The following is a 91,758-nucleotide window of genomic DNA, read 5'->3' as shown; positions in this document are numbered from 1 at the left end:
AACTGGTCACCGCAAACGGCCCGTACGCGGCACTCTGGCGGTCCGGGGCGCCGCCGGGTGGCGAGGGCCGGGCGGCCCGCCCGTTCCACCCGCCTCGCCCCGCCCCACCTGCCCCAGTGCCGGACCTGCCCCAATGCCCCCACTGCCCCGCCCGTCCCGCCGCCCCGGCCGCCGCCTTCACCACCCGTCAGCTATCCGTGCCAGGACCGCCAGAGTGCCGCGTACGGGCCGTTTGCGGTGACCAGTTCGTGGTGGGTGCCGAGTTCGCTGATGCGGCCGTTCTCGACTACGGCGATCACATCGGCGTCGTGGGCGGTGTGCAGGCGGTGGGCGATGGCCACCACCGTGCGGCCGTCCAGCACCTTGCCCAGAGAGCGCTCAAGGTGGCGGGCGGCACGCGGGTCGAGGAGTGAGGTGGCCTCGTCGAGCACCAGGGTGTGCGGGTCGGCCAGGACGAGACGGGCCAGGGCGATCTGCTGGGCCTGGGCGGGGGTCAGGGTGTGGCCGCCCGAGCCGACCTCGGTGTCCAGGCCCGTGTCCAGGGCCCGGGCCCAGCCATCGGCGTCCACGGCGCCCAGGGCCGCCCACAGTTCGGCGTCGTCGGCGTCGGTGCGGGCGAGCAGCAGGTTGTCGCGCAGCGTCCCGACGAAGACGTGGTGCTCCTGATTGACCAGTGCGACATGCTCGCGGACCCGCTCGGCGGGCATCGCGGAGAGCTCCACACCGCCCAGCGTCACGCTGCCCGCACGGGGCCCGTAGATCCCCGCGAGCAGCCGGCCCAGCGTCGACTTGCCGGCACCGGACGGGCCGACCAGGGCCAGGCGGCTGCCGGGACGGATCCGCAGGGAGACCTCGCGCAGGACGTCGACGCCGGTGCGGTAGCCAAAGCTCACGTCATCGGCGTGCACGTCGCGGCCGTCGGGCAGCCGCTCCGCATCCGCCGTCTCGGGTTCGATCTCCCGGACGCCGACGAGCCGGGCGATGGACACCTGGGCCACCTGCAACTCGTCGTACCAGCGAAGGATCATGCCCACGGGATCGATCATCATCTGGGCGAGCAGCGCACCGGTCGTCAGCTGGCCCGCCGTGAGCCAGCCCTGCATCACCATCGCCCCGCCGAGCAGCAGCACCGCGCCCAGCAGCACCACGTGCGTCAGGTCGACGACAGGGAAGAGCACCGACCGCAGGAAGAGGGTGTAGCGCTCCCACTGGGTCCATTCGCGGATCCGGCGCTCGGAGAGGGCGATGCGGCGGGCGCCGAGGCGGTGCGCCTCGATCGTGCGGCCGGCGTCCACGGACTCGGTGAGGACGGCGGACACCGCCGCGTACCCCGCTGCCTCCGAACGGTAGGCGGACGGCGCACGCTTGAAGTACCAGCGGCAGCCGACGACCAGCAGGGGCAGCGCGATCAGCACGGACAGGGCGAGCGGCGGGGCGGTCACGGTCAGCCCGCCCAGCAGCAGTGCCACCCACACCACACCGATGGACAGCTGCGGCACGGCCTCGCGCATCGCGCTGGAGAGCCGGTCGATGTCCGTGGTGATCCGGGACAGCAGATCGCCGGTGCCGGCCCGCTCCAGAACGCCCGGCGGCAGCGCCACGGACCGTACGAGGAAGTCCTCGCGCAGGTCCGCCAGCATCCGCTCGCCGAGCATCGCTCCGCGCAGCCGGACCATGCGGACGAACACCGTCTGCAGGATCAGGGCGAGGGCGAACAAGGCGACGGTGCGGCCGAGTTGGAGGTGGTGATCGCCTGCGGAGAGCTTCTCGACGACCCCGCCCAGCAGGTACGGCCCGGTCATCGAGGCGATCACCGCGGCGGCGTTGACGACGACCAGCACGGTGAACTCCCGGCCGTGCCGGCGGATCAGCTCGGCGACGTAGCTCCGTACCGTCGCCGGGGAGCCCACGGGCAGGGTGGTGAGCGTCTGCGGGGCGTCCGGATCGTGCTCCGGCGGCGCCAGGCCGATCATGGGGTCTCCTCGATCTCGATCGATCTCGATCATGCGGTCTCGTCGACCTGAGCGGTCGTCAGCACCCGTTCGGGGTTCTTGTCCCGGGTTCCTTCTGGGGCGAGGCCCGTATGCGGCGTTACATCGGATTCCGGGGCCGGAGCGTCCTCGGATTCCGCCTCCCGAACGGCTTCGGATTCCGTTTCCCGAACGGCTTCGGGTTCTGTCTCCCGCACGGCGTTGGGTTTCGTCTCCCGAGTGGCCTCGGATTCCGCCTCCCCAATACCTTCGGGTTCTGTCTCCCGGGTGACGACGGAGCGGTAGGCGGGGTGGCTGTGCAGCAGTTCGTGGTGGGGAGCCTCGGCGACGACCTTGCCCTCATGGAGGAACGCGACCTGGTCGGCGCGGTCCAGGAGCAGCGGGCTGGAGGTCAGCACGACCGTCGTACGGCCGGTCCGGACCTCCCGCAGGCCGTCGGCGATCCGGGCCTCGGTGTGCGCGTCCACGGCGCTGGTCGGCTCGTCGAGCACCAGCACCTCAGGGTCGGTGACCAGCGACCTGGCCAGCGCCAGCCGCTGCCGTTGGCCGCCGGAGAGTGACCGGCCGCGCTCGGTGATGTGAGTGCGCATCGGGTCCCCGGAGTCGTCGAGCGAGGCCTGCGCCAAGGCGGTCAGCACATCGGCGCACTGGGCGGCGGTGAGTGCCTCATCGGCGGCCAGCCGCCCGGAGGACGGCACGTCGAGCAGCTCACCGAGGGTGCCGGACAGCAGCATCGGGTCCTTGTCCTGTACGAGCACAACCTTGCGGGCGGCGTCCCGCGGCAGGTCGTCCAGTGGGATGCCGCCCAGGGTGACCGACGGCAGGCCCTGCCCCGCACCGCCTCCCGTGCCGCAATGCGTGCCACCTTCGCCACCGGCGCCGCGGTGCGCGCCATCTCCGTCAACCTCGCCGCAGCGCGCGCCATCTCCACCGCGCCCGCCGTTTCCACCGCGCCCGCCATCTCCGTCGTTCGCGCCGTCTCCGGCTTCCGCGCCGTCTCCAGCACACACGCTGTAGGGCCCGTCGCCCTGCGCAGGGGCCGTACCGTCCGCGCGGTCGGCAGGGACCGCCCAGTTCGCATGGCCGGCGGGGGCCGCATGAGGCGCATGGTTGGCCCGGTTGGCACCCTCCGCATAGCCCGCAGGATCCGGACGGCCAGCAGGAACCGCCTGAGCCTCAGAAGTCACCTGGTCAGCAGGAGATGCCTCAGCCACACGAGCCCCCCGCCCCGCAGAAACCGCCCGCCCCCCACAAGCCACCCGGTCCGCCGACTGCCCCGCACGAGCCACCTCCCCCACACCAGCCACCTGGCCCGCCGCAGCCGCCCCACCCCCATAGGTATGACCACCCAGCCGTTCCGCGAGTCGGCCGGCCGTGTCCGGGTCGCCGCAGACCACTGCGGTCAGCCGGCCGGCCGGTGCGGTCAGGCCGCTGACCGGGTCGTGCAGATCACCGCTGGGCAGAGCCCGGTTGTCCCCGTCCCGGCCACCGGCCGGCCGGTGCTGGGCCAGGACCCGGGCGGTGCGCCGGGCCGACGGCCGGGCGAAGGACAGCGCCTGGGCGATCTCTTCGAAGTGCCGGAGCGGCAGCAGCAGGAACGTGACCGCGCTGTAAATCATGACGAGTTCGCCGACCGCGACCGTGCCGTCGAGGGCGAGCCGGGTGCCGTACCAGACCACCGCGATCAGCAGCAGGCCCGGCAGCGCGACCTGGACGGCGGCGATCAGCGACCACATCCGGGCGCTGCGGACGGCGGCCCGCCGCACCTCCTGCGAGGCGGCGCGGTAGCGGCCGAGGAAGAGCTCCTCGCCGCCGATGCCGCGCAGGACGCGCAGGCCGGCGACGGTGTCGGAGGCGAGTTCGGTGGCCCGGCCGGCCATCTCACGCTGGGCGTCGGCCCGCCGGGCGGCGGGCGGCAGCAACGGCAGTACGGCCAGCGCCAGGACGGGGACGCCGAGCGCCACCAGGATGCCGAGGTGCGGTTCCCGGACGACCAGGGCGGCCGCGACCGCGACCGCGGTGACCGCGGCCGCACCGAACCGGGAGATCGTCTCGACGAACCAGCCGATCTTCTCCAGGTCACCGGTGCTGACGGCGACGATCTCACCGGCCGCCACCTGCCGGGTCATGGCCGAACCCAGCTCCGTGGTCTTGCGGGCGAGCAACTGCTGCATCCGGGCGACGGCGGTGATCCAGTTGGTGACCGCGGCGCGGTGCAGCATCGTGCCGCCCAGCGCGATCAGCGCACCGAGGACCAGGATCAGCCCGCCGGACAGTGCCAGCCGGCCGCCGTCGCGATCGACCGCGGCCTGTACGGCCATGCCCACCGGCAGCGGGAAGGAGGCGATGGCGCCGAAGTTCACCAGGCCCCAGGCGAGGGCCTTCAGCTGGCCGCCCAGCTGCTGTTTGTAGAGCCAGCGGAGGAAGCTGCCGCCCGTACGGACGTCGGGGACGCCGGGGTCGGGATGCGGAAGGTCGCGGATCTGCATGGTGCCCCAGGCGAAGAAGTCGTGGACGAATGGACGAGTGGACGACTGGACGAGTGCCCTCGACGTCACGGAAGTCGCGGAAGTCGCGGAAGTCGCGGAAGTCGTAGAAGTCGCGGAAGTGGTGGTCGACTGGTGGTGGTGGAGGAGGTCGCGGAAGTCGTGGTGGGGTGGTCGAGGAGGGGGCGGCGCGCCGTCTCCGGCCCCGCGCCCGGTCCGTTTCGGCAGGCGAAATGGCCCTCGTACCGGTCCCGTTGCCCGTCTGGTTGCCGGTGAAGGTCCTGGAAGACTGGCCCGGGGAGTGGGCTGATTTCAATCGATTTTTCCGCTGCGACCGCGCGTTCAGGACAATCGTCCGGCGCGGCTCGCCGATGCGGCGGGCGCTGAACGGACGTCAGCCGCGTGGTGCGACCATGGGGGCATGCGACGTGCGGGCGGTGTGATGCGGAGGGCGGCGGTGGCCGCGGCGGGACTGGTCCTTCTGGCCGGCTGTGGCGGGGGCGGTCAGGACGGCAAGGACGACGGGGCGGGCAAGGGGGAGCGCCCCGGCGGCCCGGCCCGCGGCGCGTCGGCCACCACCCACCTCAAGAACATCCCCGGCATCGGCATCGCTCTCCGGTCCCGGATCCCCGCCGGCTCCCGTCAGATCGTGGCGGTCTACGGCAAGGCGGCGGACTCCGCCGATGCCACCGTCGTCCTGTACGAGAAGGGCCCCAAGGGCTGGGACCGCAAAGGCAGCTGGCCGGCACACAACGGCCGGCGCGGCTGGACGACGGACCACCACGAGGACGACAAGCGCAGCCCCGTCGGGGTGTTCACGCTGACCGACGCGGGCGGGGTGCTCGCGGACCCGGGCGCCAAGCTGCCCTACACCCACTCCACCGCCTTCACCCCGCCGTCGTACTGGTCCAAGAACACCCGCCATGACTTCGATTACGTCATCGCGATCAACTACAACCGGGTGAAGGGCGCCTCGCCGCTGGACCCGACCCGTCCCGAGGGGCAGTCCAAGGGTGGCGGGGTCTGGCTGCACCTCGACCACGGCAGCGGCACCTCCGCCTGCGTGAGCGTCTCGAAGTCCGCGATGCAGACGCTGCTGCGCGCCCTCGACCCGGTGCGGCAGCCCGTGGTGGTCATGGGGGACGCGGCGCATCTGGCGGCCTGAGAGCCGCCGGTCGGGGAAGTGTCAGCGCCCCGTATCGCCCCGTATCGCCCCGAGTCGTTACGGGGACGAGTGCGGCACCGCCGGAGGAAGGGGGCGCCGCCGTCGCTCCCGCTCAATTGCGTACGGGCCGTGCGTTCCGCCTTGGATCAAGCTCCAAGATTTTCCCGGAAGTTACAGCGAGCTCTTTCGTGGGGAACACCAAGCGGCCATAGTGACGGACCGCGGAAGTCCACTTCCGCATAACAGAATCCGTCCATGGAGGAGTGCCCGTGCCGCACGCCACCGCACCTTTCGTCCGCCGCGCAGGCCGTCTGCTGCGCACCAGCCTGTTCGTGCAGGTACTCGTCGCCCTCGTCCTCGGTGTCGTCGTCGGGCGGCTGTGGCCGCAGGCCGGATCGGCGCTCCAGCCGCTCGGGGACGGCTTCGTCCGGCTGATCAAGGCGATGATCGCGCCGCTGGTCTTCTGCGTCGTCGTCGCCGGCATCACCAAGGCGGGCGACCTGCGGGCCTTCGGCCGCATCGGCGTCAAGGCCCTGATCTGGTTCGAGGTGGCCACCAGCATCGCCCTCGTCGTCGGCCTGCTGGCCGGCAACGTCTTCGCGCCCGGCGCCGGGATGCACGTCGATCCCGCGTCGCTGGACAAGGGGGCGGTGGACGCCAAGACGGGCGGCGGACATCTGCCGTCCGCCGCCCAGTTCGTGCTGGAATCGCTCCCCAACAGCGCGGTCGGCGCGTTCGCCGAGAACTCGCTGCTCCAGGTCCTGGTGCTGGCCTGCCTGGTGGGTGCCGCGTTGCTGCACCTCGGCCGGCAGAAGGTGCCGCAGTTGCTGCCGCTGATCGAACAGGCCCAGGAGGTCGTGTTCACCATCGTCGGCTACATCATGAAGCTCGCCCCGCTCGCGGTCCTCGGCGCCACCGCCCACCTCGTCGGCGAGTACGGACTGGGCGCGATGTCCACCTACGGCAAGCTGATCGCGGTCTGCTACGGCGTCGCACTGGCCTTCCTCGTCTTCCTCGGCCTGGCGCTGAAGGCCGTCACCGGGCTCAGCCTCTGGAAGTTCGTCCGCTACACCCGTGAGGAACTGCTGCTGGCGCTGGGCACCGGATCCAGCGAGACCGTGATGCCGCGGATGATGCAGAAGCTGCGGGCCGCGGGCTGCCGGGACGACGCGGTGGGCCTGGTGCTGCCGACCGGCTACTCGTTCAACCTCGACGGCGCCTCGATCTACCTCTCCATCGGCACCCTCTTCATCGCCCAGGCCATCGGCGTCGACCTGTCGTTGGGGCAGCAGATCACCGTGGTGCTGGTGCTCATGCTGACCAGCAAGGGCATGGCGGGCGTACCCGGTTCGGCGTTCCTCGCGCTGTCCGCGACCGCCTCCGCGCTGGGCGTCATCCCGGCCGCCGCGGTCGCCCTGCTGCTCGGCGTCGACCGGATCATGGACTCGATGCGGGTGGCGACGAATCTCCTCGGCAACTGCGTCGCGGTGTTCGCGGTCTCCCGCTGGGAAGGCGCACTGGACCGGGTGACGGCCAAGCGGGTCCTGAACGGCGAGCAGGTCGCCCAGCCCACCGAAACGGCCCGGCCCGCCCGGCCCGTCGATGCCCCGCAGCCCGCCGAAGCTGCGCAGAGCACGCCCGAGGGCTGAGCCGGGACCGGCCCGGCGGGCGCCCGCTCCGGCGGCCCGCCGGGCCCGTACGGCAACCCGTCCTACTCCTCCGGCTTCTCCGAGTCCATCCCCGGCCGGGCCTTCTTCCACAGTCCGCGGGTGAAGTCCGGGATCTCCTGCGGCGCGCCGTTCGCCTTGATGGAGCGGTCGCTCAGGGGCACCGGCGCCGTCCAGGTCGCCGCGTCGTAGACGTCGAAGTCCGGCACCAGACCCAGCCTCATGCACTGGATCAGCCGGAAGACCAGCATGTAGTCCATACCGCCGTGGCCGCCGGGCGGGTTGGCGTGCTCCTTCCAGAGCCAGTGGTCCCACTGCGCGTACGTGCCGAAGTCGCCCCATTCGTCGTTGTTCTGGTCCGGCTCCAGATAGATCCGCTCCGGGTAGTCCTCGAAGAGGCCCTTGGTGCCGCCGAGGCTGTTGATCCTGCTGTACGGGTGCGGGGTGGAAACGTCGTGCTCCAGCCGGATCACCCGTCCCTTGGCGGTCTGCACGAGGCTGACCGTCCGGTCGCTCTCGATGTACGACTCCTTCCAGCTGGGGTCGTCCGCCGGCATGTGCTCCTTGCGGTACGCCGCGAGCCCGCGCGCAGGGGAACCCATGCTGGAGATGCGCACCGCGCGGTCACCGCGGTTGAGGTCCATGTAGTTGGCGACCGGGCCGAAGCCGTGGTTGGGGTAGAGGTCGCCGCGCAACCGGGTGTGCCAGAGCCGGCGCCAGGGACCCTCGTAGTACTTGGGGTCGAACATCAGGCCGCGCAGATCGTGGATGTACGCCCCCGCGCCGTGCAGCAGCTCGCCGAACAGCCCGGCGTGCGCCATCCGCAGCACCCGCATCTCGTTCTTGCCGTAACAGCAGTTCTCCAGCTGCATGCAGTGTCTGCGGGTGCGTTCGGAGAGGTCGACGAGTTCCCACAGCTGCTCCAGGCGGAGCGCGATCGGGCACTCCACGCCGACGTGCTTGCCGCTCAGCATCGCCGTCTTCGCCATCTCGAAGTGCCAGTCCCAGGGCGTGGCCACATAGACGAAGTCGACGTCCCCGCGCTTGCAGAGCTGCTCGAAGTCATGGTCGCCGTTGGTGTAGACGGCGGGTGCGGGCTGCCCCGCGGTGGTGACCTTCTTGGCGGCCCGGGCGGTCTTCTCCTTCACCGGGTCGCACAGGGCGACCACCTGCGCGCCGGGCATCGCCAGGAACAGGTCGATCATGCTGCCGCCGCGGTTGCCGAGGCCGATGATGCCGACGCGGACGGTGGAGCGCCGCTCGAACGGCACCCCGATCATGGTTCTGCCCTTGGCCTCCGGCGTCGCGCCGGCGCCGTTCGCGGCACCGGCCGCCCCGGGCGTGGCCGCCGCGGCCTGAGGTACCGTCAGCCCGCCCAGCCCCAGTCCCGCGCCCGCCGCACCGGCGGTCCACAGGACGGAACGGCGGCTCGGACCGGCCTCCTCGTGGCTGTGGTCGTGCTCGTGGTTCTGCGATCGTGCCTCGTTCATCGGTCCTCCAGGGATCGGTGGTGCGCCGGGGCATACGTGAACCTCGGTCAGGACCTTGTCGGCCGGCGGCCGGAGGCACAAGAGGGCCGGGTGGCGCCGCAAAGGTGCGGAAGCCGCAGCCAGCATCTTTCGCAACTCACTGAAATGTCTTGCAGAAAGCCTTGACGTGTTAATGACATGAACGGCAGGCTCCGGTATCGGACAACCCCCCATGGCGGCCTGGCGCGTGGCTGCTCCCGTGGGCGCGGTACGGCACGGCCGTGCCCCATGACGAAGGAGCCGCAAGATGCAGCAACGTTCCCGTGTGCTGGGCGGAACGCTCGCCGGAGTAGTGGCCGCGGTCGGCCTGGCCACCGTCGCGCCGTGGCCCTCCCAGGCCACCCCGCCCGGCCAGAAGACCGTCACCGCCACGCTCTTCGAGCGCAAGTACGTGGACGTGGCCAAGGCCTGCACCGAGCAACTGGGCCCGGCCGGCTACGGCTTCGTCGAGGTCTCCCCGGCCTCGGAGCACATCCAGGGCGGGCAGTGGTGGACCTCGTACCAGCCCGTCAGCTACAAGATCGCCGGCCGGCTGGGCGACCGCGACGCCTTCGCCTCGATGGTCAGCGCCTGCCACGCCGCCGGCGTCAAGGTCATCGCCGACGCGGTCGTCAACCACATGGCCGCCGGATCGGGCACCGGCACCGGCGGCACCCGGTACAGCAAGTACAACTACCCCGGCTTCTACCAGGATCGGGACTTCCACGGCTGCCGCAAGAGCATCTCCGACTACACCAACCGCGACGACGTCCAGACCTGCGAACTGGTCGGCCTCGCCGACCTCGACACCGGCAGCGACTACGTCCGCACCACTCTCGCCAAGTACCTCGACGACCTGCGGTCGCTGGGCGTGGACGGCTTCCGGATCGACGCCGCCAAACACATCTCCGCCACCGACCTGGCCGCCGTCAAGGGCAAGATGAAGGACCCCGGCTTCTGGGTGCAGGAGGTCATCTACGGCGCCGGCGAGGCGGTGCGGCCCGACGAGTACACCGGCATCGGCGACGTCGACGAATTCCGCTACGGCGCCCACCTCAAGAGCGCCTTCCAAAGCGGCAACATCGCCCAGCTGAAGTCCGTCGCGGACGGCAAGCTCGGCAGCGACAAGGCCCGCACCTTCGTCGACAACTGGGACACCGAACGCAACGGCTCCACGCTCACCTACAAGGACGGCGCCGCCTACACCCTCGCCAACGTCTTCATGCTCGCCTCGCCCTACGGCTCACCGAACGTCTACTCCGGCTACGAGTGGACCGACAAGGACGCCGGACCCCCCAGCGGTACCACCGGCTGGACCGACGAGCACGCCAAGCGGGAGATCACCGGCATGGTCGGTTTCCGCAACGCGGTGGGCGCAGCCGAGCTGACGAACTGGTGGGACAACGGCGGCAGCGCCCTCGCCTTCGCCCGTAGCGGCAAGGGCTTCGTCGCCCTCAACAACGGGGACGCCGCGCTGACCGAGACCTTCGCGACCTCCCTGCCCGCCGGGACGTACTGCGACGTGGTGCACGCCGCGCCGTCCTCCTGTGACGGGCACACGGTCACCGTCGGCGACGACGGGCAAGCGCAGGTCACCGTGCCCGCCAGGAGCGCGGTGGCGCTGCACGTCGGCGGCTGACCCGGTCAGTCCGGCCGGGTCGCCCGCTCCAGCGCCAGGAGGGCCGAGCAGTAGCCTCGGCCCTCCGTGGCCAGGTCCATCCCGATCTCGCACATCCGGTTCGCCGACAGATGCAGGTCGAAGGGGCGCGCGGTGACCTCCGCCGCCTCCTTCGCGGTGGCCGCCCCGGTCAGTTCCCGGTGCAGCATCCCGCGGTCCCCGGCGAACGCGCAGCACCCCGCGTCGTCCGGCACCACCACCTCCCGCGCACACGCCTCGGCGACCCGCCGCAGCTGCGCCTCGTCCCCCAAGTGCCGCATGGAACAGGTGGGATGGAGCACCGCGGAACCGGCCGTCCGCCGGACCGTGAGGCGCGGCAGCAGCTCCTCGGCGGCCCAGACGACCGAGTCGACGACGGTGAGCTCGGCGTGCAGCGCGCGGTTCTCCGGCGTCAGATACGGCACGACCTCACGGGCCAGGCCCAGCGTGCACGAGGACGCGTCCACCACCAGGGGCAGCAGCCCGCCGGCGGTCCAGCCCCAGGCCGCCTCGACGATGCGGTTGGCCATCACCGCCGTGCCGCGCTCGTAGCCCTTGGAGTGCCAGATCGTGGCGCAGCACGTCCCGGGCACGTCCCCGGGGATCCACACCGGCCGGCCCGCCCGCCCGGACAGCGCCACGACCGCCTCGGGCAGCGACGGCCCCCGGTGCCCCGCGGGTTCCCCGAAGATCCGGTTCACGCACGCCGGGTAGTAGACCGCGGCCGCGCCGGCCCGCCGTGTCACCGGCAGCCGGCGGGCCGCCGGGCCGGGGATCCGCGGCAGCCACTCGGGCACCAGGTCGGGGCGCACGGCCCGGCGGGCGGCCCGGGTCAGCGCGGCGGCCGGCCGGTCACCGATCCGGTCGGCGGCCGCCACCGCCAGCCGCGCCGCCCGCTCGACCGCCCCGAACCGCCGGGCGGTCCGCTCGGCGAGCCGCTCCTCGCGCGGGGAGTGGCGCCGGTGCCGGAAGTCCTTCATCAGCCTGCCGGTGTCGATGCCCACCGGGCAGTCGAGCATGCACGTCGAGTCGCCGGCGCAGGTGTCCACCGCGTCGTAGCCGTAGGAGTCCAGCAGCGCGCCGGTGACCGGCGATCCGGCCGGCTGGCGGAGCATCTCGCGGCGCAGCACGATCCGTTGCCGGGGCGTGGTGGTCAGGTCCTTGCTGGGGCAGGTCGGTTCGCAGAAGCCGCATTCGATGCACGGGTCGGCGAGCGCCTCGATGCGCGGGATGGTCTTCAAGCCCCGCAGATGTGCCCGCGGGTCGCGATCGAGCAGGACGCGCGGGGCGAGGATGCCGGCCGGATCGAAGAGGTCCTTGATCCGCCACATCAACTCCGTGGCGCGCGGCCCCCATTCGAGCTCCAGGAACGGGGCGATGTTGCGGCCGGTGGCGTGCTCGGCCTTCAGCGAGCCGTCGAAGCGCTCGACGGTCAGCCGGCAGAAGTCCGCCATGAACGCCGCGTAGCGCGCCACGTCGTCCGGCTCGGCCGCGTCGAAGGCGAGCAGGAAGTGCAGATTGCCGTGGGCGGCGTGGCCGGCGACCGCGGCGTCGAAGCCGTGCCGGTCCTGGAGCTCCAGCAGCGCCGCACAGGCCTCGGCCAGCCGTGCCGGCGGTACCGCGAAGTCCTCGGTGATCAGCGTCGTCCCGGCGGGCCGGGAGCCGCCCACCGCGGTGACGAACGCCTTGCGGGCCTTCCAGTAGCCGCCGAGGACGTGCGGGTCCCGGGTGAAGGCGTTGGTGACGGAGGCGACCGGCGCGACCGGTTCCAGCCCGGCCAGCAGCCGGGCCGCGGCCTCCTCGTACCCCCGCAGCGCGGTCTCGTCGGGCGCCCGGAACTCGACCAGCAGCGCCGTGGTCTCCTTGGGCAGCGCCGCCCAGTCCGCCGGCACCCCGGCCACCCGCACCGACGCCCGCAGGGTGTTGCCGTCCATCAGCTCCACCGCCCGCGCGCCGGCCGCGGTGAAGTGCGGTACGGCCGCGGCCGCGGCGCCGAGCGTGCGGAAGAACAGCAGTGCGCCGGTGGTGTGCCGGTCCAGCGGCAGGGTGTCGAAGACCGTCTCGGCGAGGAAGCCCAGGGTGCCCTCGGAGCCGACCATCAGCCCACGCAGGATCGCCACCGGCGTGGCACCGTCGAGGAAGGCGTCCAGGCGGTAGCCGTTGGTGTTCTTGATCGCGTACTTGGCGCGGATCCGGGCCACCAGCGCGGCATCCGCCTCGATCTCCGCCTTGAGCGCCAACAGGCCCGCGCACAGCGCCGGTTCGGCCCGCGCCAGCTCCGCGTCGGCGTCCGGGTCGGCGGTGTCCACGATCGTGCCGGACGGCAGGACGACGGTGGCCGACGCCAGCGTCCGGTAGGAGTTGCGGATGGTGCCGGCCGTCATGCCGGAGGCGTTGTTGGCGACCACCCCGCCCAGCGTGCAGGCGATCGCGCTGGCCGGGTCGGGGCCGAGCAGCCGGCCGTACCGGGCCAGGGCCGCGTTGGCGCGCAGCACGGTCGTGCCCGGCCGGATCCGGGCCCGGGCGCCGCCGTCGAGCACCTCGATGCCGGTCCAGTGCCGCCGCACGTCGACGAGGATGTCCTCGCCCTGCGCCTGGCCGTTGAGGGAGGTGCCGGCGGCCCGGAAGACCACATTCCGGCCCTTGCCGTGGGCGTAGGAGAAGACCGCCGAGATGTCGTCGATGTCCTCGGCCACCACCACGACCTGCGGGACGAAGCGGTAGGGGCTGGCGTCGGAGGCGTAGCGCACCAGGTCGGAGACGGTGTGCAGGACCTTCTCCGGGCCGAGCAGCGCAATGAGGTCCCCGCGCAGCGGCTCGGGGGTGCCGGACGCCAGGTGGCCGGCCACCCGGTCGGGTGCCGGCCGGCCGCCGGCGGTGGGCCGCAGGGCCCCGGGCTTCGGCTCCAGCAAGGGCATGGCGGGCACTCCTCCGGATGAGGGGGCGTCAGGTCAGTGCGGGTCACCCGGCCCGTCGACCAGGGTGGACAGCAGACCCCCGAGCACCTCGCGCTGATCGGTGGTCAGCGGAGCCAGGATCTCCTCCGCGGCGGCCCGGCGCGCGCTGCGCAACGCGCGCAGCGTGGACCGGCCGGTGTCGGTCAGCTCGATCCGCACCACGCGCCGGTTGGCCGGATCCGGTACCCGGCGGACCGCGCCGTTCGCCTCCAGGGCGTCCACCAGGGTCGTCACCGCCCGCGGGACGACCTCCAGCCGCTGGGCGAGGTCCGCCATCCGCGGCGGGGTGTCGCGGTAGTGGTCCACGATCCGCAGCACCCGGGACTGGGCGGGGGTGAAGGCGATGTCCAGGTGCGCCAGGTGGCGTTTCTGGGCGCGGTGCATCCGGCGGGTCAGCCGCACCAGTTGTTCGGCGAGGTTGCTGCTGACCGTCGGCTCAGGGGAGGGCATGCCCCGAGGGTATCAGGACCTGGTTCATTGTGAGTATAGGTAACAATGAGCTAGGCTCCGTAAAGTCCAGCTGTCCCGCACCCCTCGTAGGAGCCCATGCACCGCGACGAACCCCAATGGACACCGCCCCCCAAGGACCCCGACGCACCGGTCCAGGTCCGGCGGATCCTCACCCTCTTCCGCCCCTACCGCGGCCGGCTCGCCCTCGTCGGGCTGCTCGTCGGCGCCTCCTCCCTGGTCTCCGTGGCCTCGCCGTTCCTCCTGCGCGAGGTCCTCGACGTCGCCATCCCCGGCCGCCGCACCGGACTGCTCACCCTGCTCGCCCTCGGCATGATCGCCACCGCCGTCACCACCAGCGTCTTCGGCGTGCTGCAGACCCTGCTGTCCACCACCGTCGGCCAGCGCGTCATGCACGACCTGCGCACCGCCGTCTACGCCAAGCTCCAGCGGATGCCCCTGGCGTTCTTCACCCGCACCCGCACCGGCGAGGTCCAGTCCCGGATCGCCAACGACATCGGCGGCATGCAGGCCACGGTCACCTCGACCGCCACCTCCCTGGTCTCCAACCTCACCTCGGTCATCGCCACCGTCTGCGCCATGCTCGCCCTCGACTGGCGGCTGACCGTCGTCTCCCTCCTGCTGCTCCCGCTCTTCGTCTGGATCAGCCGCCGGGTCGGCAACGAACGCAAGAAGATCACCACCCAGCGGCAGAAGCAGATGGCCGCGATGTCCGCGATGGTCACCGAATCCCTCTCGGTCAGCGGCATCCTGCTCGGCCGCACCATGGGCCGCGCCGACTCCCTCACGACGAACTTCGCCGGCGAATCCGAGCGCCTCGTCGACCTGGAGGTCCGCGCCAACATGGCCGGCCGCTGGCGGATGGCCACCATCGGCATCGTCATGGCCGCCATGCCCGCCCTCATCTACTGGGCCGCCGGCCTCGTCCTCCAACTGGGCGGACCGGTCTTCTCCCTGGGCACCCTGGTCGCCTTCGTCTCCCTCCAGCAGGGCCTGCTGCGCCCGACCGTCTCCCTGCTGTCCACCGGCGTCCAGATGCAGACCTCACTCGCGCTCTTCCAGCGCATCTTCGAATACCTCGATCTGCCGGTCGCCATCACCGAGCCCGCCGACCCGGTCCGCATCCCGGCCCCGCGCGGCGAGATCCGCTTCGAGAACGTGCGGTTCCGCTACGACCCCGACGCCGCGCCCACCCTCGACGGCATCGACCTGACCGTCCCCGCCGGCGGCAGCCTCGCCGTCGTCGGCCCCACCGGCAGCGGCAAGAGCACCCTCAGCTACCTCGTCCCCCGCCTCTACGACGTCACCGAAGGCCGGGTCACCCTCGACGGCACCGACGTCCGCGACCTCGACTTCGACACCCTCGCCCGCGCCGTCGGCGTGGTCTCCCAGGAGACGTACCTCTTCCACGCCTCGGTCGCCGACAACCTGCGCTTCGCCAAGCCCGACGCCACCGACGACGAGATCCACCGCGCCGCCAAGGCCGCCCAGATCCACGACCACATCGCCGCCCTCCCCGAGGGCTACGACACCCTCGTCGGCGAGCGCGGCTACCGCTTCTCCGGTGGCGAGAAGCAGCGCCTGGCCATCGCCCGCACCATCCTGCGCGACCCGCCGGTGCTCGTCCTCGACGAGGCGACCAGCGCCCTGGACACCCGCACCGAACACGCCGTCCAGCAGGCCATCGACGAGCTGTCCGCGGGCCGCACCACCCTGACCATCGCGCACCGCCTCTCCACCGTCCGCGACGCCGACCAGATCGTCGTCCTGGACGCCGGCCGGATAGCCGAACGCGGCACCCACGACGAACTGCTCGCCGCCGACGGCCGCTACGCGGCGCTCGTCCGGCGTGACGCACACCTCACCCCGCCCGGCGAGCAGATCATGGCCGAACAAGTGACTCATGGGTAACATCCGGGGTGGCGGCGGCCGGTTGACCGGTCGGGGCGGCCGCCGCCCCCACTCCTGCCCTTCCCCGGCCGCCCGTCACAGCGCCGCGAGATCCACCGCCTCGGCCATCGCCCGGTACCCCTCGTCCCCGGGATGCTTGTGGTCGCCGCTGTCGAAGCGCGCAGCCAGCGCCTCCGGATCGCCGGGTTCCGCCAGCGCCGCCGCGAAGTCCGCGACCGCGTCGAACTCGCCCGAGGCCCGTATCCAGTCGTTCACCTTCCGCCGCTTCGCCTCCGCCACCGGCGTGTGGTACTCCGCCCCCTTGAACGGCATGATCGTCCCCCCGACGATCCGCACCCCCGCCGCCCGCGCGGCGGCGATCAACTCGCGGTAACCGGCGATCAGCTCGTCCGCGGACCGGTCCGGGGCCGGCTTGTACGTCGGCAGGTCGACCTCGCTGAACCCGATGTCGTTCAGCCCCACCAGCACCACCACGGAAGCCACCCCCGGCCGGTCCAGCACATCCCGCCGGAAGCGCCCCACCGCCCGCTCCCCGAACCACGCCGAATCGCTCAGCAGCAGATTCCCGCCGATGCCCTGATTGAGCACCGGCCGCACCCCGCCCTGCCCCGCGAGCCGCTCGGCCAGCGCGTCCGCATAGCGCCCGTTGCCGTCGATCGTCGAACCGAAACCGTCGGTGATCGAGTCACCGAAGACCACCACCGTGTCCCGCCGCGCCGGCCCGCCGTCCGCCAGCTCCACCGCCGCGAGGAAGTACCACGACACCGTCGTCTCCCCGAACACCGCGGGGTCCGTGGCCGTCAGCCGGTCCGCGGCCGCGCGGTACGCCGTGGCGTACGCCTGGGCGTGGAAGGTCGCGGGACCCGTCGGCCGGGCGAAGTACAGCGACACCGTCAGCGACTCGAACGGGGCCACCGCCACCTCGACGGCATCACTGCGCACCTCCTCGCCCGCCGGAATCCGGACCCCCGCCGCCCCACCGAACGTGAGCCGCCGCACGGATCCCTCCTGCACCCCGGCACCCTCCCCGGTACGGGCCAGGGACGCACCGGCCACCTCCAGCGGCCCGGTCCCGTACCGGTTCGACAGCACGATCCGCGCCGCCGTACCGGAACCGGTGACCCGCACCACCTGGCGCACCGTCTGCTCCGCGAACCCCTCCAGCGCCCAGTTCTCGTGGAACCCTTCACTGGGGCGCTGCACGGACGCCGCCCAACCCGCTTGCCAGTACCGCGTGTTGCCGCTGCCGCTGCCGCTGCCGTCGCCGTGGCCGTCCACGATCTGCCGCATGGTCCCTCGCCTCTCTCTGCCGATCGCCCGGTGGCGATGGCAGCGAGTCTGCTGGCGGCCGCGCAGCCCACCCAGCCCTCTGGTCTGCGTACGTACGGGATGCCTACGCATGCCAGGGTCAGTCTGCGGAAGCAGCGTCCGGCGCCCCTGCTAGAAGGCGGCCGGGATGTGCGGCGGTTCGGGGGTTTCGCAGCCGGTCCACGGGTACCCGACCTTGAGGTGGGTCGGCTGGACGCCGGTGTGTCAGTGGGGCGTGGCAGCATCCCGGGTATGACGAGTACCGGCGTAACCCGTGGGCTGGACCACTTCCGTGCGGACATCCCCGTCTACATGCTGACCTTCGGCAAAGGCCTGTCTCCCACGGACCTGCTGGCCCGCATGGGGATCGACCCGGACACCCTGGCCCTGCGCGATCCCGTGGGTCTCGACGACGAGTTCGGGGACACCCTGCTCGACGAGGACGAGCCGGTGGTGACGACCGGCACCGACGGCGTGTGGTCCTGGGCCTGGGAGCTGGGCGGCAGCCACGGGCTGGACGAGCGGATCCTGCGCGCGGTCTCGCACGGCACGGAGGCCGTCGCCCTGTACTACAACGAGAAGCCGATGCACTGGTTCAAGTACGCGGTCCAGGGCGACATCATCGTCGACTTCCACACCCTTGAGCCGATCGGCCCGACCGGACTGGACCCCCGGCGGCTCGATGAGTTCATGCGCCCGCTCGGTCTCCTTCCCGGGCAGCCGGCACCGCCGCACAGCGTCCTGGCCCTCGCGGAGAACGCCTTCGGGCTGCGCGTCACCCCGGCCCGGGACGGCGAAGAGCGCTGGAGCGGCAGCCTGCTGCCCCTGTGCGAGCGGGAAGAGCAGCCGCACTGAGCGTCCGACCCGGCCTCGCGGCGGCAGGGCGGTGAACCGCCGCACCGGTTCGGGTCCACGAAAAAGGACGTAGGACGGGAAGCGGCAGGGGCCACACCACGCGCGCCGCCAATGCGAGCCCTCCGCACGCCAGTTCACCGTTCGCCACACCGCCGCGCCCCGGTCCACCCCGGAGCACCGGCCGGTACGGTGGACGTCCGCCACGGGCCTGCCGCCCGTCCTCTCGTCGACGAGAAGTCCGGGCCGCCCGTCCTCTCGGAAAGCGAGAAGTGCGATGAACCAGACAGCAGCCCACCCCCGCCTCGCCGCGGCGGTGGTGGTGCACAACGGCCGCGTGCTGATCGTCCGCCGCAGCTACCGCGAGCGCTTCCTGCCCGGCGCATGGGGCGTCCCCTGCGGCAAACTGGAGCCGGGGGAGACCCCCGAAGCAGGCGCCCTGAGGGAGCTCAAAGAAGAAACCGGGCTCCTCGGCGCCATCGTCGCCCACACCGGATCCGCCAGCTTCCTCAGCGACTACCAGGGCCGGCGGGTGCGCAACCACCAGGAGAACTTCCTCGTCCGGCCGCTGACCCTCGACGTCGTCCTGCCCAGCCCCGACCAGGCACACCGCTGGGCCCGGCCCGCCGAACTCGCCGACGCCGGCGTCGACGCCTACAACCTCGGCGTCATCCGCCAGGTCTTCGGCGGCCGGCTGGACGCCTCCGGACTGCGCACCATGACCGCCCGCTACGGCTACCAGGGCCTCGCCCCCACCCCGTTCACCAGCCCAAAGAGCGTGCCAGCGCGTCGAGTTCGGCAAGATACACGGCCGGTGCGAGGGGAGTCTTGGGCGGCGGACCGGCCCGCCCGGCGCGGCCGCCGCTGACCCCGCCGGCCCGGCCGGGCACCCTGACGTACACATCGGTCACCGAGCGCTGCGGGGCGGTCTCCAGGAACAGCGTCACCGTCGGCTCCTCGCTCACCACCCGGTGCAGCGTACGGGCTTCCAGCCCGTAACTCCGACCCGCCCCGTACCGCTTCGCACACACCAGCCGGAGCCGGGCCTCACCGACCCGCCGCAACCGCCAGGCCCCGCCCGGCCCGTCGATCGTCTCCTGGTACACCACCGCCGGCACCCCCTCCGCCGCCGGTTCGTAACACTCCATCCGCACCCGGCCCCGCACCACCGCCGACGCGATCGCACAACGGTGGTTGTGGATGTCCTCCGGCTCCGCACCCACCGGGCCGGGCCAGAAATGGACCCGCAACATGAACCGCGGCGCACCCGACAACAGCACCAGCTTGTCGAAGCCCAGCACATGCCGGTACGACAGCCGCGTGCACTCCGGAAGGTCCACCGCACCGGCGGATAATCGGCGCACCAGCGGACCCAGCACCTCCGGCCGCGCCAGCTCGGCCACCACCGCACGCGCCGACTCGGGCGACGGCGGCCGCTGCCCACCACCCAGCCGGTCCACCAGCAGCCGCCGCACCTCCTCGACCTGCATCTCCGCCTCCCGTCCACCGGCACCGGCCGGCAGCCCGCCACGCCTCACCGGCACCACCCGTCGGCACACACCCCGCACCTCACCTCACCGGCGTCGGCACCGTCCGCCGGCGCACCACATCCCGCATCCCACGCCGCACCCCACCGGCTTCACGGCCGGTAGGACATCAGGGCATAGCGCCGCAGCACCGACAGCCCCTGATACGCCATCCACACCGGATTACCCATCGGCCCGTCGTCCCAACGCCACACCCCGCCCCGCTGCACGGCCCGCACCCGCGCCACCGCGGCAGCCAGCTGGGCCTCCCACACCGGCAGCCCGACCCCCTCCGCCGCGATCTGCCGCGCCCCGTCCGTCATCAGCGCCCGCGCCACCCACGCCGCCCCGAAATGCCGCACCGACAACAGCTCCTGATGCAACGGATCGTCCTGGCCCGGCCGCCGCACCTCCTCCTGGCAGTTCGCCAGGTCGCCCGCGCCCGCGCCCGGCAGCGTCGCCCCCGCCAGCAACCAGCGCAGCCCCTCCTCCCGCACCGCGCGCTGCCGGGCATCCTCACCCAGCACCCGCGCGGCCCGGTCCAGCGTCACCACCGCCCGCGCCGTGTGCACCGCCGACGGCGCCGGATTGCCCCGCCCCGTCGCCAACGCCGCACCCCAGCACCGGTGATGACCCCGCCCCGGGTCGCCCGTGGCGCCGTTGACCAGCACCGCCCGCAGTCCGCCCAGCGACGCCGAACCCGGGGCCGCCCGTAACAGCCCCCGCAGCACATTCGTCACCACGTAGGTGTTCGCCAGACCGAAGGCATCGTGATCGGGATCCAGCAGCGCCTCACACGAATGGATCTCGGCCTCCAGCAGCCGGGGATCCGCACCCGCCCGGGCCAGCGCCCCCAGCACCACCGCGGTCACCTCCGGACGCGCCCCGCTGCCCTGCGAACGCGCCGCCCAGCCCCCACCCGGGAGCCGCAGCCGCCACAATGTCTCGGCCACCTCACCCGCGCGTATCCGCCCGTCGTAGGGCGCGATGTCCAGCAGCAGATGCAGCCCGTAGGCCGTGCCGAACGCCGTCGGATGCACCGGTGGTTCGCTCTCCGCCAGGGAATGCGGCCAGCCCGTCAACGGCCCGTGCCCGGGCACCTCGATCACCGACAGCCCGCGCCGCAACGCCTCGTACGCACCGTCCATCAACTCCGGCAGCGAACCCGCCGGCGACGCCACCGGTCCCGGCGCCGGCACCCCGCCACCCGCCGCGGCCGCGGCCGCGGCCCGGGCCCGCACCAGCGCCGCCGACAGCCACACCACCGCCCCCACACCCACCCCGGCCGTCGCCGCCAGGCAGTACCGCGCCGCCTCACCGGCCAGACTCTGCGGCAGGAGCCCCACCAACGTCTGGAACACCGCGAAGGCCGCCGCCGGCACCCCCAGCCGCGCCAGCCAGGTCAGCAACCGGGACGGAGCCGACGGCGGCCCGGCGGACGAGGACGGCGGCCCCGGAACCGGCGCCGGCCCGCCGCCCCCGGCCGTACCGGAACGCCGTGCGCCGACCTCCTGACGCAGCATGGTCCGCTCCCTCCCCCCGGGCGCCGGCCCCCGCACCGAGCGTGCGAAAGACATCCCGATCAGTGTAGGAATCCCCACTGACAACGGGGTCGCACACCTGTCGCAGTCGCCCTCCGGCCACCCGCCGGGCCCGCCGCTCAGCCCCCGTCCGCGACACCGCCCCCGGCCGCCTCCACCAGGACCACCTCCAGCGTCCGCGGACCGTGCACCCCCTCCACCCGGTCCAACTCGATGTCACTGGTGGCCGAGGGCCCGGAAATCCACGTCAGCGGGCGCCCCGGGACCAGCCGCGGCAGTGCCTCGGGCACCGACCCGACCACCTGCCCGGGCACCCGGACCACGCACACATGGTGATCGGGCACCAGCGTGATCCGCCGTCGCCCCTGGTCAGGCCCGGCATCCAGGACGAGCGTGCCGGTCTCCGCGATCGCCACCGCGCACCCCGTCACCACACTGTCCACCGCGTCCAGCTCCCGCGCCGTCTGCTCCGCACGGTCCTCGACCACCTCCGCCCCCACCTCGGCCAGCCACCCCGGCTCCAGTCCCCGCGGCACCACCACCCGCCGCGCCCCCCGCTCCGCCAGCAGCCGGCCGATCAGCGCCGGCAGCCCGCCCACATCGCTGCGGTGCACCAACGCCCGGTAATCGGCCAGGTTCTCGGCCAGCAGATCCACCGTCTCCGCTGCCGTACGGGACCCGTGCACCCGCCGGTAGTCCCGGACCAACGGCGGCTCACCCGCCCCCGCACCACCCGGCGCGCCCTCCCGCGGCACCTCCGCAAGCGCCCGCCGCACCCGCGCCAACACCACATCCCTGCTGCTCACTCGGTGTCTCCCTGCTCGCGGGACGGCTGCCCGGACGACCCGCCACGCGTGCGCCGCCACCACTCACGGAACGACTCCGGCGGCACCACCGGAAGATCGCGGGCCTGCGACCACGCCCGCCCCGGCCCCGGCAACCGCCGCGGATGCAGCCTCCGCGTCCGCGCCGCCAGCCGCATCCCGCGGCGCAGAACCCGCGGGTGATCGAACGCCCAGGCCGCCGCCCGCATCGCCGCCCGCTCCGCGGCGTGTCCTTTGGCCGGTTTCAGTACCACCCGCGCCCCGTCCCGGACCCCCGGACCGCCCTCCACCACCCGCTCGCGCAGGTGCACCAGCACCTCCGGGATGTCGATGGCGACCGGACACACCTCGTAGCACGCCCCGCACAGCGACGACGCATACGGCAGCGACTCCTCCAAGGGGCCGGCCAGCCCGCGCAGTTGAGGAGTGAGGATGGCGCCGATCGGACCCGGATACGGCGACCCGTAGGCGTGCCCGCCGGCCCGCTCGTACACCGGGCACACATTGAGACACGCCGAACAGCGGATACAGCGCAGCGCCTGACGCCCGACCGTATCGGCCAGCGTGTCCGTCCGACCGTTGTCCAGCAGCACCAGATGGAACGTCCGCGGCCCGTCCCCGTCCACCGTCCCCGTCCACGTCGAGGTGTACGGATTCATCCGCTCCGCGGTGGACGAGCGCGGCAGCAACTGCAGGAAGATCTCCAGGTCCTGCCAGGTCGGCACCACCTTCTCGATGCCCACGACCGAGATCAGGGTCTCCGGCAGGGTCAGGCACATCCGCCCGTTGCCCTCCGACTCCACCACCACCAGCGTGCCGGTCTCGGCCACCATGAAGTTCGCACCGGAAATCCCGACCTTCGCGGTCAGGAACTTCTCCCGCAGATGCAGCCGTGCCGCCTCCGCCAGCTCCGCGGGCGCATCGGACAGCCCCTCCGGCGCCGGGCGGCCCCAACGCCCCATCTCCCGCCGGAAGATGTCACGGATCTCCGCACGGTTGCGATGGATCGCCGGCACCAGGATGTGCGACGGCAGATCCGCCCCGAGCTGCACGATCAACTCCGCCAGATCCGTCTCGTACGCCCGGATCCCGGCCTTCTCCAACGCCTCGTTGAGCCCGATCTCCTGCGTCGCCATCGACTTGACCTTGACGACCTCCCGCTCACCGGTCTCCCGCACCAGCTCCGTGACGATCCGATTGGCCTCCGCCGCATCGGCCGCCCAGTGCACCCGGCCGCCCGCCGCGACGACCGCCGCCTCCAACTGCTCCAGATAGCGGTCGAGATGCCGCAGCGTCCGGTCCTTCACCGCGGCCCCCGCGGCCCGCAACTGCGCCCAGTCGTCCAGCTCCGCCACGGCCCTGGCCCGCTTGTCGCGGATGGTGTGCGTGGCGTGCGTGAGGTTCGCGCGCAACTGCGCGTCCCGCGTGGAGACGGCCGCGGCCCGCGGAAAGGCCGGCATGCCCAGGTACGTCCCACTCATCGCCCGCCACCTTCCGCCCCGCGCCCACTGTCTCCGGCACCGGCGCTCTCCTCCGGACGGGCCGCAGGAGGGCCGCCCTCCGTACGGTCCGTATCCGTACCGGCGCTCTCCTCCGTACCGGCAAGGATCTCCGCGATGTGCACCGGCCGGACCGGCGCGCCCTGCCGCGTCAGCATGCCGCCGATGTGCAGCAGACACGAGTTGTCGACCGTGCACACCGCCTCCGCCCCGGTGCCGAGCACATGCCGCACCTTGTCGGCCCCCATCGCCGCCGAAACCGCCGGGTTCTTCACCGCGAACGTACCGCCGAAACCGCAGCACTCCTCGGCGCCCGGCAGCTCCCGCAGCTCCAGCCCCCTCACCTGCCGCAGCAGCCGCAACGGACGATCGCCCAGACCCAGCATCCGCAGCCCGTGACACGTGGGGTGGTACGTCACCACATGCGGGTAGTACGCGCCGACGTCCTCCACCTTCAGCACGTCCACCAGGAACTCCGTCAGCTCGTACGTCTTCGGCACCGCCAGCGCCGCGGCCTCCGCGAGCTCCCGGCCACGCCCCTCGGCAGCGGCCTTCGCCCCGATCCGCGGGTAGTTGTCCCGCACCATAGCCGCACACGAACCGGACGGTGTGACCACGTAGTCGTACTCGCGGAACGCCCGGTGGAAGCGCCGGACGAGCGGCTCGGTCGCATGCCGGTAGCCGGTGTTGAACTGCGGCTGCCCGCAGCAGCTCTGCTCCTCGGGGAAGCCGACCTCCACCCCCAGCCGCTCCAGCAGCGTCACCACCGCCCGGCCCGTCCGCGGCTGCAGCAGATCGTTGATACAGGTGACGAACAGTGCTACGCGCACGTTGCCATCTCCTTTCGGCCGCTCCGGCCTCTGGCGGCCATCCGCTTCCGCGGTACATGATCACCTGTCGGCTCATCCTGCCCCAGCAGCCGGCCGAGGAGAAGAACCGGAGCGGAGGACCATGTCGAACGCCGAAACCCTGACCGCGGACCGGGCGCCGGACGGCGGCCGCCGGGCGTCACGGCTGCGCCAGCTGGCCGCCGCCTCCATAGGCAACGCCGTCGAGTGGTACGACTGGTACGCGTACTCCTTCCTGGCCGTCTACTTCGCCGACCAGGTCTTCCCCAAGGGCGCCGGCACCTCCCTGGTGCCGCTGCTCTCCACCTTCGCCGTCTTCGCGGTCGGCTTCTTCATGCGGCCGGTGGGCGGACTGCTGATGGGCGCGGTCGCCGACCGCCGCGGGCGGCGCACCGCACTGACCGTGACCATCCTGCTCATGGGCGGAGGCAGCCTGCTCGTCGCCCTCACCCCCACCTACGCGGCCACCGGCCTCCTCGCACCGGTCGTGCTGGTCCTCGCCCGGCTCGTCCAGGGCCTGTCCGTCGGCGGCGAGTTCGCGGCCTCCACGACCTTCCTCGTCGAGTCCGCCGGCCCCGGCCGCCGCGGCCTGTTCTCCAGCTTCCAGTACGTCTCCACGACCCTCGGCCAGCTCCTGGCCTCCGGTACGGCGGCACTCCTCGCCGGTCTGCTCACCGAACGGCAGATGGGCCAGTGGGGCTGGCGGGTGGCCTTCCTCGGGGGTGCGCTGCTGAGCCTGCTGGGCCTGTGGATCCGCCGCGGCGCCGAGGAGACCCGCAGTGCCGAACAGCAGGCCGCCGACCGCCCCGGCCTCTTCGAGGCGCTCCGCCGCCACCCCCGCCAGTCCCTGTTGATCTGCGGGATCACCGCCGGCGGCACCCTCGCCTACTACACCTGGACGACCTACCTCCCCACCTACGCCCAGGTCAACGCGGGCTTCGACAAGGGCGATTCGCTCATCGTCGGCACCCTGTCGCTCGCCTTCTTCGCCTTGCTCCAGCCGCTCGGCGGCCTGCTCTCGGACCGCATCGGCCGCAAACCGCTGCTGCTCGGCTTCTCCCTGGGCTTCGCGGTCCTCGCGGTGCCCCTGCTCCACCTGGTCACCGACGCGTTCGTCTCCCTGCTGCTGGTGCAGTGCGCCGGCATGGTGCTGCTCACCGGCTACACCGCGATCGCCGCGGCCGTGAACGCCGAGGTCTTCCCCGCGCGGGTGCGGGCCGCCGGCATCGGCTTCCCGTACTCCCTGACCGTCGCGCTCTTCGGCGGCACCGCCCCGTACGTCGGCACCTGGTTCAAGCAGGCCGGCCACGCGGATCTCTTCCCCTGGTACGTGTCCGCGCTCTGCCTGGTCTCGTTCGTCGTCTACCTCACGCTTCCGGAAACCTCACGGGAGAGGTTGGAGCGTTAAGGACGCGGGGCCGGGCCCAGAGGCCAGTAGGTGGCGGATGTCGTGTACGGCTGCACGGCCCGCGCGGTTGGCGCCGATGGTGCTGGCGGAGGGGCCGTAGCCGACGAGGTGGACCCGGGGGTCGCGCAGCGTGCGGGTGCCGTCCATCCGTATGCCGCCGCCCGGCTCGCGCAGCTTCAGTGGGGCGAGGTGGTCGATGGCCGCGCGGAAACCGGTCGCGTAGAGGATCACGTCCGCTGCCACCCGGCGGCCGTCCGCCCAGACCACACCGGTCGGTGTGATCCGTTCGAACAGGGGAAGCCGCTCCAGTACGCCGCTCTCCCGGGCCCGCCGGATCGCGTCCGTCATCGGCAGCCCGGTCACGCTCACCACGCTCTGCGGCGGCAGGCCCCGCCGGACCCGCTCCTCGACGAGTGCCACCGCCGCCCGGCCCTCCTCCTCGCCGAACGGGCCCTCGCGGAAGACCGGCGGCCGCCGCGTCACCCAGGTCGTGGCGGCCGCGACCGGCGCGATCTCCAGCAGCTGCTGCACGGCCGAGGTCCCGCCGCCCACCACCACGACCCGCGCGCCACGGAACCGCTCCGGCCCCTCGTACCGGGAACTGTGCAGCTGCCGGCCGCCGAACGTCTCCTGCCCGGGGAAGCGCGGCCAGAACGGCCGGTCCCAGGTACCGGTCGCATTGATCAGGGCCCGGGTCGTGTACCGCCCCTCCGACGACTCGACCAGCAGCCGCCCGGCCGCGCCCTCGCGGACCGCCAGGACGCTCACCGGACGGTGCACCGGTAGCCCGAAGGTCTGCTCGTAGCTCTCGAAGTACGCGCCGATCACCTCGGAGGACGGCCGCCCCGGATCGGCACCGCTCAGCTCCATCCCGGGCAGCGCATGCATCCCGTGCACCTTGCCGTACGTCAGCGAAGGCCACCGGAACTGCCAGGCGCCCCCTGGGCGAGGGGAGTGGTCCAGGACGACGAAGTCCTGGTCGGGCCGGTAGCCGACCCGCTGCAGGTGGAAGGCGGCGGCCAGGCCGGCCTGGCCGCCGCCGATCACGACGACGTCCGTCTCGACCGCGCTCGTGGTGGCGAGGGCGCTGGGGACGGCGCCGGCGCTGTGCTCGGCAAGGGGGCCGGGCGCGTCCGGTGTCGGGTCGGGGGCCGTGGCCAGCCCGGTGTAGTTCATGTTTCTACTAACTGGGGGAGGGGGCGTTCTCTTCCCGCAGGCCCCGCTCCGGATCCCGGGCGGGGCCGGGGGAGGAGCCCCGCCCCCGGCCCCGCTCGCCCCTCTGCCGGCCCTCAGCGCCCGCCCGCCACCAGGAGCGGGGCTCCGCCCGGTGCGGAAGCCGGCCGGCCGTTCGCTGCCGGTACGGCGTCCAGCGGGGAGCGCACGGCGGGCAGCAGACCGCGGGCGGCCAGTTCCGGACGCACGCCCTCGCCGAACCAGTACGCCTCTTCCAGGTGCGGATAGCCGGACAGCACGAAGTGCTCGACGCCCAGTGCGTGGTACTCCTCGATCCGGTCCGCCACCTCGGCGTGGCTGCCGACCAGCGCGGTGCTCGCCCCGCCCCGTACCAGACCGACCCCCGCCCACAGACCGGGCGCGATCTCCAGCTTGTCGCGGGACCCGCCGTGCAGTGCCAGCATCCGCTGCTGGCCCACCGACTCGCTCTTGCCCAGGGCCTGTTGGGCGGCGGCGACGGTCGCCGGATCGAGGTCGTCCAGCAGGCGGTCGGCGGTCGCCCACGCCTCCTTGGAGGAGTCCCGCGAGATGGTGTGCAAACGGATGCCGAACCGGACCGTGCGCCCCTCCTTCTCCGCGAGCCCCCGTATCCAGTCGATCTTCTCCTTCACCTGCGCGGGCGGCTCGCCCCAGGTGAGATAGACATCGACGTTCCGTGCGGCGACCGGGCCCGCGGCCGCCGACGACCCGCCGAAGAAGATCTGCGGCAGCGGGTCCGGCGGCAGTGCGGTCAGACCGCCCTCCACCTGGTAGTGCTCACCCCGGAAGTCGAACGGCTCACCGCTCCACACGCCGCGTACGACCTGCAGGAACTCGTCCGTACGGGCATAGCGCCGATCATGGTCGAGATGGTCCCCGAACCGCCTCTGCTCCGTCGAGTCGCCGCCCGTCACCACGTTCAGCAGCAGCCGCCCGCGCGAGATCCGCTGGTACGTCGCCGCCATCTGGGCCGCCAGCACCGGCGAGATCACCCCCGGCCGGAACGCCACCAGGAACTTCAGCCGCTCGGTGACCTGGGTGAGCGCCACCGTCGTCAGCCAGGCGTCCTCGCACCACGTACCGGTCGGCGTGAGGACCGCCTCGAACCCCAACTGCTCGGCGGCCTTGGCGATTTGGGCCAGATATTCGACGTCCGGGGCCCGTACGCCGCTGACCGGGGTGATGCGGTCGCGCCGGATGCCCCCGTCGGTGTACGCGTGCCGGTCGACGAGCGTCCGCCCGTCGCCGCCGGTCGGCAGAAACCAGTGAAGGTGTACGGACATCGTCCTACTCGGCCTTTCCTCGGGTGGGCGTGGACTCTTTGCCGGTGCGCGTGGCGGTTCCGTACGTACGCGGCACGGTGTCCGACGGTGGCAGGTCGCCGTTGAAGCGCGGGTCGACGTACTCCCCGAAGTCGAAGGAGCGGGGGATGAGCTTCAGCTTCGCGAACGCGTTGATGATCTGGTTCTCGGAGGCGATGGCGGCCTTGTCGACGGCGACCTGTACCGCCGTGCCCCGGGTGCGCCTGACCGCCTCCAGCGCCACCTTCTCCGGCAGCCCGGTCTCCTTCGCCCACGCCTTGGCCCAGACATCGGGGTGCTTGAACACCCAGTTCTGCGCCCGCCGCAGCCGGTCCGTGTAGTCCTTGAGCGCCGCGGCCTTCTTCGTGTCCTCCAGGGCGGCGGGCGCGGCCACCTGGAAGCTCAGCCCGTTGACGACGCCCCGGCCGGTGGTCAGCACCCGTGCACCGGCCTGGTCCAGCGCCTGCGCGGTGTACGGGTCCCACACCGCCCAGGCGTCCACCTTGCCGCGGGTGAACGCGGCGAGCGCATCGGCCGGCTGGAGGTAGGTGAACGTGACGTCCTTCGGTGACAGGCCCGCCTTCTTCAACGAGGCGACCAACTCGTAGTGCGCGGAACTGCCCTGCGCCACCGCGATCGACTTGCCCTTGAGCTGCTCCGGACGCCGCAGCGGCGAGTCCTTCTTCACCAGGACCGCCTCGCCGTCGGACCGGCTGTGCGCCGCGGCGATCACCTTGATCTTCGACTTCGCCGCGGCGGCGAACACGGGCGGGGTGTTGCCGACGGCACCGATGTCCACGGCACCCGCATTGACCGCTTCCAACAGCGGCGGTCCCGAGGTGAACGTCGACCACTTGATCTTGTACGGAAGGTCGTCCAGCTCACCGGCGGCCCGCAGCAACGCCTCCGAACCACCCTTCTGATCCCCGACGTTGAGCGTCAGTGACCCCTTTCCGTCGGTCCCGCTCCCGGTCCCCCCACCGGTCCCGCCGGCCCGCGACGCGCCACCGCAACCGGCCAGCAGCAGGGCGAAGGGGAGCAACAGGGCAGCCGGTGTGACGTGACGTGATCTCATGGGGCTTCCGTTCCGATTCGGTGCGCGTTCAGTTCTGTCTGTTCCGGGTTCCGGTCCTCGTGCCGGCGCTTGCCTTCGTTTTCCGGGACGGCCTTCTCCGCCGCCTTTCCGGCCGCCTCTTCCGGTGAGCCTTCCGGCGCCTCTTTCGACGAGGCTTCCGGCGACTTCTCCAGGGCCGGCTCCTCGGTGGTGAGCTCGGCCGAATGCTCCGTGCCCTCCGCCACACCCAGCCGGGCGAGCAGCCGCGCCCGTAGCGCACCGAATCGCGGAGCGGAGAGGTCACGCGGCCGCGGCAGATCCACCGCGGTCTCGTACGCGATCCGCCCGTCCTCCATGACCAGCACCCGATCGGCGAGCAGCAGCGCCTCTTCCACGTCGTGGGTGACCAGCAGCACCGCGCAACCACGTTCCTGCCACAGCTCGGCCACCAGTCGCTGGGCCTTGATCCGGGTCAATGCGTCGAGCGACCCGAACGGTTCGTCGAGCAGCAGCAGATCCGGCTCCCGCACCAGCGCCCGGGCGAGTGACGCACGCTGCGCCTCGCCGCCCGACAGCGTCTTGGGCCAGGCATCCGCACGGTGCCCGAGGCCGACCTCCTCCAAGGCCCGTACGGCAACCCCGCGTTCGGGCCGGCCCGGGAGCCCCAGCAGCACATTGCGCCAGACCTTCTTCCAGGGCATCAGCCGCGGTGCCTGGAACGCCACGGCCTTGCGGCGCGGGGCCAGCACCTCGCCGCCGATCTCCCGGTCGAGCCCGGCCAGCACCCGCAGCAGCGTCGACTTCCCGCAGCCACTGCGACCCAGCAGGGCCACGAACTCGCCCGGCCTGATGGTGAGCTGAAGCCCGTCGATGACCACCCGGTCACCGAAGGCGCGCACCAACCCGTCCACCTGCACGGCAACCGCGGCCGCATCCGCCGCCGTATCCACCGCCCCGGACCCGGTCAGCTCGTCCGTCCGCTTCTCCGTCGCCGGTCCGGTCACTGGCCCGTGAATGTCGGTCGCCATTGCAACAGCAGCCTTTCGAGGGTACGGACGATGAAGTCGGCGACGAGCCCGAGAATTGCGTAGACCACCAGGCACACCACGATCACATCGGTACGGAAGAATTCCCGTGCCTGGTTCATCAGGAAGCCGAGGCCGTCGTCGGCGTTGATCTGCTCACCGAAGACCAGCGCAAGCCATGCGGTGGCCAGGGAATAGCGCAGCCCGGTCATGGCACCCGGCAACGCACCCGGCAGAACCACATGCCGGATGAGACCCCAGCGACTCAGCCCGAGCGACTCTCCTGCCTCGACCAACTGCGCGTCCACGCCACGGATCCCGGCATACACATTCAGATACAGATGGAAGGCCACGCCCAGCGAAATCAGCGCGATCTTGGGCGCCTCACCGATACCCAGCCAGATGATGAACAGCGGAATGACGCCCACCCACGGGACCGAACGCAACATCTGAACGGTCGCGTCCACCAGGTCCTCACCCAGCCGCGAAAGCCCTGACACAAGCGCCAGCGCCACGCCCGACGTTCCGCCCAACAACAACCCCACGGCCACCCGCTGGAGCGAGACCAGCATCGCCGAGGGCAGCGTCCCGTCCCCGAGCAGATCACCCGCGGTGGCTGCGATGGTTCCGGGCGACGCCAGGATGTCCTCCTCCAACACCCCGCTCCCGCTCAGCACTTGCCACACCACCAGCAGCGCCACGGGCCCCACCGCCCGACGCACCCACCGCGGCACCGACCGCCCCCGCCGCGAAACGGGCACCACCCGCTCCAGCGGCGAGCCGACACTTTTACCCGACCCCCGCGCTCTTTCCGCGGACTTTTCCCCGCTCCCCGGCTCGACGGGGGTACGTGGGGCGGGAGGGGCATGACCGGGCAGCACTTGATCAAGAGACATGAACACTCCAATGCGGGGAGGGCAGGGGAGAGGGGCGGAAAGGAAACGAAACAGCGAGAGGGAAAACAGGAGAGTCGGGGGATGCCTGAGAACAAGGGAAAGCGCAAGAAAACGCGGCGAACCCAGCAGGCCTCGCCCAGAACTCGCCCAGAACTCGCCCGGAACTCGCTCAGAACTCGCCCAGAAATCAGGCAGTGATCGCATCACGCTCAACTGGGCCCTCGAAAAAGGACAGTCCAAAGCGACCTGCAGAGACCGGAAGAGACCGCAAGAGACCTACGAGAACTAAGAAGAACTCAAAGCCATCGCGCCCGAAGAGGCGGAGACGTCAACAACACCCGATCGCACCGCGGTGACACGCGGCGGATGCCACCCGCAGCAGGTCGATATGACCGCGCGTGGTGAGGAGGGCCGAAGTAGACATGTTGCTGAACGTAGCGGTGCGTTCGGAGAGGGGTCAAACGTCGTCTCGGGTGGTGGACCTTTGTTTCCGCGGCATTGAAACGACATTGCCACCCGCGCCCCCCACCTTGCGAGCCAGGGCGACCAGGGCGTCCGGCCCGTACGAAGATGAACGCATGAGCTCTGCATTCACCAGCCGCACCCTGGACATCACCACCGGCTCGACGGAGACCGTCGCCGACCTCACCGCCGACTGCGCCGCCTTCCTCCGGGACGCCGCGGACGGCCGTGACGGCCTGCTCAACGTCTTCGTCCCGCACGCGACGGCCGGCATCGCCGTACTCGAGACCGGAGCCGGCAGCGACGAGGACCTCCTCGCCGCCCTGCACGACCTGCTCCCCGCCGACGACCGCTGGCGCCACCGCCACGGCAGCCCCGGCCACGGGCGGGACCACGTCCTGCCGGCCCTGGTCCCCCCACACGCCACCCTCCCGGTCATCGCCGGCCGTATGGCCCTCGGCACCTGGCAGTCCGTCTGCCTGGTCGACACCAACAAGGACAATGCCAACCGTCAGGTCCGGCTGAGCTTCCTGGGATGAGCCAGGGCCCACCGCGACCGTGCCGGGGGTGGCCGTCGAGGCTTCGCCGTCGATCTCGCCGATGCCAGGCATTCACAGCCGTGAGCCACCCCCGAGCCACACACCTGTATCAGCGCCCCCACGCGCCGCCGACGCCGGTCGCCCGGCCGGATTGCAGCAACGCTTGACCGGGGTGAGGCTTGGAAGCTGAACCGAGCGATGGAGGAGCGGTGGGCAACCTGGTCGTCGTTGGCGTGGACGGCTCGTCGTCGAGCCTTGCCGCGGTGGAACAGGCCGCCCGGGAAGCCCAGCGGCGTCGTTCGGATCTGCGTGTGGTGAACGCCTTGAGCTGGCCGGTCAGGCCCATGCACACGCCGTTGGACCCGTCGCCGCTCGACCGTTTGGTGAACGATGCCGCGGACCGGGCCCGGAGCGTGGCACCTGAGCTGCAGGTCACCGCGGCCGTGGTGACGGGTGAACCGGTGGCGGTGCTGGAGGCCGAGTCGCGAGCCGCGGATCTGGTGGTCGTCGGTCCCCGGGGTATGGGGGGCTTCATGGGCCTGCTGCTGGGTTCAACGGCGGCGTCCCTGGCCGCCCATGCCCGGTGTCCGGTGATGGTGGCCCGCGAGGAACCGGCGGGAGCCGGGCCGATCGTGTTGGGCGTCGACGGTTCGCAGGTCGGTGAGGAAGCGGTCGAATTCGCCTTCGCCGAGGCAGCGCTGCGCGGAGCCGAGGTCGTCGCCGCGCATGCGTGGTTGCCGGATTACGCGCCGCCCGGTACGGGCGTCGAAAGCGCGGAGCGTCTGCTGGCCCAGGCGATCGCCGGCCGCACGGAGAATTATCCGGATGTCACGGTCAGACGCGAAGTGCTGAGCGGCGAAACCCGCGAGGTATTGATCGAGGCGAGCCGGACGGCCCAGCTCATGGTCGTCGGAGCCAGGGGGCGCGGTGGCTTCGCCGGGTTGCTCCTGGGATCGGTGAGCCAGGCGCTGCTGCACCACGCGCACTGCTCCGTCACCGTCGTTCGCGGCAAGACATGACCGCCCGCGCGCCTGACGGCCCGTACGGGCCGGCGTGATGAGGTCCGCCTGCTCGCCGGCGCGTCGACGGCGAGGGCGCCGCGGGCGAGCACGGCGAGGGCGTCGCGCGTACGGCCGCCACACCTGGCGGGCGTCATGCGGGACGACAGGCGAGGGTCATCACCCGGACGGTCTATTCCAGTCCACCGCATACGAGAACCTCGTCGCCGAGACTTTTGGGCGCGAACACCGTCACTCCCCCGTAGCGCCGCCCTCCGCCCGTGAGAGGGCGACCTGGAGGACGACCAGGAGGGCGTCGCGGACCGAGCCTGTGTTGCGGGCGTCGAAGATGGTGAGGGGGACGTGGTCGGAGACGTCCAGGGCCCAGCGCACCTCGTCGAGGTCGTGGTGGATCTCGCCGTCGAAGGCGTTGACGGCGACGGCGAACGGGATGTTCTTGTGCTCGAAGTAGTCGACCGCGGCGTAGCAGTCGTCGAGCCGGCGGGTGTCCACGATCACCAGGCCGCCGAGGGCGCCCTCGACCACGTCGTCCCACATGAAGCCGAACCGGTCCTGGCCCGGTGTGCCGAACAGGTAGAGCTTCAGCGTCGGGTCGATGGTGATGCAGCCGAAGTCCATGGCGACGGTGGTCGTCGTTTTGCCGGGGGTGTGGGAGAGGTCGTCCACGCCCGCCGCGACCTCTGTGATGGCGGCCTCCGTGGTCAGCGGCCGGATCTCGGAGATGGCGCCCACAGCCGTGGTCTTGCCGACGCCGAAGCCGCCGGCGATGACCAACTTGACCGGAACCGGCGGCGGTTCAACCGCTGTCACGGAGTGTGTCCCGTGAGTCGGGGACGGCACGGAGACCATCGATAACCCTTCGCAGTACGGAGATGTCCTGGGTGGTGCCGGCGTGCGGAACGTGGACCGCCAGATGCCCGGCGGCGCGCAGGTCCTCCGCCAGCACCCGGACCACGTTCAGGTGGAGACGCAGCCGCGCGGCCAGTTCGGCCACCGACTGCGGCTGTCGGCAGGCGGCGACGATGTCGTGTTGTTCGAAGGCGAGGGAACCCAGGACGGAGATCCCGGACGCGGTCGCGACGATCTGGGTCTCGACCGGGAGCGGCGGGCCGGTGCCGCCCCCCGCCACCCGGCCGGCCGTCAGCAGGAAGGGCCGGATCGCGGGAGCGCGGCCGACCGGTTCCGACGGACCCGGGGCGACGCCCGCTGACTCGTCCGTGCGCTCGCCTGCTGACTCGGCCGCCCGCTCGTCCGCTGACTCGCCTGTTCGCTCGCCCGTCGACTCGGTCGCTCGCTCGCCTGCTGACTCGTTCGGTGACTCGTTCGGTTCTGGTTCACCGGCCACCATCATGATCCTCTTCTCGGCGCCCGCAAAGATTCTCTTCCAGTGCCGGCAATGATTCTGTTCTCAGTGCCGGCACCGAGAACCGTGGCCCTCGCCGGCACTGATCCTGTGGCCCTCGCCGACCGGTTCATGGCCCTCTTTCAGCGCCGGCCCCTGACCTGCTGATCGGTGCCCGCGCTGCCCCGCTGCTCAGCGCCCGCCCCCAAGCCTTCCGTGACGGTGGCTGGGGGCACAGGTCAGCGGGCCGGGGCCGCGCCGGCTGTCTTCTTGAGTTCCAGGACCAGTTGGGGGGTGAGCGCGCTCCCGGCACGGTTGGCGAAGAGGGTCATCTCGTAGGCGATGTTGCCGAGCTTCGCCTCCTTCGAGGTGACCACGCCGAGGACGGCACCGCAGCCGATGGCCGAGACCAGGACGTGGCCGCCCTCCAGGTCGATGATGACCTTGTTGAGGCCGCCCAGGCCGTAGTTGCCGGAGGCACCGGCGGCCAGGCTCGTGACGCCGGACACGATCGCCGCGAGCCGCTCGGAGTCGGCCTGTTCGCGCAGTTGGGAGACGGCGATCAGCAGGCCGTCCGACGACACCGCGATGGCGTCGACGACGCCGGCGGTCTGGGTGGCGAACCGGTCCAGCAGCCAGGTGAAGTCGGCCGCGGCGGCTGTCAGATCGGTGGGTTCCTCCCGCTCGGAACCGCTGTTACCTGTCGGCGTGCTCACTGCCCGACTCCTTCCGGGGTTGCTGGTGGGGCGTTGGCGCCGGTTCGCTCGTGGCGGGCGCACTCTCTTGCTCCGCCCTGCGTACGGCGGCCTCGAATTCGTCGAGTTCCGATCGGACCGCGTCGGCGTCGACGGGCCGGCGCACGGCCTGGGCCGCTCGGTCGGCCGTCGGGGTGGTCATGTCGAGCGTCGCGCCCCGTACCCGCCGTCGCAGCGGCCGGACGGACCGGTCCGGCTGGGGCGCGGACGCCGGGGAGTTCTGCTCCGCGTCGTCCGTGGCGCGGCGCGGCAGGCGCCGGGGGAGCTCGCCCTCCCGCGAGGGCCCGCCCGGCTGCCGTTCGGGCGCGCCGGCGAGGGCCCGTACGGGCAGGGGCGTGGCGGCGGAAGCGGAGGCGGGCGCGGAGGTGGGTGTGGGCTCGGCTGCCTTCGGCGTGAGCTCGCACGTGGGCCCGGGCTGGTTCGTGGGCGAGGACTCGGTCTGCGCCGTTTCCGCCACTGCGGCCGTTTCCGCCACTGCGGCCGTTTCCGGCGCTTCGGCCGTTTCCGGAGCCGGTGGCGGGGTGGCCGGTGAGGGCGTCGGGGCCGGGTTCACGGCCAGCAGCAGGCCGGCGGGGAGCCAGACGGTGCCGGTGACCCCGCCGCCGGGGGTGCGGCTCAGGGTGACCCGGATGCCCGAGCGCCGGGCGAGGTTCCCGACGACGAACAGGCCGAGGACCTTCGTCGGTACGAGGTCGAGCCGTTCCCGGCGGACCAGCCGGGAGTTCTCCTCGGCGAGGCGTTCCGCGCTCATGCCGAGGCCGTGGTCGATGACCTCGATCAGGGCCCCGCCGTCCGAGGTGACGTCGGTGCCGGGCCGGACGACCACCTCGACGGGCGTGTCGGACGGGGAGAACGAGACCGCGTTCTCCAGGAGTTCGGCGAGCATCAGCGTCAGGTCGTCGACGATGTCGGGCGCGACCACGACCTCGGTCTCGGCCCGCAGCGACACCCGCTGGTATCCCTCGATCTGGCCGAGCCCCGCCCGGATGACGTTGGCCAGACCGGTCGGCCGGGCCTCCACCTCGGGGTCCCGGATGCCGGCGAGCAGCATCAGGCTGTCGGCGTTGCGCTGGAGGCGGACGGCGATGTGGTCGATGCGGTACATCCGCTCCAGGACGTCGGGGTCGGTCTCCTCGCGTTCCACCGCGTCGATCAGCATGAGCTGGCGTGAGGTGAGGTTGCTGACCCGGCGTCCGACGTTGCCGAACATCTCGGCGACGTTGCGGCGGCTGAGCACCTGCCGCTCCAGCAGCGCCGCGGCGGTGACCTGTACCTGGTTGAACGCCTCGGCCAGGTGGCCGATCTCGTCGCGGACCGGGACCGGGATCGGCCGTGGCCGCAGCGGGGTGCGGTCCGCCGAATCGTCGTCCTCGACCCTGGCGAGCTCCTCGCCGGCCACGTCGACCACCTGCTGGGCGGCGCCGGTCAGGGCCGCCAGGGGACGGACGACCGAGCGCCGGACCAGCACGGAGAAGGTCAGCCAGGCGGCGAAGCCGAGCAGGGCGAGGCCGAGCATCGCCAGCGCGTTGTCGAGGGCGCTGTGCGAGAGGCCGTCGGCCCGGGCGGCGATCTGCTCGATCAGTGACCGGGTGACGGAGAGGCGGGCCTCGGCCTGCCGGGTTCCGGCGGCCATCGCCTTGCGCAGTTGGTGCGGGGTCTGGCCCTGCAGGGAGCCGGGGTCGATCTGGAGCTCCGCGAACTGGGCCTCGATGCCGTTCTGTTCGGCGTCCCGCTCGATCGCGCCGAGCGCCAGGACCTGCTCCGGGTCGGCGATCCGGCCGAACCGCGCGGTCTGCTCCTCGTAGAGCTTGTGGGCGCCGACCGCGCGGGTGTATTCGGTGAGCGCGTTGGCGTCCCGGGTCTGGGCGGAGAACACCCCGCTCTCGAAGGCCGCGTGGGCGGCGTCGGCACGCAGCACCGTGTCGAGGAGGTTGGTGACCGAGGACGACGAGGTGCCGGCGTAGCGGTCCAGGCCGATGCCGTCGATCAGGTAGCCGACGGCGGCGGCGTAGGCGGGGTCGATGGTGGCGGCCGGCACCGATCCGCGTTCGACCTTGTCGCGCAGTACGGTGAGTCCGCGGATGTACGCAAGGGCGCGGGCCTCGTCCTTCGGCAGGCCGGGTCCGAACGCGGAATGCACGGCGGTGACCTGCTCGTCGGTGTCCTGCTGGGTCCGGCGGTAGGCGGCGGTGGACGGCAGCGCGGCGCCGGGCCGGACCGACTCCTGCTCCACGGACAGCAGGAGCGCCTGCCGGTGTTCGGCCTGTACGTCGTTGATCAGCCTGGTGACCTGCTCGCTGTCCCGCACCAGCTCCGCGCTGCGGCCGGCGTCCTGGGCCTTCTGCACCTGGGTGTTGACGCCGACGCCCAGCAGCACGCCGACGACCGCGACGGGCGCGATCACCAGGACGTTGAGCTTCCGCCGGAACGGCCAGCGGTCGAGGACGGCGTCCGCCCGCTGACGGAACCGCGGTCGCAACGATGAACGCCGGGACGGCTCGGGTTCGTGTTGCGGCGGGTCCACTGCGTCCACGGACACCCGGGCCTCCTTACGACGTGCTGCTGAGCGGTGACCGAGGTGGTGGTGCCGACCGCCGACAACGGGCAACGCGACGACGGTGAAACACGAAGATGGCGAGGTTTGCACCTCAATGTGAGCGAAAGGTTTCCGCCACACGGTCAACCGGCCGTGAACACTACCGCTTGTGCACGGGCATGCAAGACGTGGCTCATCGAGGCCCCGCACTATTCAACTCTTCGTCACTTTTGGTCTGTTAAGGCCCGGCGAAATGCCTGGTCGCCCATGCTCCGGTGACCGTCGGGAAGCGGAACGAAGGGCAGGGAAAGGGCGTGAAACCGTGCGAAGGGGGAGAGAAAGCGAGCGCGAACTGGCGCGATTCCACCGGGTCCGGCACGGACGGCATACACGGCATCTCCGACGGTGGGGGCATCTCCCCAAGGCGGCTGCCCCACGGACCACCACCACCCGTAACCTGTCTCCCCCCACCCCACCCGTACCCCCATCCTGCGCTGCGAGGACACCCGTGCACCCCACCCGCAAGGCGGTCGTGACCGCCGCCGCACTCCTGGTCATGGCCACCGCCGGCTGCGATGCCGGCGCCGGTGTCGCCGCCTCCCCCAAGAGCTCCGCCAAGCCCGGCTGCCCCACCGCCCGCTCCCGCGCCGAGCAGGCGGTCAAGAAGGCCGAGGAGGTCAACGCCCCCTGGAAGGGCCCCACCACCGGACCCAAGGCCGTGCACGGCAAGACCGTCGTCTACATAGCCCAGACCCTGACCAACCCGGGTGTTGCCGGAGTCGCCCAGGGCTTCGAGGAAGCCGCCAAGATCCTCGGCTGGCACGCCCGCACCCTCAACGGCCAGGGCACGCCCGGCGGCCAACGGGCCGCCTTCCGGCAGGCCCTCGACCTCAAGCCGGACGGCATCGTGCTCAGCGGGTTCGACCCCGGCATCGCCCCGGAGGACGTCAAAAAGGCCCGTACGGCGGGAATTCCGCTGATCGGCTGGCACGCCACCGCGGCCCCCGGCCCCAGCAAGGACCTCCAGCTCTTCAGCAACATCACCTCCCGGGTCGAGGACGTCGCCAAGATCAGCGCCGACTGGATCATCGACCGCTCCAACGGCCACGCCGGTGTCGTCCTGTTCACCGACGCCTCGGTGCCGTTCGCGAAGCACAAGTCCGACCTGATCAAGAAGGAACTCGCCACCTGCTCCGGCGTGAAGCTGCTGAGCTACACCAACATCCCCATCCCGCAGGCCAGTAGCCGCTCCATCGGGGAAGTCCGCTCGCTGCTGTCCCGTTTCGGCCGCAGGTGGACGTATTCCGCGGCCATCAACGACCTGTACTTCCAGCACGCCGCCCCCGCCCTGCGCGCCGCGGGCAAGGACGGCGCCGGCGCCCCCTACAACATCGGTGCCGGCGACGGCGATCCGTCGGCCTTCCAGCGCGTCAACGGCAAGCAGTTCCAGGCCGCCACCGTCCCCGAGCCGCTCTCCGAACAGGGCTGGCAGATCATCGACGAGTTCAACCGCGCCTTCGCCGGCGCCCCGGACAGCGGGTACGTCGCACCCGTCCACATCGCCACCGCCACCAACAGCGGCGGCGCGCTGTCCTGGGACTCGGAGGGGTACCGGCAGGCGTATCGGAAGATTTGGGGCGAATGAGGGCTTCGCCGACCGGCGGGGCGGGCCCGGCGCTCGCTCCGCGCCCGTGTCCGCGCCGTGGCCGATGCCCCGCCTTGTCGCCGCCGGGCATAATCGGGTCACCGTGCCGGGCGCCGCTGTTCGTATGCGTGGCGGTCCCGGAAGCCGGTAGTGGGAGCTGCGCGGTGCGATGGGGGAGTGGTGGGGAGCGAAGCCCGTCCGGCGGGGCCGGCCTATGACGCGTTCATCAGCTACAACGCCAAAAAGGATCGGGCGGTCGTGCACCGGCTCGCCGAGATGCTGCACGCGGAGGGCTTCCACGTCTTCCTCGACGACTGGCGCCTGGTGGCGGGCGAGCCCTGGCAGGAGCGTCAGAACGAGGCGTTGGCCAACAGCCCGTGCTGTCTGGCGATGTGCGGCGCACACGGCCTCGGGCCGTGGCAGAACGAGGAGGTACGGCTCGCGGTCGCGGCCCGGGTCAGCGGCCGCTCGATGCGGGTGATTCCCGTACTGCTCCCGGGAGCATCGGACGCGGCACTGGAACATCTGGACTTCCTGGACCGGTTCACCTACTGCGACTTCCGGGGCGGACTGGACCAGCCCCGGTCGTTCACCCGGCTGTGTGCCGGAATCCGCGGTGAGGCGCCCGGGCCGCCGCAGCCCGCGGGATCGGCGTTACGGGCCGGACAGCCACCGCCCGCGACGGACTACCGATCGGCCTTCCACGCCCCGGCCGGCGGCTGGCAGCGGAGCTCCGCCGTGGCGGCCGCCCGCGCCGCGGTGACCGCGGGCGGGGCACCCGTCGTGCTGTGCGGACTCCCCGGCATCGGAAAGACCCATGTGCTCTGCGACACCGCGGACGGCCTACGGGCCGGCCGGACCGTGCTCGCCCTGTCCGCGGGCGGCACCACGGCCGCCGAGCCGCGCTACCTCGTGGAGGAGGTCAACGCCTGGCTGGACCGGACGTTCGGCCGCGGGCTGACCAGCGAGGAGCTGTACCTCCACGACTGGCCGGAGGCGCTGGCCGCGCTGCTGGCCCGCGTCGCGGAGGAACCGCTCCTCGTGCTGCTGGACGACCTCGGCACGGACCGCGCCGGGGGCACCGTGCTGCGCGCCTTCGCCGGCCATGCGGACTGCCTGGTCCTGGCCACGGCCGCCGAGCACCTGGTCGACACCGCCGAAGTCCGCCACGTCCTGGTGCCGCCGATGTCCCGAGCGGAAGGCACCGACTTCATCGCGCACATGGCGGAGCGAATGAACCTCCCCGTCGATCCCCAGGAGTTGGCGGAACAGCTGCCGGCCGACGTGCTCTCCCATCCGCTCGCCCTGCGCACCTTCCTCGCGCACACCGCCTACGTTCCGGCGGCCCTGCTCGTCCGCCCCGGTCTCCCGTCGGACGTCCTCTCCGCCCGGAAGCTCGTGTCCACGGCCGTCGTCCGGCTGCCGCCCGTGCACCGCAAGGCGCTCGCATACGCCGCGGTGCTCGACCGGGTGGCACTGGCGGATCTGCTCTCGGCCGGGATGACCCTGCCGCCCTGGTTCACCCTCGCCTTGTCCGATCTGGTGCCGCGCTGCCTCGTCGTCCAGGTGGCCGGCGGGGTCGAGGTGCCCCAGCTCGTCATCCAGGCCGTGGACGACGTGGAGCCCACGGCACGCCGGGCCGCGCTGCACGAGATCCTCGCTGAACTGGCGGGTCTGGCAGCCGAAGCGGAGCGTGACGCGCTGGCGTCCCTCGCGGGGGTGCTCGCCCCGGTGGCCCTCGTCTCCCTGGAAACCGGCGAGTGGCGGGCCCTGCGCGAGGCGGTCCCGGACCGGCTGCTGGACCGGTTGAACGCGCGTGGCTTCTGGAAGGAGTACGTCCTGCTCACCAAGGCACTGATCGAGGCGTCCGATCGCCTCGGGGACACCGCGGACCGGGTGCGCCTCCGGGTCCGCCTGTCCCGCAAGATCGCTCAGCTCGGCGACACCCGGTCCGCCTGGCAACTGGCGCGGGAATGCGAGGCGGTCCCGGGAGCGGGCGACGCAACGGCCCTGCGCGCCGAACTGGCAGGGCAGCGCGCGTTCCTGTCGTACCTGCAGGAGGACGACCGGTCGACGCTGCACGAGCTGGGCATCTGTATCGCACTGCGCGGCCGCGAGGGCGATGCCGCGGGCCTGCTGATCGCGCACAAGCTGGAAGGCAATGTCCATCTGCGGCGCGGTCGGTACGAGGAAGCCGCCGCGGCCTATCGCACCGCGCTGGCGGCCGGCGGCGAGCGCGCCGATGCCCGGCACCGGCTCGACACGGAGGCGAGCCTGGCGATGTGCGAGGCACGCCTCGGGCCACCCGAAGCCGCGGCGCGGAGCCTGGAGCGCACGGTGAGCGAGATGCGCGCCCTGTCGCTGACCATCGACCTGCCCCGCGCCCTGCACGGACTCGCCCTCGTCTACGAGCGGTTGCGCCTGCCGGCCCGGGCGCTGGAGCTCGCCCGGCAGGCCGCCTCGGAGCCGGCCCGGGACCCCGCGGTGCGCAAGGCGGTCGACCGGATGCTCTGGCGGCTGGAGAACCTCCAGCAGGCCACCCGCTTCTCCGGCGGTGTCCCTGGGGCAGAGGGCGAGACCCGGTGATTCGACGCAAGACGCCGGTACGGGTGATGCGGTCGACGCTGCGTGCCGCCGAACTGCCGGACTATCTGCACGAGGCGTTCCTCCAGAACGTCCCCGCCCGGATGAGCAAACGGACCGGGGTGCTGCTGCGCGGCCATCTGCGCCTGCTGGTGCACGCCTCACGGTCGGCCGAAGCGGTGCCGGACGGCGCGGAGGGATTCGCCGAACTGCGCAGCCGCTGGGCCGCCGAGGGCGGGAACACCGCGGACCTGCTGCGGCTGGTCAGCATGGTCAACTACCGGGCCCACGCGCTGCACGCTCCCGTTGCCGGAGAACCCGGGGAGGAGAGCGGTCCCGCCGCGCTCGCCGAATTCTGGGCCGCCGGCGGCCATGACATCCAGGAACTGTCCGGCTTCCTGGCCGAGGTCGACCAGGAAGCCGCCGATTGGCTTCCGGGATGACCGGCCAGCCCGCGCCGACGGCGCTCGCCGCACTGCTCCACCACGCCCGCCGGCACGTTCCCCACTACCAGACGCTGATCCCACCGGAACCGGTCACCGCCGAGAACGCGGTCGCCACCCTGCGCCGCCTGCCGCTGCTGCGCCGTACGGACGTCAGGACCGAGCGGCCGCGCCTGTGGTCGGCCGAGGGGGACGCCCGCCGGTGGCGGCGGGTGCACACCACCGGGACGACCGGCGCACCCCTGGAGATCGTGGTCGACGAGGCGGCGCAGCAAGCGGAACTCGCCGCGCTGATCCGGCACGTACGGCGCCATCTCGGCGCGCACACCGAGCCGTCGATCACGCATCTGACCCTCCACCTGGCGTCCGCCTCCCGGGCCTCGGTCGCGGCGGACCCGCCCGGTGCCCGGCTGGTCAAGTGGAACCTCAGCCGTGCCTGGCAGTTGCCGGACGAGGAATTCCGTTCCGCGGTCGAGGACTTGCACGGCCAGGTGATCACCGTGATGCCGAGTGTGATGGCGGCCCTGTGCGATCGCCTCGGCCCGTCGTGCGGGGCCGGACCGCGGCTGGTCGTGCTGTCCGGTGAGCAGTTCACCCCGGGCCTGCGGGAGCGGATCCGGGAGACCTTCGACTGCCCGGTCACCGCCCTCTACACGCTCGCCGAGGCCGGCATCGTCGCGCACGAGTGCGGGGGGACCGGCACCTATCACGTCGAGGAGACGGGGGTGTTCCTGGAGGTGGTGGGAGCGGCGGGGGACCCGCTGCCGCCCGGTGTGGCCGGCGACATCGCGGTGACGCCGCTGGTCAACCGCGCCATGCCGCTGCTGCGCTATGTGAACGGCGACAGAGGCCGCTGGTTGGACGGCACATGCGCGTGCCGGCGGCCCGGCCCGCGACTGCAGCTGCTCGCCGCGCGTACCCAGCACGCGCTGCTGGCCGAGCCCGAAGACCGCGGCGTTCGGAGCATCGATCTGGCGAAGCTCTGCCGGCAACTGGACCTCGGCGTCACCCGGGTCACCCGGGACGGGGACGACATCGTTGTGGAGCACGATGACCCCTGTCCCGCCACGCCCCTTCAACGGACCACGATCGCCGCGGCGTTGCGCTCGATGCTGGGTGCCGGCCGGACCGTACGGCTGCGCCGGGTGGAGGGCGCAGCCTCGGGCGTCGCGCGGCCGACGGCCGATCCTGCCCCCGTCCGCCCCGCGTTCCTGCCTCCGGCGGACATTGCGGCCTGGGCACGCGATGTCCTGCACGGCCGGCCGGGTGTCCTGGCCGCCGTCCTCACCGGGTCGGCGCTCGACCCGGCCGCCGTCAGCCGCTTCAGCGACATCGACATCACCGTCGTCATCGACGACGACCCGTGCCAGGAGCGCTGGTACGCGCTGGCCGCGGCCATGAACCGGCACCTGGCCACCCTGCGGGTGAACGTCACCGAGGCGGCCGGGCCGGCCCGCGCGCCGCTGGTCGCCTGCCGTCTGCTGGCGGAACGCCACCCGATCCTGGGCACGCTGGAGGAGGCCGGACTCGGCTGGCCGACCGTTCCGGAGGTGGTGGGCGAGGCCCGGTTCTGGGCGCAGAACGCGGAGAGCGTGCTGTGGACCCGGCTGACGGCCGCCGACCGACAGCGCACGGACCCGGTGCGGGATGCCTGGCTCGCCTCCCGCTTCTGCCTCGACGCGCTTCGCTACCGGCTGCTGTCCGAGGGCGTGCGCGTGACAGCGGCCCGCGAAGTCCTGTACCGCGCAACGGAGTTCGGGTTGCCGAACGCACCGGTTGTCCGCCACGCCTTCGCCGTGGGCCGGGAGCACCGGCCGCCGCCCGCGCCCGGATCGCCGGAGGCGGACGAGTTCCTCCGGGGCGCCCTGGCCTGTGTACGGTGGCTGGGTGGGACCCTGTGATCCTTTGACGCGCAGCAGCCCGTGGGCACGCCGTCCAGCGCGCTGCCGCCGCCGTCGTCGGTCCACATCGGCCACGAGGCGGAACTGGCCTTCTGGTGGCGGCGCTGGAGGCCCGGGACGGCTCGACAGGCCAGGCCGTCTGCCTGGTGACGGGCCCGGGCGGCGTGGGCAAGAGCGAGCTCCTGATCCAGGCCGCCCATGCCGCGCTACGGCTACGGCGGTTCCCCGGCAGCCTGCTCTACGTCGATCTGCGGGGACATGAGCCGGGTGTGCCCCCGCTGACACCCGGGGAGGCACTCGGGCGCCTGTTGCACCAACTGGCCTCCCGGAAGCGGCAGCTCCGGTGCATGCCGAGGACCGCGCCGCCGTCTACCGCCGGCACCTGGCGGAGCGGCCCGTGCTCGTCGTGCTGGACAACGCACACGACAGCGCTCAGGGGCACACCATGCTGCCCCCGCCCGGCGGGAGCAGGCTGCTGGTCTCCAGCAGACGGCGGCTCCTCGCGGTGGACGAGGCCCATCGCATCGGCCTCGACGTGCTGCCGCACGATGCTGCCGTCCGGCTGCTGCTGGAGGCGGCCACCCGCCCCGGCGCCGGGACGGGCGGACCGGCCGGCGACGAGGTGGCCCGTCACGCGGCGCGGATCGCCGAGCGGTGCGGAGGACTTCCGCTGGCGCTGCGCATCGCGGCGGCCCGGGTCCGCGGCAGGCCGCCGGCCGCCTTCGCCGACCTGGCCGGGTGGCTGGCGCCGGGGGACCGGCCCGGCCCCCCGCCTCACCCCCCGCTCTTCTCCCGCCGACCGCGCCGCTGCCTGAGGTGGCCCGCGGTGGCCAGGGCGGCCACCACGAGGGCTGTTCCGGCGAGTTGATGGCGGCCGTCGGCCGAGGCGGCCATGACGGCGAAGATGCCGAGGATGGCGGCGAACGCCAGCCAGGTCAGGTACGGGAAGCCCCACATCCGCACGGAGAGCAGCTCGGGTGCCTCGCGCTCCAGGCGGCGGCGCATCCTCAGCTGGGTGAGGCAGACGATGGACCAGACGACCAGCACCGCGCAGCCGGCGATGTTCAGCAGCCAGGCGAACACGGTGGTCGGCCAGACGATTCCGGCGATCACGGCGGCGAAGCCGAAGGCGCAGGACGCCAGCACCGCCGCGGCCGGCACGCCCCGGGTGACCCGGCTCAGGAAGCGCGGGCCCTGGCCCCGGTTGACGAGGGAGTACGCCATGCGCGAGGAGCCATAGATGTTGGCGTTCATCGCGGAGAGCAGTGCCACCAGCACCACGACCTGCATGATCGTGCCGGCGGCCGGGATGCCGAGCCGGTCGAGCACGGTGACGTACGGGCCCTCCGTGGCGACCTTCGGGTCGTTCCACGGGACGAGGGTGACGACCACGGCCATGGAGCCGATGTAGAAGACGGCGATGCGCCAGACGGCGGTGCGGACGGCGCGGGCCACGTTCCGGCTCGGATGGTCGGACTCCGCCGCTGCGATGGTGACGGTCTCCAGACCGGCGAAGCCGGAGATGGTGGTGAGCAGCCCGGCGGCGAGCCCGGCGGCGCCGGTGGGGAAGAAGCCGCCGTGGCCGGTGAGGTGGCGGGTGCCGGGCGGGTTGCCGAAGACTCCGAGGATGCCCAGCACACCCAGCACCAGGAAGGCCACGATCGTCGCGACCTTGATCGCGGCGAACCAGAACTCGAACTCCCCGAAGTTCTTGACGGCGGTCAGATTGCTGGCGCAGAAGAACGCCATGAAGACCGCCACCCAGCCGTAGCCGGGGAGGAACGGCACCCAGGTGTGCATGATCGTGCCGGCCGCGGTGGCCTCGGCGGCCACGCCGGCGCAGAGCATCAGCCAGTACATCCAGCCCGAGGTGACCCCGGCCCACGCGCCGAGCTCCTGCTCCGCGTGCACCGAGAAGGAGCCGGTGGAGGGCCGGGCGGCGGACATCTCGCCGAGCATCCTCATGATCAGCATGACCAGGGCGCCGGCCCCGACGAAGAGCAGCACGATGGCCGGCCCGGCCGCTGCGATACCGGCTCCGGAGCCGACGAAGAGTCCCGCGCCGATGACCCCGCCGAGCGCGATCATCGACAGATGACGCTGCTTGAGGCCGTGCGACAACACGGACTCGCCGTCCGGTGCGGCCTGCGGGGGGTCCTCGGGGGACCGGGTGTTTGTCCGGCTCATGGTCGTGCCTGTTCATTGGGTGAGACGTCGGTGAGCCGGAAAAGTCTGGGGGTCCGACCTGCCCGTATGGCGTGAACGCTCACTATTCGGACCGTTCGCCTACAGCGGGTGAAGGTGTTGCCACGTCAGGTTGGTGAGGTGGTGCCGGGTGGCGGACGCCGCCTGCGGGTGGCGCGCGCCTGTGAGGTGCGTCACCGCTCGTCGGAAAAAGGTGTAGACCCTTGTGGGGTGCCTCCCGTGAAGCGGCAGCTCACGGTCCGCTACCACTGGGTAGGCCATTACGCTGCGCAGCGCATGGTGATCAATGGGTGATATTCGGCCGCCGAGGCATGCGTGTTCGGCCGGTTGGTCGGGTTGAGTGGGCGTCATCAGTGGGTGGCGCGACCGGAGTTGACGTTCGCCCTTACCTTCCAGCCTCAATGAAGAGGACCCATGACCGAAGATGTCCATGCGGAGGACGGCAGTCCGGTGGCGGAGGCGGTGCTGCCCCTCCCGCTGGAGTTCGAGGCGCTCTACCTGGCGAACCAGGACGCGTTTCACCGGTACGCGCTGCTGCACCTCGACGGCAACGACGCCGCCGAGGAGGCGGTGCACCGGGCGTTCCTGGAGATTCTGTGCCACTGGGACGCCCTCCTGGAGGAGAGCAACCTCCAGCAGCAGACCTGGGCCATCCTGCGCCGGGTCGTCATATCGGAGCAACTGGGCGGATTCCGGAAGCGGTTGGCGCTGCTGCGCGGCGAGACCGGGTTGTACCGCGCGCTGTGCAGTCTGCCGCCGCGACAGTTCGACGTCATCGTGCTGCGGTACGTGCTGCGGTGCGAGACCTGCGAGATCAGCTGGTACCTGGGCGTGACCAACAGCACCGTCGACTACCACTGCCGCAAGGCGAAGGAGCGCCTGGAGCGGGCCATGGCGTCGTACATCAGGGGAGAGGGGGACCCGAAGTGAGCAGTGTGGAGCGGCTCCTTGCGGAGGCCGGAGGAAGGCTGCACGTCAGGCGGCGCGCGTTCGACGTCGGGGCGGGGCTGCGGCGGCTGGCGGAGGACGCCGGCTACGTGCCGCCGGCCGGTGACGTGCCGCCGGTCTCGCTGGCCCGGCAGCAGCTGTCCGTGGTCGTCCGGTGGGTGCTCGACCAGCCCGGCGCCGCCGTGCACGTCGAGCGGCTGGCGGAGGCGATCGGCCGGAAGGGCGGTGGTGAGGAGGGCGCGGGCGGCGGCACCGAGGACTGCACCGCGCTGCTGGTGGACGAGGACGACCTGGAGGACCTCGATGTCGACGGCGCGCAGGTCTTCGCCTGCATGCTGTCCCTCGCGGACCATCCGGAAAGCGCCCAGTTCTGGTGGCAGTTCGCCGCCGGTGCCGGTAACAGGGCCGCTGCCTACTGCCTGCACCTGCACCACCTCGGCCGGGGCGAGGTCGCCGAGGCCGAGCACTGGATCGACCTGCTGCAGAACTGCCTGGACGGACCCGACGACGCCTTCATGGAGGGGATGGGCCTGTTCGCGACGTACGTGCGGCGCAACTGCCCGCCCGTACGGGTCAGGGAGCCCGGGCTCACCGCCGAGGTCGAGCGGCTGGCGACCCGGGAGGAAACGGACGACGTGCTGGTGTGCCGGCCGGATCTCGAGATCGCCCGCCGCCTGCAGGACTGTGCGCAGCACCGCTGAGACGAAGGACATCGCATGAGGAAGCGCAAGCGCCCGCCGCAGGACCGGGATCCGGCGCGGGTGACCCGGGTCGTCCGCCTGAGGCGGTGGGCGCGTCGCCACCGCCGCGACGCGGCCGCCCATCTGCTACGCGGCACCTGCTACGGCCTCGGCACGGGTGCGGTCGGCCTCGCCTTCTGGTGGATCCAGCAACAGCTCTAGCCGGCAGGCGGGTCGGGGCTAGTCGGCAGGGCCGTGGCCCTCCTCCGCGCGGGCGGACCGCAGGCAGGTACGCGCCGAGGCCGGGGTGAGGCCCGCGGCGATGAGGACGGCCAGGGCGGTCGCATCGCCGGCGGGGTCGTGCCAGGAGGACGGGTCCTGCGCCTCGATGAGGGTCAGGGTGAGGGATTCCAGGGCCTGGGCGAGGACCGGGGCGGGGAGGTGGTCGGAGAAGACGCCTTCCCGCTGGCCGCGTTCCAGGATCGAGGTCGCCTCCGCGCGAACCGGGGCGAGCGCGGCGCGGATGCCCTCCTCGCCCAGATCGCGGCGGCCGAGGGCGATGAGCATGCGGTAGCGGTCGCCGACGGCCCAGACCGCCAGGGTCTTGCGGGCCAGGGCCGTCGCGGGCGCGGCGTCGGACTGCCGCACCGAGGTGAAGGCCTCCTCCAGCGACTGTGCGGCCTCGTCAGCGAGTGCGGCGATCAGGGCCTGGCGGTTGGGGAAGTGGCCGTAGAGCGTGCGGCGGACGACACCGGCCGCGCGGGCGATCTCCTCCAGGTTCGCTTCGGGGTTGCGGCTGAGCTCCTCGCGGGCGGTGGCCAGGATGCGGGCGCGGTTGGAGCGGGCGTGGCTGCGCTGCGGGGCGGGCCCTGGGCGGCTGGTCATGGGCGGGCGGCTCCTGTGTCGGCGATGCCCCCTCATCGTACTTACTTGCACAGTGCTGTGCATGTTCTTATGGTTGCACATGGCTGTGCAAGTTCGGCTTCGTCGTTCCTGCTGCCGCTCCCGTTCGCGTCCCTCTTTCCTGCCCTCTTTCCTGCCCTCCTTCCTGTTCCCTTTCCCGCTCCCTCGCCGTGGAGGTTTCCGTGTCGCCCGTCGATCCCGCATCCATATCCCCGCCGGCAGCACCCGCAGCCGGACGCCGCGCGCCCTCACCCGCTTCCACGCCCGTGGAGCATTGGGAAGCCCCGTATCCGCGCAGGTGGTGGGCCCTGCTCGTGCTCTGTCTGAGCCTGCTGATCGTGGTCATGGCGAACACCTCGCTGATCGTGGCCGCGCCGGACATGACCCAGGACCTGGGCCTGAGCAGCAGCGACCTGCAGTGGGTCGTCGACGGCTACACCGTCCCGTACGCCGCGCTGATGCTGGTGCTGGGCGCGATCGGCGACAAATACAGCCGCCGCGGCGCGCTTCTCACGGGTCTGGTGGTCTTCGCGGGCGGTTCGGTCATGGGCAGCCTGGTCGACCGGACCGAGCTGGTCATCGCGGCCCGGGCGGTCATGGGCGTCGGCGCCGCCGTCGTCATGCCGGCCACGCTCTCCCTGCTCGTCGCGGTCTTCCCGAAGGCCGAGCGTGCCCGCGCCATCACGGCCTGGACCGCCACCTCCGGTCTCGCCATCGCCGTCGGTCCGCTGGTCGCCGGATGGCTGCTGGAGGACCACGCCTGGGGCTCCACCTTCCTGATCAACGTCCCCGTCGCGATCGTCGCGGTCATCGGCGCGCTGGTCCTGGTGCCGTCGTCGAAGGCGCAGGACATGGGCCGGATCGACTACGTGGGCGGCCTGCTGTCGATCGTCTCCGTCGGCAGCCTGGTCTACGCGACGATCGAGGGCCCGCGTTTCGGCTGGGGCGCCGGTCCGGTCACCGCCGCCGTGGTGGCGGGCCTGGGCCTGCTGGCCTTCGTGGCCTGGGAGTTGCGGCACCCGCACCCCATGCTGAACGTACGGAGGTTCACGCTGCGCCCCTTCAGCGGCTCCCTGCTCGCGGTGCTGTTCTTCTTCTTCGGCACCTTCGGCGCGCTCTACTACTCCACGCAGTTCCTGCAGTTCGTCCTCGGCTACGACGCGCTGGAGACCGGCGTACGGCTGCTGCCGCTGGCCGGTGCGGTGTTCGCCGGCGCGGCGGTGACCGGCCGGCTGACCCCGCGGCTGGGCATGAAGGCGATGGTGGTGGCCGGTATGGCGATCGGGACCGCGGGGGTCTTCCTGCTCACGCGGATCGACCAGGGCTCGGCCTACACCGACTTCCTGGCGCCGATGATGATGCTGGGCCTCGCGATCGGCCTGAGCGTGTCCCCGGCCACGGACACCATCATGGGCTCCTTCCCGGAGGACGAGCTGGGGGTGGGCGGCGGCGCCAACGACACCGCCCTGGAACTCGGCGGCTCGCTCGGCATCGCGGTGCTGGGCTCGCTGCTGGGCACCTCCTACCGGGACCGACTGACCGACCTGGCCGGCGGCCGCCTCCCGGCCGCGGCCATGGACGCCGCCAAGGACTCGGTGGGCGGCGGCCTGGCGGTCGCCGAACGGATCGCCCAGGACCCGTCCGGCGGCCCCCTTCAGGCCCAGGCCCTGGTCGACGCCGTGCACCGGGCCTTCGCCCACGGCGTGGCCACGACCAGCCTGACCGGCGGCATCATCATGGCCATCGGCACCCTCCTGGTCCTCGCCGTCCTGCCGGGACGCAGGGCTGCCGGGCGGTCGGCCGACTCAGCTGCCGGCTGAGAATTTCCGGTTCGAGGCCCAACTGGCCCTCCATACCTACGCGTTGAGGCGGAACGCCGTCTCGCTCACTACCCCCGATGCTCCCGACCGCGGAAGGTGACCATGTACGCGATATCCCTCGGTGACGACGGCGCCGAGCTGTGCCCGCTGGAGCCGTGGCAGGCCGGCGAGTTCCTGGCCCACATCGACCGGGGCCGGGAGTTCATCGGGCTGCACAACGGGCTGCCCGACCTCGTGACGGACCTGGCGTCGAGCCGGGCGTTCCTCCAGGCGTACGCCGAGAAGGCCGCCGCCGACACCGGGCGGATCCACGGCATCCGGACGGACGGCACGCTGGTCGGCGCGGTCATCCTGCGGACGATGGACGTCGCGCAGGGCAACGCCGAGGCGGGCTGCTGGCTGGAACCGTCGGCGGTCGGCAAGGGGCTGGTGACCCGGGCCGCGCGGGTCCTGATCGACTGGGCCGTCGAGGAGCGCGGCATCCACCGTGTGGAGTGGTGGGTCTCGTCGACGAACGCGCCCAGCATCGCCGTGGCCCGGCGACTGGGAATGACGCGGGACGGCGTACTGCGCGAGAGCTACCGGTACCGGGGGCAGCGGCACGACGAGGAGATCTGGTCGGTGCTGGCGCCGGAGTGGCGGGCGGGGAAGGGCGCCGGTGCCTGGTCGAGCCGGGCGCACTGACGCCGGACCGGCCGCGGGGGAGGGGTGTGCCGGTCCCCTAGAGCGGCACCGTGTCGGCGTAGATCACCTGGGTCCCGAGCGGGCCGAAGAGCTCGCTCACGGCGAAGTCCGAACCGGAGACGGCGCTTTCGGTCACCAGCAGGCGGAGCGGACCCGGGGGCAGCGGTGAGGGCAGCGGGAACTCGCCGGAATAGGTCTGGTCGGGGCGGGAGGTGTCCTCCGGGTCCAGCAGGATCTCGGTGTCGTCGAGCTTTCGCCAGGCGACCGCGTCGTCCGGGATCTCCGGGTCCCGCTGCAACAGGGACACACTCACCTCGGGGCTGACGCCTCCGCCGAGGGTGAAGTCGGTGAGGTAGTTCGGCCCGGAGAGCCGCACGGTCAGCGGGTCCGTTCCCTCGACGGTCAGCACCCGGTCGGGCAGGGTCCGCAGGACGGGCGTGTGCACGATCGGGGACAGGTGCTCGCCTTCCAGGGAGTCCGGCTGGAAGCGGGCGAGGGCCAGCCGGACGAACGGGAGGTAGGCGTCCCCCATGGCGACGTCCAGGTCGCAGACCCAGCGGCCGCTCTCCTCGGCGAACTGCGGGCGGAAGCCCACGGCCGTGACCGCGAAGCCCGGGAAGAAGGCGTCCGGGTCCGGCAGCACCAGGCCGGACCTGACCCGTTCGGCGCCGGGGAAGTGGGCCGGTGTGGGCAGCGTGACGGGCGCGGACCGGTGCGCGGGGTCGCGGCCCATCAGGGTGATGAAGGGGTACGCGCCCTCGCTCGGCTCCTCGCCCTCCTCCGGGACGAGTACCGCGAGCAATTCGCCGCTGCCGGAGGTGAACCACGGCCGTGCGAGGTAGAGGCGCAGCCCGCCCCCGCGGCGGTGCCGGGTGAGGATCCCGGGCAGGCTGCCGGACGTCTCGAAGGCCATGGTGGGCAGGCAGTCGAGCACCTGGGGCACGGCGGGTTTGCTGCTGCTCAGAACGGTGTGCGGCACCGGCTCGCCCCACTGCGCCAGCAGCTTCTGCTCCGGGTCGGCGGCGAACTCGGGCGGGAAGCAGTCGCCGAACGGTGTGGTGGCGACGGGCTGGTACGTCACCTGCCGGTGCTTGGTGTCGCCGAACTCCTGCATCTCCGGTGGGGGCGGGACGCTTCCCGGGTCGTTCGCCGCCGCGGCGGCGAACGTGCTGAAGAAGAGCTGGTTGCCGTCGAGGGTGCTGGGAACGTTGTTGACGTCGACGTCCGGGCCGAACGGAACGGCCAGGGCCAGCGGCAGGCGGAAGACCGGTGCGGTGAGATCCCGCGTCCGGGGTCCGGGCTCGGAGAGGTCGTCGACATCCTCCGTCCAGTGCGCGACGAGGTCGATCCGCTCGGTGCTGGGCGGGTCCAGTTCGAAGAACCCGGCCAGGTGTTCACCGGTGTCGCCGAGACCGCGGCCGGTGATGTCGAACAGGGTCAGGGCCGGGGCGAGCAGCGGCCGCTGGACGGCGTGGGTGAGGGTCAGCTCGCGCCAGGGGGTGGTCATCCAGTGCCGGTTCGCCCGGGCGGCGCCCATCACCTTCTCGAACTGCTCGCCGTCACCGAGCGCCTCCCGGCACCAGTGGAGCATGCCCAGGATCTTCTCGTTGGCGACTGCCTTGGAGCAGACCCGCACGGTGCGGACCGCGGCCTTCGGCAGCGCGACGGTCAGGACCCGGGCCGCCGCGTCCAGTTGGGGTGGGCCGGTGCCCTCGACCAGACGCAGCCGCAGGGACTTCGGCGTGGACCAGTCCGGTCCGGCCCAGGGCACCTCGAAGGGGTCCTGGTCCGGCACGCCCGGCAGACCGCGGAAGACCACGCCGAGCGACAGCGGATCGGGCAGGTACGGCAGCTCGATCTGTTCCCCGGTGTGCACGACGTAGCGCTGCGGCGGGCTTTCGGCCGGCGGGCCGTCTTCCGGTGGGCCGTCCGGCGCAGGGCCGTCCGACGGAGGGCCGTCCGACGGAGGGCCGGGCTCCGGGCCGGGGAAGTCGATGAATGCGACGCCGGCCAGCGACGGGTCGTCCAGCCGGCCGCTCTCCCGTACGGCCAGTTCGTACACCGACCGACGGGCCTCGGGGTCGGCGGAGCCGATCGCCGCGTCGAGCAGGCCGTGCCGCTCGACGGCCTCCAGCGACGCCTTGGGGGCGACCAGGTGCCGTTCGTCGACCGCCCGGTACGGCGGATGCGTGCCGTCGGCGACCGGCGGCCGGGCGTTGAAGTCGTCCGCGTACTGCTGGGGGGACTGCTCGGCGGTGCTACGGATCACCAGCCGGTGTGCCGAATCGCCCTCGGTGAACGGCGCACGGGGCAGCAGCGTGGGCGCGGCCACGGCCTCGTAGCGGCGGAAGACCTCACCCCCGGCGGAGGGCAGGACCAGCACGTCCTGGTCCATGAGCCGCTCGGCCTCGTCCAGGGAGGGGCCGTTGCCCGCCAGGTCGACCGTGCGGATGCGCAGGCGGTAGGAGCGGCCGAACCGCAGCCGGGGCAGCGTCCCCGGCCGGGCCTCTGCCTCGATCTGCAGCGGCAGGGTCGTGGTGGCCCGGTTGGTGATGCGCCGCGGCCCGGGCGGTTCGTCCGCGCCGTCCTCGCCGGCCGGCCCCTCGTCGACCAGCGCCAGGCCGGGGCGGGGCGCGGACAGGGCCCAGCCGTCCCAGCAGACGAGGTGTTCGTGGACGTGGAGCCGCTCGGTGGCGCCGTCCGGCCGGGTCATGCCGGGCTGGAAGAAGCCCTCGTCCGTCACCGTGGCGATCGGCTCGCCGCCGTCCCCGTCCGGCGGGTTGTAGTGGACGATGCGCTGATGGAGCGAGAACCACTGCTGCCGGCTCTCGTCGAAGACGTCGACCCGATGGCCGCGCACCAGGTCCTCGGCGGTCAGGACGGGGGAGCCGCCGCTGCCGAGGGTGTCCTGCTGCGCCGCCGCCCGCCGGAACCCGGACTGCAGGGCCTGGGCGCGCCCGCCCTGTACGACGGCGAGACCGGCCGTCCGCAGGCTCGGCGGCGCCGAGTGTTCCGGCGTCCTCCCGTCCGGTGACACGTCGTCCGGCACCGAAGCGGCGGCGGATGCGGCGAGCAGTTTGAGGTTCACGCCGTCGATGTCGGCCTGCTCGATGGCGTACTCGGCATCGGGCAGCGCCAACAGGCCGCGGGCCGGCGGCCCCAGCGGATCCCCGCCGGAGGCGGCCGCGCAGAAGTCCTCGCCGGGGACCAGCGCGTACCGCGTCGCCGGGGTCAGGTCCTGGGAGGCCGCATCGGGCACCAGGGACGCGAACCGCGGGGCCATCGCCAGGCCCCGCTCCCCGCGGGCGGGCGTCAGCCGGCCGACCGGCAGGGTGAGGTCCACGACCAGGCCGAGCCGGCGCAGCAGCGCGAGGTGGTCGCCCAGGGCGGAGAGCATCTGGTGGAAGTCGATGACCGGCGGCACCGGGCGGGGCGGGGGCTCGGGCGGCGGTTCGTCAAGGGGCCGGGGCCCGGCGAACGTGTCGAGCTGCCTCTCCTGCTGGTGGAAGGCGAGGAAGGCGTCCTGCGGGCCGAGTTCGGCCTCGGCCGGCCCGTCGGGCCGGTCGGCGGCGAGCTGGTCGGCGTCGGCGAGGGTGGCCGCGATCTGCTGCAGCCGGGTCGGCATGTCCTGGGCCGGGGCGAAGCCGGCGAACTCGCTCATGCCGCTGGCGGTGGGGAGCTCCTCCGGCGAACCCGCCGCGGCGGCGGCGAACGCTCCGCGCGTGGTCTCCGCGAGTCCCCTGGCCGGGTACGACACCTTCACCGGCTTGCGGAAGTCGTCGAACTCGAAGGGCGTCACGGGGGTGTGCGGCGGGAAGAGGCGCTGCCACAGGGCCGAGTCGGCCGCCGGGCCAAAGACCGTGAGCGGCCCGGCCTCGCCGTCGGAGGCCGTGCCGTTCGCATCGGTGGTGACGACGAAGAAGCTCGCGGTGGCCAGCCGTGCGGGCCAGTCCTGGAAGTCCGGGAAGTCGGCGAGGGTGACCTCGCGGTCGGCGCTCAGTCTCGGCGCCACGAAGAGCGAGAATCTGGCCTGGCCGCCGTCCGGGCTCAGACCGGCCGGCAGCAGGACCCACTGGATGCGCTGGTCGATGGTCACGGTCCGGTCCCGCCCTTCCGCAGCTTCCGCCCGGCCGCCTCACGCGAAGGCCAGGCAGTACCGGTCCCAGTCGGCCGGCTCGACGCAATCGGCGAAGCCGGGATCGGCGGGCGAACCGCCGAACCGGCGCTGGAGGCTGAGCGTGACGGACTTGGTGAAGACGGCCACCCGCACACTGACGCAGAGACTTCCCGCACCGAACACCTCCGAGGTGTGCTTGTCGCTGTCCTTGACGTAGGTCAGTTGCAGGTAGAACTCCACGGAGACGCTGACCACCCCGAGGACGGAGAGGTAGCCCCCGCAGCGCAGATAGCCGGTGAGGGTGACGGACTGTCCGGTGAGGGCGAAATAGACCCCGCCCATGAGATGGACGCCGCCGCTGGCGACACCGAGGTCGAGGGAGGCGTTGCCGCCGAACTCCAGTGATCCTTCGACCAGTTCCACCCCGCGGGTGCTGACGATCAAGGAGAAGAATCCGCCGCCGCCGAAGAGCGAGACGCTCAGGTTGAACGGCTGGTGCCGCTCGGAGACGGCGAAGCGGAACGAAACCGGCCGGTCGTCGAAGGGGACCGTCAGCTCCGCGGTGAGGGTGACGTTGCTCAGCGCGAAGATGCCGAGTTGTACGGCCGGAACGGCGAGCGTGTAGCCCGCGCTGATGCCCGTCGGCGAGGGTTTCACAAAGGCGCCCTTGCCGAATACGTCGGCCGGCAGCAGGTCCTTGAGCGCGTTGACGAATTCCAGGGTGTCGGCGAGATGGACCTTCAGGCCCTCGGCGGTCAGGTCGGGACGGCTTCCCGGCCGGGCGGTGAAGGCGAGCCGTCCGATGTCGACCCGCACGATGCGTGCGAAGTCGAGCGCGAAACCCTTGAGCTCGCCGTGCACCGTCGACTGCTGCAGCGCCCGGGGTGAGCAGACGGTGGTGGCCTCCATGGCCAGCGCGGCATCCCGGAGATCGAGGGAGAAGACGCCGGCCACGATGTCCACCTGCTCGCGCCGCAGCCGGGGCTTCCAGAGGTAGCGGACCTCCCGGCCCGCCGCCAACTCGCGGGCCCGCATGATCGGTACGGGCAGCAACTGGTCGGCGCCGCCGTCCAGCCTGCGGCGGATCTCGTCGTCGGTCAGCCCGGCCAGCTCCCGGACGGCGGAGCCGTCGACCTGGTCGAGCAGGTCGAAGAGGTTGACGACACCGAGCAGTGTGGCCCCGCCGAAGATCTGCCGGAGCTGGCCCGTGCTCAGCCCGGACGCGGCCGCCCCGGCGTCGGCGAAAGCGGCCGGGAGCAGGCCCGCCCGCGCGGTGACCGCCCTGACTGCGGAGTCCGGACTCGCGACCCCGCCGCCCTTGCCCGCACCGAAGCGCACCGGCACCTCCTCGGCCAGGGAGAGGAAGGCCCCGGTCGCCTGCCCGGCCATGCCGTCGTTCAGGTAGGCGTCGTGGAGGGCGACCTCGGACTCGGTGGCGAGCCCGGTCAGCTGCTCCACGGCGGGGACCCGTACCTGCGCCGTCTGCAGGATCGGCAGGGCGCCCAGCGGATGGCCCGGCGCATGCGACATGACCAGCTTGAGCGAACTCACCGGAAGCGCGGTGGTCCCGGGCGCACCGTCGGGCGGCCGGGCCAGGGCCGCCGTCCGGCCGTTCAGCGGGATCGTCCGGCGGTCCTCGAACAGCGGGTCGTTGTAGTCAAAGATCCGCGGGCTGCCCACCGCCCGCGCGTCGACGAACAGCAGCGGCATCGTGAAGCTGAGGGCCCGGCCCTCGCTGTCGGTCCCGACGACCGTGAACCGGTAGGGCGCCTCGCTCCCTTCCAGGGTCACCCAGAACTGCTCTTCGTCGTGGTCGACGACCGGCGGCGTGGTGGTGTCGACGATGCGCAGCGACCGGAACGGCATCTCCCGTCCCCCGTGCGGAAATCCCACGTCCCCGTAGAAGACCTCGGGCTCGCTGACGCTGATGCGCGTCTCCTGCTGCAGATAGGCGACGGAGTTGCCGTCACCCGAGTCCGAGAACTTGCGCTCACTGGTACGGATCAGCAGGGCCCGGTGCCCGGTACTGAGGTAACCGCGCTGGGCGACCTGCACCACCTGGTCGCGGCCCAGTTCGGCGACGTGGTGATACGCCGCCAGACTCGTCCCCGGCACCGGCTCCCAGGCACCGGCCATGCGCACGGACGCACCGAGCGGGGTGAGGACGAACCGCTCGGCGCGCAGCGGTCTGCGCACCGGGGCACCGTCCGGACCGACCAGGTCCACGTCATGGGTGAAGGCGACGAGATCGGTGCGGTTGTCGTCGGTGAGCGGGAGATCGGTGCGCGGCGGCCGGTCGCCCGGTGCCGCGAAGGCGCGCAGCAGTGCGTCGCCGCCGTTCTCCCCGTGCAGCTCGGCGTGGAACAGCTCGCACCGGCCGTCGAGTGTCACCGCCTGACGCGGCGTCGCCCACTCGACGGCGCCTTCGTGCCCGAGCAGCACCCGGGTGGGGAACTCGATGGCCGTGCGCGGCACACCGCCGAAGACGTTGACGGTGGACGGATCGGGAAGGTCGTCGGGCACGGTCGTGGACCGGAGGTGGTTCCAGTCCAGGAGGGCCTCGGCGGAGAGTTCTACGGAGTCCTCACCGTCGGGGAGCCGGAACACCAGCGTCGTGCCGCCGGAGACGAACGAGGGCACGGTCTCGGGGAAGTTGCCCGGCGCCGGGTGCACCACGGTCTCGCTGATGTGCTGCGCCGGCAGGCTGAACATCAGCAGCGCCTCCGCGGCCGGGTCCTCCCGCACCAACTGGGCGCCGTCCCGCCGGAGGTTGATCACCTCGACCCGGAGCTGCAGCAGATCCTCGACCCGCAGCAGGGAGAAGGGTTCGGCGGTCATGGGAGCCGCCTTCCGATGACGTCGGAGCGTGCCTGCGGAAGCCTGGTGGGCAGGGACGCCACACCGCGCACGAAGGCGCTTCCGTCCTCTTCAGTGTCGCGAACGGGTGACCGGCACGCATCTTTTGCCGGCTCACCGCGCAGCGCGTCCAAGAGGCCGACCCGCGTCCCGACGTCCCTTCGTCGCCCGCCGGTGCGCGACCCGGCCCGTCACTTGGTCAGCACGTTCGCGGCGACGATGAACAGCCCGAGCAGCGCGTCCACGCACCCGACCCGGCACGCCGCCGGCCAACTCCGCCCCGCCGCCCGGGCGCTCCACAGGCCCCAGCCGAACAGCGCCACCGTATTGATCGTCAGGGCCACGTCGATCGCGCCCTCCTCGCCCCACCACTGGAGGTAGGAGCCGAACAGCGCGGCGACCGTCGGCAGCGCCGCGACCACCAGCGGCCACTCGGTGAGCATCGACCGGACCGCGCTCGTGGTGACCGGGGCCGCGTCGGCCGTGCGGTGGGCGATGGCGTGCGCGTAGCCGTGGGCCGCGGCCGACGCGATGCAGGCCACCAGCACCCACGCCGCGTCGTACCCGGGGTCCAGGGGCCCGTGCTCGCCCCCGAGGGCGGCCGCCAGCGCACTGGCGAGGACCGATCCGTAGACCCCGCCGAACAGGAACCGCTGCAACGGCTCCCCGCGGCGGGCAGGAGAAGCGGACCGCCTGACCTTGTCGCTCACCTTGCCACCTCGCGGGACGGACGGGGACGGTACTGCCACGGTCCCAAGAGATGCGCCCGCATGCCACGCGGGCCGATCGGCACGGACACCGCCGGACTACGGGAAGCCGTCGGCGTCCGTCGCCGGAAAACCCGCTTGGGCGACGCGGCGGTGGGCTAGAAAAGGGACCGTGAACCAGTCATCCAACGACTTGAGCGGGAACGTCACCGGGCCGGTCGTGCAGGCGGGCCACGTGGGGCAGTTGCACCTCACGCACCCGGTGCCCACCGCGCTGGCGGGACTGCCACCGGCGCCGCCGGAGTTCACCGGCCGGGAGGAGGCGCTCCGCACCCTGACCGCCGCCCTGCGCCCCGGCCCCGGTTCCCCGGCGGCGACGGCGCCCACCCCGCAGATCGCGGCCACCCCGCTGGCCGTGTCCACCCTCGTCGGCACCGCCGGCGTCGGCAAGACCGCGCTCGCCCTGCGTGCCGCGCACGACGCCGTGGCGGCGGGCTGGTTCCCCGGCGGGGTGCTCTTCATCAACCTCCAGGGCTACGACGAGAACCGCTACGTCCGGCCGGACATCGCGGTCTCGGTCTTCCTGAGCGCGCTCGGCGTCCCCGACGAACTCTTCCCGCCCACCTTCGAGGGCCGGCTGTCGCTGTACCGCTCCAAGCTGGCCGAACGCGCCGCCCGGCACGGCGCCGCGCTCGTCGTGCTCGACAACGCCTCCTCGACGGACCAGGTCGGCCCGCTGCTGCCCGGCTCCCCGGCCCACCGGGTCGTCGTCACCAGCCGCCGCACCCTCGGGGACCTCCCCGGCTCCCGGATCCTCGACCTCGGCGTGCTGGCACCGGCCGAGGCCGCCGCCCTGATCAGCCGCACACTCCGCATGCGCCGCCCCGACGACACCCGCGCGCTGGACGAACCCGACGCCGTACGCGACCTCACCGCACTGTGCGGCCACCTCCCCCTGGCGCTCGCCGTCGTGGCCTCGATACTGGCCGGTGACCCGGAGCAGTCCGTCGGCGAACTCACCGCGGCCCTGCGCGACCGCGCCACCCGTCTGGAGGAGCTCTCCTACGGTGACCGCACTTCGGTGACCGCCGCCTTCGACCTGTCGTACGCCCGGCTGACCACCGACGAGGCCCGGATGTTCCGGCTGCTGTCGCTCAACCCGGGCCAGCAGGTGAGCGTCCAGGCGGCCGCCGCGCTCACCGGGGAGCCCGTGCACCGGGCCAGGAAGCTGCTGCGCGCGCTCCGCGACGTCCACATGGTCGAGCCCGGCAAACCCCGCGGCTGGGTCCGCTTCCACGACCTGCTGCGTCTGTTCGCCGAGCGGCGCCGCCACGAGGAGGAGGACGCGGCGGGCGTCGAGGCCGCCGTCGACCGGCTGCTGGCCCACTACCGCGATGCCGCCCGGGACGCCACCGAGCGCATCGTGGCGGCGGCCCGCGCGCGCGGGCGGGACGACGCCGCGGAGGACTGGCTCGACACCGAGCGTCTGAACCTGCGGTCGGCCCTCCATCTGGCGCAGCGGCACGGCCGGCCCGCCGTGGTGCTGCCGCTGGCGCACGACGTCAGCTGGTTCCTGCGCCGTCAGCAGGACTGGGACGCCGGCCTGGAGGTGTGCGACATGGCCGTGGAGTTCGCCGGCATGATCGCCGACCGCGCCCAGCAGGCCCTGGCCCTGTACGACAAGGGCGACTTCCTCAAGCACAAGCAGGACTTCGATCAGGCGCTGCCCCTCTTCGCCGAGGCACTCGACCGCTACCGCGCGCTCGGCGACCGTACCGGCGAGGCCCGTACGCTGCACAGCATGGGCACGGTCGCCCGCCGACTCGGCCGGTACGCGGAAGCGGAAGGTCATTACGCCGCCGCCTTGCCGCTCTTCCGGGCGCTCGACGACCACCAGGCCACCGCCCACACCCTCTTCAACCTGGCGTTCACGGCACGGCTGCAGGGCAGCCACGCGGCGGCCCACGACCACTACCGGTCGGCTCTCGGCCTTTACCACCGGCTCGGCCACACGGTCGGGTGGGCCCGCACCCTGCAGCACCTCGGCCACCTCGCCGCGGCCGCCAACCGGCCGGCCGAGGCCCGCAGTTACTGGGAGCGGGCCCGTACGGCGTACGAGGAGGCCGAACTGCCGTTGGCCGCGGAGGAGGTCACGGAGCTGCTGGGCGGGCTGACGGCGTGAGCGGGGCGGGGTGACGGCGTGAGCCGGCCAGGGGGCGGTGTGGGCCGGGCGGTCGCGGTCGCGCGCAGGGGGTCACGGATCACCGTGCGGGCAGCGGCGGGCCACGGTCCGCGCCCGGCCCCCGACGGCCGGTAACGGCCCGCACCGCACCGCCAGCGGACGCGCCCAACGTCCCGCGGGCGCATCATGGGCCCAGGGATGGTTCCGTTCCCGGTGGGAGTGGCGATGCGACTTTCTTTTCTCGAACCGCTCTACAAGGAGGCCGGCCCGTTCGCCTCGGTGTACCTCGACACCTCGCGCGACAGTGCCATTGAGGACCCGGACTCCGCCATCGCGCTGCGCTGGCGGCATCTGCGCGACGACCTGCTCGCCGAGGGGGCGGACCCGGAGTCCATCGCCGCGGTGGCGGGCACCGTCGGGGATGACGTCCGGGTGCCCGGCCGGCACGGGCAGGCCCTGTTCACCGCGCACGGGAAGCTCGTCCTCCAGGACGAACTGCCCCGCCCGCCGGCACAGGACACGGCCCACTTCGGCGCACTGCCCGACACCATGCCGCTGATCGCCCAGCACGCCCCCGAGATCGCCTATCTGGCGGTACGTGTCTACTACACGGGCCGCCACTCCACCGACGCCGAGGGCACCGTCCGCATCGACACCGAGGCCGGGACCTGGCCCCTGACCAAGGTGACGCCCGGCGACCGGCTCCACATGGAGGTCCCGGTGGTCGAATGGCAGCACCTCGCCGAGCGGCTCGGCCGGCAGCTGGAGACGCAGGCCCGCCGCCGCGGCGCCGAGACGCTGGTGCTCGCCGGTGACACCTGGGCCCGCGGCATCCTGGCCCGCCGGCTTCCCACCCATCTGCGCAGCCGGCTCACCACCGCCGAAGGAGGCGGCCAGCCGGAACCGGGACGGGCGCTGCTGGAGAGCCAGCTCGACCGCCTCTTCAGCGGACGCATGGCCGCCCACGACCGCACCCTCCTGGAGACCTTCATGGCCCGGCGGGCCCACGACGGCGCCTGCGCCGAAGGGCTCGCGGCCGCGGTCGCGGCACTGCAGCGCGGCCAGGTCAGCGCGCTCTTCCTCAACAACCACCCGGAGTCGCCGCTGCGCCTGTGGGTGGGCCCGGAGCCCGGCCAGCTCGCCCTCACGGAGAGCGACCTGCGGGTCTACGGCGTGACGACCGTACGCGAGGAGCGCGCCGACGCCGCCCTCACGCGCGCCCTGGTGGGCACCGGCGCGGAACTCGTCCTCGTCCCCGAGGAGCAGCTGAGGCTGCGCGAAGGCGTCGGCGTGCTGCTGCGCTACGCCGATGCCCTGCGCTACGGCGACGAGGCGCAGGCGGCCTGAGGCCCGGCCGGCACCCGCGGCACGGCCCCGGTGACCCGCTCGGCCTCCGCCCGGCTCCCGTACTCGCCACGCTCACGCACCTTCGCCAGGAACGCATCAGCTCGGGGATCTCGGGGATATCGCGCACGGCCCGGGCAATTCCGTGCCACCGTAGGTGTGGGATGCAGCCGGGCCCACCACTCCGTAAGCTCGAAGCAGAAGTGGGGAGCCGTCATGACCACACCGCGGGACCTGCTGATCGTGGCCCTGGGCGAGGCGTCGCCTCCCGAACAGGGTGACCTGTCGCTCGCGCTCGCGGGAGCCGAGCTGATCGACCTGCTGCGGGCGCAAGCCGCCGCACTGGACGGCGAGCGCATCATCCCCGGCTACCGGCCCTCCGTGACGGATCGCCTCCTGGACGAGGCGGCGGGAGCGCTCGTCCAGCAGGAGCCGTACGAGTCGGTGGAGGACTGGCTGTGGCGCAGGGGCAGCGGCCTGTTCACGACGTATATGTCCGCCCTCGAAGCGGACGGGGAACTCACCCGCGAACGGCGGGGCCACTGGCGGCCGTTCCGGGCCGGTGAGTTGGTGCTGGCCGAGTCCCCCGCGCGCCGTGCGGCGGCGGACCGCTGGGCGGCGGACGAACCCGTCCTCGCCGCCCTCGCGGCGACCCTCGGGATCGGCGAGGAGCCGGGCGGAGACCCCCGGACCGGCAGTCTCCGGGACGACGGACCCCCGGCGGGCGAGTCGGTGGAGACGGTGCTCGCCGCCGTCCATGACGCGCTGAGCGAGCTGGGGTACCAGCGGCAGCGGCGCGCCATCGACAAGGCCGCGTTCGACAACATCTGGCGGGGCGGCGACGGGTGACGCCCGGGCCGGCTCAGCCGAGCGTGCGCCCGAACAGTTCCAGCAGGTTGCGCCAATGCCGGTCGTCCGCCGCGCCGTTGTAGGCGGCGGTGTCGGTCTGGGTGTAGCCGTGCCGGGCACCTTCGTACACCTCGCTGCGGTAGCGCACGCCCGCGGCGTCCAGTGCCCGCTCCAGGGCCTTGATTCCCTCGGCCGGCATCGACGGGTCCTGCTCGGCGTGCCCGAAGTACGCCTCCGCCGTGATGCGGTCGACGAGCCGGTGCGGGCTGTCCTCGGCGTCCGTGGCCAGACGGCCGGCGTGGAAGGAGGCCACCGCCGCGACGCGGTCGGGGTGGGCCGCGGCGGTGCGGAGCGCGAGGACGCCGCCCATGCAGTAACCGGTGGTGCCCACCGGGCCGTCGGTGACCAGCGGCGAGGCGGCCAGCCAGTCGAGGTACGCGCCGGCGTCCCGCACGGCCCGCTCCGGGGTGAGCTGTTGAAGGAGTGGCAGGAGCTCCTCGAAGATCTCCGGCCGCTCGGCGGCGCCGATGAAATCGGGTAGTTCCACCACAGGCGCGCGCCCGGCCCGGTAAAGGACGTTGGGCACCAGCACCGTGTAGCCGTGTCCGGCCAGGCGCTTGGCCATCGCCTCCAGCGAGGGCCGCAGCCCGTAGGCGTCCATGTACAGCAGGACCCCCGGGTGCGCCCGGCCGTCGTCGGGGTGGGCGAGACAGGCGTCCGCGACGCCGTCCCGCAGGGGAATGTCCAGGGCCGTAACGCGCACGGTGATCATTTCCGTACCTTTCATCGGGTTCCGTACAGCCTCGGGCAGCCCCCGGTCCACTCCGCGGCACAACACGGCACACCACGGCGCAACACGGCGCGACACGGTGTCGCGACACCGGCCGGCGTCATAAACCATTGCCATAAGCCGCCCTTTAGGAAACGCAAAGCAGTGTTATGAGGGCAAATCAGGTCGTATGCGCAGCACCGGGCTGTGCCTGGTGGGACGTCCGGGAACGCCCGGACGGGTGACGCCGCGGCCCTTCAACGATCCCCCTCGTGGTCATGGCGATAAGTCGACCCGTAGTCGTACGCCCATGCGGGACTGAGATGTCAGAACGGCGCGCAATTCCAGCCGGAGACCGGCGACCGGTTGGTTGCGGGTAGGCGACGCCCGCCCGGACGATCGCCCTGTTCCCGCATGTCGTCCGGCCGTACGCCGGCCGTCCGGCATGCCTGTGTGCGAGGAGGGGTCCCATGAACGACCAGTTGAGCCTCAGCCCGGATGCCGCACGGCAGCTCGCGACCACCACCAAGACCACCCCGCAGATGCGCGGCATCACGCCGCGCTACCTGCTGCGTGCACTGCCCTGGGTGGACGTCGAAGCGGGCGTGTTCCGCGTCAACCGGCGGCGGACCTACGTCCTCGGCGATGACCGCATCAGCACGCACAACGACGGCGGTTCGCCCCGCGTCATCCCGGGCGACCTGCGGGAACTGCCGTACCTGCGGGAGGCCGACGACGACCTGCTGACCGAACTGGCCGGCGCCTTCACGGAAGTGCCCTTCGAGGCCGGGCAGATGCTGGCCCAGGACGGTGAGGCGCACGACAAGCTGTGGGTGATCGCCCAGGGCCGCGCCGAGAAGCGGGTGAGCGGCCGCTACGGCGAGGACGCGGTGCTCGAAGTGATCGGCGACGGCCAGTTCTTCGACCTCGACGCCTGGACCCGCGGCGAACCCATGCCGTACCGGGTCAAGGCGCTCACCCCCGGTGTGGCCCTGTGCGTCGACCGCAGCACGCTCGCCGGACTCTGCGACCGCGACGCGACGGTGCGCGGTGCGCTGGACGCCTACCTCTCGACGGACGGCGTGCTGCCCGGCGCCGAGGTGCCGGTCGACCTCAGCTCCGGCCACGTCGGCGAACCCGACCTCCCGGCCACCTTCGTCGACTACGAGGACACGCCCCGCGAGTACCACATGACCCTCGCGCAGACCGTCCTCCGCGTCCACACCAGGGTCTCCGACCTCTACAACGGGCCCATCGACCAGATCCGCGCCCAGTCCAACCTCACCGTGCACGCCCTGCGCGAGCGGCAGGAGGCCTCGCTGCTCAACCACCCGGAATTCGGGCTCTTCAACAACGTGGCGCCCGGTCAGCGGGTGCAGGCGCGCACCGGCTCACCGACCCCCGACGACCTGGACGAGCTGCTGACCCGGGTCTGGAAGCAGCCCGGCTACTTCCTCGCCCACCCCAGGGCCATCGCCGCGTTCGCCCGGGAATGTACGCGCCGGGGTGTGCCTCCGGTCATCGACACCAGCTTCGGCAGCCCGCTGCTGACCTGGCGCGGTGTGCCGCTGCTGCCGTCCGACAAGGTGCGGTTCTCCGGCGGTGCGGGCATCGGCACGACCGAGATCCTGCTGATGCGGGTGGGCGAGGCCGAACAGGGCGTGGTGGGCCTGCGCCCCGCCAAGATCGAGGACGAGGTGGAACCCGGCCTGTCGATGCGGAACATGGGCGTCGACCAGAAGGGCATCACGTCGTACCTGATGACGGCGTACTTCAACACCGCGGTACTGGTGGAGGACGCACTCGCCGTCCTCCAGAACGTCGAGGTCGCCAACTACCATGACTACTCCTGACGTCCTCCGGGGCGCCTGGCCGAGCGCCCCGGCTGCGACCACTCCACCCGCCACTCCCCCTGCCACTCCACCGGTCACGGCGCCGGCCACGGCGGGGGTTGCCGCGCCCGTTGCGACGCCGGATGCGACGGCCGTCACGACGCCGGACGCGCCGGGCCGTACCGTCCCGGTCGATACCCAAGCCTCCGCCTGCCCCTTGCCGTCCGCCACCGCCCTCTCCGGTCAACCGGCCGGATTCTCACCGGAGTTGGCCCGGCGGGACATCCCGATCCTGCACCGGACGGTGAACGGGCACCCCCTCGTGTGGCTGGACAACGGAGCCACCACCCAGAAGCCGCGCCAGGTGATCGAGGCGCTGGCCGGCTTCTACGGGTCCGCCAACTCCAACATCCACCGCGGCGCGCACACCATGGCCCGGGAGGCCACCGAGGTGTACGAGGCGGGCCGGGCGGCGGTGGCCCAGTTCCTGGGCGCGCCGTCACCGGACGGCATCGTCTTCGTACGCGGCACCACCGAGGCGGTCAACCTCGTCGCCCAGAGTTGGGGGCGGGCCAACCTCGGTCCCGGGGACGACATCCTGGTCTCCACACTGGAGCACCACTCGAACATCGTTCCCTGGCAGCTGATCGCCAAGGAGACCCGGGCCCGGGTGGTCCCCGTACCGCTGCGACCGGACGGACAGGTCGACCTCGACGCGTACGCCGATCTGCTCTCCATGCGCACCCAGCTCGTCGCGATCAGCCAGGTCTCGAACGTGCTCGGCACCGTCGTGCCGGTGCGTGAGATGACGGCGCTGGCGCACCGGTACGGCGCGAAGGTGCTGGTCGACGGGGCGCAGGCGGTGGCGCACTTCCCCGTCGACGTAACGGATCTGGACGCCGACTTCTACGCGTTCTCGGGCCACAAGCTGTTCGCCCCCACGGGCATCGGCGCCCTGTACGCGAAGCCGGACGTGCTGGAGAAGATGGCGCCGTGGCAGGGCGGCGGGAACATGATCGAGTCCGTCGACTTCACCCGCACCACCTACGCGCCGGTGCCGCACCGTATGGAGGCCGGCACCGGGCACATCTCCGGAGTGGTGGGTCTGCTGTCCGCGCTGAACTGGCTGACCTCCTTCGACCGGAACGCCATCGCCGCCTATGAGACGGCGCTGACGGCCCACGCCCAACAGGCGCTGTCCACGGTTCCCGGGCTGGAACTGCTGGGTTCCGCGCCCGGCCGGGTCGGCGTGCTGACCTTCACCCTCGCCGGCCAGGACCCGTCCCAGATCGCCGACTGGCTGGACCGGGACGGCATCGCCATCCGCGCCGGCCACCACTGCGCCCAACCCGCCCTGGCCCACTACGGGTTGACGAGCGCGGCGCGTGCCTCACTGGCGCTCTACAACACCCCGGAGGAGGTGGACAAGCTCGTGGCCTCACTGCAACAACTGCAAATGCAGCAGGCTGCTTGACGGATCGTCCACGGGTGGCCGGCTCGCCCTGCCGCCGCCCCGCCCCGTCCCGCCGTCGCCGTCCGGATCACGGGCGGCGACGGCGGGACGCCCGTTGTTCAAGGCGTCATCCATGCGACGACAAGCGCAGAGGGGGCGTGCTGGAGGGGGTCCGTTTACCTGGAAGGGCGCTCTTGCGGTCGCCCCCGGGCATTCAGTGTGGAATTTCGGGTATGGGTCCGATGTTTACCCGATGCCTGCCTACCTATCGCAAGCCTGCCTGAGCAGGAGGTGACGGCGATGCCGGGACCGCAGCCCGATCACTACGCCGTACTCGGTGTCCAGCCCTCCGCATCCGCGCGCCAGATCACCACGGCCTACCGCCGACTGGTCCGCAGCCTGCACCCGGACACCGGTCCCGCCCGGCCGGCAGCGGAGCAAGAACTCGCAGAGGTGCTGACGGCGTACCGCGTCCTCCACGATCCGCAGAGCCGGGCCCGTTACGACGCGGACCGCGCCCTCGCTGAGCGTGACCGTCGCTATGCGCAGCGGCGGGCTGCACGCGCCGGACCGGCCCGCTCGGGCCCCGGCCGCCCGGCCCCCGCCCGGACCCACCGCGCCCAGCCGTCGGGCGACGAGGCCGACACCGTGATCGTGCTGCACCTCGGCCCCGTGCGCATCGAACTGCTCGGCGTCCGCCACACCGAGGACGATGCGCCGGCGACCGACGGGCTCGAATCCCTGGAGTGGCTCCTGCGCCCGCTGTGGCAGTGGGGCCGCCAGGGGCGCTAGTGGGGAGGGGCGCGGCGCGCTCTCACTCCGGCACCGGGACCTGCCCCTCCGGGTACTTCCTGACCCACGTCGCGCCGCACTCGGCGCAAGAGGAGTACTCGATCAGCTCGCCGTCTTCGGTGACGCCCAGGCTCTGTATCAGGCGGACGTGTACATGTGCACCCATCAGGGTTCCTTTCCGCTGTCCGGCAGAAATTTCCGCAGCAAGGCGAAGAACGCGGAATGCCGAACATCCTGGACATAGGGCCCGTCAGGGTGTCAACGAAGTGGTCGCACTATGAGACGAGTCGGGCGGCCGTCCGTAACTTTCGGTGAGCGACCGCCCATCGCCGACGACCGACCGACGCCCGCCGTACCGCGCGGCCTCGACCGCCCCGACCGCCCCGACCTCGGGCAAGCCGGCTGCCGCTCGCCGTGTCCTGGCCGAGCACGTCTCGTTGACCGAACGACCGGCGACTACAGCCGGTAACCCACAACCTCTGCCCCTGACCTTTGACCTTCGCCCCTTGATCACTGACCTCGATCACTGACTTCAGATCGCTGACCTCTGAGCACGATCACTTCGGGAGGAACCTGTGCGCGTGCGCAAGACGACCCTGACCCTCGCGGCCACCGCCGCGGCCCTGGCGGGACTGGCGGGGGCCGTGCCCGCCGCCGCAGCCGACACCGGCACCCGGCTCCCCGTCGCCGAGACCGCCGACACCGTGCAGGGCATGGGCTCGGCGGTGGCACATCGGCTCGGCCTCGCCGTCGCCCCTCCGGGCCCGGACCACCGGGCGCGGTAGCCGAACCCGGCAGCCGAACGAACGGCCTGTGGCCCTGGCCGCCCGCGGCGTCCGCAACAGGAAGTGTCCGCTCGCCAGATACGGAGCCGGTTCCGGCATGCCGCGGAGGGCGAGATACCCCTTCGGCCCGAGGTGTGGTCGGGTCCGTGGCCGGCTCCGCGGAGTTCCTCATCGAGCTGGTTCATCCAGCCGACGTCGTCGGCTCGCCCTCGCGGAGGCCGGTGACGGTGGGGAGGGCCGACCGGTCCACCGTGCCGACCATCCGCGTCTGCGGGTACAGCGAGAAGCCCGCCAGCCGGTAGCGTCGGGTCGCCCCCGGGGTGCACGGTGGACGAGAACATGCGAGGCTCAACCTCCGGTTCGCTGACCCGCCTGCTGCGCCGGTCCGCCTCGCAGAACGTCAGAGCCGACGCACGCTCCGCCGGGACGAGGTCCTCCGCCTGCATCGATCTGATCCGTACGGACTCCATGCCGTCAGTGTGCGAGCGGGTGGCCCTCGGGCGCGCATGAATGACGGGCCGGCGCCGGGGGGTTGGCGGGGCGGGTGGGGTTCAGGAGGGTGCGGGGTCGGTGGTGCTCAGTTTTCCGGAGCGTCGCGGTGTGAGGCGGGGGCGCCGGTGCGGAGGCCGTCCATGACGAGGTCGAGGAGGCGGCCGGCGCGGGACTGCCAGTCGCTGTGCGGGTCGATCTGCCAGAGGCCGGCGATGGCGAGCGAGAAGTCGTCGGGGGTCATGCCGGGGCGGATGGTGCCGGCCTCTTCGTTGGCTTTGAGCAGCAGGGCGACGGCCGACGTCACCGGGCCGTGTCCGGAGGCGGCCAGGCTGCCGTGCGCGGTCGCTGTGCGGAGCGCGTCGGCCAGACCGGCCTTGGCCATGGCGTACTGGGCCAGGCGGTCCATCCATTCCCGCAGCGCCTGGTCGGGGGAGCGGGTGTCGAGTAGCTGGGCCGCGGTGTCGGCGACCTGCTGGACCTCGTAGCGGTAGACCTCGAGGACGAGCGACTCGCGGTTGGGGAAGTTGCGGTAGAACGTCGCCTGCCCGACGCCGGCCTTCTTCGCGATCGCGCTCAGTGGGGCGTCGGCCGCGCGCGTCAGCTCCTCCAGGGCGACTTCCAGGATGCGCTCGCGATTCCGTTGCGCGTCCGAGCGCAGCGGAGCGTCCTTCTTCTCCCGCACTCGTCCTCCTTCGGGAATCACTGCCGGATCGGCCTTGCTAACCGGACAGGTGTCCGGTAGATTTGCGGTAATCGGATAGCTGTCCGGTTAGCTCCACCATAGCGGCACAAACGAGTGGTGGGGTGCTTGCTCTTCCGTACTTGCTACGTTCACCACGTTTGCCACGTTCGCCACGTTCGCCACGTTGCCGTGCTCATCGCACGTATTTATCGCACTGCATTGCACTGACCTGCAGCGCACTGGATGTCTGCCCTGACGCACTGACGTATTCACCCACCGACGTAGTGCATGCACTGCCCTTCCCGAAGGTGCCTGACTGAAGGTGTCCTTCTGAAGGTGCCCCTCGGTGTTCGCTCGGACGCCGGACGCCGGACGCCGGACGCCGGACGCCGGACGCCGGACCTGCGATCCGCCCTTGCCCTGAACGTCCGGCCCTGCCCGCCTACTTGACTGTCCGTCCATCCCCGACCTCCCCGTCCCTGCTCTCTTTTCCTTCCCTGCCTGTCCTCCCGTTTCGCGCATCGGATACGTGGAAGTCACACGCGAAAGAAGCTGATCATGGCCCTATCGACGTCCAGTGCCATCACTTTGAACATCAACGGCGAGAAGCATGCGCTGCCCGTCGACCACCGCACCACGCTGCTCGACGCGCTGCGCGAGCGGCTCGATCTGACGGGCACCAAAAAGGGCTGTGACCAGGGCCAATGTGGTGCTTGTACGGTGCTGATCGATGGGCGCAGAGCCGTCTCCTGCCTTCAGCTCGCGGTGGCCGCCGAGGGGCGGGAGATCACCACGATCGAGGGCGTGGCGGACGGTGAGACGCTCCATCCGGTGCAGCAGGCCTTTCTCGACCTCGACGGCTATCAGTGCGGGTACTGCACACCGGGGCAGATATGTTCCGCCCTCGCGGTGATCGAGGAGCACGCGGCCGGCTGGCCGAGCGCGGCGAGTGCCGATGTGCGGCCGGAGGCGGGGATTCCGCCCTTGACTCCCGAGGAGATCCGGGAGCGGATGAGCGGCAACCTGTGCCGCTGCGGGGCGTATGTGTCGATCGTCCAGGCCGTCGCGCGAGCGGCAGCCGCGCACGGTGCCGGATCGACGCCGGGGATCGAGACCCAGGGGGTCGAGACGCGGGAGAGCGAGACACCGGGGTCTGAGGTGGGTCCGGCGGGCACGGCAGGCGCGGAGGTGACGGCATGAAGGAATTCGGTTATCAGCGGGCGTTGGATGTTCCCGGGGCGGTCGCGCTGCTCGGGGCCGATCCGGAGGCGCGCTGTCTTGGCGGTGGCACCAACCTCGTCGACCTGATGAAGGCAGGGGTGGAGCGGCCCGGGCTGCTCATCGACGTACGTGAACTCCCCCTGGACGGGATCGAGTTCACGGAGGACGGCGGGCTGCGGATCGGTGCCACGGTGACCAACAGCGATCTCGCGGCCCATCCCGACGTGCGACGGCGCTACCCGGCGTTGGCACAGGCGGTGCTCGCCGGTGCCTCCGGCCAGTTGCGCAACATGGCCACCGTCGGCGGGAACCTGCTGCAACGGACGCGCTGCGGCTACTTCACGAACCTCGCCCGTCCCTGCAACAAGCGGGTGCCCGGCAGCGGTTGCCCCGCCATCGAGGGCGAGCACCACAATCACGCGATCCTCGGCGCCTCCGCGCACTGCGTCGCCGTCCACCCCTCGGACATGGCGGTGGCGCTGGCCGCCTTCGACGCCGTCGTCCACTACGAAACGGCGGACGGGCCGGGCGAGTTGCCGTTCGCGGAGTTCTATCTGCCCGTGGGGGACACCCCGCATCAGGAGACCGCACTGCCCGCCGGGGCGCTGATCACCGGCATCAGCCTGCCGCCCCTGCCGGTCGCCGCCTCTTCGCGCTACCGCAAGGTGCGGGAGCGCGCGTCGTACGCCTTCGCGATCGGCTCGGTCGCCGCCGCCCTCGACGTCCGCGACGGAGTCGTGCGCGACGTGCGCCTCGCCCTCGGGGCGGTGGCGTCGCGGCCGTGGCGGGCCCTCGCGGCCGAGCGGGTACTGATCGGGAAGCCGGCCGGCGCCGACGCGTTCGCCGCCGCCGCGGACGCCGAACTCGCCGCCGCCGAGGCGCTGCCCCACAACGGATACAAGGTGACGCTGATGCGCAATCTCATCGTCGCCCAGCTGACCGAGCTCGCCGAGGAGACCGCGCGATGACCACGACGACGACGGAAGCCACCGCGGTACGGAAAGCCGTCGGCACCGCGCACACCCGGGTGGAGGGCCTGGCCAAGGTCACCGGCGCGGCGCGCTACGCCGGCGAGATCCCGTTCGCCGAACTCGCCCACGGCTGGCTGGTGGTGTCCACCATCGCCCGCGGTCGGATCCGCTCGGTGGAGTCCGGTCCCGTCCTGGCGATGCCCGGCGTGCTCACCGTGCTGCACCACGGCAACGCCCCGCGCGTGGACACCGACTACGTCGGCATGCTGGGCGTTCCGCCGGACCCGACCTGCGCGGTGTTCCAGCACGACCGGGTGCCGAGCCTGGGCTGGCCGGTGGCGCTGGTCGTCGCCGAGACGTCCGAGCAGGCCAGGGAGGCCGCCGAAGCGCTGGTGGTGCACTACGACCAGGAGCCGCACGACATCGATTTCGCCGGCGGCCACCCGGACGCGTACCCGCTGGACGGCCATCTGCCGGCGGTGGCGGAGAAGGGCGACCTGGAGGCCGAACTCACAGCGTCGGCCGTCGTCCTGGACGCCGAGTACACCACGCCCGAAGAGCACCACAACCCGATGGAGCCCCATGCGGCGACGGCCCGCTGGGACGGCGGCCGGCTGGAGGTCGTCGACTCCAACCAGGGTGCCACCTGGGTCGTGGGCGAGCTCGCCAAGCTGTTCTCGCTCGACCCGTCCGCGGTGCGGGTGCGCTCCGAGCACGTCGGCGGCGGCTTCGGCAGCAAGGGCGTGCGCGCACACCAGGTGGCCGCCGTGATGGCCGCTACCGTCCTCCAGCGCCCCGTACGTGTCGTCCTGACCCGCCGGCAGATGTTCTCGCTGGCCGGGTACCGCAGTCCCACCAGCCAGCGGGTCAGGCTCGGCGCCGACGCCGACGGGCGGCTGCGCGCGCTGGAGCACCGCGCCCTGAGCCTGACCTCGACCGTGCACGAATTCATCGAGCCGAGCGCCGCTGTGGCCCGCGTGATGTACGACGCGGACGCCCATCACACCACCAACACCGTCGTACGGCTCGACGTGCCGACGCCGACGTTCATGCGCGCGCCGGGCGAGGCACCGGGGTCGTTCGCGCTGGAGGCGGCGCTCGACGAGCTCGCCGAGAAGTGCGGGATCGACCCGATCGAGCTGCGGCTGCGCAACGAACCCGAGCAGGGCCCGGTCTCCGGCCTGCCGTTCAGCAGCCGCAACCTGCGCGCCTGCTTCGAGGAGGGCGCCCGCCGGTTCGGCTGGGCCGACCGGGACCCGCGTCCCGGACTCCGACGTGACGGGCGCTGGCTGCTCGGCACCGGCACGGCCGCGGCCTCCTTCGGCGCCGGAGCCGCACCCTCCACGGCGGTCCTGACGGCCGAGGCCGACGGCACCTTCACCGTGCGGATCGCCGCGGCCGACATAGGCACCGGAGCGCGTACCGCGCTCACCCTGGTCGCCGCCGACGCGCTGGAGGTCCCGCCGGAGCGGATCCGGGTGCGCATCGGGGACAGCGACTTCGGCCCGGCGATGATCGCAGGCGGCTCGATGGGCACCCGCTCCTGGTCCTGGGCGGTGATGGCCGCGGCGAAGGAGCTGCGCGAGCGGCTCGCCCTCGGCGCGGACCTGCCGCCGGAGGGCATCACCGTACGGTCGGACACCACCGCGGCGATCGGCGCCCTCGCGCAGAAGGAACGGCACTCCTTCGGCGCACAGTTCGCCGAGGTCGCGGTGGACGTCGCCACCGGCGAGGTGCGGGTACGGCGCATGCTCGGCGTCTTCGCGGCGGGCCGGATCGTCAATCCCCTCACCGCGCGCAACCAGTTCGTCGGTGGCATGATCTGGGGCATCTCCATGGCCCTGCACGAGGAGGCGGCCCGGGACCGCGCCTCGGGCGGCCACGTCGGCGCCGACCTCGCCGGCTACCACGTCGCCACACACGCCGACGTACCGCTCGTCGAGGCGGACTGGGTGGACGATCCGGACCCGGACGACCCGGTGGGGATCAAGGGCATCGGCGAGATCGGCATCGTCGGTGCCGCGGCGGCCGTCGCCAACGCGGTCTGGCACGCGACCGGTGTACGGCACCGGCATCTGCCGATCCGGCCGGACCGGGTCCTGCAGGCGGGGACCGGACGAGGAAGCGTGGGAGAGCGGGATGCTGGACATCGCCGATGAACTGAACCGGTGGACCGAGGAGGGCCGGGAGTTCGCCGTCGCCACGGTCGTGGGCGTCGGCGGCAGCGCCCCGCGCAGCCCCGGCGCCGCCCTCGCCGTCGACAGCCGGGGCACGGCGATCGGGTCGGTCTCCGGCGGCTGCGTGGAGGCGGCCGTCTACGACCTGTGCGCCCAGGCGCTGCAGGACGGCACGACCGTCCGCGAACGCTTCGGCTACAGCGCCGAGGACGCCTTCGCGGTCGGCCTGACCTGCGGCGGAACGATCGACGTCCTGGTCACTCCGGTGACCGCCGACGCCCCGGACCGGCCGGTGCTCGCCGCCGCGCTGGCGGCCGCCGCCCGCGGAGAGGCGGCGGCCCTGGCCCGGGTGATCCGGGGCCCGGCCGACCTCCTCGGCCGGGCGCTGCTCGTCCGCCCGGACGGCTCCCACGAAGGCGGTCTCGGCGGCGGGCCGGATCTGGACCGGACGGCACGGGGCGAGTCCCGCGCCCTCCTCGACGCGGGACGCACCGGAAGCTTCGACGTCTCGGCGGGCGGCACCCGCTGCGAGGCGGATCTGACGCTGTTCGTCGAGGCGAACGTACCGCCGCCCCGCATGATCGTCTTCGGTGCGGTCGACTTCGCCGCGGCCCTGGTGCGCACCGGCAAGTTCCTCGGCTACCACGTCACCGTCTGCGACGCCCGCCCCGTCTTCGCCACCCGGGCCCGCTTCCCCGAGGCCGACGAGATCGTGGTCGACTGGCCGCACCGCTACCTCCGGCGCACCGCGACCGACGGCCGTACGGCCCTGTGCGTGCTGACCCACGACGCCAAGTTCGACATCCCCCTGCTGGAGGTGGCGCTGCGCCTGCCGGTCGCGTTCGTCGGCGCGATGGGGTCCCGCCGCACCCACGACGACCGCGACCGAAGACTGCGCGAGGCCGGCCTCACCGACCGCGAGCTGGCCCGGCTGCACTCACCGATCGGCCTCGACCTCGGCGCCCGTACGCCCGAGGAGACCGCCCTGTCCATCGCCGCCGAGATCGTCGCGGCCCGTCGCGGCGGTACGGGCCGGCCGCTGACCGGCTCCGGAACCCCGATCCACCGCGACCCCGCCGACCCGCCCGGGCCCGGCCGGCTCGACCGCCGCCTGAGTCCCCGCACGTAGCCCCCTCGACCGCCGCCTGAGCCCCCCCCGCACTTAGCCCCCTCGGTCGGCCACGCAGCCGTCTCGGCCACGCCCACCCCGCCGGCCACACACCTCACCAGCCACGTACCCCCGCGGGTCACGCCCCCAGCCGCGCCCCCACGCACCCGCGCCCACACACACCCGCGCCGCCACGCCCCCCCGCCCCCACCCCAAAAGAGTTCACACAGCCGACAAGAAGCCGTTACGCCCGCACCGGAATGACCGGTCAACTCCCTTTTGTTGCAAGGGACATGACTGTGGGAGTAGTACTCAACGCGACCGGCCCCGACAACCAGATCGACGCCACCGTGCGGCTCGCCGCGGAGGCGGCGGCCGCGGGGCTGCGGTCCGCATGGTTCGGCCAGACCTTCGGGGCGGACTCGCCCCAGCTCGCCGCGATCGTCGGGCGCGAGGTCCCGGAGCTTCAGGTGGGCACCTCCGCGATCCCCGTCTTCGGACGCCACCCGCTGGTCGTCTCCAGCCAGGCGCTGACCGCCCAGGCCGCCACGCACGGCCGCTACCACCTCGGACTCGCCCTCGGCACCAAGCTCCTCACCGAGTCCGGCTTCGGCCTCCCCTTCGAACGGCCGGTCGCCCGGCTGCGGGAATTCCTCACCGCGCTGCGCCAGCTGACCGGGACCGGCACCGCCGACTTCCACGGCGAGCTGCTGACCGCCGCCACCCCGATCCCCGCGCGGGTGCCGGGCGCCGAGGCGGGGGTGCCGCTGCTCGTCGCCGCGATGGGCCCCCAGGCCCTGCGGGTGAGCGGTGAGCTGGCCGACGGGATCCTGCCGTACCTCGCCGGGCCCCGGGCGCTGGCCGAGCACATCGTCCCGGCCGTCACCGCCGCGGCCGAGGCCGCCGGCCGGCCCGCGCCCCGGATCGTGGCGCTGGTGCCCGGCCTGGTCACCGACGACGCCGACGCGGTGCGCCGGACGTTCACCGAGCAGCTCGCCTTCTACGAGCAGATTCCGTCCTACGCGCGGGTCATCGGGCTCTCCGGCGGGAAGCGGGCCGCCGACGTGGCCGTGATCGGCGACGAGCGGACGGTCGCGGCGGAGGTCCAGCGCTATCGGGACGCCGGGGCGACGGAGGTCGTCTTCTCCGGAACGGAGCTCGCCGGGGCCGCGGACCGGCGCCGTACCTGGGAATTCCTGGGCGAGCTGGCGGGCTGAGCGCGGCGGCCGGGCCCCGGAAACACCGCCGCGCGGGCCCGGTCACCGCCGTACAGTCATGCGATACCTCAGCGTGGTGCGTACCGGCCACCTCGGTGCGCGAGGTACACATGGAACATGGCCCGATTTTCCGGCCGCTTTCCGTGGTTCGCTCCGACGCGCAGGCACACCGGTCGGAGCCCGGGCGGCAACGGCCGGCGGGCGCGGGACGGCGGCCCGCCGAAGCCGCTGATCCAGCGCCTGCGCGCCCTGGTGGACGTCCACAGCGTCGCCGGTCAGATGTTCCTGCTGCAGGTGCTGATCGTGCTGCTGCTCGTCGTGGCCGCGGTGATCACCCTGCTGGTCCAGGCGCGCAGCGACCGGTTCCAGGGCGCGCGGGACCGTTCGCTCGCCTCCGCCGAGTCCTTCGCGCACGCCCCCGGCCTGCCCGCCGTGGTGCAGAAGGGCCATCCGGGCGCGAGCGCGGTGCTCCAGCCGCTGACCGAGGACGCCCGCAAGCGCGGCGGCGTGGACTTCATCGTCGTCCTGGACCGCAAGGGGATCCGCTTCACCCACCCGATCCCCAACCGGATCGGCAAGAAGTTCGTCGGCAACATCAAGCCGTCCCTCGCCGGCCGCACCACCATCGAGAGCGTCTACGGGCCGCTCGGCCACGAGGTGCAGGCAACGGTCCCGGTGAAGGACGCCAAGGGCAAGGTGGTGGCCCTGGTGAGCTCCGGCATGCGGGTCAGCCGGGTCAGCAGCGCCGTCGACCGTCAGCTGCCCGTCGTCATCGGTGCCGGCGGCGCCGCGCTCGCCCTCACCACGGCCGGCACCGCACTGGTCAGCCGCCGGCTGCGGCGCCAGACCCGGGGGCTCGGCCCGGCGGAGATGACCCGGATGTACGAGCACCACGACGCGGTGCTGCACGCCGTGCGCGAGGGCGTACTGATCCTCGACGCGGACGGGCGGGTCCTGCTGGCGAACGACGAGGCCCAGAAGCTGCTGGGCCTGCCCGCCGACGCCGAGGGGCAATGCCTCGCCGGTCTCGGCCTCGATTCCAAGATCGCCGAGCTGCTGACGTCCGGGCGGGCGATCTCCGACGAGGTGCTGCCGGTCAACGACCGGCTGCTCGCGCTGAACATCCGGTCCACCGACCGTCAGGGCGGGCCGCCCGGCAGCGTCGCCACGCTGCGGGACTCCACCGACCTGCTCGCCCTCGCGGGGAAGGCGGAGGTCACCCAGAGCCGGCTGCGGCTGCTGTACGAGGCCAGCGTGGCCATCGGCACCACCCTCGACGTACGGCGCACCGCCGAGGAGCTGACCCAGGTCGCCGTGCGGTGGTTCGCCGACTACGCCAGCGTCGACCTGGCCGAACCCGTGCTGAGCGGCGGGGAGCCACCGGTGGGCTCGTACCGCGAGGCGCCCGAGCTGCGCCGGGTGGCGGTCACCGGGATCCGCGACGACCACCCCCTCTACCGGCCGGGCGAGGTGCACACCTACCTCTCGCTCACCCCGATGGCCACCGGATTCGTCAACGGCCAGTCCGTGCTCGTGCCCGATGTGCGGGCCGCCGGCGACTGGTACCCCGACGACCCCGGGCGGCTGGAACTGGTCATGAGCCACGGCTGCGAATCCCTGATCACCGTTCCGCTCCAGGCCCGCGGCGTCCGGATGGGGATCGTCAACTTCTGGCGCTCCCGGGAGCGGCCCTTCGAGGAGGGCGAGCTGTCGCTGGCCGAGGAGATGGCGGCCCGGGCCGCCGTGTGCATCGACAACGCGCGCCGCTTCACCCGCGAGCACGCCATGGCCGTCACCCTGCAGGAGAGCCTGCTGCCGCGCGGGCTGCCCGAACAGAGCGCCCTCGACCTCGCCCACCGCTACCTGCCCGCACAGACCGGGGTGGGCGGCGACTGGTTCGACGTCATCCCGCTGCCCGGCGCCCGGGTCGCGCTGGTCGTCGGGGACGTCGTCGGGCACGGGCTGCACGCCGCGGCGACCATGGGCCGGCTGCGTACCGCGGTGCAGAACTTCTCCACCCTCGACCTGCCGCCCGACGAGCTCCTCGGCTTCCTGGACGAGCTGGTCAACCGCATCGACGAGGAGGCCATCGCGGCGAACGACGAGGCCACGGTCGCCGGCGCCACCTGCCTCTACGCCATCTACGACCCGTCCTCCGGCCGCTGCGCGCTGGCTCGGGCCGGCCACCTCCCGCCCGCCCTCGTCCACCCCGACGGCACCGTCGCGTACCCGGACCTCCCGGCCAGCCCGCCGCTCGGCGTCGGCGGCCTGCCCTTCGAATCGGTGGAGCTGCTGTTGCCCGAGGGCAGCAACCTGGTCCTCTACACCGACGGCCTGGTGGAGGACCGCAACCACGACATCGACACCGGCATGCACCAGCTCGCCACGGCCCTGGCGCACCGCGACCGGACGCCGCAGGAGACCTGCGAGGCCGTACTCGGCGCGCTGCTCCCCGACCGGCAGCGCGACGACATCGCCCTCCTCGTGGCGCGCACCCGCCTGCTGCCGCCCGACCGCATCGCCGAGTGGGAGGTCCCCGCCGAGCCCGCGGCGGTCGCCGAGGCCCGGGCGAACCTCACCCGGCAACTCCTGGAGTGGGGCCTGGAGGAGGAGGTCTTCACCACCGAGCTCATCCTCAGCGAGCTGGTCACCAACGCCATCGTCTACGCCTCCGGCCCGATCGGCGTCCGCCTGCTGTACGACCGCACGCTGATCTGCGAGGTCTCCGACACCAGCAGTACCGCGCCGCATCTCCGGTTCGCCGCGGGCGAGGACGAGGGCGGCCGCGGGCTCTTCCTCGTCGCCCGGATGGCAGGGCGCTGGGGCACCCGTTACACCGCCGAAGGCAAGATCATCTGGGCGGAACTGGCCCTGCGCTGACCGCCCGCGGCCCGGCGCGGAGGTGGATTTGCGTCGGGCCCGGGGCGGTGTGCGAGAGTGGCCGTCCGGTCGGCCGGGCCCGCCTCCGTGCGCTGCCGCCGCCGGGATCCCCCCACCTCACGGACGGCTCCGACCGCGCCCCGCGCGCGCAGCGGCGCCGCCGCCTTCCCGTGTCCGTACGTCCCCCTGAGAGCGATGCTGGCAACGACCCTCGTCCCCCGGGCCACCGATCTGTTCGACCAGGGCCTGGAACACCGGACCGGTTCCGCCCTGCTGCGGTTCGGCGCCGCGCGGCAGCGACCGGCCGGCCGGCCCGGCTGGTCCGGCGACGGCGCCGTGGCCTGGCTCGACGACACCCGCGGGCACGTGTGGAGCGTCGGCGGACCACAGGCCGCGGCCGGACTGGTCCTGCGCGCCGCGCTCGGCCTGCCCGACCGGGTGCGGGAGTTCACCGGCCCGCGCGGCACGGAGGCCCTGGTCGGCCGCCACCTCCCGGTGACCGACGTCGTCGAGTGGGACTTCCGCTGGACCCTTCAGGAACCGCCCGTCCAGCGCGCGGAGGAGCGGGTGGTCACGCTCGACGAGACCCACCACGACGAACTGCTCGCCTTCCTCGGGGTGCACAGCCCGGCCCACTCCACCGGACCCGGCTCCTGTGCCGTCAGCCTGTGGGCGGGCATCCGCGACGCGGACGGCAACCTCGTGGCCTGCGGCGCCCTGAGCAGCCTGCGGGACACCGGCGCCCCGCTCATGGCCTCGGTCGCCACCGACGCCGCGCAGCGCGGCCAGGGCCTCGGTGCGGCACTGACCGCGTGGCTGACCCGGTACGCGGTGCGCCGGTACGGCTTCTGCACGCTGTGGCAGCTCGCCGACAACGCGCCGGCCGACCGGCTCTACACCCGCCTCGGCTACCGCAACGAGGACCCCTGCGTGTCCGCCCGCCTCGTCACGCACTGACCCGGGACGCCGCGGACACCGCCGCCGGCCGGGCCCCGGCTCACCGGCCGGCCGGCGCCGGGTCCGGCAGGACCCGCAGCAGCAGCGAGAGGGCCACGGCCAGGGCGAGGTCGAAGAGCAGCGCCGCCATCAGGGCGTGCCCGTAGGCGCCGACGTCGTGGCGTGCGGCGTGGCCCAGCGTCCCGTAGAACAGGACGCCGACCAGCGCGACCCCGACCGAGCCGCCGATCTGCTGGCCGGTGGAGAGCACACCGGAGGCCATCCCGATCTCCGCCGGCCGGATGCGGGCGAGCACGGCGTTGAGCAGCGGAGTCACCAGCACCCCGTTCCCCAGGCCCACGACGAGCAGCGGCAGGGCCAGCGACCGGGCCGTCAGCGCCTGGCCGGCGAGCCCGACGACACCGAGCGACACCGCGTGGCCGAGCCCCAGGACCAGCGCCCCGGCCTGCAACAGCCGCTTCCTGTACCGCGCCAGGCGCCCCGCCACCAGGCTCCCGGTGAAGAAGCCCGCGGCGAACGGCAGGTAGAACACCCCGGCGCCCAGCGCGTCCAGCCCCAGCCCGTCCTGCACGGTCACGGACAGCACCAGGAAGAACGAGTTGATCCCGAAGTAGGCCAGGAGGACCAGCACCATCCCGATCGCGAAGGCCCGCTCACGCAGCAGCCCCGGCCGTACCAGCGGGGACCGGCCGCGCGCCTCGACCCGGCGTTCCACGGCGACGAAGCCGACCAGGGCGAGCACCCCCGCGGCCAGGCTGACCCACGCCCAGGCGGGCCACCCGGCCTCTCGGCCCTCCACCACGGGCACGACCAGGAGGAACAGCGCCACGGTCAGCACCGCCACGCCCGCCAGGTCCAGCCGGCGGCCCTCGGGCGCCCGCGACTCGGGCAGGAGGACCGCCGCGAGGGCCAGCGTCACCAGCCCGACGGGAACGTTGACCCAGAAGATCGGCCGCCAGGACGCGCCGAACAGGTCGGCGGAGAGCAGGACTCCGCCCAGCAGCTGGCCGGCCACCCCCGCCGCGCCGATCACGGCCCCCAGCACGCCGAAGGCCCGGGCCCGCCGCTCCGGCGGCAGCAGCACCTGGATCGTCGAGAAGACCTGCGGGAACATCACCGCGGCCCCGAGCCCCTGGACGAGCCGGGCCGCGATCAGCGCGCCGGCCCCGGGCGCGGCCGCGCAGCCCACCGACGCCAGGGTGAAGACGCCCATCCCGATGAGGAAACAGCGCCGGCGGCCGAACCGGTCGCCGAGGCGGGCACCGGTGATCAGCGCGACGGCGTAGGTGAGTTGATAGCCCGCCAGGATCAGCTGCACATCGGCGTCCGAGGCGCGCAGATCGTCCTGGATGGCGGGCGCCGCCACCAGCACGATGAAGGTGTCGAGCACGGCCATGAAGACGCCGGTGAGGACGACGGACAGGGCCCGCCACGGAGCGGGCGGGCAGGCCGCCGCGGTGTGCGGGGCAGCGGCGGCGGGCGAGGCAGGTGCCGGATCGGTCGGCGGTCGGAGAGGAGTCATGCCTGCGACCCTGGCCCGGGCAGCAGGAGCCATACAGAGGCGATTTATCCTGGTGGCAGCGGTACCGGTGTCGACCGAACGACCACCTCAGGGCTTCGGCGCCCGGGGCCGCGTACGGGGAAACGGTGGGCGCACGGCACGGTGCGCGGGGGAGAGGGATCCGATGGCCGACCGGGAACGGCGCCGGGTGCTGGCGGAGTTCCTCCGCTCGCGACGCGAACGGGTCCCGCCCGCCGACGCCGGACTCCCGGCGGGCCCCCGCCGCCGTACGCCCGGGCTGCGCCGCGAGGAGGTCGCCGTCCTCTCGGGCGTCAGCGTCACCTGGTACACCTGGCTCGAACAGGCCAGGGACATCAGCGTGAGCCGTCAGGTGCTGCACAGCCTGGCCCGGGCGCTGCGGCTGTCCGCCGCCGAGACCCGCCACCTGTTCGCCCTGGCCGGGCAGCCGCTGCCCGAGCCGGCCGGCGACCACCCCGGCGGGCCGGAACTGCAGCGCCTGGTGGACGCGCTCGACCCGCACCCCGCGTACCTGCTCGCGCCCAACTGGGACCTGCTGGCCTGGAACCGCGCCGAGGCCGGTCTCATCGGCGACCCCGCCCACTGGGACGCCGCGGAACGCAACCTGCTGCGCCTGGTGTTCACCCGGCCCGGCATCCGTACGCTCCTGACCGACTGGGACGGCCAGGCCAGGGCTCTGCTGGAGCAGTACCGCGCCAGCGCCGACCGGCACCCCGGCGACCCGGAATTCCGCCGGCTGACCGGCGAACTGCGCGCCCGCAGCGAGGAGTTCAGGGCCTGGTGGGCCACCCATGACGTGGCGGACTTCCGGCCGGCGCGCAGGGAGTTCGACCATCCGTCACTGGGCCGGCTGACCTTCGACTACGTCAAGCTCGCGGCCGTGGACGCACCGGGCGTCACCCTGGTTTCCTGCCTGCCCGCCGACGCGGCGACCGCCGCCAGACTCCCCGAACTCGCCGCGCTCAGCCCGGCAGGCGATCCCCGTCCGACGGGAGGAGCCGCAGCGGCAGGGACTTGAGGCCGTGGATGAAGTTCGACACCAAGTACCGTGGTGGGGCGGCGAGTTCCAGGGCCGGCAGCAGATCTCGGGTCTCCTCGTAGAGCACCCGCAGCTGCAGCCGGGCGAGATGGGCACCCAGGCAGACGTGCGGGCCGTCGCCGAAGGAGACATGGGGGTTGGGCGTACGGGCGAGGTCCAGGCGGTGCGGGGCGGCGAACACCCGCTCGTCGTAGTTGGCCGAGCCGTGGAAGACGACCACCTTGTCACCGGCGCGAATCCGGCAGCCCGCAAGTTCCGTGTCGCACGCCGCGGTACGCCGGAAACTGAGCACCGGCGGGTGCCAGCGCAGCAGCTCCTCCACGCACGAGGACATGGCCACGGCACCGGCGCGCAGCGCGCGGTAGGCGTCCGGGTGCCGGGCCAGGGCCAGCAGTCCGCCCGGTGCCGCGCTGCGTACCGTGTCGTTCCCCGCGATGGTCAGCAGGAAGAAGAACATCTCCAGCTCGGGCGTGGCCAGTTCGCGGTCCGTGGCGAGGGCCGTCAGCACGTCGTCGCCGGGGTGCCGCCGCTTGTGGGCGGCCAGCTCCCGCGCGAACGCGAACATGTCCTGCAGCATCGCCGGGGAGCGCGGGTCGGCCGGCCGGCCGTCCGGGCCGGACGCCGGCGGACCGGATTCGTCCGGGTCCTGGTAGCCGATGACCCGCCGGGTCCAGTCCAGCAGCAGCCCGCGTTCACCGGGCGGCACCCCGAGCACGTCGGCGAGGTTGAGCAGCGCGTAATCGTCGGTGACGGTGGTGACCAGGTCGACCACACCGCTCCCGGCACGCGCGGTGTCGAGCGCCGCGGTCAGCAGCCCGCGGGCCCGGTCGCGTACCGCCGCCTCGAAGCGGTCGACCCGGCCGCGGGTGAAGGCCCGCCCGACCAGCCGACGCAAACGACCGTGGTCGTTGGGGCCTCCCCTGCTCGAACGGAGTTGAGGGGTTGGGTTGGGGTCTCCCCTGCTCGAACGGAGTTGAGAGCTTGGATTGGGGTCTCCCCTGCTCGAACGGAGTTGAGGGGTTGGATTGGGGTCTCCCCTGCTCGAACGGAGTTGAGAGCTTGGGGAAGGGTCCTGATTGAGCATCATGCGCCGGATGAACGGCAGGTCGGCGGGGTCCGGATCGCGGATCTGGGTGGCGCCCAGGTGCGAGGAGAAGGTGCGGAAGTCCTTCAGGACGCGGACGACGTCGGCATGCCGGGTGACCGCCCAGAACCCGGGCCCGGCGGGCCAGCCGAGGACCTCGTGCTCCTCCTGCCGGACCACCGGGTACCGGTCGCGCAGCAGCCGGTAGGCGGAGTGCGGCAGCCCCTGGGCGTAGCCGCGGGGGTCGAAGACGTCGGGTATCCGGGGAGCGTCGGCCGCCGGAGGCGTCATCCCGCCTCCGGCCCGCCGGCGGCCCTGATACCGCGGCCCCCGTCCCTGTCGCTGTCGCCGTCGCCGTCCGCGCGCAGGAAGTCCTCGACGGTGCGGATCAGCTCCAGCGGCGTCTCGTCCATCGCGTAGTGCCCGGCCGCCGACAGCTCGATCAGCTGGCTGTTGGCGTACCACCGCAGCCACGTCCGGCGGGTCAGTTCGGCGGTGAGAGCGGGGTCCAGGGATCCGGTCACCGCCAGCGCCGGCACCGGCGAACCGTCGACGTCGTCGGCGAAGCCCTCACCGGCCCAGGAGTCCAGCCAGGTACGGAACGCCGTCGGATTGCTGCGCTCCAGTGACCGCCGCACCATCCGGTCCAGCCAGGCGTCGGGGCGCCGGCCGCCGGACGTGAGGTCGATGATGGCCCGCCGGCTGTCCGGGGCGTGCGCCGCCGAGGAGAACAGCGCCCACTGGTCCGGCGGCAGCGGAAACCCGGAGGCGGGCACCGGCGAGATGCCGACCAGCCGCCGGACGCGCGCCGGGGCCGCGGCCAGCACCCGCTGGACGACGCTGCCGCCCATCGAATGGCCGAGCACCGAGAACCGGTCCCAGCCCAGCCGGTCGGCGAGCGCCAGCACGTCGGCCGCGCCCTCCGCCGTGGTGTAGGCGCCGGCCGCGTCCTGCGCCTCGCCGTAGCCACGGAGATCGACCAGTGCGTACTGGAAGGCGGCGCGGTCGAGGTCGGGGAGGAGCGGTGCGAAGGCGGACCGGTCGGCGAACCACCCGTGGACGGCGATCACCTTGTGCGGACCCCTGCCGTGCAGGGCGTGGGGCAGGACGAAGGAAGTCACGGGCCCCACACTGACCGTCACCACCGGGCTCCGCAAGGGCGTCCCGGCGCGGGCGGGAGCCGTGGGACGGGCGTGGCACCGATGACGCCCTGATGGTGCCCTGAGGGTGCCCTGTGGTGCCCTGAGGGTGCCCTGATAGGGCGCGGGCACCAGCGGGCAGGCATCCGGACATGACCGTCCTCCTCGGAACCTCCGGCTGGCAGTACAAGGACTGGCGCGGTGTCCTCTACCCGCCGGACCGGCCGCAGCGGCTGTGGCTGGAGGAGTACGCGCGAGGGTTCGCGACCGTCGAGAGCAATGCGGCCTTCTACCGGCTGCCCGAGGAGAAGACCTTCGCCGACTGGCGGGACCGGACCCCGGACGGCTTCGTGATGGCAGTCAAGGCGAGCCGCTATCTGACCCACATCAAGCGGCTGCGCACCCCCGAGGAGCCGGTGGACCGGCTGATGTCACGGGCCGCCGCCCTCGGGCCGCGGCTCGGGCCCGTACTGCTCCAGCTGCCGCCCACGCTGCGGCGGGACGCCGGGCTGCTGGACGCCTGCCTCGACTGCTTTCCCGCCGGTACGCGGGTGGCCGTCGAGCCCCGGCACGACTCGTGGTGGACCGAGGAGGTACGGGAGGTGCTGGAGCGCCGGGGCGCGGCGCTGTGCTGGGCCGACCGGGGGTCCCGTCCGGTGGCACCGCTGTGGCGGACCGCCGACTGGGGCTACGTGCGGTTCCACGAGGGCCGCGCGGCACCCTGGCCGCGCTACGGGAGAACGGCGCTCGCCACCTGGGCGCGCCGGATCGCCGACACCTGGCCGGACCGGGCCGAGGTGTACGCGTACTTCAACAACGACCCGGGCGGCGCGGCCGTGCACGACGCGAGCGTGTTCGCGCGGGCGGTGGCGGCCACCGGGCGCACGGTCACCCGTACGCCGTCCGGGCGCGAGGAACAGACCTGACGACAGAGCAGCCCTGACGAGCGGGCGACCTGACGACGGAACAGCCCTGACGAGCGGGCGGACGTGAACGAGAGGGAAGCCATGAGGCGAGGTGAGGACGGATGATCCGCAGGCGGGTGGTGGTCTCGGGGTCCGTGCAGGGGGTGTTCTTCCGCGACACCTGCCGGCGCACGGCCGAGGCGCGGGGCGTGGCCGGCTGGGTGCGGAACGTGCGGGACGGAACCGTGGAGGCCGTGTTCGAGGGCGATCCGGAGAGCGTGCAGAAGCTGGTGGAGTGGGCGCACCAGGGGCCGCCCGCGGCGGTCGTCGACGCGGTGTCGGTGACGGAGGAGGAACCCGAAGGGCTGCCGGGCTTCGAGGTCCGGTAATCGCCCCGGACGCCTGAAGGTGCCGTTTTCGTCCGGCCTGGCCAATTGCATGTGCCGTCGGGTCATACATCCCGACATCTCTGGTCATCCCGGTCCCCGCATCCCCCGTCGAAACGTAAATGCAGATATGTCCAGTCGCGGCCGGATGCGATGCCTTTTCCAGGGGTGCGGCGTCTTTTCGCAATGGCCGAGACGTTGCTTCCATGGGTGCGTGGTTCGTTGGATTCGTCACCCGGTGACTGACAAAGCTGCACTTCAGCGGGGTTGGGAGGGCGAACGTGAACATCCGGAAAGGAAAATGGGTGGCAGGTTGCCTGACGCTTCGTCGGCGTGATTGCATCCTTCCGGTGCGGGAGGTTGATCACCGCGGCCCGAGTTATCGGGCGGTGAACTCGCTGCCGCCGGACCGTGCGTAATTTTTCTTGCATGTGGAGTGCATGAATTCCGCGCGGCGTCCGCCAGGAATAATTGAGAGTAATGAAGGAAGGGCACGTCATGCGTGACATCGTCGAGACCTGCGAGATTGCCGACAGCGAGCTGGACAACATTTCCGGTGGTCTCGCCAGCGCCGGTGCCGAGGTGGCCGGCCACGGTGGCTCGGTGGCCATCGGCGACGTCGTCGGCACCGCCCAGTCGCTCGTCCCCTCCCTGCCCACCGGGCAGCTGACCGGTCTTGCCACCGTGCAGACCAGCGACGTCTGAGACGTCGCGGCAGACTTGCGGAGACCGGCGCGGCACCGCGTCGGCCAGGACCCCGGGACCCACGGTCCCGGGGTCCGTCCCGTTGCCCGGCATGGTCGTCGGCAGGGGTGTAAAGAGGAGTTATGCGCCTCCGGCACGGTCCAGCCCCGCCCGCCGGCTTCCGGCGGGGGAGCCCCGGCCTGCTGATCGTCCCGCTGACGATCATCGTGGCTGTGACCGTGGTGGACATCAACTCCCCGACGAGCATCCACCTCGGCCCGTTCCTGGTCGCCGCGCCCGCGATCACCGCCTCCTTCGCCGGGCCCGGACTCACCGGCGCGGTCGGCGCCCTCGCGGTGGCCGCCCAGATCGTCGTCGGCATGCTGCACGGCGGTCTGATGACCCCCAATCACCAGGCGCAGATCGCCGCCCTGCTGCTGATCTCCGTGCTCGTCACCGTCTTCCGGTACGTCCAGGACCGGCACCAGCGGCGGCTCAGCCAGGTGCAGTCGGTCGCCGTCGCGGCACAGCAGGTCCTGATGCGGCCACTGCCCGAACGCATCGGCCCGCTGCGGATCGCCGCCACCTACCTCGCCGCCGAAGCCGAGGCGCTGATCGGCGGCGACCTGTACGCGGTGGCACCCGTTCCGGGGGCCACCCGGCTGGTCGTCGGCGACGTCCGCGGCAAGGGGCTGGCCGCCATCGGGGAGGCGGCGGTGCTGATCGGCGCCTTCCAGGGCTCCGCCTACCGCAACCTCTCCCTGCCGGGCATGGCGGCCCACCTGGGGAACTCCGTGCACTGGAACACCGCGCACCTCACCGCCGCCGATCCCGAGCCCATCGAGTCCTTCGTGACCGCGGTGGTGCTGGACGTCCATCACGACGAGCCGTTGCTCACGATGGTGAACTGCGGGCACCCGCCACCGCTCCTGTTGCGGGAGGGCAAGGTCCGCCCCCTGGAGGTCCGTGACCCCGCGCTGCCTCTAGGAATCGTCGCCCCGGCGGAGGGCGACTACCAGGTCGAGACGTTCGGCTTCGCCCCCGGCGATCTGCTCCTGCTGTACACGGACGGGGTGATCGAGGCCCGGGACGCGACCGGCGCGTTCTACCGGCTGACGGACCGGGTCGGCGTCTGCACCGAGCGGGACCCGGGCGCGCTGGTGGCGCACCTCCGCGACGACCTGCTGGCCTACGTCGGCGGAACCCTCAGCGACGACGTCGCCCTCATCGCCCTCACCAGGACGGACGGGCCGGAGCCGCGGGCGGATCACCCGTGACCGACACCTGCGCGGGACGGAGCAGGTGGTCACCGACGCGGTAACCCTGCCGGAGCACCGCGGTGCACACGGCACCCGAGGGGCTTTCGGGACGGCTCATGGCCGTGAACGTGACGGCCTCGTGGATCTCCGGATCGAAGGCGTCGCCCACACTGCCGAACGAGATCAGGCCCAGCGCGGTCAGTTCGGCCACCAGCGCCCGGGCGACCCGCCCGAAGCCACCCGTGACCTCGCCCTGCCCGGCCGCCTCCTCGACGGCGTCGAGCACGGGCAGCAACCGGCCCAGCACGTTGACCACGGCGATCTCGCCGACCGCCAGCCGGTCCCGGTGCACCCGCTTGCGGTAGTTGTCGTACTCGGCCTTGAGACGCTGCAGATCGGCCGTGCGCTCCTGCAGCTCGGCGGTGCGCTGCCGCAGCTCGGCGCGGAGCACGGCCTCCTGGGAGGACGTACCGGCCTCTTCGGACACACGGGACGGCGGGGGACCGGTGTCCCGGTCGGTCCGCTCGGTACGGGGCGGCGGGGAACCTGCCTCGCTCCCGGAACCGGCCTTCTGCCCGCGCCGTCCGACCTCCGGCCGGTCCGTGCCGCTTCCGACGATGGCCAGCGGCGGCCGGGACGAGCCGCGGAGCCGGGGCGAGCGGCTCATGGCGCGCCTCCCTCCCGCTTGTCGTCGTCGACGATCTCGGCATCCACGACGTCGTCGGCGGTGTCGGACTTGCCCTGCTCACCCGCGCCACCCCCGGCTGCTCCGCCGCCACCCGCGGCGGCCTGCGCGGCCTGGGCGTCGGCGTACATGGCCTGGCCGAGCTTCTGGGAGACGGCCGCGACCTTCTCGGTGGCGGTGCGGATCGCCGCGGTGTCCTCGGTCTTGAGCTTTTCCTTCAGCTCACCGATGGCGGTCTCGACCTCGGTCTTGATCTCACCGGGGACCTTGCCCTCGTTGTCCTTGAGGAACTTCTCGGTCTGGTAGACGAGCTGCTCGCCCTGGTTGCGGGTCTCCGCGGCCTCGCGGCGCTGCCGGTGACGGTCATCTTCTGCTCCTTGCCCGTGCCCAGGTCCTTCGCGGTCACGTGCATGATGCCGTTGGCGTCGATGTCGAAGGAGACCTCGATCTGCGGCACCCCGCGCGGGGCCGGCGGCAGGCCGGTGAGCTGGAACATCCCGAGCTTCTTGTTGTACGCCGCGATCTCGCGCTCGCCCTGGTAGACCTGGATCTGCACGGACGCCTGGTTGTCCTCGGCGGTGGTGAAGATCTCCGAGCGCTTGGTCGGGATCGTCGTGTTCCGCTCGATGAGCTTGGTCATGATGCCGCCCTTGGTCTCGATGCCGAGGGACAGCGGGGTGACGTCGAGCAGCAGGACGTCCTTGACCTCGCCCTTGAGGACACCGGCCTGCAGGGCGGCCCCCACCGCCACGACCTCGTCCGGGTTCACGCCCTTGTGCGGGTCCTTGCCGGTGAGCTCCTTGACCAGCTCCGTCACCGCGGGCATCCGGGTCGAACCGCCGACCAGGATCACGTGGTTGATGTCCGAGAGTTTGATCCCGGCGTCCTTCACCGCGTTGTGGAACGGCGTCTTGCAGCGCTCCAGGAGGTCCGCGGTCAGCTGCTGGAACTGCGAGCGGGTCAGCTTCTCGTCCAGGTGCAGCGGCCCCTCCGCCGAGGCGCTCAGATACGGCAGGTTGATCGTCGTTTCGGTGGCCGCCGACAGCTCGATCTTCGCCTTCTCCGCGGCCTCCCGCAGCCGCTGGGTGGCCATCTTGTCGTTCGACAGGTCGATGCCGTACGCGTTCTTGAACTGCTTGGCCAGGTAGTCGACGATCCGCTGGTCCCAGTCGTCACCACCCAGATGGGTGTCGCCATTGGTGGCCTTGACCTCGACCACGCCCTCGCCGATCTCCAGCAGCGAGACGTCGAAGGTGCCACCGCCGAGGTCGAAGACCAGGATCGTCTGGTCGTTCTCCTTGTCCAGGCCGTACGCCAGCGCCGCGGCGGTCGGCTCGTTGACGATCCGCAGCACCCGCAGGCCGGCGATCTCCCCGGCCTCCTTCGTGGCGGTGCGCTGTGCGTCGTTGAAGTAGGCCGGAACGGTGACGACGGCGTCCGTCACGTCCTCGCCCAGGTAGTCCTCGGCGTCGCGCTTGAGCTTCTGGAGCACCCGCGCGGAGATCTCCTGGGCGGTGTACCGCTTGCCGTCGATGTCGCCGCTGGCGGGGAAGCGCCAGTCCGACTCGCCCATGTGGCGCTTGACCGACCGCGCGGTGCGGTCGATGTTGGTCACGGCCTGCCGTTTGGCGATCTCCCCGACCAGCACCTCACCGCCCTTGGCGAACCCCACCACCGACGGGGTAGTGCGGGCCCCCTCGGCGTTGGTGATCACCGTGGGCTCGCCGCCCTCCAGCACACTGACCACCGAGTTCGTCGTACCGAGGTCGATACCCACTGCACGTGCCATGGTTCTTCTCCTCACCTAGCGGCCCGGTGCGCTCGCCGCGGCAATTGTCCCATATCACCGCTTTGTGGTGCGTTTGCGTTTGCGCTTCGCGGCGCCTCCCACGTACCTGGCCGTCCCGCCGTCGGGGTTGCTCGCCGTTGCGCGCTTTGCGGCGCCCCGCACGTACCTGTCTTTCCCGCCGTGGGGCTTCTCGCCGTTGCGCCTGCGGCGGGCTGGGTTTGTTGTGGGTGCGGTGACGGTCCTCCGGGGCCTTGTTCGTGGACTGCTGTCGCTTTACGTCCACGAACA

72 protein-coding genes and 2 pseudogenes are annotated in these 91,758 nt (G+C 72.3%); 39 read left to right on the top strand and 35 right to left on the bottom strand.

All coding sequences use genetic code 11. The annotated features are described in order from the left end of the window. Positions 1-191: 191 nt before the first annotated feature. Positions 192-1,973 carry an ABC transporter ATP-binding protein gene (locus tag IG62_RS0119750; RefSeq protein WP_030804528.1) on the bottom strand — a complete coding sequence of 594 codons (1,782 nt, stop codon included), beginning with the start codon at positions 1,971-1,973 and terminating at the stop codon, positions 192-194. 29 nt (positions 1,974-2,002) lie between these two features. Continuing rightward, positions 2,003-4,480, bottom strand: coding sequence for an ABC transporter transmembrane domain-containing protein (locus IG62_RS48810; protein WP_234326629.1), 2,478 nt, complete (start codon positions 4,478-4,480; stop codon positions 2,003-2,005). A 418-nt stretch (positions 4,481-4,898) separates the two neighbouring features. On the opposite strand from IG62_RS48810, the gene IG62_RS0119740 reads away from it, so the two are divergent. Both IG62_RS0119740 and IG62_RS0119735 read left to right on the top strand, forming a co-directional pair. After that, on the top strand, positions 4,899-5,642 hold the full coding sequence (locus IG62_RS0119740; protein WP_030804522.1) for a lipoprotein: 744 nt from the start codon (positions 4,899-4,901) through the stop codon (positions 5,640-5,642). A 269-nt stretch (positions 5,643-5,911) separates the two neighbouring features. Further along, entirely contained in the window at positions 5,912-7,291 is a 1,380-nt protein-coding gene (locus IG62_RS0119735; protein ID WP_037838663.1) for a cation:dicarboxylate symporter family transporter, read from the top strand. A 62-nt stretch (positions 7,292-7,353) separates the two neighbouring features. On the opposite strand, the gene IG62_RS0119730 is transcribed toward IG62_RS0119735, so the two are convergent. Then, the gene (locus IG62_RS0119730; protein ID WP_030804514.1) at positions 7,354-8,799 is read right to left on the bottom strand and encodes a Gfo/Idh/MocA family protein; all 1,446 of its coding nucleotides are present in this window, start codon (positions 8,797-8,799) and stop codon (positions 7,354-7,356) included. A gap of 286 nt (positions 8,800-9,085) precedes the next feature. Between IG62_RS0119730 and IG62_RS0119725 the strand changes: the two genes are divergently transcribed. Next, positions 9,086-10,456 (top strand): alpha-amylase, encoded by a 1,371-nt coding sequence (locus IG62_RS0119725; protein WP_030804513.1) that lies wholly within the window; start codon positions 9,086-9,088, stop codon positions 10,454-10,456. A gap of 5 nt (positions 10,457-10,461) precedes the next feature. Here the strand turns inward: IG62_RS0119725 and IG62_RS0119720 are convergent, their stop codons facing one another. Further along, positions 10,462-13,392, bottom strand: a complete 2,931-nt coding sequence (locus IG62_RS0119720; protein ID WP_030804512.1) for an FAD-binding and (Fe-S)-binding domain-containing protein — start codon at positions 13,390-13,392, stop codon at positions 10,462-10,464. A gap of 33 nt (positions 13,393-13,425) precedes the next feature. Then, positions 13,426-13,881: a MarR family winged helix-turn-helix transcriptional regulator gene (locus IG62_RS0119715; RefSeq protein ID WP_030804510.1), complete on the bottom strand. Its 456-nt coding sequence runs from the start codon at positions 13,879-13,881 to the stop codon at positions 13,426-13,428. A 96-nt stretch (positions 13,882-13,977) separates the two neighbouring features. Between IG62_RS0119715 and IG62_RS0119710 the strand changes: the two genes are divergently transcribed. After that, a complete protein-coding gene (locus tag IG62_RS0119710) occupies positions 13,978-15,810 on the top strand; it encodes an ABC transporter ATP-binding protein (RefSeq protein ID WP_030804508.1) in 1,833 nt (610 codons plus the stop codon). 75 nt (positions 15,811-15,885) lie between these two features. On the opposite strand, the gene IG62_RS0119705 is transcribed toward IG62_RS0119710, so the two are convergent. Further along, positions 15,886-17,100 carry an SGNH/GDSL hydrolase family protein gene (locus IG62_RS0119705; protein ID WP_030804506.1) on the bottom strand — a complete coding sequence of 405 codons (1,215 nt, stop codon included), beginning with the start codon at positions 17,098-17,100 and terminating at the stop codon, positions 15,886-15,888. Positions 17,101-17,370: 270 nt separating this feature from the next. On the opposite strand from IG62_RS0119705, the gene IG62_RS42030 reads away from it, so the two are divergent. After that, positions 17,371-17,973 carry a DUF6461 domain-containing protein gene (locus tag IG62_RS42030; RefSeq protein ID WP_030804505.1) on the top strand — a complete coding sequence of 201 codons (603 nt, stop codon included), beginning with the start codon at positions 17,371-17,373 and terminating at the stop codon, positions 17,971-17,973. Between the two features lie 274 nt (positions 17,974-18,247). Continuing rightward, the gene (locus tag IG62_RS44865; protein ID WP_078872094.1) at positions 18,248-18,838 is read left to right on the top strand and encodes an NUDIX hydrolase; all 591 of its coding nucleotides are present in this window, start codon (positions 18,248-18,250) and stop codon (positions 18,836-18,838) included. On the opposite strand, the gene IG62_RS49570 is transcribed toward IG62_RS44865, so the two are convergent. The 5 genes from IG62_RS49570 to IG62_RS0119675 form a co-directional block, all read right to left on the bottom strand. Then, positions 18,732-19,460, bottom strand: coding sequence for a hypothetical protein (locus IG62_RS49570; RefSeq protein WP_030804502.1), 729 nt, complete (start codon positions 19,458-19,460; stop codon positions 18,732-18,734). The genes IG62_RS44865 and IG62_RS49570 overlap by 107 nt on opposite strands. Before the next feature lie 149 nt (positions 19,461-19,609). Beyond that, entirely contained in the window at positions 19,610-21,019 is a 1,410-nt protein-coding gene (locus IG62_RS47845; RefSeq protein WP_030804499.1) for a hypothetical protein, read from the bottom strand. A gap of 137 nt (positions 21,020-21,156) precedes the next feature. Further along, positions 21,157-21,843 carry a LutC/YkgG family protein gene (locus tag IG62_RS0119685; protein WP_037838660.1) on the bottom strand — a complete coding sequence of 229 codons (687 nt, stop codon included), beginning with the start codon at positions 21,841-21,843 and terminating at the stop codon, positions 21,157-21,159. Continuing rightward, positions 21,840-23,342, bottom strand: coding sequence for a lactate utilization protein B (locus IG62_RS0119680; protein ID WP_030804493.1), 1,503 nt, complete (start codon positions 23,340-23,342; stop codon positions 21,840-21,842). Before IG62_RS0119680 ends, IG62_RS0119685 begins: the two co-directional genes overlap by 4 nt. After that, the gene (locus IG62_RS0119675; protein ID WP_234326626.1) at positions 23,339-24,190 is read right to left on the bottom strand and encodes a (Fe-S)-binding protein; all 852 of its coding nucleotides are present in this window, start codon (positions 24,188-24,190) and stop codon (positions 23,339-23,341) included. Before IG62_RS0119675 ends, IG62_RS0119680 begins: the two co-directional genes overlap by 4 nt. A gap of 121 nt (positions 24,191-24,311) precedes the next feature. Here IG62_RS0119675 and IG62_RS0119670 point away from each other — a divergent pair, with 121 nt between their 5' ends. After that, the gene (locus IG62_RS0119670) at positions 24,312-25,616 is read left to right on the top strand and encodes an MFS transporter (RefSeq protein WP_030804487.1); all 1,305 of its coding nucleotides are present in this window, start codon (positions 24,312-24,314) and stop codon (positions 25,614-25,616) included. Here IG62_RS0119670 and IG62_RS0119665 read toward each other — a convergent pair. The 6 genes and pseudogenes from IG62_RS0119665 to IG62_RS50175 all read right to left on the bottom strand — a co-directional run bounded on the left by IG62_RS0119665 (position 25,593) and on the right by IG62_RS50175 (position 31,528). Next, positions 25,593-26,792, bottom strand: coding sequence for an NAD(P)-binding domain-containing protein (locus IG62_RS0119665; RefSeq protein ID WP_078872093.1), 1,200 nt, complete (start codon positions 26,790-26,792; stop codon positions 25,593-25,595). The genes IG62_RS0119670 and IG62_RS0119665 overlap by 24 nt on opposite strands. Positions 26,793-26,905: 113 nt before the next feature. Beyond that, entirely contained in the window at positions 26,906-28,111 is a 1,206-nt protein-coding gene (locus IG62_RS0119660) for an LLM class flavin-dependent oxidoreductase (protein WP_030804481.1), read from the bottom strand. Between the two features lie 4 nt (positions 28,112-28,115). Next, positions 28,116-29,204, bottom strand: coding sequence for an ABC transporter substrate-binding protein (locus IG62_RS0119655; protein ID WP_051798276.1), 1,089 nt, complete (start codon positions 29,202-29,204; stop codon positions 28,116-28,118). A 206-nt stretch (positions 29,205-29,410) separates the two neighbouring features. Continuing rightward, positions 29,411-30,211 (bottom strand): annotated as a pseudogene (locus IG62_RS0119650) (ABC transporter ATP-binding protein); the annotation flags it as partial. Then, positions 30,184-31,104 (bottom strand): ABC transporter permease, encoded by a 921-nt coding sequence (locus IG62_RS0119645; protein WP_420711080.1) that lies wholly within the window; start codon positions 31,102-31,104, stop codon positions 30,184-30,186. The gene IG62_RS0119645 and the pseudogene IG62_RS0119650, both read right to left, overlap by 28 nt. Positions 31,105-31,432: 328 nt before the next feature. Then, positions 31,433-31,528 (bottom strand): putative leader peptide, encoded by a 96-nt coding sequence (locus tag IG62_RS50175; protein ID WP_420711079.1) that lies wholly within the window; start codon positions 31,526-31,528, stop codon positions 31,433-31,435. Positions 31,529-31,682: 154 nt separating this feature from the next. Between IG62_RS50175 and IG62_RS0119640 the strand changes: the two genes are divergently transcribed. Beyond that, positions 31,683-32,105, top strand: coding sequence for a secondary thiamine-phosphate synthase enzyme YjbQ (locus IG62_RS0119640; protein WP_030804470.1), 423 nt, complete (start codon positions 31,683-31,685; stop codon positions 32,103-32,105). A 209-nt stretch (positions 32,106-32,314) separates the two neighbouring features. After that, positions 32,315-33,124, top strand: a complete 810-nt coding sequence (locus IG62_RS0119635; protein ID WP_107053017.1) for a universal stress protein — start codon at positions 32,315-32,317, stop codon at positions 33,122-33,124. A gap of 231 nt (positions 33,125-33,355) precedes the next feature. Here the strand turns inward: IG62_RS0119635 and IG62_RS0119630 are convergent, their stop codons facing one another. The 4 genes from IG62_RS0119630 to IG62_RS0119615 all read right to left on the bottom strand — a co-directional run bounded on the left by IG62_RS0119630 (position 33,356) and on the right by IG62_RS0119615 (position 37,754). Continuing rightward, positions 33,356-33,973 carry a GTP-binding protein gene (locus IG62_RS0119630; RefSeq protein ID WP_030804466.1) on the bottom strand — a complete coding sequence of 206 codons (618 nt, stop codon included), beginning with the start codon at positions 33,971-33,973 and terminating at the stop codon, positions 33,356-33,358. Next, positions 33,921-34,283, bottom strand: coding sequence for a DUF742 domain-containing protein (locus IG62_RS0119625; protein ID WP_051798283.1), 363 nt, complete (start codon positions 34,281-34,283; stop codon positions 33,921-33,923). The genes IG62_RS0119630 and IG62_RS0119625 overlap by 53 nt, the downstream gene beginning before the upstream one ends. A 422-nt stretch (positions 34,284-34,705) precedes the next feature. Continuing rightward, entirely contained in the window at positions 34,706-35,182 is a 477-nt protein-coding gene (locus tag IG62_RS0119620; RefSeq protein WP_030804461.1) for a roadblock/LC7 domain-containing protein, read from the bottom strand. Then, positions 35,163-37,754 carry an ATP-binding protein gene (locus tag IG62_RS0119615; protein WP_420711081.1) on the bottom strand — a complete coding sequence of 864 codons (2,592 nt, stop codon included), beginning with the start codon at positions 37,752-37,754 and terminating at the stop codon, positions 35,163-35,165. Before IG62_RS0119615 ends, IG62_RS0119620 begins: the two co-directional genes overlap by 20 nt. A gap of 511 nt (positions 37,755-38,265) precedes the next feature. Between IG62_RS0119615 and IG62_RS0119610 the strand changes: the two genes are divergently transcribed. From IG62_RS0119610 to IG62_RS0119590, 5 genes are all read left to right on the top strand, one after another. Further along, the gene (locus IG62_RS0119610; protein WP_030804455.1) at positions 38,266-39,402 is read left to right on the top strand and encodes a substrate-binding domain-containing protein; all 1,137 of its coding nucleotides are present in this window, start codon (positions 38,266-38,268) and stop codon (positions 39,400-39,402) included. Positions 39,403-39,582: 180 nt separating this feature from the next. Continuing rightward, on the top strand, positions 39,583-41,988 hold the full coding sequence (locus IG62_RS0119605) for a toll/interleukin-1 receptor domain-containing protein (RefSeq protein WP_158795062.1): 2,406 nt from the start codon (positions 39,583-39,585) through the stop codon (positions 41,986-41,988). Further along, a complete protein-coding gene (locus IG62_RS0119600) occupies positions 41,985-42,428 on the top strand; it encodes a hypothetical protein (RefSeq protein ID WP_158795061.1) in 444 nt (147 codons plus the stop codon). The genes IG62_RS0119605 and IG62_RS0119600 overlap by 4 nt, the downstream gene beginning before the upstream one ends. Next, entirely contained in the window at positions 42,425-44,329 is a 1,905-nt protein-coding gene (locus tag IG62_RS0119595; protein WP_030804446.1) for an AMP-binding protein, read from the top strand. Before IG62_RS0119600 ends, IG62_RS0119595 begins: the two co-directional genes overlap by 4 nt. A gap of 343 nt (positions 44,330-44,672) precedes the next feature. Beyond that, positions 44,673-45,197 carry a hypothetical protein gene (locus IG62_RS0119590; protein WP_030804443.1) on the top strand — a complete coding sequence of 175 codons (525 nt, stop codon included), beginning with the start codon at positions 44,673-44,675 and terminating at the stop codon, positions 45,195-45,197. Here the strand turns inward: IG62_RS0119590 and IG62_RS0119585 are convergent. Beyond that, positions 45,104-46,516, bottom strand: a complete 1,413-nt coding sequence (locus tag IG62_RS0119585) for an amino acid permease (RefSeq protein ID WP_030804441.1) — start codon at positions 46,514-46,516, stop codon at positions 45,104-45,106. The two genes, IG62_RS0119590 and IG62_RS0119585, sit on opposite strands and share 94 nt — an antisense overlap. A 432-nt stretch (positions 46,517-46,948) precedes the next feature. On the opposite strand from IG62_RS0119585, the gene IG62_RS0119580 reads away from it, so the two are divergent. From IG62_RS0119580 to IG62_RS42025, 3 genes are read left to right on the top strand one after another with little or no spacing between them, the layout of a single operon-like run. Next, positions 46,949-47,464: an RNA polymerase sigma factor gene (locus IG62_RS0119580; protein WP_030804439.1), complete on the top strand. Its 516-nt coding sequence runs from the start codon at positions 46,949-46,951 to the stop codon at positions 47,462-47,464. Further along, positions 47,461-48,183, top strand: coding sequence for a hypothetical protein (locus IG62_RS0119575; RefSeq protein ID WP_030804437.1), 723 nt, complete (start codon positions 47,461-47,463; stop codon positions 48,181-48,183). Before IG62_RS0119580 ends, IG62_RS0119575 begins: the two co-directional genes overlap by 4 nt. 15 nt (positions 48,184-48,198) lie before the next feature. After that, on the top strand, positions 48,199-48,384 hold the full coding sequence (locus IG62_RS42025; protein WP_037838657.1) for a hypothetical protein: 186 nt from the start codon (positions 48,199-48,201) through the stop codon (positions 48,382-48,384). 18 nt (positions 48,385-48,402) lie between these two features. Here IG62_RS42025 and IG62_RS0119565 read toward each other — a convergent pair whose 3' ends face one another. Beyond that, the gene (locus IG62_RS0119565; RefSeq protein ID WP_030804435.1) at positions 48,403-49,047 is read right to left on the bottom strand and encodes a TetR/AcrR family transcriptional regulator; all 645 of its coding nucleotides are present in this window, start codon (positions 49,045-49,047) and stop codon (positions 48,403-48,405) included. A gap of 284 nt (positions 49,048-49,331) precedes the next feature. On the opposite strand from IG62_RS0119565, the gene IG62_RS0119560 reads away from it, so the two are divergent. Both IG62_RS0119560 and IG62_RS0119555 read left to right on the top strand, forming a co-directional pair. Continuing rightward, a complete protein-coding gene (locus IG62_RS0119560; protein WP_030804433.1) occupies positions 49,332-50,885 on the top strand; it encodes an MFS transporter in 1,554 nt (517 codons plus the stop codon). Between the two features lie 102 nt (positions 50,886-50,987). Next, entirely contained in the window at positions 50,988-51,569 is a 582-nt protein-coding gene (locus IG62_RS0119555) for a GNAT family N-acetyltransferase (RefSeq protein ID WP_030804432.1), read from the top strand. A 37-nt stretch (positions 51,570-51,606) separates the two neighbouring features. Here IG62_RS0119555 and IG62_RS0119550 read toward each other — a convergent pair whose 3' ends face one another. The 3 genes from IG62_RS0119550 to IG62_RS0119540 form a co-directional block, all read right to left on the bottom strand. After that, positions 51,607-55,665 (bottom strand): hypothetical protein, encoded by a 4,059-nt coding sequence (locus IG62_RS0119550; protein WP_030804430.1) that lies wholly within the window; start codon positions 55,663-55,665, stop codon positions 51,607-51,609. A 39-nt stretch (positions 55,666-55,704) separates the two neighbouring features. Further along, the gene (locus IG62_RS0119545; RefSeq protein WP_030804426.1) at positions 55,705-58,524 is read right to left on the bottom strand and encodes a hypothetical protein; all 2,820 of its coding nucleotides are present in this window, start codon (positions 58,522-58,524) and stop codon (positions 55,705-55,707) included. Between the two features lie 209 nt (positions 58,525-58,733). Then, positions 58,734-59,252: a hypothetical protein gene (locus tag IG62_RS0119540; protein WP_037838655.1), complete on the bottom strand. Its 519-nt coding sequence runs from the start codon at positions 59,250-59,252 to the stop codon at positions 58,734-58,736. Between the two features lie 169 nt (positions 59,253-59,421). Here IG62_RS0119540 and IG62_RS0119535 point away from each other — a divergent pair, with 169 nt between their 5' ends. The 3 genes from IG62_RS0119535 to IG62_RS0119525 all read left to right on the top strand — a co-directional run bounded on the left by IG62_RS0119535 (position 59,422) and on the right by IG62_RS0119525 (position 63,624). Further along, positions 59,422-61,431 (top strand): ATP-binding protein, encoded by a 2,010-nt coding sequence (locus IG62_RS0119535; protein ID WP_051798274.1) that lies wholly within the window; start codon positions 59,422-59,424, stop codon positions 61,429-61,431. A gap of 225 nt (positions 61,432-61,656) precedes the next feature. Next, positions 61,657-62,778, top strand: coding sequence for a hypothetical protein (locus IG62_RS0119530; RefSeq protein WP_051798272.1), 1,122 nt, complete (start codon positions 61,657-61,659; stop codon positions 62,776-62,778). Positions 62,779-62,991: 213 nt separating this feature from the next. After that, entirely contained in the window at positions 62,992-63,624 is a 633-nt protein-coding gene (locus IG62_RS0119525; RefSeq protein ID WP_030804412.1) for a GPP34 family phosphoprotein, read from the top strand. 13 nt (positions 63,625-63,637) lie between these two features. Here the strand turns inward: IG62_RS0119525 and IG62_RS0119520 are convergent, their stop codons facing one another. Continuing rightward, positions 63,638-64,396: a dienelactone hydrolase family protein gene (locus IG62_RS0119520; protein ID WP_030804409.1), complete on the bottom strand. Its 759-nt coding sequence runs from the start codon at positions 64,394-64,396 to the stop codon at positions 63,638-63,640. A gap of 467 nt (positions 64,397-64,863) precedes the next feature. On the opposite strand from IG62_RS0119520, the gene IG62_RS0119515 reads away from it, so the two are divergent. The 3 genes from IG62_RS0119515 to IG62_RS46435 all read left to right on the top strand — a co-directional run bounded on the left by IG62_RS0119515 (position 64,864) and on the right by IG62_RS46435 (position 68,470). Continuing rightward, positions 64,864-66,246 carry a family 2B encapsulin nanocompartment shell protein gene (locus IG62_RS0119515; protein WP_030804406.1) on the top strand — a complete coding sequence of 461 codons (1,383 nt, stop codon included), beginning with the start codon at positions 64,864-64,866 and terminating at the stop codon, positions 66,244-66,246. Then, complete coding sequence (locus tag IG62_RS0119510) at positions 66,233-67,699, top strand: cysteine desulfurase (protein WP_037838652.1); 1,467 nt, start codon at positions 66,233-66,235, stop codon at positions 67,697-67,699. The genes IG62_RS0119515 and IG62_RS0119510 overlap by 14 nt, the downstream gene beginning before the upstream one ends. A 279-nt stretch (positions 67,700-67,978) precedes the next feature. Then, positions 67,979-68,470, top strand: a complete 492-nt coding sequence (locus IG62_RS46435) for a J domain-containing protein (protein ID WP_107053016.1) — start codon at positions 67,979-67,981, stop codon at positions 68,468-68,470. Between the two features lie 22 nt (positions 68,471-68,492). Here the strand turns inward: IG62_RS46435 and IG62_RS47840 are convergent, their stop codons facing one another. Continuing rightward, positions 68,493-68,636 (bottom strand): hypothetical protein, encoded by a 144-nt coding sequence (locus IG62_RS47840; protein WP_199812497.1) that lies wholly within the window; start codon positions 68,634-68,636, stop codon positions 68,493-68,495. Positions 68,637-69,051: 415 nt separating this feature from the next. Between IG62_RS47840 and IG62_RS47290 the strand changes: the two genes are divergently transcribed. After that, positions 69,052-69,255: a hypothetical protein gene (locus IG62_RS47290; RefSeq protein ID WP_030804390.1), complete on the top strand. Its 204-nt coding sequence runs from the start codon at positions 69,052-69,054 to the stop codon at positions 69,253-69,255. Positions 69,256-69,832: 577 nt separating this feature from the next. Here IG62_RS47290 and IG62_RS0119485 read toward each other — a convergent pair. After that, positions 69,833-70,429 carry a TetR/AcrR family transcriptional regulator gene (locus tag IG62_RS0119485; protein WP_030804387.1) on the bottom strand — a complete coding sequence of 199 codons (597 nt, stop codon included), beginning with the start codon at positions 70,427-70,429 and terminating at the stop codon, positions 69,833-69,835. Positions 70,430-70,987: 558 nt separating this feature from the next. Between IG62_RS0119485 and IG62_RS0119480 the strand changes: the two genes are divergently transcribed. The 7 genes from IG62_RS0119480 (at position 70,988) to IG62_RS0119450 (ending at position 80,960) form a co-directional block, all read left to right on the top strand. Next, a complete protein-coding gene (locus tag IG62_RS0119480; protein ID WP_078872090.1) occupies positions 70,988-71,629 on the top strand; it encodes a (2Fe-2S)-binding protein in 642 nt (213 codons plus the stop codon). Continuing rightward, positions 71,626-72,618 (top strand): FAD binding domain-containing protein, encoded by a 993-nt coding sequence (locus IG62_RS0119475; protein WP_030804369.1) that lies wholly within the window; start codon positions 71,626-71,628, stop codon positions 72,616-72,618. The genes IG62_RS0119480 and IG62_RS0119475 overlap by 4 nt, the downstream gene beginning before the upstream one ends. Further along, entirely contained in the window at positions 72,615-74,780 is a 2,166-nt protein-coding gene (locus IG62_RS0119470; protein ID WP_051798269.1) for a xanthine dehydrogenase family protein molybdopterin-binding subunit, read from the top strand. Before IG62_RS0119475 ends, IG62_RS0119470 begins: the two co-directional genes overlap by 4 nt. After that, complete coding sequence (locus IG62_RS0119465) at positions 74,761-75,927, top strand: XdhC family protein (RefSeq protein ID WP_030804363.1); 1,167 nt, start codon at positions 74,761-74,763, stop codon at positions 75,925-75,927. Before IG62_RS0119470 ends, IG62_RS0119465 begins: the two co-directional genes overlap by 20 nt. A 272-nt stretch (positions 75,928-76,199) precedes the next feature. Then, on the top strand, positions 76,200-77,123 hold the full coding sequence (locus tag IG62_RS0119460; protein ID WP_030804360.1) for an LLM class F420-dependent oxidoreductase: 924 nt from the start codon (positions 76,200-76,202) through the stop codon (positions 77,121-77,123). 117 nt (positions 77,124-77,240) lie between these two features. Then, positions 77,241-80,003 (top strand): SpoIIE family protein phosphatase, encoded by a 2,763-nt coding sequence (locus IG62_RS0119455; protein ID WP_420711078.1) that lies wholly within the window; start codon positions 77,241-77,243, stop codon positions 80,001-80,003. 195 nt (positions 80,004-80,198) lie between these two features. Then, positions 80,199-80,960, top strand: coding sequence for a GNAT family N-acetyltransferase (locus tag IG62_RS0119450; RefSeq protein WP_030804353.1), 762 nt, complete (start codon positions 80,199-80,201; stop codon positions 80,958-80,960). A 40-nt stretch (positions 80,961-81,000) separates the two neighbouring features. Here IG62_RS0119450 and IG62_RS0119445 read toward each other — a convergent pair whose 3' ends face one another. Then, positions 81,001-82,482 carry an MFS transporter gene (locus IG62_RS0119445; protein WP_030804350.1) on the bottom strand — a complete coding sequence of 494 codons (1,482 nt, stop codon included), beginning with the start codon at positions 82,480-82,482 and terminating at the stop codon, positions 81,001-81,003. A gap of 163 nt (positions 82,483-82,645) precedes the next feature. On the opposite strand from IG62_RS0119445, the gene IG62_RS0119440 reads away from it, so the two are divergent. Beyond that, positions 82,646-83,518, top strand: coding sequence for a helix-turn-helix transcriptional regulator (locus IG62_RS0119440; RefSeq protein ID WP_051798268.1), 873 nt, complete (start codon positions 82,646-82,648; stop codon positions 83,516-83,518). Here the strand turns inward: IG62_RS0119440 and IG62_RS0119435 are convergent. Beyond that, complete coding sequence (locus tag IG62_RS0119435) at positions 83,463-84,914, bottom strand: cytochrome P450 (protein WP_051798265.1); 1,452 nt, start codon at positions 84,912-84,914, stop codon at positions 83,463-83,465. The genes IG62_RS0119440 and IG62_RS0119435 overlap by 56 nt on opposite strands. Then, positions 84,911-85,744 carry an alpha/beta fold hydrolase gene (locus IG62_RS0119430; protein ID WP_051798278.1) on the bottom strand — a complete coding sequence of 278 codons (834 nt, stop codon included), beginning with the start codon at positions 85,742-85,744 and terminating at the stop codon, positions 84,911-84,913. The genes IG62_RS0119435 and IG62_RS0119430 overlap by 4 nt, the downstream gene beginning before the upstream one ends. Before the next feature lie 170 nt (positions 85,745-85,914). On the opposite strand from IG62_RS0119430, the gene IG62_RS0119425 reads away from it, so the two are divergent. From IG62_RS0119425 to IG62_RS0119410, 4 genes are all read left to right on the top strand, one after another. Next, a complete protein-coding gene (locus tag IG62_RS0119425) occupies positions 85,915-86,688 on the top strand; it encodes a DUF72 domain-containing protein (protein ID WP_030804337.1) in 774 nt (257 codons plus the stop codon). 101 nt (positions 86,689-86,789) lie between these two features. Continuing rightward, the gene (locus IG62_RS0119420) at positions 86,790-87,056 is read left to right on the top strand and encodes an acylphosphatase (RefSeq protein ID WP_030804334.1); all 267 of its coding nucleotides are present in this window, start codon (positions 86,790-86,792) and stop codon (positions 87,054-87,056) included. Between the two features lie 495 nt (positions 87,057-87,551). Next, on the top strand, positions 87,552-87,758 hold the full coding sequence (locus IG62_RS0119415; protein ID WP_107053018.1) for a hypothetical protein: 207 nt from the start codon (positions 87,552-87,554) through the stop codon (positions 87,756-87,758). Positions 87,759-87,880: 122 nt separating this feature from the next. Further along, on the top strand, positions 87,881-89,014 hold the full coding sequence (locus tag IG62_RS0119410; RefSeq protein ID WP_030804328.1) for a PP2C family protein-serine/threonine phosphatase: 1,134 nt from the start codon (positions 87,881-87,883) through the stop codon (positions 89,012-89,014). On the opposite strand, the gene grpE is transcribed toward IG62_RS0119410, so the two are convergent. The 3 genes and pseudogenes from grpE to dnaK form a co-directional block, all read right to left on the bottom strand. Then, the gene (grpE, locus tag IG62_RS0119405) at positions 88,971-89,663 is read right to left on the bottom strand and encodes a nucleotide exchange factor GrpE (RefSeq protein ID WP_030804325.1); all 693 of its coding nucleotides are present in this window, start codon (positions 89,661-89,663) and stop codon (positions 88,971-88,973) included. The genes IG62_RS0119410 and grpE overlap by 44 nt on opposite strands. Beyond that, positions 89,660-89,812 carry a hypothetical protein gene (locus IG62_RS50170; RefSeq protein WP_420711082.1) on the bottom strand — a complete coding sequence of 51 codons (153 nt, stop codon included), beginning with the start codon at positions 89,810-89,812 and terminating at the stop codon, positions 89,660-89,662. Before IG62_RS50170 ends, grpE begins: the two co-directional genes overlap by 4 nt. A gap of 54 nt (positions 89,813-89,866) precedes the next feature. After that, positions 89,867-91,470: pseudogene (gene dnaK / locus IG62_RS42020) on the bottom strand (molecular chaperone DnaK); the annotation flags it as partial. 64 nt (positions 91,471-91,534) lie between these two features. Between dnaK and IG62_RS48800 the strand changes: the two are divergent. After that, the coding region (locus IG62_RS48800; protein ID WP_234326623.1) for a hypothetical protein at positions 91,535-91,758 on the top strand (224 nt) is incomplete at its 3' end.

This window comes from Streptomyces sp. NRRL S-337 (genome assembly GCF_000720175.1).
GTDB classification, from domain to species: domain Bacteria; phylum Actinomycetota; class Actinomycetes; order Streptomycetales; family Streptomycetaceae; genus Streptomyces; species Streptomyces siderophoricus.
Note: the sequence above shows the minus strand (reverse complement) of the source record. Positions and strands in the feature narration are given on the sequence as shown.

Excerpts from the sequence above, each read along its gene's own strand:
- IG62_RS0119750 (WP_030804528.1), bottom strand. The coding sequence starts at position 1,973 with ATGATCGGCCTGGCGCCGCCGGAGCACGATCCGGACGCCCCGCAGACG.
- IG62_RS48810 (WP_234326629.1), bottom strand. The coding sequence starts at position 4,480 with ATGCAGATCCGCGACCTTCCGCATCCCGACCCCGGCGTCCCCGACGTC.
- IG62_RS0119740 (WP_030804522.1), top strand. The coding sequence starts at position 4,899 with ATGCGACGTGCGGGCGGTGTGATGCGGAGGGCGGCGGTGGCCGCGGCG.
- IG62_RS0119730 (WP_030804514.1), bottom strand. The coding sequence starts at position 8,799 with ATGAACGAGGCACGATCGCAGAACCACGAGCACGACCACAGCCACGAG.
- IG62_RS0119725 (WP_030804513.1), top strand. The coding sequence starts at position 9,086 with ATGCAGCAACGTTCCCGTGTGCTGGGCGGAACGCTCGCCGGAGTAGTG.
- IG62_RS0119720 (WP_030804512.1), bottom strand. The coding sequence starts at position 13,392 with ATGCCCTTGCTGGAGCCGAAGCCCGGGGCCCTGCGGCCCACCGCCGGC.
- IG62_RS0119715 (WP_030804510.1), bottom strand. The coding sequence starts at position 13,881 with ATGCCCTCCCCTGAGCCGACGGTCAGCAGCAACCTCGCCGAACAACTG.
- IG62_RS0119710 (WP_030804508.1), top strand. The coding sequence starts at position 13,978 with ATGCACCGCGACGAACCCCAATGGACACCGCCCCCCAAGGACCCCGAC.
- IG62_RS0119705 (WP_030804506.1), bottom strand. The coding sequence starts at position 17,100 with ATGCGGCAGATCGTGGACGGCCACGGCGACGGCAGCGGCAGCGGCAGC.
- IG62_RS42030 (WP_030804505.1), top strand. The coding sequence starts at position 17,371 with ATGACGAGTACCGGCGTAACCCGTGGGCTGGACCACTTCCGTGCGGAC.
- IG62_RS44865 (WP_078872094.1), top strand. The coding sequence starts at position 18,248 with ATGAACCAGACAGCAGCCCACCCCCGCCTCGCCGCGGCGGTGGTGGTG.
- IG62_RS49570 (WP_030804502.1), bottom strand. The coding sequence starts at position 19,460 with ATGCAGGTCGAGGAGGTGCGGCGGCTGCTGGTGGACCGGCTGGGTGGT.
- IG62_RS47845 (WP_030804499.1), bottom strand. The coding sequence starts at position 21,019 with ATGCTGCGTCAGGAGGTCGGCGCACGGCGTTCCGGTACGGCCGGGGGC.
- IG62_RS0119680 (WP_030804493.1), bottom strand. The coding sequence starts at position 23,342 with ATGAGTGGGACGTACCTGGGCATGCCGGCCTTTCCGCGGGCCGCGGCC.
- IG62_RS0119670 (WP_030804487.1), top strand. The coding sequence starts at position 24,312 with ATGTCGAACGCCGAAACCCTGACCGCGGACCGGGCGCCGGACGGCGGC.
- IG62_RS0119665 (WP_078872093.1), bottom strand. The coding sequence starts at position 26,792 with ATGAACTACACCGGGCTGGCCACGGCCCCCGACCCGACACCGGACGCG.
- IG62_RS0119660 (WP_030804481.1), bottom strand. The coding sequence starts at position 28,111 with ATGTCCGTACACCTTCACTGGTTTCTGCCGACCGGCGGCGACGGGCGG.
- IG62_RS0119655 (WP_051798276.1), bottom strand. The coding sequence starts at position 29,204 with ATGAGATCACGTCACGTCACACCGGCTGCCCTGTTGCTCCCCTTCGCC.
- IG62_RS0119645 (WP_420711080.1), bottom strand. The coding sequence starts at position 31,104 with ATGTCTCTTGATCAAGTGCTGCCCGGTCATGCCCCTCCCGCCCCACGT.
- IG62_RS50175 (WP_420711079.1), bottom strand. The coding sequence starts at position 31,528 with ATGTCTACTTCGGCCCTCCTCACCACGCGCGGTCATATCGACCTGCTG.
- IG62_RS0119640 (WP_030804470.1), top strand. The coding sequence starts at position 31,683 with ATGAGCTCTGCATTCACCAGCCGCACCCTGGACATCACCACCGGCTCG.
- IG62_RS0119630 (WP_030804466.1), bottom strand. The coding sequence starts at position 33,973 with ATGGTCTCCGTGCCGTCCCCGACTCACGGGACACACTCCGTGACAGCG.
- IG62_RS0119595 (WP_030804446.1), top strand. The coding sequence starts at position 42,425 with ATGACCGGCCAGCCCGCGCCGACGGCGCTCGCCGCACTGCTCCACCAC.
- IG62_RS0119585 (WP_030804441.1), bottom strand. The coding sequence starts at position 46,516 with ATGAGCCGGACAAACACCCGGTCCCCCGAGGACCCCCCGCAGGCCGCA.
- IG62_RS0119580 (WP_030804439.1), top strand. The coding sequence starts at position 46,949 with ATGACCGAAGATGTCCATGCGGAGGACGGCAGTCCGGTGGCGGAGGCG.
- IG62_RS42025 (WP_037838657.1), top strand. The coding sequence starts at position 48,199 with ATGAGGAAGCGCAAGCGCCCGCCGCAGGACCGGGATCCGGCGCGGGTG.
- IG62_RS0119565 (WP_030804435.1), bottom strand. The coding sequence starts at position 49,047 with ATGACCAGCCGCCCAGGGCCCGCCCCGCAGCGCAGCCACGCCCGCTCC.
- IG62_RS0119555 (WP_030804432.1), top strand. The coding sequence starts at position 50,988 with ATGTACGCGATATCCCTCGGTGACGACGGCGCCGAGCTGTGCCCGCTG.
- IG62_RS0119545 (WP_030804426.1), bottom strand. The coding sequence starts at position 58,524 with ATGACCGCCGAACCCTTCTCCCTGCTGCGGGTCGAGGATCTGCTGCAG.
- IG62_RS0119530 (WP_051798272.1), top strand. The coding sequence starts at position 61,657 with ATGCGACTTTCTTTTCTCGAACCGCTCTACAAGGAGGCCGGCCCGTTC.
- IG62_RS0119525 (WP_030804412.1), top strand. The coding sequence starts at position 62,992 with ATGACCACACCGCGGGACCTGCTGATCGTGGCCCTGGGCGAGGCGTCG.
- IG62_RS0119520 (WP_030804409.1), bottom strand. The coding sequence starts at position 64,396 with ATGATCACCGTGCGCGTTACGGCCCTGGACATTCCCCTGCGGGACGGC.
- IG62_RS0119515 (WP_030804406.1), top strand. The coding sequence starts at position 64,864 with ATGAACGACCAGTTGAGCCTCAGCCCGGATGCCGCACGGCAGCTCGCG.
- IG62_RS0119510 (WP_037838652.1), top strand. The coding sequence starts at position 66,233 with ATGACTACTCCTGACGTCCTCCGGGGCGCCTGGCCGAGCGCCCCGGCT.
- IG62_RS46435 (WP_107053016.1), top strand. The coding sequence starts at position 67,979 with ATGCCGGGACCGCAGCCCGATCACTACGCCGTACTCGGTGTCCAGCCC.
- IG62_RS47840 (WP_199812497.1), bottom strand. The coding sequence starts at position 68,636 with ATGGGTGCACATGTACACGTCCGCCTGATACAGAGCCTGGGCGTCACC.
- IG62_RS0119480 (WP_078872090.1), top strand. The coding sequence starts at position 70,988 with ATGGCCCTATCGACGTCCAGTGCCATCACTTTGAACATCAACGGCGAG.
- IG62_RS0119475 (WP_030804369.1), top strand. The coding sequence starts at position 71,626 with ATGAAGGAATTCGGTTATCAGCGGGCGTTGGATGTTCCCGGGGCGGTC.
- IG62_RS0119470 (WP_051798269.1), top strand. The coding sequence starts at position 72,615 with ATGACCACGACGACGACGGAAGCCACCGCGGTACGGAAAGCCGTCGGC.
- IG62_RS0119465 (WP_030804363.1), top strand. The coding sequence starts at position 74,761 with ATGCTGGACATCGCCGATGAACTGAACCGGTGGACCGAGGAGGGCCGG.
- IG62_RS0119460 (WP_030804360.1), top strand. The coding sequence starts at position 76,200 with ATGACTGTGGGAGTAGTACTCAACGCGACCGGCCCCGACAACCAGATC.
- IG62_RS0119455 (WP_420711078.1), top strand. The coding sequence starts at position 77,241 with ATGGCCCGATTTTCCGGCCGCTTTCCGTGGTTCGCTCCGACGCGCAGG.
- IG62_RS0119450 (WP_030804353.1), top strand. The coding sequence starts at position 80,199 with ATGCTGGCAACGACCCTCGTCCCCCGGGCCACCGATCTGTTCGACCAG.
- IG62_RS0119445 (WP_030804350.1), bottom strand. The coding sequence starts at position 82,482 with ATGACTCCTCTCCGACCGCCGACCGATCCGGCACCTGCCTCGCCCGCC.
- IG62_RS0119440 (WP_051798268.1), top strand. The coding sequence starts at position 82,646 with ATGGCCGACCGGGAACGGCGCCGGGTGCTGGCGGAGTTCCTCCGCTCG.
- IG62_RS0119435 (WP_051798265.1), bottom strand. The coding sequence starts at position 84,914 with ATGACGCCTCCGGCGGCCGACGCTCCCCGGATACCCGACGTCTTCGAC.
- IG62_RS0119425 (WP_030804337.1), top strand. The coding sequence starts at position 85,915 with ATGACCGTCCTCCTCGGAACCTCCGGCTGGCAGTACAAGGACTGGCGC.
- IG62_RS0119420 (WP_030804334.1), top strand. The coding sequence starts at position 86,790 with ATGATCCGCAGGCGGGTGGTGGTCTCGGGGTCCGTGCAGGGGGTGTTC.
- IG62_RS0119415 (WP_107053018.1), top strand. The coding sequence starts at position 87,552 with ATGCGTGACATCGTCGAGACCTGCGAGATTGCCGACAGCGAGCTGGAC.
- IG62_RS0119410 (WP_030804328.1), top strand. The coding sequence starts at position 87,881 with ATGCGCCTCCGGCACGGTCCAGCCCCGCCCGCCGGCTTCCGGCGGGGG.
- grpE (WP_030804325.1), bottom strand. The coding sequence starts at position 89,663 with ATGAGCCGCTCGCCCCGGCTCCGCGGCTCGTCCCGGCCGCCGCTGGCC.
- IG62_RS50170 (WP_420711082.1), bottom strand. The coding sequence starts at position 89,812 with ATGTACGCCGACGCCCAGGCCGCGCAGGCCGCCGCGGGTGGCGGCGGA.